Here is a 114186-nt window from a genome sequence, read left to right as displayed (position 1 = left end):
CGGCGACGGCTGCACCCGCGTCTACCTGGACACCTCCCGCGGCCACCGACGCCGGTGGTGCTCCAGCGAGCGCTGCGGGAACCGGGAGCGCGTGGCGCGGCACCGCCGCCGGGTCCTGGCGGCCGGGTCCAGGTAAGGGTCCTGGTGCGGGGCGTACCACCCTGCGAGACCGGTTCCGGAACGGGCGTGCGGACAGGGGGCCGATTCGCGTACGGTTGACGGTCGCCCATGCACGTCAGAAGGGGGCCTTGGTGGCCGCGCAGAATGCCGCTGTCGACAGCACGGCGGATTCCGTCCGCGATCGGGAGATCGCGGTCGAGCAGACGCATCTCGACCAGGTGTACCGACGCCTTGAGGAGAAGATCCACGAGGCCGAGTTCCTCATGAACGACGCCGCCAAGCGCGGCCAGGTGGGTACGCCCGGCGCGCTCGCCGAGCGTGACGCCCAGGTCTTCCGGGCGGGTATCCACCTGAACCGGCTGAACAACGAGTTCGAGGACTTCCTGTTCGGCCGCATCGACCTGGTGCTCGGCAAGGACGGGGAGCGCGGCGCGGACGGCGCGTACACCTCCGTCGAGCCCGCCGACGACGCGATCCGCGAGGACCTCACCGCCGACATCGCCGAGACGCTGCACATCGGCCGTATCGGAGTCCTGGACTCCGACTACGCGCCGCTGGTCATCGACTGGCGCGCGCCGGCCGCCGCGCCGTTCTACCGTTCCACGCCCAAGGAGCCCGGCCGGGTCGTGCGCCGCCGCGTCATCCGTTCCAAGGGCCGCAAGGTGCTGGGCGTCGAGGACGACCTGATGCGTCCCGAGGTCACCGCCTCCCTCGACGGCCGGGAGCTGCCCGCCATCGGCGACGGCGCCCTGATGGCCGCCCTCGGGCGGGCCCGTACGCACTCGATGCGCGACATCGTCTCCTCCATCCAGGCCGAGCAGGACCTGGTCATCCGGGCCCCCGCCGCCTCCGTGGCCGAGGTCGCGGGCGGCCCCGGAACCGGCAAGACCGCCGTCGCGCTGCACCGCGCCGCCTACCTGCTCTACCAGGACCGGCGCCGCTACTCCGGCGGCATCCTGATCGTCTCGCCGACCCCGCTGCTCGTCGCGTACACCGAGGGCGTGCTGCCCTCGCTCGGCGAGGAGGGCCAGGTGGCCATCCGGGCGCTGGGCTCGCTCGTCGACGGCGCGGAGGCGACCACCTACGACTCCCCGGCGGTGGCCCGGATCAAGGGCTCCTCCCGGATGCTCAAGGTGCTCCGCAAGGCCGTACGCGGCGCCCTGGAGCTCGGCGGCGCCCCCGACCGGCTGCGCGTGGTGGCCTTCGGCCGCCGCCAGGAGCTGGAGGCCGACGAGCTGAACCGGATCCGGCAGAACGTGCTCGGCGGCACCGCCCCGGTCAACCTGCTGCGCCCGCGCGCCCGCAAGCTGCTGCTCGACGCCCTCTACGCCAAGTCCGGCGGCGCCGGCCGGCACAGCGACCCGGAGCTGGCCGCCGAACTGCGCTCCGCCTTCGACGAGGACATCTCCACCGAGGACGCCTTCATCGGCTTCCTCGACGCCTGGTGGCCCGAGCTGACCCCGCGCACGGTGCTCGCCGCGCTCGCCGACGAGCGCCACCTCGGCCGCTGGTCGCGCCGGGACCTGAACCCGCGCGAGAGCCGCCAGCTGGCCCGCTCGCTGCGCCGGGTGGGCCCGGACGGCAAGGGCCCCCTGTCGGTGCACGACGTGGCGCTGCTGGACGAGCTCCAGCTGCTGCTGGGTGCCCCGGCGCGGCCGAAGCGCAGACGGGAGATGGATCCGCTCGACCAGCTCAGCGGGCTGGAGGAGCTGATGCCGACCCGCGAGGAGACGCAGTGGGAGCGGGCCGAGCGGCTCGCGGCGGAGCGCACCGAGTACGCGCACGTCATCGTGGACGAGGCCCAGGACCTGACGCCGATGCAGTGGCGGATGGTGGGCCGCCGGGGCCGGCACGGCACCTGGACGGTGGTCGGCGACCCGGCGCAGTCCTCCTGGACGGATCCGCAGGAGGCGGCCGCGGCCCGGGACGAGGCCCTGGGCTCCCGCCCGCGCCGGCGGTTCACCCTGACGGTCAACTACCGCAACCCGGCGGAGGTCGCCGAGGTCGCCTCCCGGGTGCTGCGCCTGGCGATGCCCGGCATGGAACCGCCGACGGCGGTGCGCTCCACGGGCCTGGAGCCCCGCTTCACGGCCGCCGCGGGCGATCTCGGCACGGCGGTCCGGGAGGAGACCCGGCGGCTGCTGGAGCAGGTGGACGGCACCGTCGGCGTGGTCGTGGCGATGGACCGGCGGGCGGAGGCCGCGGGCTGGCTCGCGGACCTCGGCGGGCGGGCGGTGGCGCTGGGCAGCCTGGAGGCCAAGGGCCTGGAGTACGACGCGACGGTGGTGGTCTCCCCGGCGGAGATCGCGGACGAGTCCCCGGCGGGCCTGCGGGTGCTGTACGTGGCGCTGACGCGTGCGACGCAGCAGCTGACGGTGGTCTCGGCCGACCGGGACAAGCCGGACGCCGACGGGGTGCCGGAGCTGCTGCTGCCGTAGGGGTGCCCGGTGGATCGGCCCGACGGTGGCGGTTCGTCGCCGGGCTCCCGGCCCGCTCAGGGCCTCGTACAGCCGGATGGTCCGCGGCCAGGAGCGTGGTGCTCGGATACGGGTGCGAGCAGGGGGATCACTTTCGGCGATCCTTTGTTAGCCTGGGTACGGCACCGACTCGATCCAAGCCCCCGGGCCCAACCTTCGTCGCTCAGAGCGACCACTTGCCGCGAGGCGAGCATGGCGGGTCGGTGTCTTCAACGTACGAATGACCAGGTCCGCGTCCCCCACCTGTGGGGGGCGCGGACCTGTTTCGTATGACCCCACCATTCCGAACACCAGAGGTATCTCGTATGGTGGAAGAGTCTTTCCGAATTTTGTAGCTGGTTACCTTGTACTGGCTGGTAGGTGGGACGATCGGACAACAGGTCCTGCCGCACCTGGCTGTGCAGCGGGGCTCTGTGTGTTACAGCGAACCAGGGACAGAAGAGGAACACGGCCATGGCAACGGCGCCCAGCGTCTCGTATTCGATGACGGTCCGCCTGGAAGTGCCCGCGAGCGGAACCGCGGTCTCCCAGCTCACCACCGCCGTGGAGTCCTCCGGCGGCTCGGTCACCGGCCTCGACGTGACCGCATCCGGCCACGAGAAGCTCCGGATCGACGTCACCATCGCCGCGACCTCCACCGCGCACGCCGACGAGATCGTCGAGAAGCTGCGCGGCATCGAGGGCGTCAGCCTCGGCAAGGTCTCCGACCGTACCTTCCTGATGCACCTCGGCGGCAAGATCGAGATGGCGTCCAAGCACCCCATCCGCAACCGTGACGACCTCTCGATGATCTACACCCCGGGCGTGGCCCGCGTGTGCATGGCGATCGCCGAGAACCCCGAGGACGCCCGGCGCCTGACCATCAAGCGCAACACCGTCGCAGTCGTGACGGACGGCTCGGCCGTGCTGGGCCTGGGCAACATCGGCCCGATGGCCGCCATGCCGGTCATGGAGGGCAAGGCGGCCCTCTTCAAGCGCTTCGCCGACATCGACGCCTGGCCGATCTGCCTGGACACCCAGGACCCCGACGAGATCGTGGCCGCCGTCAAGGCGATCGCCCCCGGCTTCGCGGGCATCAACCTGGAGGACATCTCCGCGCCGCGCTGCTTCGAGATCGAGGCCCGGCTGCGCGAGGCCCTCGACATCCCCGTCTTCCACGACGACCAGCACGGCACCGCGATCGTCGTGCTCGCCGCCCTCACCAACGCACTGCGCGTGGTGGGCAAGGCAGTTGGCGACGTCAAGGTGGTCATGTCGGGCGCCGGCGCGGCCGGTACGGCCATCCTCAAGCTGCTCCTCGCGGCGGGCGTCAAGAACGCGGTGAGCGCCGACATCCACGGCGTCGTGCACGCGGACCGCCCCGACCTCGTCGACGCGGCCGCGGACTCCCCGCTGCGCTGGATCGCCGACAACACCAACCCCGAGGGCTACACGGGCACGCTGAAGGAGGCCGTGGTCGGCGCCGACGTGTTCATCGGTGTCTCGGCCCCGAACGTGCTGTCCGGCGAGGACGTCGCCGCGATGGCGGAAGGCGCGATCGTGTTCGCGCTCGCGAACCCGGACCCCGAGGTGGACCCGGCCGTGGCCCGCCAGACCGCCGCCGTGGTGGCCACCGGCCGCTCCGACTTCCCGAACCAGATCAACAACGTGTTGGTCTTCCCGGGTGTCTTCCGCGGTCTGCTGGACGCTCAGTCCCGCACCGTGAACACGGAGATGATGCTGGCCGCCGCGAGCGCGCTGGCGGACGTCGTGGGCGAGGACGAGCTGAACGCGAACTACATCATCCCGTCGGTGTTCAACGACAAGGTCGCCGGCGCGGTCGCGGGCGCCGTCCGCAAGGCGGCCTCGGGGAGCTGAGCCCCGCTGTGACGGCCCTCACGGCGCTCCGATCCCGGCGCGTCGCGAGATGCGGGCCCGACGGGCCGCCTCTAGGGTTGCGGGGATGCCCGCGAGGTCCGCGGTCCGCAGCGGCGTGTGAGCGAGGGCGTGGACGGAGCGTCACCGCGGCGTGACTGTGGCGCTTTTCGTGTGACCCCGACGGGTGCCGGATTGGCTTTCCCGCCGCTGGTGGGGGCAGGATGCGTAACCGGGCGAGAGGGTCTGACGTTCAGACCCGGGTCCGGGGACTGTCCTAGGGCCCTGGCAGCATCGGCTTCGATCTCACGCCTCTAAGGCAAGTTGAACACGGGAGTACAACATGAACCGCAGTGAGCTGGTGGCCGCTCTGTCCGAGCGCGCCGAGGTGACCCGCAAGGACGCCGACGCCGTTCTGGCCGCGCTCGCCGAGACCGTCGGCGAGATTGTCGCCAAGGGCGACGAGAAGGTCACCATCCCCGGCTTCCTGACCTTCGAGCGCACCCACCGTGCCGCTCGCACCGCGCGCAACCCGCAGACCGGCGACCCCATCCAGATCCCGGCCGGCTACAGCGTGAAGGTCTCCGCGGGCTCCAAGCTCAAGGAAGCCGCCAAGGGCAAGTAGGTCCTGCCCCGGCGCCGAGGGCCGTACCGGCCTTTGGAACGGCAGTAGTACGCAGAACGACGATGGGCGGTCACCCCCGGGCGGGGTGGCCGCCCTTCGGCATGTCCGGGGCCGGACGCGGGCCGGTGGGCCCGCAGGGGCGGGCGGCCGTCCCTGGACCGCCCGGCGGGCCTGGCAGGCCCTGTGAGGGCCCGTCAGGGGCCTGGCGGGGCCCACGTATGCCGGCGGCATGTCTCCGGGGACCGCTGCGCGGCCCGTACGGGAGCCCTGCGCGGGCGCCGAGGCCGGCCCGTACGGCTCCTGCGCGGGCGTGGAGGCGCACGGAAAAGCCCCCCGAGCCCTGTGCGGGCCCGGGGGGCTTCTGCGTACGCGACGTGCGCGCGGGGGCCTCAGACGAGGTCGCCGCCCGGGAGTTCGACCTTCGCGCCGAGTTCCACGAGCTTCTCCATGAAGTTCTCGTAGCCACGGTTGATCAGGTCGATGCCGTGGACCCGCGAGGTGCCCTCGGCGGCCAGGGCCGCGATCAGGTACGAGAATCCGCCGCGCAGGTCGGGGATGACCAGGTCGGCGCCCTGCAGCTTGGTGGGGCCGGAGACGACCGCCGAGTGCAGGAAGTTGCGCTGGCCGAAGCGGCAGGCGCTGCCGCCCAGGCACTCGCGGTACAGCTGGATGTGAGCACCCATCTGGTTGAGCGCCGAGGTGAAGCCGAGCCGGGACTCGTAGACCGTCTCGTGGACGATCGACAGGCCGGAGGCCTGCGTCAGGGCCACGACCAGCGGCTGCTGCCAGTCGGTCTGGAAGCCGGGGTGGACGTCCGTCTCCAGCGCGATGGCGTTGAGCGGGCCGCCCGGGTGCCAGAAGCGGATGCCGTCGTCGTCGATCTCGAACGCCCCGCCGACGCGGCGGAAGGTGTTCAGGAAGGTCATCATCGAGCGCTGCTGGGCACCGCGCACGTAGATGTTGCCGCCGGTGGCGAGCGCCGCGGAGGCCCAGGAGGCGGCTTCCAGACGGTCCGGGAGGGCCTTGTGGTTGTAACCGCCGAGGCTGTCGACGCCGGTGATCCGGATGGTCCGGTCCGTGTCGACGGAGATGATCGCGCCCATCTTCTGCAGGACGCAGATGAGGTCCTCGATCTCCGGCTCCACCGCGGCGTTGCTGAGCTCGGTGACGCCCTCGGCCAGGACGGCCGTCAGCAGCACCTGCTCGGTCGAGCCGACCGACGGGTAGGGGAGGCGGATCTTGCAGCCGCGCAGGCGCTGCGGGGCTTCCAGGTACTGGCCGCCCTCGCGCTTCTCGATGGTCGCGCCGAACTGGCGGAGCACGTCGAAGTGGAAGTCGATCGGCCGACCGCCGATGTCGCAGCCGCCGAGGCCCGGGATGAAGGCGTGGCCGAGCCGGTGCAGCAGGGGGCCGCAGAACAGGATCGGGATGCGCGACGAGCCCGCGTGGGCGTCGATGTCGGCGACGTTCGCGCTCTCGACATGGGTGGGGTCGAGGACAAGTTCGCCCGGCTCCTCGCCGGGACGGACCGTCACCCCGTGCAGCTGGAGCAGCCCGCGGACGACGCGCACGTCACGGATGTCGGGAACGTTGCGCAGCCGGCTGGGTCCGCTGCCGAGCAGAGCGGCGACCATGGCCTTGGGCACGAGGTTCTTCGCACCACGGACACGGATCTCGCCCTCGAGCGGGGTACCGCCGTGGACAAGCAGTACATCGTCACTGATGCCGGTCATGAATCTCGCGTTCCGGAGAGGGGTGGGCAGGGGGCCAGGGAAAAGGGTAAGGGCCACCACCCCCTTGTTCGTAAGGCCGACGTGGCCGTAGGACTGTCATGAATTCGGCACAACACCCTCCGTATCCACCACATGGCGGAGCGTTGCGTTCCGCCTACGCCGTCCGTGCGCGCTCCTCGCTGCTGCCGTGCGCCCTGAGCTGCGATCGATCCGATCTTTGCGCGCGCTCCCCGGAATCGGTGGATGTGCGGGATCATGGCGGCATGACCGAGGTGTCCTCCCTCACAGGGCGGCTGCTCGTGGCCACCCCCGCCCTCGCGGACCCGAATTTCGACCGCGCGGTCGTGCTGCTGCTCGACCACGACGAGCAGGGCTCCCTCGGCGTGGTCCTGAACAGGCCGACCCCCGTCGGCGTCGGCGACGTCCTGCTGCCGTGGGCGCCCCTGGCCGGCTCGCCCGGTGTGGTCTTCCAGGGCGGGCCGGTGGCCATGGACTCGGCCCTGGGGCTCGCGGTGATCCCGGGCGAGGAGGGCCCGCTCGGCTGGCGCCGCGTGCACGGGGCGATCGGACTGGTCGACCTGGAGATGCCGCCGGAGCTGCTGGCCGCGGCCCTGGGCGGCCTACGGATCTTCGCGGGCTACTCCGGCTGGGGACCCGGTCAGCTGGAGACGGAGCTCGGCGAGGGCGCCTGGTACGTGGTCGAGTCGGAGCCCGGGGACGTGTCCTTCCCGGATCCGGAGCGGCTCTGGCGGGCGGTGCTGCGCCGCCAGCGCAGCGACCTCGCGATGGTCGCCACCTATCCGGACGACCCGTCGCTCAACTGACTGCCGCGGGGTTAAGTACCCTGGGTCCATGAGCACTCTTGAGCCCGAGCGCGGGACTGGCACGGGGACCCTCGTAGAGCCGACGCCGCAGGTGTCGCACGGTGACGGCGACCACGAGCGCTTCGCCCACTACGTCCAGAAGGACAAGATCATGGCGAGCGCGCTCGACGGGACCCCCGTCGTCGCGCTCTGCGGCAAGGTCTGGGTACCGGGCCGGGACCCGAAGAAGTACCCGGTCTGCCCCATGTGCAAGGAGATCTACGAGTCCATGGGCCCCGGTGGGGACAAGGACAAGGGCGGCAAGGACAAGTAGTCCGCCCCCCGGCCCTCCTTCTTCCGCGGGACCGAGACCCCCGGCGTGCCACAGCGCGTCCGGGGGTCTTTGCCGTGCCCGCACGGCGCGTTAGGGTCGGCGCGACGAGCGCCCTGCGGAACGAGCGTTGCGCAGGACGCAACACGTGCACGCGGTCGTGAAGGGCTGACGCATGGACTTGATCCCCGCACCTCAGGTCGTACTGCTCGACGAGGGCGGCCGCCGCTTCGCGTTCGGCCCCCAGCCGCTCCTCGACGCCGGCCCGGGGACCGGAACGACCGCGCGCTGGCTGCGGCGGGAGCTGGCGGCGGCCACCGGCTGGGAGCTGCCCGCCGCCACGGCCGGCGTGAGCGCGCAGCTGCGGCTGCGCATCGACCCGGACGTCGAGGGGGACCGGGGACCGGAGTCGTACCGCCTCGACATCGGCCCGGACGGGGCGGAGCTGACGGGAGCGAGCGCCGCCGGGCTGTTCTGGGGCGCCCAGACGCTGCGTCAGCTGCTCGGGCCCGACGCGTACCGCAGGGCGCCGCTGCCCGGCCGCGCGTGGAACCTGCCGTACGCGTCGGTCGTGGACGGCCCGCGGTTCGGCTGGCGCGGGATGATGTTGGACGTGGCCCGGCACTTCATGCCCAAGGACGGCGTGCTGCGCTACATCGACCTGCTCGCCGCCCACAAGCTCAACGTGCTGCACCTGCACCTGACCGACGACCAGGGCTGGCGGATCGAGATCAAGCGCCACCCGCGACTGACCGAGGTCGGCGGGTGGCGCCCGCGCAGCCGCTGGGGGCACCGGGCCTCGCCGCTGTGGAACGAGACCCCGCACGGCGGGTACTACACCCAGGACGACATCCGCGAGATCGTCGCCTACGCCGCCGAGCGGCACGTCCGGGTGGTCCCGGAGATCGACGTACCGGGGCATTCGCAGGCCGCGATCGCCGCGTACCCAGAGCTGGGCAACACCGACGTCGTCGACACCGCGGCGCTCGGGGTGTGGGACGACTGGGGGATCACCGAGAACGTGCTCGCGCCCACCGAGGCCGTGCTGCGCTTCTACGAGGGGGTCTTCGAGGAACTGCTGGAACTGTTCCCGGTGGAGGTCTCACCCTTCGTGCACGTGGGCGGGGACGAATGCCCCAAGACGCAGTGGAAGGCCTCCGCGGTCGCCCAGGAGCGGATCCGCGAGCTGGGCGTGGACGGGGAGGACGGGCTGCAGTCCTGGTTCGTCCGGCACTTCGACGGCTGGCTCACGGCGCGCGGGCGGCGGCTGATCGGCTGGGACGAGATCCTGGAGGGCGGGCTCGCCGAGGGCGCCGCCGTGTCCTCCTGGCGCGGCTACGCGGGCGGGATCGCCGCCGCCGAGGCCGGGCACGACGTGGTCATGTGCCCCGAGCAGCAGGTGTACCTGGACCACCGGCAGGCGGGCGGCCCGGACGAGCCGATGCCCATCGGGTACGTGCGCTCGCTGGAGGACGTCTACCGCTTCGAGCCGGTGCCGCCGAAGCTGTCGCCGGAGGCCGCCGCCCGGGTGCTGGGCGCGCAGGCCAACGTCTGGACCGAGGTGATGGAGAACCAGGACCGGGTCGACTACCAGGTGTTCCCACGACTGGTGGCCTTCGCCGAGGTGGTGTGGTCGTGGCAGCCCGAGCCGGCGGAGCGCGACTTCGCGTGGTTCGAGGGGCGGATGGCCGCGCACTACGCGCGGTTGGCCGCGCAGGGGGTCGATTACCGGCCGCCGGGCGGCCCGTTGCCGCGACAGCGACGGCCCGGGGTACGGGGGCGATCGATCGACGGCGCGCCCCCGAACGTGTGACAGGTGGGTGACGATGCCGACCGGAACCGAAAGGGAACGGGAGGGGAACTCTGCCTCAATTTCCCTCGATACAGGGAAAATCGGGCAATCGGGGAGAAGGGTCGCCGAAGGCGGCGCGACAGGGCCGTACGACCCGTACGGGACACCGCGCCCGGGGCCGGGCGCAGCGGGCCGACCCTCGCGCCGGGCGGCCCGGAAGATGTGCCAGAGTTGCCACGTCCCGGCGGTGAGCACGTACCGTACGGCGGAACAGGCGTGAGCGCCGGAACCGGGACATCGGGAAGGGGCAGCTGGGTTGACCACGCACGCACCGCACGCACTGGATTCACCTCAGGGGCCGCACGGCCCGCAGGCGGCGCAGTCCGTGACGCTGCCGGCCTCGCTCGACGAGGCCGTGGCGGCGCTCACCGCCATGCCCGCCGCCGTGCCGGTCGCCGGCGGCACCGACCTGATGGCCGCCGTCAACGCCGGGCTGCTGCGGCCCGCCGCACTGGTGGGCCTGGGCCGGATCAACGAGATCCGCGGCTGGCAGTACCAGGACGGCCACGCGCTGCTCGGCGCGGGCCTCACGCACGCCCGGATGGGACGGCCGGATTTCGCCGCTCTGATCCCCGCCCTGGCGGCCGCGGCCCGGGCCGCGGGCCCCCCGCAGATCCGCAACGCGGGCACCCTCGGCGGCAACATCGCCACCGCCGCGCCCACGGGCGACGCCCTGCCCGTGCTGGCCGCGCTGGAGGCCGTACTCGTCATCGTCGGCCCGGGCGGGCAGCGGGAGATCCCGGTGTCGTACCTGCTGGCCGGGCGGGAGATGCTGCGGCCCGGCGAGCTGATCGGCTTCGTGCGGGTGCCGCTGCTGCACGCACCGCAGGTGTTCCTGAAGGCCACCGGTCGCACCGGGCCGGGGCGTGCCGTGGCGTCCGTGGGGCTCGTCCTGGACCCCGCGCGCCGGGGCGTGCGCTGCGCCATCGGCGCGGTCGCCCCGATGCCGCTGCGGCCGCTGGAGGCCGAGCAGTGGGTGGCCTCGCTGATCGACTGGGACGGCGGGCGGACCTTGGCCCCCGAGGCGCTGGAGGCCTTCGGCGAGTACGTCGCGGCCGCGTGCGTACCCGACCAGGGTGAGCCGGTGGCTCCCGGAGTACTGCATCTGCGGCGTACGGTGGCCGTGCTGGCGCGCAGGGCCCTCGGGAGGGCGCTGACCTCATGAGCGAGAACGAGAACGAGAACGTGACCCAGGGGAACGGCGCGGCGGGCTGGGGCTGGGAACCGGTCCCGCAGGGCGGCGAGTACGACTCGGACGCCACGGCCTTCGTGAAACTGCCGCAGGACATGCTGGACGCGCTCGGCACCGGGGAGCCGCTCGCGGCCCCCGGGCACGGCTACGTGCCGCCGCCGATGATCGTGCCGCTCGGCTCGGCCAGTACGGATCCGGCGGCCACCGGGACGTGGGCGATCCCGGTGCAGTGGCCGGAAGCCGGCGCGGGCTCGGCGCAGACCGATCCGACCGGTGCCGGTGGCGCCGGTGCCGGCGGTACGGGTCACGGCGCCGGTCAGGGCGCCGGTCAGGGCCTGGGGTCCGGGTCCGTGGGCGGGCCGATCCCGGCGTCGATCCCGATCCCGGCGTCGATCCCGATCCCGGCGTCGGTCGCGGCGGCGTTCGCCCAGGCGGAGCCCGAGCAGCCGGTGACCGAGCAGCCGGTGACCGATCCCAGTGCGACGGCGGAGTGGCGCTTCCCGGAGGCGGCGCACGAGCCCGAGCAGGCCGGTCCGGCGACCGGGCAGTGGGTCGTGCCCGACTACGACGCCCTGCCCGAGCAGTCGAACGACTACCGGCCGGGCGCTCTGGACGCCGACTGGAGCCAGGCCCCGGCGACGCTGCCGGGCGGCGCCCCGGCGCCGTGGGCGTACCTGACGCAGCAGCCGGCCGGGGACCCGAACACGGACAACGGCGCTGCCGCCGGCGCCGCCGGTGCCGCAGCCGGTGTGCTGCCCGGCACGGACGAGGCCGCGGCCGCTTCGGCGGCCGCCGCCGCGACCGCGCACGCCGCCGGGCGGCTGCTCGGCGGGCCCGGAGTGGGCGCCGCCGGACGTGGGCCGCGGGTGCTGGGCGGCCCCGGGGTGGGCACCGCCCTGCCCGAGGGCGAGCCGGTGCACCACGCCCCGCACGACATCGAGGCCGCGCACGGCCCGGCGGCGGAGCAGGCCGAGGGCGCCAGGACCGCGGACCACGCGGGCCACACGGAGCACCCGGAGCACACCGACCGCACGGAGCACGCCGAGCACGCCGAACACGCCGAGCACACCGTCCAGGGCGAGTACGCCGGGCATGTGGGTCACGCGGGGCACACGGGTCACACGGGGCACATGGTTCAGGGCGAGTACGCCGGGTACGCGGAGCAGGCCGGGTACGCCGAGCCGGCCGCAGCCCCGGCCGCCCCCGTCGCCGACCCGGAGCCGCATCCGGTGGCTTCCCCCGAGCTGGATCTCTTCGGCGGGGTGCGCGCCCAGGCGCCGGCCGCCGAGACCGCGCAGCCCGGCGGCGCCGGCGGCACCGACGGCCAGGGGTTCACCGCGTTCGGTCACGCGCCGGAGCCCGGGCCCGAGGCCGGGTACGAGGCCGCGCACGAGGCGGAGTCCGCCGCCGCGGAGGTCGACCCCGGTCACGGGGACGGGCCGGCCGCGCAGGAGCCCCCGGCCGACCGCACGCCGACCGAGGACGCCGCCGACAGCGAGGGCGCACTCCCGGACGAGGAGAGCGGCCGAGGTCTCCCGGTCGAGGTGGCGACGTACGAGGAAGAGGCGACCGCCGGGGCCGTCGCCCATCACGAGCACCCGTCGGCCTCCTACGTCCTGCGCGTCAACGGCGCCGACAGGCCCGTCACCGGTGCCTGGATCGGCGAATCCCTCCTGTACGTGCTGCGCGAGCGCCTCGGCCTCGCCGGCGCCAAGGACGGCTGCTCGCAGGGCGAATGCGGCGCCTGCGCCGTGCAGGTCGACGGCCGGCTCGTGGCCTCCTGCCTGGTACCGGCCGCGACGGCCGCCGGCAGCGAGGTCCGCACCGTCGAGGGGCTCGCGACGAACGGGGAACTCTCGGACGTCCAGCAGGCGTTGTGCAGGTCGGGCGGGGTGCAGTGCGGGTTCTGCATTCCCGGCATGGCCATGACCATCCACGACCTGCTGGAGGGCAATCACGCCCCCAGCGAGCTGGAGACCCGCCAAGCCCTGTGCGGCAACCTCTGCCGCTGCTCCGGCTACGCGGGGGTCGTCGACGCCGTGCGCGAGGTCGTCGCCGAGCGCGAGGCGGCGGCCGCGGAGCCGACCGCCCCGGGCCCGGGCGCTTCGGAGCCGCGCATCCCGCACCAGGCAGCGCCCGGCGAGGGCGGCATCCACCACGGAGGCACGGCGTGAGCGGGCAGGACGCGGCGACGGCGACGACAACGGTCAACCCCACGGTGACGGCCATGGCGGCCCCCGGCCCCGAGGCGACCGAGCCGCAGGAACCGCGCGGCATCGGAGCCTCCGTCCCGGCCGCGGACACCCGCGCCAAGACCGAGGGCACCTTCCCCTACGCCGCCGACCTGTGGGCCGAAGGCCTCCTGTGGGCCGCCGTGCTGCGCTCCCCGCACGCCCACGCCCGGATCCTCTCCATCGACACCACGGCCGCCGCCGAGATGCCCGGCGTCCGCGCCGTCGTCACCCACGCCGACGTGCCCGGCGCCACCACCCACGGCCGCCGCATCGCCGACCGGCCGGTCTTCGCGCACGACGTCGTACGCCACCACGGCGAGGCCATCGCCGCCGTCGCCGCCGACCACCCGGACACCGCCCGGCTCGCCGCCGCCGCGATCGCCGTCGAGTACGAGCTCCTCGACCCGGTCACCGACCCCGAGCAGTCCTTCGGCGCCCCCGCCCTGCACCCCGACGGCAACCTGATCCGGCACATCCCGCTGCGCTACGGCGACCCGGAGGCCACCGGCGAGGTCGTGGTCGAGGGCCTGTACCGGATCGGCCGCCAGGACCCCGCGCCCATCGGCGCCGAGGCCGGACTGGCCGTACCGCGCCCCGACGGCGGCGTGGAGCTCTACACCGCGTCCACCGACCCGCACACCGACCGCGACCTGGCCGCCGCCTGCTTCGGACTGGAGCCGGACCGGGTGCGCGTGGTGGTCACCGGCGTGCCCGGCGCGACGGCCGACCGCGAGGACGCCGCCTTCCAGCTCCCGCTCGGCCTGCTCGCGCTGCGTACGGGCTGCCCGGTCAAGCTGGCCGCCACCCGCGAGGAGTCCTTCCTCGGCCACACCCACCGGCACCCGACCCTGCTGCGCTACCGCCACCACGCGGACGCGGAGGGCCGCCTGGTCAAGGTCGAGGCACAGATCCTGATGGACGGAGGCGCGTACGCCGACGCGTCCTCGGAGTCCCTGGCGGCGGCGGTCGCGTTCGCGTGCGGCCCGTACGTCGTCCCGCACGCCTTCGTCGAGGGCTGGGCGGTACGCACCAACAACCCGCCGTCGGGCCACGTCCGGGGCGAGGGCGCCATGCAGGTGTGCGCCGCGTACGAGGGCCAGATGGACAAGCTCGCGGCCGCTCTCGGCATCGACGGCGCGGAACTGCGCATGCGCAACGTCCTGGCGACGGGCGACCTCCTCCCGACCGGCCAGACGGTCACCTGCCCGGCCCCGGTGGCGGAACTGCTCGGCGCGGTCCGCGACTTCGAGCTGCCCGCCCTCCCCAAGGACGCCCCGGAGGACGAGTGGCTGCTGCCGGGCGGCCCGGAGGGTGCGGGCGAGCCGGGCGCGGTACGGCGCGGCGTCGGCTACGGCGTCGGCATGGTCCACATGCTCGGCGCGGAGGGGACCGACGAGGTCTCCACCGCCACGGTGAAGGTGGTGGGCGGCGCGGCCACGGTCATCTGCGCGGCCGTCGACACCGGCCAGGGCTTCGCCACGTTGGCCCGCCAGATCGTCCAGGAGGTCCTGGGCGTCGACGAGGTCACCATGGCCCCGGTGGACACGGACCAGCCGCCGGCCGGTGCATCGGCGCACGGCCGCCACACGTGGGTGTCCGGCGGCGCGGTGGAGCGGGCGGCGAAGATGGTCCGCACCCAACTCCTCCAACCGATGGCCCACAAGCTGGGCATGTCCACGGAGCTCCTGCAGATCCAGGACGGTCGGATCACGTCGTACGACGGCGCGTTCTCGATGTCGGTCTCGGAGGCCATGGCGGGCAAGGAACTCTGGGCCACGGCCCAGTGCCGCCCCCACCCCACGGAACCCCTGGACGCGGATGGCCAGGGCGACGCCTTCGTGGGCCTCGCCTTCTGCGCGATCCGCGCGGTGGTGGACGTGGACATCGAACTGGGCTCGGTGCGGGTCGTGGAACTCGCGGTGGCCCAGGACGTCGGCCGCATCCTGAACCCCCGTCAGCTGGAGGCCCGGATCGAGGCGGGCGTCACCCAGGGCGTGGGCGCGGCCCTGACGGAGAACCTCCGCTCGGTCGCCGGCCTGATCCGCCACCCGGACCTGACGGGCTACGCCCTGCCGACGGCGCTGGACGCCCCGGCGGTCCGCATCGTCAAGCTGGTCGAAGAGCGCGACGTGGTGGCCCCGTTCGGCGCGAAGGCGGCGAGCGCGGTCCCGGTGGTGACGACCCCGGCGGCGATCGCCTCGGCGGTCCGCGCGGCCACGGGCCGCCCGGTGAACCGCCTGCCGATCAGGCCGTCCGCGGCGGTCGGTACGCCCAACTCGTGACCGTGTGCCCCGCATTGCACGTGCAACCCCGGACTTGGGCCTGTCGGTACCGGTCGCTAGAGTGATCGGTACCGGTGTGCGCGTACGCGCGGACACGGGTGCGAACGGGGACGGGGAGCGGCGCAGGCGCCACTCCTACGGGGAGACGGGGAGGCCAACGTGGCAGACGACAACGGGGCGAGCCAGGTAGCAGCGGCCCTCACGCTGGGGATCGCGGGCCCGATGGGCGCGATCGCGGGAGCGGCCTACACTGCTGCCGCCGCGGCGATGCGGGTCGAGTTCGACTCGCTGAGCGAGTACAAGCGCATGGTGGACAAGCTGCTGGACGACCTCACCGGCTCCGACGCGGACCACAGGAAGCTGGCGGACGACAAGCTGCCCGCGAGCAAGCTCGGTAGTGGCTTCGCGGAGGTCGACGCGCTGTTCAAGTCGTACGACACGGTCGTCACGGAGCTGCAGAAGCTCTCGAAGGGTCTGGCGGGGCAGATCGAGGCCCTGGGCATCGCGGTCCTGACGGCGGGCAAGGGCTACGGCGGCGTGGACGAGGAAACCAAGCAGCGCATGATGGCCATCGCCAATACGGCGCAGAAGGAGTACGTGGAGCAACGCGACCCGTGGGTGGAGGAACAGCGCCGCCTGAAGGCATCCAACCCGCCGCCGGCGACCGCGACTCCGACTCCGACCCCCAGCACGTCGGGAAGTGACTACTGATGGCAACGGATTTCGAAGGCTTCACGCATCAGCAGATGCGGGACATGAGCGCCTCGCTGGACCCGGCCTCGGTCCAGGCGCGGGCCGATCAGCTGAAGAAGGCTGCCAAGGACATCAAGGAGATCGGCGAGGCGCTCAAGAAGCACGTCGTGACCGGCTGGGAAGGCGAAGGAGCAGCCGCCTTCCAGGAGTGGGTGGGCCGCGCCGGCAATGCGACTCTGCGCCTCAGCGATTACAGCGCCAAGGGCGGCGACTGGATGGGCAAGGTCGTCCAGAACATGACCGAGGCCACGAAGATGACCGCGGTCGACGCGACCGCGACCAAGAACCTCGCAGCGGCCAAGGAGCACCACAACGACCCGGACGCGGCGGCGGTCCGCGCGGAGGCGCAGACGACGCTGGACGCGGACCGCCGCGAGGCCATCCGCCTGATGACCAACCTGGCGCAGTCGTACCAGGTGTCGTCAGACGAGATGAACAAGGCAGAGATCCCGACGTTCCCGCCGCCGCCGGCGGTGCTGTTGCCGAAGAAGAACGACGTCGCGATTGACATGGCCCGGGCTGGTAGCGGTTCGGGAACGGGGGGTAGCGCTGGAAGCCCCTCGTATGCATCGTCGGAACACGGAGGCCCGGCCGGTCCTTCGAACGAGCCGGGATGGGACGTGGGGCCCCGGCCGCAGCCCGACAACACTTTGCCGACGACGACTCTGCCTGCGCCGGTGACCCCTGACCGTGACGTAGACGTGGACCTCGACACGGTTGGTACGTTGCCTCCGAGTCAGACGCTGCCTCCGGTGACGACGACGCCTGGTAGCCCGCCGCCCACGGGGCCCGGCGCTCCTCCCCTGGGCCCCTTCGTGCCGCCGATCGCAGTCCCGCCGATCAGCGGGGTGAAGGGGCCGAGCCTCCCCGGCGTCTTCGGCCCAGGTGTCCCCGTCTCGGGCACGACTGGTCCGCTCGGCAAGGGCGGCATGCCGCCAGGCATGCTTCCGCGTGACAGCGGAATCATGGGGGGCCGCCCGGTGACGTCCACCGGTCCCAGCTCCGGGATCCCGCGAGGCACGGTCATCGGCGAAGGCGCCCAGACGGGCCGCCCCATGGGTGGCGGAGGTATGGGCCACGGTGGCGGTGGCGCCCATGGCATCCAGGGAGGCCTCCCTGCCGGACGCCGACTGGCCTCGGAGCCGGGTGGTGTCGTCGGAGGGCGTCAGAGCGGAGCGATCGGTCGTCCGGTCTCGGGTGGTCAGCCGTTCACCCAGGGCGGTTCGGGTCTCGTGCGCAATGGCTCTGGTGGCGGCGCGGGCATGGGTGCCATGGGCCACGCCGGCGCAGGCGCGCAGACCCCGGGTAAGCGACGGAACGACCAGGGTGGCGAACGTCCTGACTACCTGGCCGAGGACGAAGAGACCTGGCAGGGCAGCCGTCGCGTTGTTCCGCCTGTGATCGACTAAGTAGAACGGACGTTGCACGGGATGCGCATGCGTAAGGCGACCTCGGCCCTGGTAGGCCTTCTGCTGGCCGGGGTCGCCGCGACCCCGGCTCATGCGGAGAGCGTTCGATCTCAGCAATGGCATCTCGACGCCATGAAGGCTGACGACATCTGGAAGGTCAGCACGGGCAAGGGCGTGACAGTCGCGATCATCGACACCGGTGTGGCCAAAATTCCGGAACTGGATGGCCAGGTCCTCCCGGGAAAGGATTTCGCTACGACGTACGACGGTGATGAGCGTTCGGACTACGACACTCACGGCACGACTATGGCTGCGCTGATCGCGGGTACGGGAAAGCATCCCAGTGGGGATGGTTCGTTTGGTTTGGCGCACGGCGCCAAAATTCTCCCCATCCGTGTTCCGAACGAAGAGAGCCGACGAACCCCATCCTGGGTGGCTGCCATTCGATACGCGGCAGACACAGACGCCAAGATCATCAATATCTCTCTGGGGTTGGACGGTACACCCGAAGATGACCAAGCGCGTCGGGAAGCGGTGAAGTACGCGCTCTCGAAGGGAAAGTTGATCTTTGCGGGAGCCGGCAACAACGGTGACACGCTCAACCAGGTCCTCTATCCGGCTGCGACTCCCGGAGTGGTGGGCGTCGGAGCGACCGGCGTCAATGGCGAGGCGACCAAGGAGTCGCAGCACGGACCGCAAATCGACATCTCGGCTCCGGGCTTCGATATGGTCACGGCTTGTGCGGGCAAGACGGGGCTGTGCAAGACCCACGGCACGAGTGACGCATCGGCTATCGCCTCCGCTTCCGCTGCCCTCATCTGGTCCGCCCATCCTGACTGGACCAACAACCAGGTTCTGCGGGTCCTCCTGAACACCGCCGGCAAGCCCAGTGATGGCGTCGAGCGCAATGACTACATCGGCTATGGCATCGTCCGCCCCCGCATCGCGCTTACCAATCCCGGTGACCCCGGCCCCGCCGACGTCTATCCGCTGCCCGATCTCGCGGCGGCCGCGCAAGGGGCCGGTAAGCCCTCCGCGTCCGCCGATGGCAAGGCTCCCGACGCCGCCGCGTCCAAGCCTGCCGCGCAGGCCGAGGAGAAGAAGAGCGGCAGTGTGCTTCCCTGGATCGCCCTTGGTCTGGGAGCCTGCGTGCTGATCGGTGGAGCCGTGACTGTGGTCGTCGTACGACGTAACCGCTGAACCGGGGCCGATCCGACCGGACCCGCACCCTGCCTTCTGGAGTTCACGCGATGCCGTTCGACGAGGAATGGTCGGCGGCTCGCGCCACGGCCGCCGCCGGTGTCACCATGCGCCTCGATCAAGTGCCCACCGATCCCGGCGGCGGCGGCGGTGGCAGTGGCGGTGGCGGTGACCTCGAGCTCAATCAGGACCACATCGGCGCGATCGGCTCCGAGGCGTACAAGCTGCACACGCGTCTGCAGACCGACGGCAAGCACGCCGCCACCGCCACCGCCGAGGCGGCCGGGGGCCTCACCAAGGAGGGCTTCGCGAGCGGGGCGGCGCTGCTCGAGGTCAACAGTGTCTGGGAGAGCCAGGTGAAGACCCTCGTGGCCGCCTGCGCCAACATCTCCAACGGGTTGAACTACTCGCTCGCCTCCCACGCCAAGGACGAGCAGCAGCTCCAGGCGGACTTCACCGCATCCGCCATAGACGAATACCTCAAGTAGGCGCCTTCATGTTGACGTACGAGAACGTGATGAACGCGCCCTTGGGCAAGCTCCAGACGGCCGTCACCGACTGGACGGCGATGGCCGGCAAGCTGGACGAGATGGCCGAGGCCGCTCGTAACGGCATGAAGGCGAAGTCCGACAAGGCCGAGTGGAGCGGGGTCACCGCAGGGGTGGCGCGCGGGTTCGTCGACAAGACGGCCAAGGAGTTCGAGGACGCGGCCAAGGCCGCCAAGGGCATGTACCAGGTCCTCGCCGACGCGCACGCGACGTTCAAGGCCGCTCAGGACGAGCTGAAGAAGCTCGCCGCGGAAGCCCCGGCGGCAGGCTTTCGGGTCGATGCCGACGGGCGGGTCACCGCCATCCCGTTGCCCACCGAGGGTGAGCGGAACGCGGCCCGCCACGACCCCGACTACCAGCAGACCCTGAACGCGGCCCGCAACGCGTGGCAGACCAGGATCAACCGGGCGGTCGAGGACGCCCAGGACGCCGACGACTCGCTGGTCCGGGTCCTGCGGGCGAACACCGCCGACGAACACGACTTCAGCGGACCGAAGTTCACCACCCTCGATGCCGAACAGGTGGCCCGCGCGGCCGATCTGATGAAGAAGGTCACCGGTGAGGGCGGCACGGCCCGCAACGTCGAGGCGTTGCGCGAGCTGGAGGAACTGCTCGACGACAACCGCACGGACCCCGAGTTCTCCACGGGCTTCTACCGGACGATCGGCGCCGAGGGCACGCTGGAGATGTACTCCACGATGTCCCTCGACGCGACGGGCCTGGGGCCGGCCGGCAAGGACCGTGCGCTGATGGTCGCGAACATCCAGAGCGACATGGGCGCGATGCTCGGGCTCGCGACGCACAAGGACGTCCCGAACCACCTCGACGCCGCCTGGACGACCCAGCTGATGAAGGCGGGCCGCAAGGAGATGGCCGTCTACGGCGGCGTGCAGCAGATCTACGGCTACCAGGCCCTGGGCGCGCTGCTGCGCGAGGGGACGTACGACACGGAGTTCCTCACCTCGGTCGGCCGCGACATGGTCGCCATGGACCGCAAGGACCCGAGGGCCTGGGAGTTCCACACCCCGTACGGGCTGGAGTCGGTCCTCAGCCAGGGCCAGGACGGGCGCGGCTTCTACCCGCTGACCGGTCTGATGGAGGCGCTGGGCAACAACCCGGACGCCGCGACGGCCTTCTTCAACGAGCCGGTCCGCGAGGACAGCAACAAGGACGGCATCGTCACGAAGGACGACAAGCCGGTCTCGGGGCAGCACGGCAAGGACCAGGGCATGGTCGACTACATGCTCGACAAGAAGCCGTACATGGACAGCTTCGACATCTCGCGGACCGGCGACCTGCACCCGGCCCAGCAGGCGGTCGGTGACGCCCTGATGGCGGCGGTCTCGCACCGCGCCCCGGGTGACGAGGACTCCCCGCCGGTCCCGCATACGAAGGAGATGGCGGCGGTCATGGAGCGGGTCGTCGAGAAGATCGGCGACAAGCCCGAGCTGGTCGACGCGGACCCGAAGGACCCGGACGGCCCGCTGAACGGCCTCTCCGGGCACTTCGGCCAGATGGCGGCCGAGTACATGCCGGACATCCAGGCCGCGGCGGAGAACAACAGCGGGTTGATCAAGGCGAACGGCGTGATGGCCGAGTTCGACAAGTCCGAAATGGCAGGATTCCTGGGGGCGGTCGCGCAGGATCCGGACGCGTACGGGGCGATCACCAATTCCCAGCGGGCCTTCACGACCACACTCATCAACGATGTCATCGCCCACCGCGCGGAGTACGACGACCTGGACGCGGCGATCCACGGTGCCGTCCACCCCGGCGGTCAGATAGCGGGCATCCTCTCCGAGGCCAGGGTCGAAGGCGTGTACGCCGAGAACGGCCACAAGCAGGAGGAGTACGTCAAGGGCGTCGAGGACAACGCGAAGTGGATCAACCGGGCCATCAGTGCGGCCGGTGGCAAGTATCTGGAGATGGTCCCCTTGGCCGGGGACGTCGTGGAGTGGCTCCAGGAGGACATCACCGAGAGCGTGGTCGAGGGCGCGAAGAAGGACATCGTGGAGAAGACCGCCGACAGCGACCAGGCGGCGGCGAGCGCCTACGTCGATGCGGAGCAGGCGGCCGGGGCGTCGGCCGCGGCGTCCGTGCGCAAGGCCGCGGAGGGATCCGGCATGAGCGAGCGCACCATCGGTGCACTGGCGGGCGTCGCGGCCACCGAGACGACGAACGGGTACGGTGCCGGTCGAGATCTGGTCGATTCCTCGAAGGGAAGCTCCTGAATGCCCCGCGCCGCCCGTAGCCGCACCGCGCTGGTGCTCACGGCCACCCTCGCGGTGGCGGTCACGCTGCTCTCCGGCTGCGCGGAGGAGAAGAAGCCGTCGGCCGCCTCGAAGGTACGGCCCGAGACGTGCTTCGGGGTCTTCACGCCGGACGAGCTGGCGCCCCTGCTGGGCACGGGGGACGAGGTCACGGTCGACTCCCCCTTCGACGTCGAACTGAACGCGCAACGCCGTGGCGTGACCTGCAACATTTACGTCGACGGCAAGAGCGGAGTGCTCGCCGACGCGACCTGGCAGCCTCTCGGGCGAGGCTTCCCGCCGCTGCCCGACACGGCGAACGCCGAATCGATCCCCGCCGTGGAGAACGGCAAGGTGTGGAACGCGGGGGCCGTCGCCGGGATCACCTGCAAGAGGGCCGAGGACTCCTTCGAGATGGCCCTGGGACTGTCCGGGACCGTCGACGGCAAGCCCGACGAGACGCGCCGGCTGCTCGCCGAGCTGATGAAGAAGTACGTCGACCGGGCGAAGCAGCAGAACCGGTGTACCGGCTAGCCCCGGAAAGGCGAAGGCCGCCCAGGGGTGCGCCTGCCCCTGGGCGGCCCGCCGCGAAGCCGTGGCGGGAATTGAACCCGCGTGCCTCGCTTTGCAGGCGAGTCCCTCAACCACTCGGGCACACGGCTGTGTGGTGGTGACGTGCACGACGCTACGGGGGCCCGCGGGGCCGGGGAAGGGATGCGCCGCCCGTGCAACGCGACTGCCATGCCGCGTTCACAGTCCGGCGGACCTAGGTCTGCGGGACGAGAGCGGGATCCGTCGAATTGACAGGGTCACTACGAGGCTACGCACCTTACTCTGAAGCGATGAGTGCCCTTGAACGCCGCGTGCCCGAGACGACCGCACCGACCCCGCCCCCGCCCCCGGGCGGGGTTCTCGGGCCCGCGTACCGGACGCTCAGCATCGGGATCATCTCCGTCGTCTTCCTCATCGCCTTCGAGGCCACCGCCGTCGGCACGGCCATGCCCGTCGCCGCCCGCGAACTGGACGGGATCGGGCTCTACGCCTTCGCCTTCTCCGCCTACTTCACCACCAGCCTCTTCGGCATGGTCCTGGCCGGCCAGTGGGCCGACCGGCAGGGGCCGCTGCGGCCGCTGACCGTCGGGATCGCGGCCTTCGCCTCCGGGCTGGTGATCGCCGGGACCGCCGGGGTCATGTGGGTGTTCGTACTCGGCCGGGCCGTGCAGGGCTTCGGTGGCGGGCTGGTCATCGTCGCCCTCTACGTCGTCGTCAGCCGGGCCTACGAGGAGCGGCTGCGCCCCGCGATCATGGCGGCCTTCGCCGCGAGCTGGGTGGTCCCCTCGATCGTCGGGCCGCTGGCCTCCGGAACGGTCACCGAGCACCTCGGCTGGCGGTGGGTCTTCCTCGGGATACCGGCGCTCGTGGTCGTCCCCCTGGTGGTGGCGCTGCCCGCGATACGGCGGACCGCGTCCGGGCCCGTCGACCCCGACGCCCCGCCCATGGCCTTCGACCGGCGGCGGATCCGGCTGGCCTTCGGCATCTCGGTGGGGGCGGGGCTGCTCCAGTACGCCGCCCAGGACCTGCGGTGGCTGTCGCTCGTGCCGGGCATCGTGGGCGCCGCCCTGCTCGTGCCCGCCGTGCTGGGGCTGCTGCCGCGCGGGACCTACCGGGCGCGGCGCGGGCTGCCGTCCGTGGTGCTGCTGCGCGGGGTGGCCGCCGGGTCGTTCATCGCGGCGGAGAGCTTCGTCCCGCTGATGCTGGTCACCCAGCGGGGGCTCAGCCCGACGATGGCCGGGTTCTCGCTCGCGCTCGGCGGGCTCACCTGGGCGGGCGGCTCGTGGGTGCAGTCCCAGGGCCGGACGGCGCCGTACCGCAAGCAGCTGATGGTGGGCGGGATGGTGATGGTGGCGCTGGCCATCGCCGCGGCGCCCGCCGTGCTGATCGAATCCGTGCCGGTGTGGACGCTCGCCGTGGCCTGGGCGGTCGGCTGCCTGGGCATGGGCCTGGTGATCGGCTCCACCAGCGTGCTGCTGCTCCAGCTGTCGGCGCCGGAGGAGGCCGGGGCCAATTCCGCCTCGCTGCAGATCTCGGACGCGCTGGCGAACGTGGTGCTGCTGGCCGGCGGGGGCGCCGCGTTCGCCGCGCTCGGGGGTGGCGCGGTGGGCGCCGCCCACACCGTCGGTGCCGCCGGCGCGTCGGCTTCGCACCCGGCCGCGTTCGCCGTGGTGTTCCTGCCGATGGCGGCCGTCGCGCTGGTGGGGGCCTGGGTCGCGACCCGGCTGGAGCCCGCGAAGGCCTGAGCGCCCGAAATCCGGATGTGTCGCGGGCAGCCGCGGAACTACCGTTCCGGGCATGAACGAGCTGATCATCCAGTTGTCCGACGCGGAGCGGGCGGAGTGCGCCGACCTGGCCGACGCCACCGGCCGCACGCCCGAGGAGCTGGCGCTCGACGCCGTACGGGCGCTGCTGCGGGCCGAACGGGACCGGGTCGGCGTCGAGGCGCGGCGGCTCGCGCTGCGGCACGCGCCCCTGCTGAAGCGGCTCGGCGCATGAGCGCCGACACGGCCCCGGCCCCGGCCCCGGCCACAGCCTCGGCCCCGGTGCGCCACCTCACGCTCGCCGAGGTCCTCGACCTGGCCCGGCACGCCTGCCTGGCCCAGGACCAGCCGGTCGAGCTGCGCGCCCCCGGGCTGCTGGAGTCGGCCGTGCACCGGCCGCGGGCTCGCATGTTCGGCGTTCCGGCCTACGAGGACCCGTACGAGCACGCCGCCGCGCTGCTCCACGCCCTCGCGACGAACCACCCTCTGGTCGACGGGAACAAGCGCACCGCCTGGCTCGCCGCGGCGACGTTCCTCGCCGTGAACGGCGTCGACCTGGGCGACGCCGACCAGGAGACCGCGTACGGACTGGTGATCGACGTGGCCGCCGGACACGAGAGCGATGTCGCGCGGATCGCCCACCGACTGCGGTCGCTGACCGAAGCGATGTGACGCTCGCCGCACCCGCCGAGGTCACGGGCCTGTCCCTCCGCGAGGGGCGGGCCCGGGCCGGTAGGGTGGCCCGGTTGTCCTACGTACGACTGCCTGCCACCCGTACCAGATACGCCGAGAGCACGAACCGGAGACCGTGACTACTACCGCCTCCCACCATCTCTCACCCGCCTTCCCCGGCCGTGCCCCCTGGGGTACCGCCAACAAGCTGCGTGCCTGGCAGCAGGGGGCGCTCGACCGCTACATCCAGAACCAGCCGCGGGACTTCCTCGCGGTCGCCACGCCCGGCGCCGGCAAGACCACCTTCGCGCTGACCCTCGCCTCCTGGCTGCTGCACCACCACGTGGTCCAGCAGGTGACCGTCGTCGCGCCGACCGAGCACCTGAAGAAGCAGTGGGCGGAAGCCGCCGCGCGGATAGGTATCCGGCTCGACCCCGAGTACTCCGCCGGACCGCTCAGCAAGGACTACCACGGCGTCGCCGTCACCTATGCCGGTGTCGGCGTGCGGCCGATGCTGCACCGCAACCGCTGCGAGCAGCGCAAGACCCTCGTGATCCTCGACGAGATCCACCACGCCGGTGACTCGAAGTCCTGGGGCGAGGCCTGCCTGGAGGCCTTCGACCCGGCGACCCGCCGCCTGGCCCTGACCGGAACGCCCTTCCGGTCCGACACGAACCCGATCCCCTTCGTCACGTACGAGGAGGGGAACGACGGGATCCGGCGGTCCTCCGCCGACTACACCTACGGCTACGGCAACGCGCTCGGCGACGGCGTCGTCCGGCCGGTCATCTTCCTCTCCTACAGCGGCAACATGCGCTGGCGGACCAAGGCGGGCGACGAGATCGCCGCCCGGCTCGGCGAGCCGATGACCAAGGACGCCATCTCCCAGGCCTGGCGCACCGCGCTGGACCCGCGCGGCGACTGGATGCCGAACGTGCTGCGCGCCGCCGACCAGCGGCTGACGGAGGTCAGGAAGGGCATCCCGGACGCCGGTGGCCTCGTGATCGCCTCCGACCAGGAATCGGCGCGCGCCTACGCCAAGCTGCTCCGGGAGATCACCGGCAGCAAGGCGACCGTGGTGCTCTCCGACGAAACCGCCGCATCCAAGCGGATCGACGAGTTCAGCGAGGACGGCAGCCGCTGGATGGTCGCGGTGCGGATGGTGTCCGAGGGCGTCGACGTACCGCGCCTCGCGGTGGGCGTCTACGCCACCACCATCTCGACGCCGCTGTTCTTCGCGCAGGCCGTCGGGCGTTTCGTGCGTTCGCGCCGGCGCGGCGAGACCGCGTCCGTGTTCCTTCCGACCATTCCTTATCTCCTCGGCTTCGCCAACGAGATGGAGGTCGAACGCGACCACGTCCTCGACAAGCCGAAGAAGCAGGGCGAGGAGGATCCGTACGCCGAGTCCGAGAAGGAGATGGACGAGGCGAACAAGCAGGAGGACGAGGACACCGGCGAAGAAGAGCAGATGTCCTTCGAGGCGCTGGAGTCCGACGCGGTCTTCGACCGGGTCCTCTACGACGGCGCCGAATTCGGCATGCAGGCGCACCCGGGCAGCGAGGAGGAGCAGGACTACCTCGGCATCCCCGGGCTGCTGGAGCCGGACCAGGTGCAGATGCTGCTGCAGAAGCGGCAGTCGCGGCAGATCGCGCACAGCCGGCGCAAGCCGGACGCCGAGGCGGACCTGCTGGAGCTGCCGGCCGACCGGCGGCCCGTGGTCTCGCACAAGGAGCTGCTGGAGCTGCGCAAGTCGCTGAACACGATGGTGGGCGCCTACGTCCACCAGAGCGGTAAGCCGCACGGGGTGATCCACACGGAGCTGCGCCGGGTGTGCGGCGGTCCGCCGAGCGCGGAGGCGACCGCGGGGCAGCTGCGCGAGCGGATCAAGAAGGTGCAGGAGTGGGCCACCCGGATGCGGTGAGGCCGTAGGTGGTGGGGGACGGGGTCCGTGCGGAGGTTCGCACGGACCCCGTCCGCCGTTACGCGGTGGGGCGGCGACGGCGGCCGTTGCCGGCGACCAGGGCCGCGCCCATGGCGAGCGCCACGCCGGCGCCGCCGAGGGCCCAGCTGGTGGCGGCGTCGGAGCCGGTCTCGGCCAGCTGCCCGCCGGTGGTGGGCGCCGTGCTGGTGCCGGTGCCGGTGCCGTTTCCGGTGCCCGCCCCGTTTCCGGTGCCGTTCCCGTCGACGATCGGCGTGGTGGTGCCGCCGTCGGGCTTCGGCTGGTTGCCGGTGCTCGCCGCCGGGTTGATCGAGGTGTGGGCGAAGGCCACGTCGGAGGTGATCCGGTCGACGCCGTGGTCGTCGGCGAGCAGGACGGCGACGATCTTGCCGATCGGGGCGTCCATGCCGAACTTGGCCCGCAGCTGGATGTCGAACGTGGCGTTCGCACCGACGGCCCGGTCGAGGATCGTGCCGGCGAGCTGACCGGACGGGTCCTTCTCGGCGGCGACCCAGCGCCCGCCTTCCCAGATCTCCAGGTCGAGGTGCTTGCCCCGGAGGGTGTTGACCGCGTTGTCGAAGATGAGCGTGAAGCCGTACTCGTCGATCTTCTTCTTGCCGGAGTTGTCGACGTGCAGGGCGAACGGCTGCCAGTCGCCGCCGGCCGTGAAGCCGCCCGCCGGCAGACCCTCCACCGAGACCTTCGGGCCGTCGTTCTCCTCCTGCACGGGGCCGGTGACCTTGGACTCGTACCGGACACGGTCCCCGGAGCCGCCCTCGGAGGTGGTGGACAGGGAGAAGCGGGAGGGCGGGGTGTCCTTGCCGAACTTCATCCGAAGCTTGAGGTCGAAGACCTCGTTCTTTTCGACATCGACGTCGGCGAGAGAGAAGGAGTACACCTCCTCGGATCCGTACGCCTCGACCGCGTGCCAGCCCCAGGTGCCCTTGGAGTCGGGCGCGTAGACCTCCGCCTGGATGTCGCCCGACTCCCAGGCGAAGGTGTCGAGCGTCCACAGGACCAGTTCGAGCGAGTGGTCGTCGACCGCCGGGCGGCCCGAGTTGTCCACGTGCAGGGAGAACTGGCTCCAGCCGCCACCCGCCTTGAAGGCGGTGGGGAGCCCGTCCAGGGTCAGCTTCGGGCCTGCCGCGGCGACCTGCTCCGCGGCCTTCTTCTGCTCCTTCTTCCCGCTCTTCTGCTCGGCCCCGGCACCCGCGGCCGGCTGCTGCTCGGCACTCGGGGCCTGCGGCTGCTGGGCGGAGCCGGGCTTCGGGGCCTCGGGCGCCGGCGTCTCGGCGGTCCCACCGGTCGCCGGCGCCGTGTCGTCCTTCGGAGCCGCGTCCGGCGTCGAGACCGCCGGGTTCGCGACCTCGTCGGCCATCGCGGGCGTGGCCATCAGGACCGTCGGACCCACCACCGCGGCGGCGGCCACGACGGCAATGCGCTTGAGCTTCATGTGGTGCTTCCCCCTCATGCCGGCTCCGGGTACGCGTGGGCGCATCCCCCCTGGAGCCGATCACAGTCGTTTTGAACATGCTCAGAGTAATGGGGTGGTAAAGGCGCCCTGTGGCAAATGAGGTCACGAATTGACACCGAGGTCGATCAGTAAACGGCACAAACGGGTATCGCGCGCCCGGATTCTGGACGAGCCCTTCCGCTGAGCGGACCTGCTCGCTACTGTCCCCGCATCAAACGCACCGTGGCAGCGCCGCCGCGGGAGCGCAGCCGGTGCTATGGCCGCTACCGGCGGCCTCTCCGTGCGTCGCCGCGGGACCGGCGACGTGCCACCTCGGGAGTCACCGCCGCTCACCGAAAGAGGGCGAGGCGTCGTGACCGCGGAAACCTCCCAGACTCTCGACAGAGGGCTCAGAGTCCTCAAACTGCTCGCCGACACCGACCACGGTCTGACCGTCACCGAGCTCTCCAACCGCCTCGGTGTGAACCGCACCGTGGTCTACAGGCTCCTCGCGACCCTCGAACAGCACGCCCTGGTCCGCCGTGACCTCGGCGGCCGGGCCCGGGTCGGGCTCGGAGTGCTGCGACTGGGCCGACAGGTCCACCCGCTCGTACGCGAGGCCGCCCTGCCCGCGCTGCGGTCCCTCGCCGAGGACATAGGTGCCACCGCGCACCTGACCCTCGTCGACGGCACCGAGGCGCTCGCCGTCGCCGTCGTGGAGCCGACCTGGACGGACTACCACGTGGCCTACCGGGCCGGCTTCCGCCACCCGCTGGACCGCGGGGCCGCCGGGCGGGCCATCCTGGCGGCCCGTCAGGGCTCCTTGATCGAGCCGGGGTACACGCTGACCCACGGCGAGCTGGAAGCGGGCGCCAGTGGCGCCGCAGCGCCGCTCGTGGGGATCACCGGGCTGGAAGGCAGCGTCGGAGTGGTCATGCTGGCGGACGCGGTGCCGGAGCGGGTCGGGCCGCGGGTGGTCGACGCGGCTCGGGAAGTCGCCGACGCCCTTCGCTAGGCCGCGGGCTCGGCGGATCCGTGCCGGGTGGCGGTTCGCTGCCGGGTGCGGCGCCGTCGCCGGGGGCGCCGCACCCGGACCCCCGCGCCTCAAACGCCGGCGGGGCTGAAAGAGCGCGTCAAACGCAGGCGGGGGCGGGTGGGGCGGCGGGCCGGCTGTGCCGGCGGGTCGGTGCGGAGGTGGGTCCGGATAGATTGGGCGGGTGCTCTCTCGCCTCACACGTCTGCCGCGTCCCGCCGCCCTGGCCGTCTGCGCCGTGCCCGTGCTCGGGCTGTTCGCCGCCGCGGCCTTCGCGCCGCTGCCCTTCGTGGTCGCCATCCCCGGGCTCACGGCCGACGTCCTGGGCTCCGACCAGGGCAAGCCGGTCATCACCGTGACCGGTGCCCCCGTCCGGGACACCAAGGGCGAGCTGCGGATGACCACCATCCGGGCCACCGGACCGTCCTCGACGATGAAGCTGCACGAGCTCATCGGCCACTGGTTCAAGACCGATCAGGCGGTCATGCCCAGGGAGGCCGTCTACTCCTCGGGCGGAAGCGACGAGGAGATCGAGAAGCACAACCTGGACGAGATGACCAAGTCGCAGTCGGCCGCCACCGACGCGGCCCTGGGCTTTCTCCACAAGGATCCCAAGGACGTGAAGGTCGAGCTCAATCTCGCCGACGTCGGCGGCCCGAGCGCCGGGCTCCTCTTCTCCCTCGGCATCGTCGACAAGCTCGACGGTGACGGCAGCGGCGGCGATCTCACCGGCGGTCGCAGCGTCGCCGGTACGGGCACCATCACCGCCGACGGCACGGTCGGCGCGGTCGGCGGGGTGGCCCTGAAGACCCAGGCGGCGCGGCGCGACGGGGCGAGCGTGTTCCTCGTACCGAAGGCCGAGTGCGCGGACGCCCTGTCGGAACTCCCCGAGGGGCTGCGGCTCGTCCCCGTCACCTCGCTGACGGATGCGGTGAACTCGCTTCGCGCGCTGAACCGGGGAGAGCCGGCTCCGTCCTGCTGATCTCCGGCCCACCGGCCGGCCCGCCGTCCGGTCCCTCGTCCAGTCCCCGCCAGGCCGGGAAGACCATCGGGGCGAGCGTCGTCAGCAGGTAGGTGCCGCCGAACAGCAGCAGCGCCGTCGTGACCCCGAACCCGTCGACCAGCAGACCCGCGGCGAGTCCGCCCATCGGCATCGTGAGCTCACAGCCCGCCGTGGCCACGCCCGAGACGCGACTGCGCAGCGCCTCCGGCACCTGCTCGTACATGACGGTGGTCAGGATCGGGTTGAGCATGCCCGCTCCCAGGCCGGCCAGGGCCATCGTCACCGCGAGCGGCAGGGTCGTGTCGGTGAGGGCGGCCACCACGTACCGGGTCGCCCCGGACAGCAGGAACGCCGCCGTGAACACCGCGCGACGCGGGAAACGCTCGCCCCACATCCCGTAGAACAGGGCGCCGAGCAGCGCGAAGCCGCCGAAGAGGGAGATCATCAGGCCGATCGCGGTGGCGCCGCCGAGGGCCTCCCGGCCGTGTACCGGCAGCAGGACCGAGGACCAGCCCTGGTCCAGCCCGTTGGTCATCATGACCATCACCGTGACGCCCAGCAGCAGCCGGGTACGGGTCATGAAGGCCCAGCCCTCGGCGAGTTCGGCGCGGTACGCCCCGAAGGACACCTTCCCGGTGGTGCGTTGCGGTTCGGCGGCCGGCACCCCGCGCAGCAGGGCGGTGACCAGCAGCGCCGACGCCCCGAAGGTGGCCGCGTCGAGCAGCAGTACGGTCTCGGCGCCGAACGCCGCGATCAGCAGGCCGGCCACCGCCGCCCCGATCATCCGGGCGCCGCGCGAGACCGCGTCGTAGAGGCCGGCGGCACGGGTGATGGTGGTGCCGGCGTGCTCGGCGAGATTCGGCAGGAGTACGGCGCGGGCGGTCAGGCCGGGGGTGTGCACGAGGCCGCCGACGGCCATCAGCGCGCACAGCATCCAGAACTCCAGCACGCCCGCGTGGTGCAGCAGCGGGATCGCGCCGACCGACAGGCCGCTGATCAGGTCGGAGGCCACGGAGACCCGGCGGCGGCCGATCCGGTCGATGACCGGTCCGCCGACCAGGGCGGCCACGATGACGGGCAGGGTGGCGCAGAAGGCCACGACCCCGGCCCGGCCGGCGCTGCCCGTGGTCTGGAGCACGAACCACGGAACGCCGATGAGGGTGAGCGAACTTCCGGCTATGGAAATGGTGTTGGCGGCCAGTACGCCGGCCAGCGGGCGCTTGTCCGTACGGCGCTCCGCGCGCCGCGGTCCATCGGTTAAGGCGTGCACAGCGGGACTCCTGGAGGGTGGGGGAGGGGCGGTGGGTGCGGCGGAGCCGCTACTCGGGGGCGCCGAGCGGGAAGACGTGCGTGTGGAGGCGGACCGTCTGCGTGTCCTGCGCCTCGGGCAGACCGCGGTAGCTGTCGATCAGGTCATGCATCTTGTGCAGCAGTTCCTCGCTCTGCCCGGCGGTCAGGCGCAGGGTGAAGTTGCTGAGGTCGGAGCCGCTGCGCCACTGCGGGGACCAGGTGTGTGCGCCCTGGAGCCAGGCACCGAGTTCCTGTGCGTGGGTCGCGGCGATCTCCCGCAGGAAGACGTCCATCGCGCCGCGCGTGGCCGGGTCGGCGTCGTGCATCAGCGACTCGTCGAGGCTGGTGCCCTCGTGGGCGGCCTGCCACCAGCGCTCGCGGCCCTTGCCGTGCCCGGGCGCGTCCTCGACGAAGCCGTGGGCGGCGAGCTGGCGCAGGTGGTAGCTGGTGGAACCGCTGGACTCGCCGAAGCGCTCGGCGAGTTGGGACGCGGTCGCCGGTCCTTCGTGGCGCAGGGCGGTCAGCATCCGCATGCGCAGGGGATGGGCGAGGCCGCGCAGGGAGCGGGCGTCGAGCGCGCGGACCTGGGGCTCCGCCACTGGGGCCGGTTCCACCGGCCGGGGGTTCTCGGGCATGGCACGACGATAGAGTTGCAAAGACTTCTATGCAAGCATTTCTTTGCAACTCGTCGTCCGGATGCTGTCCGGATGCTGTCGCCCTCGGCTCAGGCCCGGGTGTCGTCCCCCGCGGCCTGCTCCACCAGCGGGATGATCCGCAGCGGTACGGGGTTCTCCATCACGATCGCCGTCGAGGCCCGCACGATCCCCTCGAAGCCGACGACGCGGTCGATCACCCGCTGGAGGTCGGCGTTGGACCGGGCCACCAGCCGGCACAGCATGTCCCCGTGCCCGGTGGTGGTGTGCAGCTCCAGCACTTCCGGCACCCCGTCCAGGTGGGCCCGTACGTCCGCCCCCTGCCCCTGCTTGATCTCCAGCGTCGCGAACGCCGTCACCGGATACCCGAGCGCCGTCGGGTCGACCTGCGGGCCGAACCCTCGGACGACCCCGGTCGACTGGAGCCGGTCCAGGCGTGCCTGCACGGTCCCGCGGGCCACCCCGAGCCGCCGCGAGGCCTCCAGGACCCCGATCCTCGGCTCCCGGGCGAGCAGGACGATGAGCCGGCCGTCGAGTTCGTCGATGCCCATGGATGCCTCCGGGTGCCCACGCGTGCTCGCGGGTGGTCATAGTGCACAGATGTTTCACACAGCCTGCGGTCATCCTGGGCAGTTTGTACAGCCAAATAGGAAACTATTGCGCAGCTTGTGGATCGGCGGGACGCTGCGTCGCATGACTGAGTCTCTGGCGAACCTCGAAACCACCCCGCACACCGCGCGTGAGGCAGACCCCTTCCCGGTGAAGGGTATGGACGCTGTCGTCTTCGCCGTCGGCAATGCCAAGCAGGCCGCGCACTACTACTCGACCGCCTTCGGCATGAAGCTCGTGGCCTACTCCGGACCGGAGACCGGCTCCCGCGAGACCGCGAGCTACGTACTGACCAACGGCTCCGCCCGCTTCGTGCTGACCTCGGTCATCAAGGCGACGACCGACCACGGCCGCTTCCTCGCCGAGCACGTCACCGAGCACGGCGACGGCGTCATCGACCTCGCCATCGAGGTCCCGGACGCCCGCGCGGCCTACGCCTACGCCGTCGAGCAGGGCGCCCGCGGACTGGAGGAGCCGCACGAGGTCAAGGACGAGCACGGCACGGTCGTGCTCGCCGCGATCGCGACCTACGGCCAGACCCGCCACACGCTCGTCGAGCGCGGTGACTACACCGGCCCGTACCTGCCGGGCTACGTGGCCGCCGAGCCGATGGTCGCCGCCCCGGCCAAGCGCACCTTCCAGGCCATCGACCACTGCGTGGGCAACGTCGAGCTCGGCCGGATGAACGAGTGGGTCGCGTTCTACAACAAGGTCATGGGCTTCACGAACATGAAGGAGTTCGTGGGCGACGACATCGCGACCGAGTACTCGGCGCTGATGTCCAAGGTGGTCGCGGACGGCACCAAGAAGGTCAAGTTCCCGATCAACGAGCCCGCGATCGCGAAGAAGAAGTCGCAGATCGACGAGTACCTGGAGTTCTACAACGGCCCCGGTGTCCAGCACATCGCGCTGGCCTCGAACGACATCGTCGCGACGGTGCGGACGATGCGCGCGGCGGGCGTCCAGTTCCTGTCCGTCCCCGACTCGTACTACGACACCCTCGGCGAGTGGGTCGGCGACACCCGGGTGCCGATCGACGAGCTGCGCGAGCTGAAGATCCTCGCCGACCGCGACGAGGACGGCTACCTGCTGCAGATCTTCACCAAGCCGGTGCAGGACCGCCCGACCGTCTTCTTCGAGATCATCGAGCGGCACGGCTCGATGGGCTTCGGCAAGGGCAACTTCAAGGCCCTGTTCGAGGCGATCGAGCGCGAGCAGGACAAGCGCGGCAACCTCTAGCCGCAACCGCCGGCTCGGCCCGCGGCGTACGACGCGCCGCGGGCCCACGGCATGACGACGCGCAGCACGCACCGCACCGCATCGCTTCGGTGCACCGCGCGGCGCGTCCTGACGGCACGGCCCGAGGGGGGCCTGGCGCCGCACCCGTGCACGGGTGCGGCGCCGCTGTGCTGTCGGCGGCTCAGCGACCCGACGGGGTCGGCTTCGGCTTCGCCGCCTTCGGGAGCTCCGGCTCCACCCAAGGGGCCGTCGGGCGGATGTTCTCGGGACCGCCCGACGGCGGCTGGGCGATCGACGCGAGGGCCTGCTTCGCCAGCGGCCCGCGCAGCGGCGAGAAGTGCGGGTTCGTCCGCATGGCCTCCTGGAGGTGACGGCGGGCCGCCTCCTCGTCACCGAGGCCCTGCTCGATCATCGCCCGGTGGTAGGCGAAGTCCGCGTTGCGCAGCCCCGGCTCCATGGCCTTCTTCGCGTACTCCAGCGCCGCGGTGTCCTCGCCGCTCTGGTGCAGCGCCCACCCCAGCGCGTCCGCGACCTGCACACTCTTGTGCCGCGACCACTCCTGCGACAGGCGCCGCACCGCCGCCGCCGCATCGCCGTGGTCCGCCTCGTACAGCCCGAGGAGCACGGCGTCGTCGACCCCGTTCGTACTGTCCCGGGCCACCATCGTGGTCAGCGCCTCGTACTGGGCGCGCGCCTCCTGGGGCCGCCCCAGCGCATCCAGCAGCTCACCCAGCTCCCGCGCCAACTGCGGCATCGCGGACCGGCCCAGCGCCATCCGGTAGTCCCGGACCGCCTCCCCGCCACGGCCCAGCGCGGCCAGCGCGCGGGCCCGGCCACCGAGCGCCTCCGCCTGCGCCGGATCCGTCCGCAGCGCACCCTCGTACTGCCGCAGCGCCTCGGCCGCGTCCCCCCGCTCCCAGGACAGCTCCCCGAGCCGGAACAGCGCGTACGCCTTCTCCGCCGGAGTCTTCGCCGCGCCCGCCGCGTGCTCCATCGACAGCACCGCGTCCTCGCGCCAACCGCGGTCCCGATAGACCTGCGAGGCCCTGACGTACGCGGCCAGGCCCGGCCGCATGTCCAGCAGCTGCTCCATCGCCTTCTGCGCGCCCTTGTAGTCGCCGAGCCCGGTGTACGCGTCCACCAGCACCGGGTACGCCGCCCACCGCTTGGGCGCCTGCGCCCGTACGAGCTCACCCCACTTGCGGGCCGTCCCGAAGTCCCGCCGGGCATTGGCCAGCGCGCCCATGCCCGTCATCGCGTCGAAGTTGCCCTTCTCGGCCGGCCGGACCTCCAGCGAACGCTTGAGCGCCTTCTCCGCCTTCGGGTACCAGCCGGATTCGGCCGTCCGCCGCGCCCGTTCGAGGTACGCGGAGCCGAGCACGGCCCACGAGGCGTGATCGTCCGGATGCGCCGCGAGCCACTTCTCCCGATCGGCGACCAGCGCCGTCAGATCCACCGCCGCCGCGGGCGCGCCCATGCCCACCGCCGACGCGGCCCGCTCGCTCGGCTCCGGCGGACGGGCGTCGTCATCGGTCCTGGTAGGCCGGATCAGCAGGGCCCCGGCGATCAGGACCACGGCGACCGCGGCCGCCACGAGCGTCTTGCGGCCGGTGAAGGTCACGGGCGGCGCCGGCGTCTGCGATTCCTCGTCGATACGGTCCATGGGGTCACTGTGCGTCAATATGAAGAGTTCACGGAGGTGTCCGAAGGGGAGCGCCGTCGTGTTCACACCGATGGCCCCGGCTGCCACGCTGGTCCCATGGATGACGATCTCTTCGCACGTCTGCGGGCCGGTCTGCTCGAAGGGCTCCCCGCCGAGGCACTGCTCACCGATCCCCAGGTGACCACCTCCTACGCCACCGACATGGCCAGCTTCTGCGCCGCCGGCACACCGGCCGCCGTCGTCCTGCCCCGGACCGTGGAACAGGTCCAGCACGTCCTGCGCACCGCCACGGCCCTACGGATCCCCGTGGTTCCGCAGGGCGCCCGGACGGGCCTGTCGGGCGGCGCCAACGCCTCCGACGGCTGCATCGTCCTCTCGCTCGTCAAGATGGACCGGATCCTGGAGATCAGCGCCGTCGACCGGATCGCCGTGGTCGAGCCGGGCGTGGTCAACGCCGTGCTCTCACGGGCCGTCGCCGAGCAGGGCCTGTACTACCCGCCCGACCCCTCCAGCTGGGAGCAGTGCACCATCGGCGGCAACATCGGCACCGCCTCGGGCGGCCTGTGCTGCGTCAAGTACGGGGTCACCGCCGAGTACGTGCTCGGCCTCGACGTGGTCCTGGCCGACGGGCGGCTGCTGCGCACGGGCCGCCGTACCGCCAAGGGCGTGGCCGGCTACGACCTGACCCGGCTCTTCGTGGGCTCCGAGGGCAGCCTGGGCGTGGTCGTCCAGGCCGTCCTCGCGCTGCGGCCGGCGCCGCCCCGGCAACTGGCGCTCGCCGCCGAGTTCCCCTCCGTGGCGGCCGCCTGCGAGGCCGTCTGCGCCGTCATGGAGGCGGGCCTGACCCCCTCGCTGCTGGAGCTGATGGACCGGACCACCGTCCGGGCCGTCAACGCCCTCGGGAAGATGGGGCTGCCCGAGGCCACGGAGGCCCTCCTGCTGGCCGCCTTCGACACCCCGCACGCCCCCGAGGACCTCGCGGCCGTCGGCGAGCTGTGCACGGCCGCCGGCGCCACCGCCGTCGTGCCTGCCGAGGACCAGGCGGAGTCCGAACTGCTGCTCCAGGCCCGCCGGATGTCCTTCCCCGCGCTGGAGGCGCTGCGGCCGGCCACGATGATCGACGACGTGTGCGTACCGCGTTCGCGGCTCGGCGAGATGCTCGACGGTACGGCCGCCATCGCCCGCGCCCAGGACCTGCTCATCGGGGTCTGCGCGCACGCCGGGGACGGCAACACCCACCCGATCGTCTGCTTCGACCCCGCGGACGAGGACGAGACGCGGCGGGCCCGCGAGTCCTTCGGCGAGATCATGGCCCTCGGCCTCTCCCTGGGCGGGACCATCACCGGCGAGCACGGGGTCGGTGTGCTGAAGAAGGAGTGGCTGGCCCGCGAACTCGGCCCGGTGGGGCTGGAGATGCAACGGGCCGTCAAGCAGGCCTTCGACCCGCTCGGGCTGCTCAACCCCGGCAAGCTCTTCTGACGCCTGCGCCGGGCCGCCGGAGCCGCCCCGCGCGCGCTCGCCCCGCATCACAGGTCCCCGTCCGCCGACTCGTCCGACGGCCACGGGTCGCGCAGCCACAGGTCGTCGGCCGGGGTCGGGGCGAGCAGCTCGGCCAGCGCGTCGTCCAGGCCGAGCCGCTCGGTCTCGGTGCCGGGCGGAACGACGCGCAGCGTGCGCTCCAGCCAGGCCGACACGGAGCCGGCGGGAGCCTCCAGGAGGGCGTCGCCGTCGGGGGAGGTGAGCGCCATGCAGAGCACGGCCTTGTTGTCGACCTTCGTGGGCCAGATCCGGACGTCGCCGTGGCCGCAGGGCCGGAACACCCCCTCGACCAGCAGTTCCCGGGCGAACGTCCAGTTGACCGGGGTGTTCGAGCCGGTGTGGAAGGTGATGTGGACGGCGTACGGGTCGTGCGTGACGTAGAGGAGCCGGGCGGGGACGGGGATGCTGCGCTCGGGGGACAGGACCAGCTTCAGTTCCAGCTCGCGCTCGATGACGGGGTGGTGCATGACGGCCTCACTTCGGTTCGGTGCGCGGGGCCGGACGGTGCCCCACACCCGGAGAGAGCGGCAGTGTGCCCGGGTATGACGTGACTTCGGGCAGCGAACCGGAGATTGGCTTATTTCTTTCGGCTGACCGAAAACCGTCGTGCAGGGTGACGTTCGCTCGTTTGCTTGGATTCTCCCGTTACCGGACCTGTCGGGGGGCGGTTCTTGGCTATGGTCCTCCCTTGCACAAGCCTCAAGCCACGATCGGAGTTGGGGACATGACGGCCTCCCCTGGTGACGGCGAGCACGCGGCCCGCGAGGGCTACTACCCGGATCCGTCCATCCCGGGGTACATCCGCTACTGGAACGGAGCGGCCTGGGTTCCCGGTACGAGCCGCCCTGCCCCGCAGCAGGCACCTGTCGCACAGGCCGCCCCCGCTCCCGCGCCGGTCGCCGCACCCGCCGCACCCGTCGTCTGCGGCGGGCACGCCGTACGCCCGGACGAGACGGGACCGGTGTTCCTCGACGAGACCTCCATGACCGAGGCGCTGCCGGAACCCGTTCCCGCCCCCGCGCACGTGGCCGTCGCCGAGCCCGTCGCCGAACCCGCGGTGTGGCAGGCCGATCCCGTGCACCAGGCCGGCTTCGGCGGGCCCCGCGACCACCGGGTGTCATGGGGCAGCACGCCGGATCCGGCACCTGCCGCGCAGACCGCCCCGCGGCCCGAACCGGAACCCGAACCGGAACCCGAATCGGAACCGTCACCGCGGTCGGCGGGCATCTCCCTGGCCCGCACGGCCGCCGCCGCGGCGGCTCCCGCGGCCGCCCCGACGAGACTCCCCGAGCAGGCGTCCGCGGGCATCCTGTCGGTGCGTTCCCCGGCCGCCCAGGCCCCGGCCTGGCCCGACGCCCCCGGAGCCGGCGGTCCCGGCGGGTCCGGGCTCACCTCCTCCTGGCCCGAGGCGGTCGCTCCCGCTCCGGCCCCGGCGCCCACACCCGCCCCGGCTCCCGCTCCCGCGCCGTCCCGGCCGCGTCCCGCCGCCCCCGAGGCCCCGGCCGCCGACCGGCCCGAGGTCTGGGCGCCGCGCCCCGCCGGCGTGCGCCCGAGGATCGCCGCACGGCCCGAGGCACCCGCCCCGGCGGAGGCCCGGCCGGAGCCCCGGCCCCAGCCGCAGAGCCGGGAGCCCCACCGGGCCGACGAGGTCCGCCCGGACGGCTCCGGCTCCCGCCCCGCGGGAGCCCGTACGCCCCGGGAGGTGTTCGAGCGGATGGCCGAGCGGGCCGTGCGCCCCGCCGGACTGCCGCGCCGGGCCATGGCCCGGGCCCTGGACTCGCTCGTCCACGCGGCCGTCGCGGTGGCCGTGGCCCGTCCCCTCCTGCCCGAGGCCACCGCCCACGTCGAGGCCAAGGTGGACGCCGCCCGGGCGAGCGGCCGCACCACCACCGTCTGGCTCCTCGACGGGACCATCGCCGGCCAACTGGCGCTGGTCCTCGGCGCCGTCCTGCTCTTCGGGATCCTCTACGAGGTGCTGCCCACGGCCCGTTGGGGCCGCACCCCGGGCAAGAAGCTGCTCGGCGTCCGGGTCCTGGCCACCGCCACCCTGCGCCCGCCCACCTTCGGCGCGGCCCTGCGCCGCTGGCTGGTGTACGCCTTCCTCGGCCTTCCCGGCAGCCTCTGGTGCCTCGTGGACCGCCCGCGCCGCCAGGCCTGGCACGACAAGGCGGCCCGGACGTACGTGGCTCGCTGAGCGCGGCCGGCGGGCCCGCCCGCGCACCTGCCCCCGAATGGACGCGGTCCCGTTGCGAGGGTGTCGGAGTCGGGTTCGACTCGGGCCATGAGTACCGACCAGCCGCCGGGCCAGCCGCCCGAGGACGACCCGTTCCTCAAGAAGCCCCAGGAACCGACGCCTCCGTCGGGCGGTTCGCCGTACGGCTCGCCGCCCCCCGGCAGTGGCGGTCCGCCCCCGCCCGGAGGCCCCCCGCCCGGAGGCCCGGGCGGCGGGGGATACCCGCCCCCGCCGCCCCCGTACGGCGGCGGGGACCCGTACGGCGGGAGCGGCGGCTACGGCATGCCCGATCCGCTCGCCGGCATGCCCCCGCTCGCCGACTTCGGCAAGCGACTCCTCGCGCGCATCATCGACGTGGTGATCGTCGCCATCCCGCTGGCCCTCATCCAGCTGGCCTTCGGCACGAACCGCTACGAGTACAACACCGACCAGGGCGAGGACATCAGCGAGGTCTTCAGCAAGACCTACAGCGGCAGCGGCCTGATCATGACCCTGATCTCGATCGTCGCGTACGTCGGCTACGACTGGTGGTTCACCAAGAAGAACGGCCAGACGGTCGGCAAGCGGGCGATGAAGCTGCGCGTCGCGATGCTCAACGACGGCAGCGTGCCGCAGTCCAACGCCGCCCTGTCGCGCGCCGCCGTGCTCTGGCTGCCGACCCTGATCTGCTGCGCCTGCCTGTGGCCGATCGCGCTGGTCGTCTCGATCCTGGTCGACAAGCCGTACAAGCAGGGCCTGCACGACAAGGTCGCCAAGACCGTGGTGGTCCAGGCCACCGGCTAGGCATGACGCATCGCGGCGCGGGCGGCCTCCCTCAGGGGAGGCCGCCCGCGCCGCGTTCGGCGTCGATCGTCAGTGATGTACGGGGTGTTCGGCCGTTGCCGTCCGGGGCTCGGGCACCCGGGCGTCCCCTGTAGCGCCCTCCTGGGCCGCAGCGGCCCCGGCGGCCCCGCCGGCCCGGGAGGCACCCGTACGCGCCGCGTGGCGGCCGCGGCGCCGCGGGAGGGGCACGGTGAGCGCGACGAGCAGACCCAGGGCGAGCGCGGCGGCGGAGATGACCGCGACTCCGAGCCCGGTGCTCGTCTGCGAGAGCAGCAGCATGGCGATCGTCGACACGACGACCGTGGCGGACCCGTACGCGAGCTGTGCGGCAGTCGGACGCGGCATGGCGATATCCGTCCTCGGTGAGGGGAGGGGGAGTCGGCTCGACCAGTTCGCGCGCCAAGTGACTCTATGACGGGAGATGCCCGAGTCGGACCGCCGGTAAGCGTGACCTAACACACGGTGCCGGAGCACAGGGGGCGCACGGGATCATTTTCCGGGCGACGGCAGGGGGAGAAAGGGGGACGGGACGGACCGTCGGCGGGGTCGGGAAGGGCCCTTCGCCCCGTATGGAAGTGGAACGTCCGGATAGCGGAACTCCCTGACCGCATAGTGCAGTTGTAAGGGTCAAGTCAAGGTCTGTCTTTTCTCGCTTCCCTCCGGTCAAATGTCGTCACTTGAGACGCGCGCCGCGCGGAACCCCCCGCTCCTATGGAGAAGTTCCGACCAACGTTGCGGCCGCGGGAGGGGAACGACATCAAGTGACCAGCAATTCCGCCAGACGGCGTGCGATACGCGCTGCCGCTGTCACCGTGACCATGGCCGCTTGTGCGACAAGCGCCACCTTCTTCACCGTTACCGCGGCCCAGGCCGAGGGCAAGGCCCAGGCCGCCCCGGCGGCCGACCGGCAGGACCCGACGTCGCCCTCGAAGGTCGTCGAGCACGACCTCAAGGGCCCGTTCAGCGACCAGCAGGCCAAGCAGCGCGCGGCCGCCCTGGACCAGGTGCTGACCGGCAAGAAGGGCGTCGAGCAGCGCGGCGCCTCCAAGGTCGTCAAGCTCGACGACAAGAAGTACGTCGAGCTCGGCCGTGAGAAGACCGACAAGATCTTCACGATCCTCGTCGAGTTCGGCGACCAGGTCGACAACACGACCATGTACGACCCGGACGGTCCGGGCCCCAAGCCCGAGGCCCCCAAGTACGGCGGTACCCCCGGTCCGCTGCACAACACGATCGCCCAGCCGGACCGCGCCAAGGACAACAGCACCGCCTGGCGCAAGGACTTCAGCCGTGAGTACTTCCAGGACCTGTACTTCGCGACGGGTCAGGGCAAGGAGTCGCTGAAGACCTACTACGAGAAGACCTCCTCGGGCCGTTACTCGGTCGAGGGCGAGGTCGCCGACTGGGTCAAGGTCCCGTACAACGAGGGCCGTTACGGCTCCAACTACTGCGGCCAGACCAACTGCTCCAACGTGTGGGACACCGTCAAGGACGGCGTCACCGCGTGGTCGGAGGCCCAGAAGAAGGCCGGCAAGACCGACGCGCAGATCAAGGCGCAGCTGGCCCAGTACGACCAGTGGGACCGCTACGACTTCGACAACGACGGCAACTTCAACGAGCCCGACGGCTACATCGACCACTTCCAGATCGTCCACGCGGGCGAGGACGAGTCGGCCGGTGGCGGCGTTCAGGGCACGACCGCGCTGTGGGCGCACCGCTGGTACGCCTACGGCACCGCGGCGGGCAAGACCGGCCCGGACAACAACAAGGCCGGTGGTACCCAGATCGGCAACACCGGTATCTGGGTCGGCGACTACACGATGCAGCCCGAGAACGGCGGCCTCGGTGTCTTCGCGCACGAGTACGGTCACGACCTCGGTCTGCCCGACCTCTACGACACCACCGGTGGCGGCGACAACAGCGTCGGCTTCTGGTCGCTGATGTCGGCCGGTTCCTGGCTCGGCAAGGGCAAGGACTCCATCGGCGACACCCCGGGCGACATGACCGCCTGGGACAAGCTCCAGCTGGGCTGGCTGAACTACGACACGGCCAAGGCCGCGACGAAGTCCACCCACAAGCTGGGCGTGTCGGCGTTCAACACCAAGGACAAGCAGGCGCTGGTCGTCGAGCTGCCGAAGAAGCAGGTCAAGACCGAGGTCGTCAAGCCGGCCGAGGGCTCCACCCAGTGGTGGAGCAACATGGGTGACGACCTCAAGAACACCCTGACCCGCTCGGTCGACCTGACCGGCAAGAAGTCCGCCGCCCTGTCCCTCAAGGGCTGGTGGGACATCGAGGCCGACTACGACTACCTCTACACCGAGGTGTCCACGGACGGCGGCGCCACCTGGACCGCGCTGGCCGGCACCGCCGACGGCACGGCCCTCCCGGCCGACGCCTCCGGCAGCCCGTCGCTCACCGGTGTCTCGGGTGCCTGGAAGTCGCTGAACTTCCCGCTCGACGCCTACGCGGGCAAGAAGGTCGACCTCCGCTTCCGCTACCAGACGGACGGCGGCGCGGGCGGCAAGGGCTTCGCGGCCGACGCCATCTCGCTGACGGCCGACGGCTCCGCGCTGTTCACCGACGGCGCCGAGAACGGCGACAACGGCTGGACCGGCAAGGGCTTCTCGCGCATCGGCGCCGACTTCTCCAAGGAGTACGCGCAGCGTTACATCGCGGAGAACCGTCGCTACGTGTCGTCCGACGCCACCCTCAAGGTGGGGCCGTACAACTTCGGCTTCGGCAACACCAAGCCGGACTGGGTCGAGCACTACCCGTACCAGGACGGTCTGCTCATCTGGCAGTGGGACACCAGCCAGAAGGACAACAACACCAGCGTCCACCCGGGCCAGGGTCTGATCCTCCCGATCGACGCCAACGCCAAGCCCATGAAGTGGGCGGACGGCACGCTGCTCCGCAACAAGATCCAGCCGTACGACGCCACCTTCAGCGCGTACTCCACGGATGCCTTCACCCTGCACAAGAACGGCGAGGAGCTCTTCCTCAAGCCGAAGCCCGCGAACCTGGTCTTCGACGACCACAAGGGCAAGTACTACTACGACGAGAACCCGACCGGATCGGTGAAGGTCACTGACACCAACACCAAGATCAAGATCCTGAAGGAGACCTACGACGGTGAGGTCATGACCATCGAGGTCGGCCCCTCCTCGAAGTAACTCGTTAAAACCGCAGGTCAGAGCATGATCGGCCGTCGCCCTCTAGCGGGCGGCGGCCGTTCGCGTTTAGATGCCCGGTACGAGTTTCTTATTGACGGGGGAGATGACAGCGATGCCAGGCGGCGGTTTCGTGAGATTGCCGGGCGGCAGTGTGGTGGTAGCACTCACACTGCCGAGGCCGTCCGGAGAAGGTGGAAATGTCCGCGTGCTGGTGCACGCCGCGAACCGGGCCCGCGCCCTGACCAGGCTGCGGAACCTCGGGATGCGAGCGGTGTACCTGCGGGGCAACGCGCACCCGCCGACCCCGGACGAGGTCACGGCCGTCCTGCACCATCCGGACGGCCTGCTGTGGCGCGGCGCACCGGACCGCGCCCAGGAGCTCTGGCACCCCATCCGGGCCCTGCTGGGCACGTAGCGGCGCGCACGGCGCCGAGGGGGCGCCCGGAAGCGCGCAGCAGCGCCCAGGGGTGCCTAGGGCGCCTCGTCGGCCCGACCGCCGACCAACTTCACACCGGCCGTACGGAGCTCGTCCAGGGCCCGTGCGGTCGTGTGCGGGGCCACGGCGGCGGTCAGGTCCAGCAGGACCCGGGTGCCGAAGCCGGCGCGGGATGCGTCGAGGGCGGTGGCCTTCACGCAGTGATCGGTGGCGATCCCGACCACGTCCACCTCGGTGACGTGCCGGTCCCGCAGCCACTGGCCGAGCGTGGTCCCGTTCTCGTCGGCGCCCTCGAAGCCGCTGTACGCGGCCTCGTACGCGCCCTTGTCGAAGACGGCGGAGACGGCTCCCGAGGCCACCGCGGGGGCGAAGTTCGGGTGGAAGCCCACGCCCTCCGTCCCGGCGACGCAGTGGACGGGCCAGGAGGTCTCGTAGTCCGGCTCGGCCGGCGGGTGCGCGAAGTGCGACCCGGGGTCGACGTGGTGGTCGCGGGTGGCGACGACGTGCCGGTACGCGGGCGTGGCCTGGCCGATGTACTCGGTGACGGCGGCGGCGACGTCGGCTCCGCCGGTGACCGCGAGGCTGCCGCCCTCGCAGAAGTCGTTCTGTACGTCGACGACGATCAGTGCGCGGTGCATTTCGCGTGCCCTTCGGCTCGATGGTGTGCTGCGGCGGGCCCTGCGGGGGGCTCTTCCCCCACCCCGCCCCTTCCCGAAACTGCGGCTCCGCCCCGGTGTTCCAGCCCCGCCGGCGATGGAGGCGGGGGGGCTGGGGGGCGGACCCCCCGCCACGGCGCCGCACGGGTCGTCCAGGACCAGGCCCGGTCTAGATGTACTCCGTAGGAATCACGGCCTCGCCGCGCGAGAGCTGGGTCGCCGACAGGGGCAGGCTCGCACGCACCGCGCGGTGGCGGTCCCGGGCGGCCTCCAGCGGCTCGCGGGCCACCACCTCGCCGGCCTTGACCAGCTGGGTCAGGAGCTGGTCGTCGGCCAGGGCCGCCGGCACCGGGCCCACGCCGATGACCTCCGCCTCCGCGATCCCCTCCGCGTCCCGCCGCCGCGCCGCCCACTTGCGGCCGCCGATGGAGGTCTTGCCGCCCGAGGACTTCTTGGCCACCGGGGCCAGCGCCGCCTTCGGGTCCGCCGACGTGGCCCGCGCCACCAGCTTGTAGACCATCGAGCACGTCGGGTGCCCGCTGCCGGTCACCAGCTGGGTGCCCACGCCGTACGCGTCGACCGGGGCCGCCGCCAGCGAGGCGATGGCGTACTCGTCGAGGTCCGAGGTGACCACGATCTTCGTCGAGGTCGCGCCCAGCTCGTCGAGCTGCTGCCGCACCCGGTGGGCCACCAGCAGCAGGTCCCCGGAGTCGATCCGGACGGCGCCCAGCTCCGGTCCGGCGATGTCCACCGCCGTGCGGACCGCCTCGGCCACGTCGTAGGTGTCCACCAGCAAGGTGGTGCCCCGCCCCAGCGAGTCGACCTGCGCCGTGAAGGCGTCCCGCTCGCTGTCGTGGACCAGGGTGAAGGCGTGCGCGCTCGTGCCGACCGTCGGGATGCCGTACCGGAATCCGGCCGCCAGGTCCGAGGTCGAGGTGAAGCCGCCCACGTAGGCGGCCCGCGAGGCGGCGACGGCCGCCAGCTCGTGCGTGCGCCGGGCGCCCATCTCGATCAGCGGGCGTCCGCCCGCCGCCGAGGACATCCGGGAGGCGGCCGCGGCGATCGCCGAGTCGTGGTTGAGGATCGACAGGATCACGGTCTCCAGCAGCACGCACTCGGCGAAGCTGCCCTCCACCCGAAGGACGGGGGAGCCGGGGAAGTAGACCTCCCCCTCCTGGTATCCCCAGATGTCGCCGGAGAAGCGGTACGAGGCCAGCCAGTCCAGCGTCCGCATGTCGACGACGGCCCGCTCGCGCAGGAATTCGAGCACGGCGCCGTCGAAGCGGAAGTTCTCCACCGCGTCCAGTACCCGCCCGGTCCCGGCGATCACTCCGTAGCGGCGGCCCTCGGGCAGCCGGCGGGTGAACACCTCGAAGACCGAACGTCGGTCGGCGGTGCCGTTGGCCAGGGCGGCCTGCAACATCGTGAGCTCGTAGTGATCCGTGAAGAGCGCTGTCGACGGCACGTCCACCGGCAGGCCCAGGTCCGCAGGGTTCATGGCTGGGATGCTAGCGCACATTTCGTCAAAGTGACGAGATGTAGGTGGTGATCGTGGGATCCGCCCGTCGCGGGGTAGGGGAGCGGTCCGTTCCGGGGGCCGTCCGGCCCCTGTTTGGGCGGCGGCGCAGTCGAGGTGGCAGCATGGGACGAGTGAGTGTTGCTCCTGTTGAGATCGAACGCACCGAATCCGCCGAAGAGACCTTCGCCGTCCCCGAACCCGACGTCCCCTGGGTGACCCTGGTGCACAACGACCCGGTCAACCTCATGAGCTACGTGGCGTACGTGTTCCAGGCGTATTTCGGCTACTCGAAGGACGTGGCACACAAGTTGATGCTCGACGTCCACCACAAGGGGCGGGCGGTCGTGTCGAGCGGCACCCGCGAGGAAATGGAGCGCGACGTGCAGGCCATGCACGGCTACGGCCTGTGGGCGACCCTCTCGCAGGACCGCAACTGATGGGCGGCGCCTTCGAGTCCCTGAAGGGCGGCGGCGCCGCCATCGCGCTCGACGAGATCGAGATCTCGATCCTGCGCTCCCTGGCCGTCCAACTGCTGGAGTTGATCGGCCCCGGTGCGCCGGAGCCCGCCGAGGACGCCGACCCGCTCGCCGCGCTGTTCGCCGAGGGCCCCTCAGAGCCCCCGTCCGACCCGGCGCTCGCCCGGCTCTTCCCCGACGCCTACGGGGCCCCCGACGGGGCCGGTGACAAGGGGGTGGACCCCGAGGAGCTCACGGCCCGCTCCGCGGAGTTCCGCCGCTTCACCGAGAACGACCTGCGCGCCCGCAAGCGCGAGGACGCGCTCGCGGTCGTACGCAGCCTGGACGGGCTCACCACGGCCGGCGACGGGGCGGCGGTGCTGGAGCTGTCCGGCGAGTTGCCGCTGCGCTGGCTCGGCGCGCTCAACGACCTGCGCCTGACCATCGCGGCCCGGCTCGACATCACCGAGGACGACGAGAGCGCCGTGCTGTTCCGGCTGCCGGACGAGGACCCGCGCAAGCCGATGGTCATGGCCTACCTCTGGCTCGGCGGTCTCCAGGAAACCTTGATCGAAACCCTCTGAGGATCCTCAAAAGGGAACACCGTTCGCTCAGCGGACGCTCAAATCCGGATAACGATCAGATCACCGCCATGCGGTGATCTGATCCATTTCTGGGTCTTTGGGGTGAATTTTTGATGCCCTGCGCCACATTTCTCCCCCTCGGGCAGCCGTAAGGCCGTGATAAATCTTCACGACTGCCGAAGGGACGCCACCCATGTCCCCCGGCTGGCTTGGCCCGGCTGATCGCCGGCGTGCAACTCCATCCGTATCCGGGGGGATCGAGGACCCGATCCGTCGCCAACGAAGGCGCGGGTCGGCGTGGAGAAAGGCGCACCAGACATGACCTCTGTGCAGGTCGAGCAGCACGACAAGACGCCCGGCGAGGGCGGTTCGGGCGAAGGCGGCGAGGGTTACCACCGCACGCTCGGCGCCCGTCAGATCCAGATGATCGCGATCGGCGGAGCCATCGGCACCGGCCTGTTCCTCGGAGCGGGCAAGGCCATCTCCAAGGCCGGACCCAGCCTGATCCTGGCGTACGCCATCGCGGGCCTGGTCATCTTCTTCATCATGCGGGCCCTGGGCGAGCTGCTCATGTACCGGCCCGTCTCCGGTTCCTTCTCGGACTACGCCCGCGAGTTCCTGGGCCCGTTCTGGGGATACGTCACGGGCTGGACGTACTGGCTGTTCTGGGTGGTCACCGGCATCACCGAGGTCACCGCCGCCGCGCAGTACATGTCGTACTGGACCCACGACAGCTTCCCGCAGTGGGCTTACGCGCTGATCTTCACGGTCATCCTCTACGCCGCCAACCTGATCTCCGTGAAGCTCTTCGGTGAGCTGGAGTTCTGGTTCTCCATGGTCAAGGTCACCGCCATCGTCGGCATGATCCTGATCTGCGCCGGCATCCTCACCATCGGCTTCTCCGACGCGGCCGACACCGCCACCGTCTCCAACCTGTGGAACGACGGCGGCTTCTTCCCCAAGGGCATCGGCGGCACGCTGATGACCCTGCAGATCGTGATGTTCGCCTTCCTCGCGGTCGAGCTGGTCGGCGTCACCGCCGGCGAGTCCAAGGACCCCGAGAAGACCCTGCCCAAGGCCATCAACACCGTGCCGTGGCGCATCGCCGTCTTCTACGTCGGCGCGCTGATCATGATCCTGTCGGTCGTCCCGTGGACGCACTTCCAGCCGGGCGTCTCGCCCTTCGTCGCCGCCTTCGAGCGCATGGGCCTCGGCATCGGCGCCGCGATCGTCAACTTCGTCGTGCTGACCGCCGCGCTCTCCTCCTGCAACTCGGGCATGTACTCCACCGGCCGCATGCTGCGCGACCTCGCGATCAACGGCCAGGGCCCGAAGGTCTTCACCAAGCTCACCAAGAGCGGCACCCCGCTGGTGGGCACCACCTTCTCCGCCGCGCTGATGCTGGTGGGCGTCTGGATCAACTACGTCGCCCCGGGCAAGGCCTTCGACTACGTCGTCTCCTTCGCCACCATCTCCGGCATGTGGGCCTGGATCATGATCCTGGTCTGCCAGATCCGCTACCGGGCCAAGTCCGACCGCGGCGAGCTGCCGCAGTCCGCGTTCCGCGCCCCCGGCGCCCCCTACACGAGCTGGTTCGCGCTGCTCTTCATCGGCATGGTCATCGTGATGATGGGCGCCGACAAGGACTCCCGCGTCTCGCTGTACTGCGCCCCGCTGTGGGGTCTGATCCTGGGTGTCTCCTACCTGGTCATGAAGTCCCGCGACCCGCGCGGCGCGGCCTTCACCAAGGCCTCGTAGCACCCGGTCGCCGCGAGTCCCGGCCGCCTGCCGCGGCCGGGAACCGCGCTCCCACGGACCTTGTGTCCACCATGCGGGCCCTTGCGTACCACTCCTCGGTACGGAAGGGCCCGTCTGCTTATCCTGTCGCTCATGCTGACCCTCACCCAGGCCCTGTACGACCGGATCGTCGAGCACGCCCGCCAGGACCACCCCGACGAGGCGTGCGGTGTCGTGGCCGGCCCGGCGGGCACCGACCGCCCCGAGCGGTTCGTCCCCATGCTCAACGCGGCCCGCTCGCCCACGTTCTACGAGTTCGACTCGAAGGATCTGCTGAAGCTCTACCGCGAGCTGGACGACCGCGACGAGGAGCCGGTGATCGTCTACCACTCGCACACCGCGACCGAGGCGTACCCCTCGCGCACGGACGTCACGTACGCGAACGAGCCCCACGCGCACTACGTCCTCGTCTCGACGGCGGACAAGGACGGCCTCGGGGAGTTCCAGTTCCGCTCGTACCGGATCGTCGACGGAGTGATCACCGAGGAAGAAGTGCAGGTCGTCGAGGCCTACTGACCAGTATGTGAGCGACGAAGGTCCACCATGCGGGATCACACTCCAAACGGGGGACCGGGAATCGTTAACATGACCGCATGGTTTCCCACGACGTGAGCATCGAGACGCCCGGCAGGCTGCTGCTCGTGGCGCGGCTGCACGTCGACCTGTGCCGCCTCGCCAGCGCCATCTGTCCTGCGCTCTGAGTACCGGAGCCCTTCCGGAGCCCTTCCGCGGAGGGCCGACGAACCGCGCGCCGCACCCTTCCACGCTTTTCACGCACTCCCCGACGACTGGAGACAGCCATGGCCATCGAGGTCCGCATCCCCACCATCCTCCGCACCTACACCGAAGGCGAGAAGGCCGTCTCCGGTGAGGGCGCGACCCTCGCCGACCTCTTCGCCGACCTGGAGACGCGTCACAAGGGCATCCAGGAGCGCATCGTCGACGGCGGCCAGCTGCGCCGCTTCGTCAACGTCTATCTCAACGACGAGGACGTCCGCTTCCTCGAGGGCATCTCCACCGCCCTCAAGGACGGCGACAGCGTCACCATCCTCCCGGCCGTGGCCGGCGGATCGAAGTAATGCGCTACGACTCCCCGCTGGCCGCGGTCGGCAACACGCCGCTGGTCCGGCTGCCCCGGTTGTCGCCCTCGGACGACGTCCGCATCTGGGCGAAGCTGGAGGACCGCAACCCGACCGGCTCGATCAAGGACCGCCCCGCGCTCCACATGGTCGAGCAGGCCGAGAAGGACGGCCGGCTGACCCCCGGCTGCACCATCCTGGAGCCCACCTCGGGCAACACCGGAATCTCGCTGGCGATGGCGGCCAAGCTCAAGGGCTACCGCATCGTGTGCGTGATGCCGGAGAACACCAGCCAGGAGCGGCGTGACCTGCTGGCCATGTGGGGAGCCGAGATCATCTCGTCGCCGGCCGCCGGCGGCTCGAACACCGCGGTCCGGGTGGCCAAGGAACTGGCCGCGGAGCACCCCGACTGGGTGATGCTCTACCAGTACGGCAACCCGGACAACGCGGGCGCGCACTACGCCACCACGGGCCCGGAGATCCTCGCGGACCTCCCCTCCATCACCCACTTCGTGGCGGGCCTGGGCACGACCGGCACCCTCATGGGCGTCGGCCGCTACCTGCGCGAGAACGTGGCCGGCATCAAGATCGTCGCGGCCGAGCCGCGCTACGACGACCTGGTCTACGGGCTGCGCAACCTGGACGAGGGCTTCGTCCCGGAGCTCTACGACGCCTCCGTGCTCACCACGCGCTTCTCGGTGGGCTCGGCGGACGCGGTGACGCGGACGCGGGAGCTGCTGCAGCAGGAGGGGATCTTCGCGGGCGTCTCCACCGGAGCCGCCCTGCACGCGGCGATCGGCGTCGGCCGCAAGGCGGTGGCCGCGGGCGAATCGGCCGACATCGTCTTCGTCGTGGCCGACGGCGGCTGGAAGTACCTCTCGACCGGCGTCTACACGGCCGCGACCACCGAGGAAGCCATCGAGGTCCTCCAGGGCCAACTCTGGGCGTAGCCCCTGCGGCGCCGCTGTCGGGGGCTCCGCCCCCGAACCCCCGCGCCTCAATCGCCGGCGAGGCTGAAAATCAGCCTCGCCGGCGATTGAGGCGCGGGTCCGGGCAGAGCCCGGGAAACGGCGAAAGGGCGGGGCGGGGAGAAGCTCCGCGCAGCGGCACCGCAGCGCTAGCCGGACAGCAGCTCCGCGAGCACGGCCGCGTGGCTGGAGGCCGGGTCCTTGACCGCGGTCAGCAGCGTGAGGGGACCCGCCGCCGCCAGGCCCCGCAGGCGGGCCAGCTCCGCCACCGCCCCCGGCTCCGCCAGCTCCGCCTCGTACCGCTCCCGGAACTCCTGCACCGACCCCCCGTCGTGGAACCACTTCCGCAGCTCCGTCGACGGCGTCACCCCCTTCGGCCACTCGTCCACCGCGGCCACCGCCTTCGCCAGGCCCCGCGGCCAGAGCCGGTCCACGAGGACCCGTACCCCGTCCGCCCCCGGCTCCGGCGGGTCGTACACCCGCCGCAGGCGGATCACCGGTTCCCGCTTCACCGCGCGCCTCCCAGACCCTTGATCTCGTCCCACACCGCGGGGTCCAGCATCCCCAGCCGGGTCCGGAACTCCCACAGCGACACCTCCGCCGGCCGGTCCGCCTCCAGGAAGCTCGCCCGGCCCTGCGCCCCGACCGTCCCCGGGGGCAGCGGGATCACCCCGGCCCGCCGGTCGTCGTACTTCCCGGTGATCCACGCGACCCGCGCCCGGTGCCCCCGTACCGACCCCACCGCGAGGACCAGGCACGTACGGCCGTCGGCCAGGCACCACAGCTCGCCCGCCCGCGGCTGCGGCGGCGGACCGGCCCCGTGCGCCGCCGGGGCCCGGCGCGGCAGCCCGAAGCGGCCCCCGGCGACCAGCACCAGCAGCGCCACGGCCACCACCGCGGCCACCGCGGGCCACCAGGACGTGTCCATGCTTCGACCTTAGCCGCGCGGGAACGCCCCGGCATGGCAACGCCCGTGCCCACCGTCGCTCCCCCGGGTGACAGCGCAGGTGATTCCCCCCACAACGGCCTGCCGCGGAGGAGCGACCGGACGTTTCGCGCCTTACGCTCGACGCACGCACGGCCCGCATTCCGTCCACGGACCGTCCTCGGAGGTTCACGCTCCATGAAGCTCACCGTCGTCGGCTGTTCGGGGTCGTTCCCCTCCGCGGAATCGGCCTGTTCGAGCTACCTCGTCGAGGCCGACGGCTTCCGGCTGCTCCTCGACATGGGCAACGGCGCCCTCGGCGAGCTGCAGCGTCACATCGGCCTCTACGACCTCGACGCGATCTTCCTGAGCCACCTGCACGCCGATCACTGCATCGACATGTGCGCGTACTTCGTCGCCCGCTACTACCGGCACGAGGGCGGCCGCTGCGGCACCATCCCCGTCTACGGGCCCGAGGGCACCGAGCGCCGGCTGACCACCGCCTACGACGACGTCCCCGACGAGCGCTCGATGAGCGAGGTCTTCGACTTCCGCACGCTGAAGTCCGGCACCTTCGAGATCGGCCCGCTGCAGATCCGCACCGAGCGGGTCTCCCACCCGGTCGAGGCGTACGGCATCCGCATCGAGCACGGCGGCCGCTCGATCACGTACTCCGGGGACACCGGCACCTGCCCCGAGGTGGGCCTGCTCGCCGACGGCGCCGACCTCTTCCTGTGCGAGTCCTCCTTCACGCACGGCAAGGAGGACATCCCGGGTCTGCACCTGAACGGCCGGCAGGCGGGCGAGTACGCGGCCGGCGGCCGCGTGGGCCGGCTCGTCCTCACGCACATCCCGCCGTGGACCGACCCCGAGCAGAATCTCGCCGACGCCCGCGCGGTCTACGACGGCCCGGTCGACCTGGCGTACTCGGGCGCGGTCTACGAGGTCTGAACCCCGGTCACGACGAACGAGAAGCCCCCGCCCTCCCTTCCGGGAGAACGGGGGCTTCCTCGGTCCTGCGGGGCCTACTTGGCCTCCGCCTTGGCCATCTCGGCCAGCTCCTCGTCGGACTCGCGGCCCGGCGTCGGGAGGTTGAACTTGACGATCGCGAAGCGGAACCCGAAGTAGTAGACCGCTCCGAAGACCAGACCGATCGGAATGATCATCCATGGGTTGGTCGCCTTGCTCCAGCCGAGGCCGAGGTCGATCAGACCCGCGGAGAAGGTGAAGCCCGCGTGCACCCCGAGGGCCCAGGTGATCGCCATGGAGAGGGCGGTCAGGACGGCGTGGATCGCGTACAGCACCGGCGCGATGAACATGAACGAGAACTCGATGGGCTCGGTGACACCCGTGACGAACGAGGTGAGGGCGAGCGAGACCATCATGCCGGTGACGGCCTTGCGGCGCTCCGGGCGAGCGGTGTGGGCGATGGCCAGAGCAGCGGCCGGGAGGCCGAACATCATGATCGGGAAGAAGCCCGTCATGAACAGACCGGCCTCCGGGTCACCGGCGAAGAAGCGGTTCAGGTCACCGTGGACGACCTCACCGGCGGCGTTGGTGAAGTCACCGATCTGGAACCAGGCGACGGTGTTGACGAACTGGTGCATGCCGATCGGGATCAGCGCGCGGTTGATGACACCGAAGATGCCGGCGCCCGCGGCGCCCAGCCCGGTCATCCACTCACCGAAGTTGGAGATGACCTCGCCGATCGGCTCCCAGACCACACCGAAGAACACACCGGCGAGGACACCGACGAAGGCCATGATGATCGGGACGAGCCGGCGGCCGTTGAAGAAGCCGAGCCAGTCCACGAGCTTGGTGCGGTGGAAGCGCTGCCACAGGACGGCGGCGAGCAGACCCATGATGATGCCGCCGAGGACGCCCGGGTTGTTGTACGTCGCGGCGACGTCGACACCCTTGTTCTCGGTGGTGTTGATGACGGCCTCGGTCACCGGGAAGGCGGTGAGGACGTTCTTGTAGACCAGGAAACCGACGAGCGCGGCGAGCGCCGTGGAGCCGTCCGACTTCTTGGCGAAGCCGATGGCGACGCCGATGCAGAAGAGCAGCGGCAGGTTGGAGAAGACGGCGTCACCGGCGGTGGCGAACACCGTGGCGACCTTGCCCCAGCCGAGACCGTCCGCGCCGAAGACGTCGGGCTGACCGAGACGCAGCAGGATGCCGGCGGCGGGCAGGACGGCGATGGGCAGCTGGAGGCTGCGGCCGACCTTCTGCAGACCCTGGATCAGGCCGGATCCCCGCTTCTTCGCGGGCGGCGCAGCGGCGTCAGTAGCCGTACTCATAACTTCCTCCGGGGGGAGCAAGGCGCCGCCAAGGGGTGCAACCACGAAGGACGGCGACGTCTCAGAAAGGGGGACACGCCGCCGGGGGAAGCGGTCGTGGTCTACACCAATTCATGGTGTAGACCAGTTGTAACACGGTGAGGGTTAGATAAGGAACCTTCGATTTCCTGTGGCCTGGATCACATGTCGCGCGGCATGCCGAAGGGCCTCCGGATCGTGATCCGGAGGCCCTTGACGGACCGTGCGGTAACCCTGTCGGGGCCGCGCTCAGGCCTTGGTCGTCTCCGACTCCATCGCCGCGATCTCCTCGTCCGACTCCCGCCCCGGCGTCGCGAGGTCGAACTTCGTGATCGCGAAACGGAACACCACGTAATAGACGAGCGCGAAGCACAGGCCGATCGGAATGATCAGCCACGGCTTCGTCGCCAGGTTCCAGTTGATGACGTAGTCGATCAGGCCCGCCGAGAAGCTGAAGCCGTCGTGGACGCCCAGCCCCCACGTCACCGCCATCGACACGCCCGTCAGCACCGCGTGCACCGCGTACAGCACCGGCGCCACGAAGAGGAAGGAGTACTCCAGCGGCTCCGTGATCCCGGTGACGAACGAGGTCAGGGCCACCGACAGCATCAGACCGCCGACCTCCTTGCGCCGCCGCGGCTTCGCGCAGTGCGTGATCGCCAGCGCCGCCGCCGGTAGCGCGAACATCATGATCGGGAAGAAGCCGGACAGGAACAGACCGGCGTTCGGGTCACCGTGCAGGAACATGTTGATGTCGCCGTGGTACGTCTTCCCGTCCGGCGCCGTGTACGACCCGAACTGGAACCAGATCGGCACGTTCAGGAACTGGTGCAGTCCGATCACCAACAGCGCGCGGTTCGCGATGCCGAAGATGCCCGCACCCCAGGCGCCCAACCCGCGCAGCCAGTCGGAGAAGGTCTCCAGCGCGTCCCCGACCGGCGGCCAGACCCACAGGCAGAGCGCGGCGAAGGCGATCGCGACGAACGACATGATGATCGGGACCAGCCGCCGACCGTTGAAGAAGCCGAGCCAGTCCACCAGCTTCACCCGGTGGTACCGCTGCCAGAAGAAGGCCGCCAGCAGCCCCATGACGATGCCGCCGAAGACCCCCGGGTTCTGGTACGTGTACGCCACGAAGGTGTCGTTCGGCCCCAGACAGCCGCCCCCGATGTCCTTGGTCCCGACCGGACAGGCCTTCTGGAACGCGTGCAGCACCCCCCGGTAGACGAGGAACCCCGCCGTGGCCGCCAGCGCCGTCGAACCGTCCGCCTTCTTCGCCATCCCGATCGCGACGCCGATGCAGAAGAGGAGAGGAAGGCCCAGATCGGGATCGAGCAACGCCCCGCCCGCGCCCGCCATCACCTTGGCGACGTCCGTCCACTGCAGACCCTCCGCGCCGAACACGTCCGGCTGCCCGAGCCGCAGCAGGATCCCCGCCGCGGGCAGGACGGCGATCGGCAGCTGAAGGCTCCGGCCCATCTTCTGCAGCGCCTGGAACAGACTGCTCCGCCAACTCGGCTGTGGCACCGCTGTGGAGCTGCTCACGCTCATCGGCGTCCTCCCTGACCCGGCCCGTTTTGGCTGCCGCAACACTTACGGCACACTGGTGTAGACCAGTTGTGGGCAGGTTGCTGCTGATCGTCATCATTCGGCAGAGGCCGGTCATGTGCCTGCATAGATGGGCCAACCGTGCGTTACCGTGACGAAGCGGACCACGCAGGTGGGTAGCCACACACTGGCCGCCGAGACTCGTTCTTCGAAACACTCAGGGAGAAACACATGGCCACCAAGGCTGAGAAGATCGTCGCCGGGCTCGGCGGCATCGAGAACATCGAAGAGGTCGAGGGCTGCATCACCCGCCTGCGCACCGAAGTCATCAACCCGGACCTCGTCGACGAAGCCGCACTCAAGGCCGCCGGCGCCCACGGCGTCGTCAAGATGGGCACCGCGATCCAGGTCGTCATCGGCACCGACGCCGACCCGATCGCCGCCGACATCGAAGACATGATGTGACCCGGACCCGCTAGCCAGGTCCCGGCGGACCCCGTCCCGGAAGCCCTGGACGGGGTCTTCGCGTACCTCCGTACCGACTAGGCTCGCCACCATGTCTCGCATCGACGGCCGTACGCCCGAACAGCTCCGCCCGGTCACCATCGAACGCGGATGGAGCAAGCACGCCGAGGGCTCCGTCCTCGTCTCCTTCGGAGACACCAAGGTCTTCTGCACCGCCTCCTTCACCGAAGGCGTCCCGCGCTGGCGCAAGGGCAGCGGCGAAGGCTGGGTCACCTCCGAATACTCGATGCTGCCCCGCTCCACCAACACCCGCGGCGACCGCGAATCCGTCCGCGGCAAGATCGGCGGCCGCACCCACGAGATCTCCCGCCTGATCGGCCGCTCGCTGCGCGCCGTCATCGACTACAAGGCCCTCGGCGAGAACACCATCGTCCTGGACTGCGACGTCCTCCAGGCCGACGGCGGCACCCGCACCGCCGCCATCACCGGCGCCTACGTCGCCCTCGCCGACGCCGTCGCCTGGGGCCAGAAGAAGAAGTTCGTCAAGGCCGGCCGCAAGCCCCTCACCGGCACCGTCGCCGCCGTCAGCGTCGGCATCGTCGACGGCGTCCCGCTCCTCGACCTCTGCTACGAGGAGGACGTCCGCGCCGAGACCGACATGAACGTCGTCTGCACCGGCGACGGCCGCTTCGTCGAGGTCCAGGGCACCGCCGAGGGCGAGCCCTTCGACCGCAAGGAACTGAACGCCCTCCTCGACCTCGCGGCCGGCGGCTGCGCGGACCTCGAAGCCATCCAGCTCGGCGCGCTCGAACTCTAGCCGGCAACCGCCGGGCCCGACCCGGCGTCCAGGAAGATACGGGCGCACGGTTTCGCCACCGTGCGCCCGTCCTCGTAGCGTCCAAGCCCTCAGGGGGAGAACCGCATGAAGCTCCGCATAGCGGCCGTAGCCGTGGCCGCCGTACTCACCGTCCCGGCCCTGTCCGCCTGCGACGCGATCTCCACGGCCATGGACTGCGCGAACACCGCCGTGGCCATCACGGACGGCGCCAACGACCTCCAGCAGGCCGTCTCCCAAGCGGGCAACAGCCCCCAGGACGCCCAGAACGCGCTCAACCAGATCGAGACGAACCTGAAGAAGGTCGGCGACCAGACCGACAACGCCGACCTGAGCAAGGCCATCGACTCGATGAACACGGCCGTCAAGAACGTCCGCGCCTCCATCGAGAGCGGCAACAACGCCCCGGACATCCAGCCGGTCGCGGACGCGGCGAGCGAGCTGTCCAAGGTCTGCACCCCGGGCTGATCCGCCCTGATCCGCCCCCCGGGATAATGGGGGCATGACCTCGACGCCCAGCCGCCTCATCCTGGCCACCCGCAACGCGGGCAAAGTCACCGAACTCCGCGCGATCCTGTCCGACGCCGGCCTGCCGCACGAGCTGGTCGGCGCGGACGCGTACCCCGAGATCCCGGACGTCAAGGAGACCGGCGTCACCTTCGCCGAGAACGCCCTCCTCAAGGCCCACGCCCTGGCCCGCGCCACCGGCCTGCCGGCCGTCGCCGACGACTCCGGCCTCTGCGTGGACGTCCTGCACGGCGCCCCCGGCATCTTCTCGGCCCGCTGGGCCGGTGCGCACGGCGACGACAAGGCCAACCTGGACCTGCTGCTGGCCCAGCTCGGCGACATCGCCGACGAGAACCGCGGGGCCCACTTCGCGTGCGCGGCGGCCCTGGCCCTGCCGGACGGCACCGAACGCGTCGTGGAGGGCCGCCTCCTGGGCACCCTGCGCCACACCCCGTCCGGCACGGGCGGCTTCGGCTACGACCCGATCCTCCAGCCGCAGGGCGAGACCCGCACGTGCGCGGAACTGACGGCGGCGGAGAAGAACGCCATCTCCCACCGAGGCCAGGCCTTCCGAGCCCTGGTCCCCTTCGTCCGAGCCCTCCTGGGCTGACGCCGGGCGAAAAAATACCTGCGAATCGAAGTTTCGATTCGCAGGTATTTTTGGTGCGGCGGAAGGGATTCGAACCCTCAAGCCGTTTCACGGGCCACAGATCCTAAGTCTGCTGCGTCGCCGTTGCGCCACCGCCGCTAGCCGCTTGCCATGATAGCGGCAGGCGGCTGTGGCTGTTCGGGCAAGATCAACGAGTGGTGGTCCGGAGCCCTCCACGGCACCAGGTGCTTGTAGTTGCATGGCAGTTGGGGCACAGCAGTCGCAAGTTACCGGGGCGGTCGTCGTTCCGATCGCCGTTGATGTGGTCGATCTCCAGGGTCATGGGCCGCCCGCGCCACTGTGGTGGGCTTCCGCAGTGGTCGCATTGCTCGGGAATCCCGATGTCCTGAAGGGCCTGGCGGAGGAGCGGGGTGCGCACCCGCTGCTGCCCTACCGTCCGCTTGATGAGGATGTCTTCCGGGGCCCTGGGCGGTGTCGGGCGGGTGGTGCCGCGCTGGTGCCCTTGCCCGACGAAGTGCGAGGTGTCGTGCCCCTCCTCGGCGATCCATGAGCGCAGGTGCCCGCGTTGCCCGCCGTGGTCAGGGAATCCGAGGAGTCGTAGCGTTCCAGCGAAACTGACCGAGTCGGCGATCGCCTGCGTCAGCTCTTCTCGCGACGGGCGGTCATGGCGCCGGACGTTCATCGGCGCCTCTTGCCCCGGCCTCGGTACGAGTCCGTCGTGGAGTGGCAGTTGGGGCACAGCAGCTGAAGGTTCTCCGCACGGTTGTCGCGCCAATCACCGTTGATGTGATCGACCTCCAGAGGGAGTGGTTCTCCCATCCAGGTGCCTTCGATGCCGCAATCGGCACAGCGCTCCTCGACGCCGTACTCGAGCAGTGCACGTCGGAGCAACTTGCCGGGGGTGCGCGTGGGGTGAGGGGAGTCGTTCTCGCGGAGGATCTCGTCCGCAGTCCGCCTCCGGCTGTTGTGTCGCATCCTGTCCGTTCGGGGCGCGCCGGTGAAATGTGAGGTGTCGATGCCCATCGAGCGGACTCGGCGGCTGATGTGTGTGTGATGTCCGCCCACGGCTTCGAGTCCTAGGCGCCGCAATACCTCGCACATGTTGTGGGAGGACGCCACGGCCTCCTCCAGGATTGCGCGGGTCCAGCGGTTCCCTTCGCGCTCGAAGTGCGAGACGTCCACCCCGAGCTGGTTCATCCGCCGGCGTATGTAGTCGCGCGAGCCGCCCTTCGGGTCGACCCCCAGCTTCTCCAGGGCCTCCGACAGGGTCCGCGCCCCTTCGGCGGCTTCCGCCAGGCGTTCCTTCGTGTACGGGCTGATCGGCATGCCCGCTCCCCTCCGTGCTCGATCCGGCCACGTGTGCGGCTCTCGTACGGAGTAACGGGTCCGGGAGGCGGACGGTCACGGGGGGTTTCGTCCGATAAACGGAGCGGCCCGCACCGGGTGGGGTGCGGGCCGCTCCGTGGGGTGTGGGCCGGGGGTCAGAGGCCCAGGTCCTTGATGATCTTCGCTACGTGGCCCGTGGCCTTGACGTTGTAGAAGGCGTGCTCGACCTTGCCCTCCTCGTCGACGACCACCGTGGAGCGGATGACCCCGGTGACCGTCTTGCCGTACAGCTTCTTCTCGCCGTACGCGCCGTACGCCGTCAGCGTCTCCTTCTCCGGGTCGCTGACCAGGGTGACCTTCAGGTCCTCCTTCTCGCGGAACTTCGCCAGCTTCTCCGGCTTGTCCGGGGACACGCCGATGACGTCGTAGCCGTGTCCCGTCAGGAAGGACAGGTTGTCCGTGAAGTCGCAGGCCTGCTTCGTGCAGCCCGGGGTCAGCGCGGACGGGTAGAAGTAGACGATCACCTTGCGGCCCTTGTGGTCGGCGAGCGAGACCTCGTTGCCGTCCGCATCGGGCAGGGTGAAGGCGGGGGCGGTGTCGCCCGGCTGGAGTCGCTCGCTCATCGTGACACTCTCCTCGGGAGGGGATCGGTATGCCATGAGACTAAGCTGACAGACTGTTCATGGCGGACTACGCCCCACACGACCACGACGACGGAGGCAGCGCGGTGCCGGAAGCCAGGACCCCCGCACAGATCGAGGCGGACATCGTCCGCCGCCGTGAGCAGCTCGCCGAGACGCTCGACGAGATCGGTGTGCGCATGCACCCGAAGACGATCATGGGGGACGCGAAGGCACGGGTCGCCTCGACCGTCGACCAGACCGCCGGGCGGGCCTTCGCCAAGGTGAACGGGATCGTGACGGACCTGAGGGACGGTCTGCGGCACGACGACGGGACTCCGCGGATCGAGCGGATCGTGCCCGTCGCGCTGGTCGCGGTGGGTCTGGTCGGGCTGCTCGTGGTGTCGGCGCGCCGCAAGCGCGGATGACCCTGAGGGGCACGGGGCGGGCGCGGGCAGGTAGGTTCGTGGCGTGAGCGAGAACACCACCCACGACAAGCTGCCCATCCGCATGCTGCACGACCGCGTGCTCGTGAAGTCCGATCTGCCGGAGGGCGAGCGGCGCTCGGGCGGCGGCATCCTGATTCCCGCGACGGCCGCGGTGGGCAAGCGGCTGGCCTGGGCGGAGGTGGTCGCGGTCGGGCAGAACGTCCGGACGGTCGAGCCGGGTGACCGGGTGCTGTACGACCCCGAGGACCGGGCCGAGGTCGAGGTGCGGGGTGCGACGTACGTGCTGATGCGCGAGCGGGATCTGCACGCCGTGGCCGCGGAGCGGCTGGAGGGGTCGGAGGACTCCACCGGGCTGTATCTCTGAGTCGAGCTGGTGGGAAAGGGCTGGTGGCGCAGGTCACCGGCCCTTTTCCATGCCTTTTGCTACGGTGGAGGGGAACCCCGACGAGACGCGCCGTACCGGGTACGACAAGACGACGCACCCCGTATCGCTCGTTGTCTCGGAGGTGCCGTCATGGCATGGGTTCTTCTTCTCGTCGCCGGTCTGCTCGAGGTCGGTTGGTCGATCGGCATGAAGTTCACGGACGGTTTCACCCGGCTGTGGCCCAGTGTGTTCACGGGTGCCGGGATCGTCGCGAGCATGGTGTTGCTGTCCTATGCCGCGAAGACGCTGCCCATCGGTACGGCGTACGGGGTGTGGGTGGGCATCGGTGCCGCCGGTGCGGCCGTGCTCGGTATGGCGGTGTTGGGTGAGCCCGTCACCGCCGCCCGGATCTTCTTCATCTGTCTGCTGCTGGTCGCCGTGGTGGGGCTGAAGGCGACCTCCGGTCACTGACCGGGTTATTCGAGGAACGCCGACGGTGGTCGCAGGCCTTCGGCCGGGCCTCCGTCGCTGCCTTGTGCGCTGCCCTGGGTGGTGCCTTGTGCGGCGCCTTGCGCGGTGCCTTGTGTGCCCTGGGTGGTGCCGCCCTGGTCGCCGCCTTGGCTGGTGCCGCCGTTGTCCTGACCGCCGTTGTCCTGGCCTCCGTTGTTCTGGCCGCCTTGGTTCTGGCCGCCGTTGTTCTGTCCGCCCTGGTTGCGTCCGCCCGTGTCGGACGGTGCGGGTCGGGTCGGGCGGTCGGGGGTGCTGGGCGAGGGTTCGCCGGGGGTCTCCTGCGGCGGTTCGGATTCCGGGCTGGGCGGCGGGGGCGGTGCGGCGCCGGGCTGGAGTTCCAGGTCGAAGTCGACGGGGTCGGTGCCTTCGAGGGCGGTCTTGGTGTACGCGGCCCAGATCCGGGCGGGGTAGCCGCCGCCGCCGATGCGGGCCTCGCCGAGGGCGCCGTAGAGGGATTCGAGGGTTCCGGTGTCCGGGTCCTGGCCCATCATCGAGATGACGGTGACCAGCTCGGGGGTGTAGGCCGCGAACCAGGCCGAGCGGTCCAGTTCGCCGGTGCCGGTCTTGCCCGCGGCCGGGTGGCCGGCGGCGAGGGCGGCGGTACCGGTGCCGTTGTCCACGACGCTGACCAGCATGGACGTGGTGGTGTCGGCGGCTTCGCGGCTGATGGCCTGGGTGGGGGTGCGTTCGGGCAGGGGGCTGGTGTCGCCGCCCTTGGTGATCTTCTCGACGAAGGTGTAGGGGGTGCGGCGGCCGTGGTCGGCGAGGGTGGCGTAGGCCTGGGTCATGTCGAGGACACTGGCTTGGAGGGTGCCGAGGGCCATGGCCGGGCCGGGGACGAAGTTGGGGGTGTTCTCGGGGATGCCGAGGTCGATGGCGGTCTTCTTGACCTTGCCGGTGCCGACGTCGACGGCCATCTGCGCGTAGACGGCGTTGACGGAGAGGTCGGTGGCGGTGTTGACGGTGATGTTGCCGTAGGAGACCTGGCCCTCGTTCTCGGGGGCGAAGCGGATGCGGCCGCCGACGACGGGGCGTTTGTTGTCGCCGTTGTAGATCGTGTTGGGGGTGATGCGGCGGCCGTCCTGGGTGCGGGAGTCGTTCTCGACGGCGGCGGCGAAGACGAAGGGCTTGAAGGTGGAGGCGACCTGGTAGTCGTGGCGGGTGGCGTTGTTCACGTACTGCTTGGTGTAGTCGATGCCGCCGTACATGGCGAGGACCTTGCCGGTGGCCGGGTCGATGGAGACCCCGCCGGCCCGGACCAGCCGGTCGGCCTTGCGGGTCTCGGGTTCGAGCTTGCTGACCATCTGGCTGTCGACGGCGTCGACGAGGGCGGTCTGGCGGCGCTTGTCGATGGTGGTGGTGATGCGGTAGCCGCCTTCGGCGAGGGTCTTGTCGTCGAGGATCTTGTTGTCGACGATGTAGTCCTTGATCGCTTCGACGAGGTAGCCGCGTTGGCCGGACAGGCCGGCGGCGGCGCGGACCTTGCCCGGTTCGGGGAACCGGGTCGTCGCGCGTTCGGCGGCGGTGAGCCATTGCTTCTTGACCATGCCGTCGAGTACGTAGTTCCAGCGGGCGAGGGCGCGGGGCCGGCTCTGGGGGTGGGCGACGACGTCGAAGGCGCTGGGGGAGTTGAGGAGGGTGGCGAGGTAGGCGCCCTCGGCGGTGGTGAGTTTGTTGACGTCCTTGCCGTAGTAGGCCTGGGCGGCTGCCTGGATGCCGTAGGCGTTGCGGCCGAAGTAGCTGGTGTTCAGATAGCCCTCAAGGATGTAGTTCTTCGACTTTTCACGACCGAGTTTGATCGCGATGAAGAACTCCTTGGCCTTGCGTTTGATCGTCTGTTCCTGGCCCAAGTAGTAGTTCTTGACGTACTGCTGGGTGATGGTCGAACCGGACTGGGTGCCCTTGCCGGTCGCGGTGTTCCAGGCGGCGCGGATCATCGCCTTGGGGTCCACCGCCCGTTCGGAGTAGAAGTCCCGGTCCTCGGCGGCCAGTACGGCCTCCTGCACGGATCGGGGGATCTGCGACAGCGGCACGTTGACGCGGTTGACCTCGCCGTCGCGGGCGATCTGGGAGCCGTCGGAGTAGAGGTAGACGTTGGACTGCGCGGTGGCGCCGGCGTTGGCCGGCGGGATGTCGACGAGCAGGTAGCCGGCGACGAGGGCGCCGCCGATCAGCAGGGCGATGAGCAGGATGCCGCCCAGGACCATGCGCCAGGTGGGCAGGAAGCGGCGCCAACCGGTTCTCCGGCGCCGGGTCTTCTTCCCCGGGCGGCCCTGGTGCGGCGCCTGCTGCCGGGCCTGCCGGGACTGCTGTGGCCCCGCCGGGTCGGTCCGCGGCTGCGGTACGTCGGGCGGGGTGTCGGGGTCGCGAGGGGCCCAGCCCGGGGGTGGTGACTGGTCGCTCATCTCCGAGACTCCTCGACGCCGTTCAAAATATCCACTTCTGTACCTCATGGTGTCTACCCGATGGCCGCCGATTCCGCTCCGGACGGGCATAAATCGGTCGCGTGGCTCGCCCCTCCGCACTAAGCTCGCGCGCTTTGGCCGACGTAGGAACGACGTGGGAAACGGAGGGATACGGTGCGCCGAAGAGTGCGTCGCGGAGTGCGTCTCCACCTGGCGGTCGCGGCAGGCGGATTCAGGCGGTACGCCACCTACGGGACGGCGACGGCCGCCGGGGTGTTCACCAACACCGTGTTCGGGTTCATCGTGGCGTACACGTACATCGCGCTGTGGGACGAGCGGCCCGGACTCGGCGGCTACGACCAGGCGCAGGCGCTGACCTTCGTCTGGATGAGCCAGGCGCTGCTGGCCGCCGCAGCCCTGATCGGCGGCGGCTTCCAGGAGGAACTCCAGGAGCGGATCCGGACCGGCGACATCGCGGTCGACCTCTACCGGCCCGCGGACCTCCAGCTGTGGTGGCTGGCGGCCGATCTGGGGCGGGCGGGCTTCCAGTTGCTGGGCCGCGGGGTCGTGCCGCTGGTGGCGGGGGCGCTGGCGTTCCCGCTGGCGCTGCCCGTCGACCCGCTGCGCTGGCTGCTGTTCCTGGCGTCCGTCCTGCTGGCGCTGGTGGTCAGTTTCGCGCTGCGCTACATGGTGGGGCTGGTGGCCTTCTGGCTGATGGACGGGGCCGGCATCAACATCATGGCCACGGTCGCCTCGATCTTCTTCTCCGGGATGCTGCTGCCGCTGACCGTCTTCCCGGGAGGCTTCGGCGAGTTCGTCCGGGCCCTGCCGTGGGCGGCGATGCTGCAGGTGCCGATGGACGTCCTGCTGGGCAAGCACGCCGGGGCCGGGGGCGCGGCCGAGGCGCTGGGCTTCCAGGCCGGGTGGGCGCTCGTACTGCTGGGGACGGGGCGGCTGTTGCAGTCGGCCGCGACGCGGAAGGTGGTGGTCCAGGGTGGCTGAGGCGGAAGCGGAGGCGACGGCGGTACCGGTACGCGTACGGGACCGGGAGGTCGCGGTGGCCGGGGAGCCGCGGCGCGGCTCGCCGGTCCGGGAGGGGCTGCGCGGCTACCGGCTGATCGTGGCGATGTGGATCCGCTCCACGATGACGTACCGGACGTCCTTCGTCCTGACGACCGTCGGGCACGCGGCGATCACGCTCCTGGACTTCGTCGCGATCTACATCATGTTCTCCCACGTGGACGCGCTCGGCGGTTTCACGCTGCCCGAGATCGCCCTGCTGTACGGGTCCTGCTCGGCCTCCCTGGGCCTGGCGGACCTGTTGCTGGGGAACACCGACCGGATCGGCGCCCGGATCCGCGACGGCTCGCTGGACACGATGCTGGTGCGGCCGGTCCCGGTGCTCGCGCAGGTCGCGGCGGACCGGTTCGCGCTGCGCCGGCTGGGCCGGATCGGGCAGGGGCTCGGGGTGATGGGCTGGGCGCTGTGGACCCTGGACGTGGATTGGACGGCCGGGAAGCTGTTGCTGGTGCCCGTGATGGTGATCGCCGGCGCGGCCATCTTCGCGGCGGTGATGGTGACCGGGGCGGCCTTCCAGTTCGTGACGGGGGACGCGGCGGAGGTGCAGAACTCCTTCACCTACGGCGGCTGCACGATGCTGCAGTACCCGCCGACGGTTTTCGCGAAGGACCTGCTGCGCGGGGTGACCTTCATCGCTCCGCTGGCCTTCGTCAACTGGCTGCCCGCGCTGCACGTGTTGGGGCGGCCCGATCCGCTGGGACTGCCCGGGTGGGTCGCGTACCTGAGCCCGCTGGTGGCCTTCGTGGTGTTCCTGCCCGCGTCGCTGGCGTGGCGCGCGGGAGTCCGTTCGTACCGAAGCACGGGGAGCTAGAGCTGTGGCGGATGCGCTGATCTCGTTGGACGGGGTCGAGAAGGTCTTTGACGTACGGCGTCGGGTGAGCCTGATGCGCCGGGAGGAACGCCAGGTCAGGGCGGTGGATGGGATCAGTTTCGAGGTCGCTCGGGGGGAGATGGTCGGCTACATCGGGCCCAACGGCGCCGGGAAGTCCACCACGATCAAGATGCTGACCGGCATCCTGACCCCGAGCGGGGGCCGGCTGCGGGTCGCGGGCATCGATCCGGCGCGGGAGCGGATGCGGCTCGCGCACCGGATCGGGGTGGTGTTCGGGCAGCGCACCACGCTGTGGTGGGACCTGCCGCTGAAGGACTCGTACGGGCTGATGCGGCGGCTGTACCGGGTGCCGCGGGCGCGGTTCGAGGAGAACCTGGAGCGCTGCGTGGAGCGGCTCGACCTGGCGGAGCTGCTGGACGTACCGGTACGGCAGCTGTCGCTCGGGCAGCGGATGCGCGGGGACATCGCGGCGGCGCTGCTGCACGATCCCGAGGTGCTGTACCTGGACGAGCCGACGATCGGGCTCGACGTGGTGAGCAAGGCGAAGGTACGGGGCTTCCTGCGGCAGCTGAACGAGGAACTCGGCACGACGGTGCTGCTCACGACGCACGACCTCCAGGACATCGAGCAGCTGTGCGAGCGGGTGATGGTGATCGACCACGGGCGGTTGATGTTCGACGGGCCGTTGGGTGGGCTGCACGCGGCGGGGGCGGTGGGGGAGAGCGAGCGCACGTTGGTGGTGGACCTGGAACGGGAGCTCGCGCCGATCAGTGTGGTGGGGGCGCGGGTGGTGAAGGTGGAGGGGCCGCGGCAGTGGCTGGCGTTCCCGGCGGGGGCGTCGGCTGCGCCGCTGGTGGCGGCGGTGGCGGCGGACTATCCGCTGGTGGACCTGTCGGTGCGGGAGCCGGACATCGAGGACGTGATCGCGCGGATGTACGCGGGTCGGGGCTGAGGTCCGACCGATCCGGGGGGAAGGTCAGGGGAAAGCCCGGGACGATCCGGGGACGATCTCAGGGGTCGAGCCATACAACTCCCCGGAAACCCTGCCTAGTCTGGTCGGCATGAGTGACGAGCGGCCGCAGAAGCCGTTGCCGGAGCTGAGGGCGTCGGACGCCGACCGGGACCGGGTGGTGGAGCGTCTGAGGGACGCCGTCGCCGAGGGCCGGCTCGACATGGAGGAATTCGAGGAGCGGCTGGAAGCGGCGTACACGTCGCGGACGTACGCGGAACTGGAACCGCTGACGCGGGACCTGCCGGTCCCGGAGGGCGGGCCGGTGGCCGGGCCGACGGCGGCCGTCGAGCCCTGGGCGGGCCGGATCGGCGGGGCGGGCGGTGGCTCCGCGACGGCCGTGGCGGTCATGTCGGGCTTCCAGCGCAAGGGACGGTGGACGGTGCCGGCACGGTTCGACGCCGTGGCGTTCTGGGGCGGCGGGGAGCTGGACCTGCGCGAGGCGGAGTTCGCGCAGCGCGAGGTGGTGATCAACTGCGTCGCGGTCATGGGCGGCATCGAGATCACGGTGCCGCCGGGGGTGGAGGTGGACGTCCGTGGCTTCGGCTTCATGGGGGCGTTCGACCAGCGCGACAACCCGGGCCCGGCCGAGCGGGGCGCTCCGCGGGTGGTGGTGACGGGCTTCGCGTTCTGGGGTGGCGTGGAGGTCAAGGTCAAACGACGCAAGTCGCTCCGCAAAGAGCTGTAGCCGGGCCGTAGCCACTGCCGGGGCGCTGCGGTTCGGCTCCGCCGGGGCGGTGGTGGCGGGGTGCTGCGGTTCGGCTCCGCCGGGGCGGTGGTGGCGGGGTGCTGCGGTGCGGCTCCGCCGGGGCGGTGGTGGCGGGGTGCTGCCCCGGGCCCCGCGCCTCAATCGCCGGCGGGGCTGGGTGGTGTGGGTCGGTGCCCCGGCGGAGTGTCTCCTCGGCTCGCGCGGTACGGCATGTCTCGGCTGTACCCGGTGGTGCGCGCTCGTCCTGCGGGGACACTCCCCCGTGTCCCCGCCCCACGGCGATGCGTTCGACAGTGCCCCGAAGCCGCCCCGACGCATGGGGAGCGGGGACGGGCAGGGGTGTCCCCGCAGGACGAGCGCGCAACCACCGACCCACAACCGAGACATGCCCGCATCGCGCGAGCCGAGGAGACACCCCTGCCCGGCCCCGCGGACCCGCCCGCACCGTGGTCGAGTTCCCGCCCCGCCCTGAGGGAGCGGCTCGCGCCGGGGGGGCGGGTCCCGCCCCGCCCTGAGGGAACGGCCCGAGCCGAAGGGACGCCTCTGCCCGGACCCGCGGAGCGGCCCGCGCCGGGGTCGGGTGCCGCTCCGCCTGAGGGAGCGGTCCGCGTTGGGGGCGGGGCCCGCCCGGGGGACCGCTCGCGTCGGGCGGGCCCGGACTGCTGCCCGCCGCGGGAGCGGACTGGCGTGGCGGGAACTCCTCCGGCCTCCCAGGAGTCGGATGCTATGCAGACAAAACCGGCGCCACCGGGGGAAGGCAGGAGCACGTGGAGAACCGCAACACCACCGGAGGTACCCGCGGCGGGTTCGTGTTCAGCGCCGCCGACGAGGAGCGCCGCCAAGGGGTGCGTCGGATGAAGGCCATCGCGACCGGGCTGTTGCTGCTGGTCGCGGTGGTCTACGTACTGGCCAAGTACGCCCAGCACGCCTGGGGCGCCGGTGGCTGGGCCGCGTACGTCGCCGCCGCGGCCGAGGCCGGCATGGTCGGCGCGCTCGCGGACTGGTTCGCCGTGACCGCGCTCTTCCGGCACCCGCTGGGCCTGCCCATCCCGCACACGGCGATCATCCCGACCAAGAAGGACCAGCTCGGTGTCACCCTCGGCGAGTTCGTGGGGGAGAACTTCCTCTCCGCCGACGTGGTGCGGGCCCGGCTGCACGCCCTCGGCATCGGCGGCCGCCTCGGCTCCTGGCTCGCCGAGCCCGAGCACGCCGACCGGGTCACGGCCGAGCTGGCCGCCGCCCTGCGCGGTGCGCTCACCGTGCTGCGCGACTCCGACGTGCAGGCCGTGGTCGGCGAGGCCATCACCCGGCGCGCCGAGACGGCCGAGATCGCGCCGGGCATCGGCAAGACCCTGGAGCGGGTCGTCGAGGACGGCGGCCACCGCCGTGCCGTCGACCTCATCTGTGCCAAGGCCCACGACTGGCTCGTCACCCACGGGGCCTCGATCACGGACGCGGTCCAGGGCGGCGCCCCGGGCTGGACCCCACGGTTCGTGGACCGCAAGGTGGGCGAGCGCGTCTACAAGGAACTGCTGCGCTTCGTCACGGAGATGCGGGACATGCCCGAGCATCCGGCGCGTGCGGCGGTGGACCGGTTCCTGGCGGACTTCGCCGCCGACCTCCAGTCGGACCCCGAGACCCGGGCGAAGGTGGAGCGGCTCAAGTCCGAGATCCTGGCGCGTGACGAGGTCCAGGACGTCATCGCCTCCGCGTGGTCGGCGATCCGGTCGATGATCATCTCGGCGGCGGAGGACGAGCAGAGCGAGCTGCGCCTGCGGGTCCGGGCCTCGCTGATCTCCCTGGGGGCGCGGCTGGCCGCCGACGGCCGGCTGCAGGCGAAGGTGGAGGGGTGGATCGAGGGCGCGGTCGTCTATGTCGTCACCACCTACCGGACCGAGATCACCTCGCTGATCACGGACACGGTGGCGGGCTGGGACGCCGAGCACACCTCCCGCAAGATCGAGGCCCACATCGGCCGTGACCTGCAGTTCATCCGTATCAACGGCACGGTGGTCGGCGCCCTGGCGGGCCTGCTGATCTATACGGTCTCCCGTGCCTTCGGGGCGTAGGACGGCGCGAGCGGCAGCTCCAGTTGGGCGTGGCCGCGGGCGGTGACCCGCGGCGGTGCGGGGCGGGCGGCGCCCAGGAGGAGGAGCGAGCGGACGGCGGCGACGACCTCCGCCGGTCGCTCGCGCAGGATGCCGGGCGTCGTACTGGCCACCAGGACGCCCCGGGACTCCAGGCGCAGCCGCCGGAGCAGGGTGGCCTGCCAGGCGTCGCGCGTGTAGTGGTACTCGGCGGAGTCGATCTCCAGGGCCACGCCCTCGTCGGGCCAGTACGCGTCCGGGCTGGCCAGGAAGGCCCCGTCGGGGTCGTGGAGGCGGGCGTTCCACAGCGGGGTGGGGAGGTCGGTCGCGGCCAGGGTGTCGCGGGCGCGGCCCTCGGCGATGGAGCGGACCCCGGCGAGCAGTTCGGCGGCGGCGACGCGTACGGCGGGGCGGCCGCGGACGCGGCCCGCGCGCAGTTCGGCGTGCAGGTCGTGCGGGTGGCACCAGCCGCCCTGGACGACGTTGGCCAGTACGGAGCGCACCAGATCGGCATCGTCCGTGCGGGCCGCGAAGTCGGCGGCGGCCCGGATCGGGCGGGTGCTGGGGACTCCGGAGATGTGGATGGTGGCGGGCCAGCGGGTGGTGGGGCAGGGGCGGACCCGGCCTGCGGGGGCCGGTGAGCGCGGGGCGCGGACGAGGACGTCCAGGGGTTCGGGCGGGGCGTCGCGGATGCCGAGGAGGGCGAGCGCGGCGCCGCCGGTGAGTGCTGCCGTGGACCCGGAGAGCGGGTCGGCCGCGGGGTGGGCGGCGTACAGGACGGCCGACAGTGCCCGCTGTCGGGTGTCGGGCGGGCCGGTCTGCAGGAGGTAGACCCGTGGCAGGAGCCGTTGCCAGGGTCCGGTGCGGCGGCTGCGGCCGCTGATGGTGGCGGAGGGGATCCCGGCCTGCCTGAGCTGGTGGTAGGTGGCCAGGTTCTGTTGCCGTTGCGCGATACGAGTGATCATGCCCGGGGTATGCCCGGTGGGGTGCGGGCGATGCTCAGGCCGAGGGGTGGTTCGGGGCGAGGAAGACGACGACGCCGTTCTGCGTGCCGGGCAGCGGGGTGACCTCGTGCCAGCCCAGGCGCCGGTAGGTGGCGACGGTGTCGGTGGCCACCCGGGCGGTCAGCAGCCAGGCGCGGTCGTCGGGGGCGTCGGCGGTGATCTCGGCGAGCAGGGTGCGGCCGGTGCCGTTGCCGCGCGCGTGCGGGCGTACGGCGAGTTCGTCGATTTCGAGGGCGCCGATGAGGAGTTCCCGGACGCGCTGTCGGCCGAGCTGTGCGGAGACCTGTGCGTAGCCGCGGTCGCGGGGGAAGGCCTTGGGGGTGATCCAGGCGGTGGCGAAGCCGTCGATGCCGGCGGGTGATTGTGCGAAGGCGGCGCGGAAGCCGGCGCGGCGGCTGTCGGCCTGGAGTCGGGCGGAGAATTGGCGAATGGTTTCTTCATCCTCGTTCCACGGTGGCGCGGAGAACACCTCGCTGTAGGTGTCGGCCAGTTCGTCCGAAAGGTCCAGCACGGCCGGTCCATAACAGATCACGTTTGCAGCTCCTTGGGCCGGCTTGGGTGGCTTCGGTCGGATAGCCCCTGTAGGAGAGTGAATCTACGCCGGGGAGGTTCCACGGAGGGCACCTGCACGGATCCGGAGGGTGTGCGACAAATCCGACTTCCGTACGCGGCCCGGCCCGCCCGTATCGCCGTCCCGCGGACCGGCGTTGAACCGCTGTGCCCAGCTCTCTCCTGCGTAAAGCCCTGATCGGCCTCGCCGCGTGCGCGGTGGCGTTCTTCATCACCCTCGGCGTCATCGCCGTACTGCCCCGCGCCGTCCAGGACACGGTCCCGCCCGGCGTGCTCGGCGGAGCCGTCGTGGTCCTGGGTGTGGGCACCGCGCGCCGCTTCACGCGGCGCGCGCGTTAGCCTCGTCCGGAGACGTTCGAACGGCTGGAGGACCCCACCATGGCGCAGATTCCCACCTCGGCGATAGCGGCGGCCGGCCTGGTCGGCGGCTACGCCACGGCCCGCTGGACCGGCGTACGCCCGCTCGGCGGCGTGATCCTCGCGGCCGCCGGTACGGTCGCGGCCCGCGAATGGCACCGTCGCACGGGCCCGACGACCACGGCCCTCCTGGGCGCGGGCTACGTGGCCGCGTTCGCGGGATCGCACCCCTTGGCGAAGAAGATCGGCGCCTGGCCGGCGGTCTTCACGGCGGCGGCCGCGGTGGCGGCGGCCTCCTACGCGGCGGCGGACCGCTAGGTGGTCGCAGGCCGCACCGACCCGGCCCGGGGGTGTCCTGTCGATCGGACGCCATCGACAGGACACCCCCGGGCCCACCCCGTCAGCCCGTGCCGTGGAAGAAGCCGATCTCGGGATCCTGCGGGGTGCCGATCAGCATCGCGCGGTCCAGGAAGCGGTTGAACTGCTCGCAGCTGGTCTCGGGGAGCAGGACGCAGCAGTGGCAGGCGGCGAGGTTGACGTTGTCGGCCCCGCTGACCGGGGATTCCATGCACAGCGGGTCGGCGGAGCACCACGCGGCCCGGGTCAGGGCCGAGTCCAGGGATCGCGCGAGCGCGTCCGGCCTGCCCTGGCTGACCAGGCCGCCGAGGCTGCCGGCGGAGTCGCTGGTGGCGGTGTAGAGCAGTACACCGGTCATCTCGTCGTCGACGTAGAGGCGTTCGCGCAGCGCCGATGCGGGATAGCCGCAGTCGAGGCTCCACTCGTCGATCAGCACGTGCGCCAGGGTGTGGACGAGCAGCAGGCGGGGTGTGACCGGCGACAGCTCGGGTTCGCCGTCCGGGCCGGCCTGTTCGGCGAGCAGTTCGAGATGGTGCTCTCGCACCACGTCGGCACGACGGGCCACGCCCGGATGCCCCTGCTCCCATCGGGCCACGCGTGCGCGGTCCAGCCGGAGGAACACCCCCTCGCCCACGACCTCGATGGCGGGCAGCCATCCCTGCGGATTGCGGGACAGCGCGGAGTGCCGCTCGGGGGCGGCCGAGGTCGGGGCGGTCAGCCGGGTGAAGGAGGTCAGGGCCCGGACCTCCCGCAGGCGGGGGACGAGCATCACCTGATCGATGCCCGTGCGGTCCGGGATGTCACCGAGGTCGCCCGGGTCCTGGGTCTCGAAGTCGGGGCTGACCCGGTGGTCGTATTCGGTGCTGCGCTGCAGCTGTTCGTACTCGTCGCGGCGCAGCGGATCGATCAGGACCGCCGCCGCGTCCTCCTCCTTGGCCTCGCGTGCCTCGGTGGCCCGTCGGGCGACGCGTACCGCGTCCAGGAGGTCGGTGGCCTCGTAGCCGGACTTCTGCAACTGGGGCGTCATCCCGATGTAGACCAGGATCTCCTCGTCGGTCCGGTCGCGGAACTTCGCCATGTAGGGGCGGACGAGCTTGTTGGCGCCCTGGGACCACGGCGGAATGGTCAGCGCGGAGGAGACCATGGGGAACCAGGCGGCGGAGGAACCGCGCTGGATCGCGCGCGGGTCCTCGGTGCACTCCTCGGGAGCCGAGTCGTCCCTGAGCCACGGGCGGCGCCCGGAGCAGCGGATCCCGAGCGAGGCGAGTGCGGTGCGGCCGAGGGCTCCTTCGAGCGACTTGGGGGCCACCCCGCACGAGCAGTGGATCCGGATGGAGCGCAGGGACGCGGTGCGGCCCGCGGTGCGGATCTCGAGGCGGTGGGACGTGGCGCCCCCGGCCGGGCGCTCCTCGGACTTGTGGACCCAGAGCCAGTACGGGAAGTCGTCCAGGTGCCCGTTCTCGCACACCATGACGAAGCGGGACGGGGTCAGTTCCGTGGTCTCGCACTTGCCGCACTTGTTCTTCTTCGGGTCCGCGGTCAGTCGGCGGTGCTCGTCGAGGGCGTGGCAGGTGGAGCAGGAGTACCACTGGGGGAATCTGGCGACGTGGACGCCGTCGCTCGGCGCGTTCTCGTCCGTGGTGGCGGGCGGCAGGTGGAAGCCGTCCACGTCGAGCCGGTACTGGAGGCGGGGCTCGGTGAGTTCGAACTCCGAGGGCACGTGCCAGGAGTCGAGTCCGCGCACGATGAAGGACTCGCTGTCGATCGCGATCATCGATCCGACGCCGTACGTCGTGATCATCTGGGCGCGGCGGGCCGAACCGAGCTTGCGGGGTCCGCTCTCGGCGCGCAGCCGTTGGAGGCGGGAGCCGGAGCGGGCGGACCGCCGGGGGGACTCTGACATCTACTTCTCCTCGAACAGGTCGGACTCGGCGTCGACGTCGCGCAGGCTGGTCAGCGTGCGGAAGGATTCGCCGTCCTCGGCCTCGGCGAACGGCACCAGCAGGGCGGGGCGCTTGCCGAACCAGCCCTCGTACACGAGCGTGTCCGGGTAGGTGTCGGCGAGCAGTCGCCAGTCGTCGATGATCTCTTCGAGTTCCGCGTCCACGTCGTCGGCGTGTTCGGGGGCGATCTCCCGGGCCCGCCAGGTGATGGCGGTGCGGATGTCCTTCAGCCGGTCCTCGAACCGGTCGATCTTCGCGGCGCCGCTCTTGGGGCGGGCTGCCTCGATGGTGAGTCGGGCGAGGCCGACGAGGACGGCGTGCAGGGCCCGGTCCCGGGCCCGGGGCGAGAACGGGGTGACGCTCGTCGACTCGACCTGGCGGTAGAGGGCCGAGTGGTAGGTGGTGAAGTTCTCGTAGTGCGACCGGTCCCGTGAGCGGGCCGAGTTCAGCAGGGTGACGACCAGTCCCGGGTGGCTGCGGCCGACCCGGCTGGTGGCCTGGATGTATTCGGCGGTGGTCTGGGGCTGCCCCATGACGGCCATGAGGCCGAGTCGGTCGATGTCGACGCCCACCGAGATCATGTTCGTGGCGAGCAGGACGTCGACCGCGTCGGGGTGCGGGTGGCGGCGCTCCAGATCCTTGAGGTACTTGGGGATGTCGCTCGCGTCGATGCGGCTGGTGAGTTCGGACGGTTCGTCGATCTCCCGGATCCGTGTCTCGGCCTGGGCGGCCAGGAGCGCGATGCGGTCGTGGACGTCGTCCCTGACCTGCAGTTCGGCCGCGGCCAGCAGGCGGAGGCTGTTGAAGTAGCCGACGAGGGTCCAGTAGGCGTCCCGGACCGCTCCGGGGCCTTCGATGAGTGCGGCGTGGTGGAGCAGCGCGGCGTACGCGCGCACGAGGAGGGTGGCCTGGCTGGTGGAGGGGGTCAGCAGGCCGACGTAGCGGCGGGTGGCCTTGCGGTCGGCCGGTGCCTCGCGGGAGAACCACGAGTCGCGGGAGTCGAGCGCGGTGGGCGGGAATTGGTGGACCTCGCGATGGAACAGGGCGCGGCCCTGTTGCTTGGCGCGTCGGATCGTCGCGGTGGAGGCGATCACCTTGGGGGTGTCCGCGGCGAGGTCGATCATCGTCTCGTAGAGCCCGGTCATGGTGCCGAGCGGGCCCGAGATCAGGTGCAGTTCGTCCTGGACGATCAGCTCGGGCGGCGGGGTGTCGTCCGCGGGCCGGTTCCGGTTGAACAGGGCGGCGGTCCGCTCCTCCCACGGGATGAGGGCGAACTTGTCGACCGTGGCGATCACCAGGGTGGGGCGTGCCTGGTAGACGGTCTGGTCCACCACGTGGATCGGCAGGCCTTCGTGGAAGTCGCAGTCCTCGTCGGGGCAGGCGACGACCATGGCGGCGGGTTCCAGGGTGACGGTGTAGTCGTGGGCGTCCAGGGCGGACCCGCACCAGGGGCAGGCGCGGAGCTGGACGGGGTTCTCCTTGGCGACCGATTGACCGTTGCGGAGCTTCAGCAGGCTCTTCTGCGCGGTCTTGAGGTCGTTCGGGGTGGCCGACTGGCCCACCCACATGCCGATGGAGATCTTCTCGGTGCCCAGCGGGCGGGCGGAGTTCCTCGCCTCCAGGCGGATGCGTTCCATCGCGCAGATCAGGATGGTCGCCCGCTCGAACTGCTGGAGGGTCAGCAGGCGCAGGGTGTACCGCATCAGTACGGTCACCCCGCCGCCGGAGTCGCGGCGGCGCAGGCGCCGTAGGAACACGGTGAAGGCGATGAGGCCGAGGTAGGCCTCGGTCTTGCCGCCGCCGGTCGGGAACCACAGGAGGTCGGCGATCTGCCGGTCGTCGTGCTGGGGGTCGGCGATGCCGTCGAGGCACAGCAGGACGAAGCCGATCTGGAACGGGCGCCAGGTGTTGGGGCGGCCCGGCTCACCCTCCTTGATCGTGATCGCGCGGGTGCGCTGGTCGTCCATGGCGCGGTTGGCCAGTCGGAACGCTTCCAGGCAGTCGTCGTCGACGCGGAGCAGCTCGACGCCGGCGCGCATGCGCCCGAGGGCGGTGGCGCAGTTGTCGATCTGATCCAGGGCCAGTTCGGCGAATTCGGAGGAGCCGAGGCGCTCGGCGTCGCTCCTGCGCTCGGCGATCCAGTTCTCGTAGGAGGACAGGAGGGTCAGCAGGGCGGGCACGATCTCGTCCCGGGGTGCGGTCGAGAGCCATTTCATGCCCAGCGAGGTCGCGTCGATGTCGGGGTTCGAGTCGGTGAGCATGACCTCGTACGTCGGCACGAGCTCGGTGTGCACGCCGTCGATCCGGCAGGGCCCCGCGTCCGCCCGCAGGTGGTTCGGCGGGGGAGCCACCCAGTGCCAGTCCGCGGCGCAGCCGTGGCCGGTGGCGAAGGAGGGCGCGTGACGGTGCAGGAGCCGGCTGATGTCCAGCTCGGGGTCCGCGGAGCGTCCGTGGACGGGCCGTTCCACCAGACCGCCGGAGCCGGGCGGGGCGGTGACGGTCAGGCGGGGCTGGAAGAAGCAGGCCTCGTCCTGGGGGCCGGTCTTCGGGGCGGTCGCCGTGTTGATCAGCGTGACGGTCACCGCGACGGCCCCGGAGGCGTCCTCGCCGCGCACGATGATCCGAAGGTCCAGGAGGTGGGGCAGGATCTCCACGGTCCGGGTGCCGGGCGCGGTGACGTCGACGGGTACGTCCCGGGCGGGGACGGCCTGCCGCAGCCACCGTTCGCCGGTGTCCTCGGTGGAGCGTCGTTCCGCGGACCTGGCGGCGGTCGCCCGCCCCGCCGCGTCCACCGGAAGGTACCGGGCGGCTTCGACGCGGACGGTGACCTCGGGGGCCGCCACCCGGTCGACGGCGAAGGTGATCCCCATGGCCGAGGGGCGACGTACGTTGGAGAGGGCGACACCGGAGTCGTCCCGGTCGCCGTCGCGCTGCTCCCGGCGGGCCACGTCGGCCACGGGGTCGGGGTCGTTGTCGGCGGCCTGCTCGGTCGGGTCCTCGCGGATGTCGTTCCGCGGGAACAGCGCCCCGACGGGGTAGGTCGTGACGGGCGGGTCCTCCAGGAGCTCGTCCGGTCCGCCCTTGGGGCCCATCAGGTCGAGGACGAGCCGGTGCACCAACTCGTCCCGGAACTCGTAGTGCTCGTCGTGCTCGCTCTTCATCATGCTTCGCCGTCCTCCGTGCCCTTCTTCTCCCACTCGAAGCGCCCCAGCCCGGTCGGCCTGGGAGCCAGCCATACGCCCCGCTCGCCGAGACCCGCGCCGAGAGCGACGTTGTCGTTGCCCACGACGGTTTCCACCGAGTCGAGGAACAGGTCCGTGATGGTGAGTGGCCAGGGGAGTGCGGCCGCGTCCTTGCGGGTCCTGCGGAATCTGTACAGGTCTTTGCGCAATGTCTCGGAGGCGCTCCCGATGGTGCGGCCGGCATGGCGCAGCAGGTAGGGAGGGCTCGCGTCCGGTCCCGTCGGGAGTTCGTGCGCGCGCACGAACTCGACTGGGTCGCCGGCGTGTACCTCGTGCGCGAGATAGTGCTGCAGGTCGACGGCGTCGTTCTTCTCGTGCCCGTCCGCGCCGGCCGGGGCCTCGCGTGACACGTCGCCGCCGAGGACCTCGATGCCGTACCGCTGGCCCCGCTTGGTGCCCGCTCCGCCGCGGTACCAGCGGCCGGTCGGGGGCCGGCCGTCGTTGTCCTTGCGCAGGAACGGGTCCCTTCGCAGGGTCAGGTGGTACAGGTCGTGGCGCGGCCGGGTCATGGCCACGTAGAGCGCTCGGGCCGCCGCGGCCGGATCGCTGTCCTTGGTGTCCGGGCCCGCGACGGGGCCGGGATCGATGACGACGACCCGGTCGAACTCCAGCCCCTTGGCCCGGTGCACGGTGGAGACGACGACGCGTTCCGCGGCCTGGGTGGTCAGTTCGTCGGGTATCCGGCCACCGGCGAGAGCCGTTTTCACCCGGTTCAGATCGATCCCCGACCGGTGCCCACGACCGTCCAGCCGGACCAGGGCGTGCCACAGGACATCGCGTGCCTCGCCGTCCGGGAGTTCCAGCTCGTCGGCGATCGCGTCGAACCTGACTCGGGACAGGGTGGATTTCTCGCATCGGCGGTAGAGCAGGCTCAGCCAGGTGGGCAGTACCCGGTCCTGGGCGGAGCGCTGCACCTTGTGGGGCACGCCGGACGTCCACAAGGTCCGGGATACCGCCAGGGCCTGGCCGTTGGTGGTGCAGAGAAGGGCGTTGGTGCCGTCGTGGGACCGCAGTGAGGAGGCCGCGAGTTCGCTGTCGAGCGGAGCGAAGGGAAGGTTCGACAACAGCGCGGCGTGCAGCTGGGTGTGGACCGCCCGGTGCCCTTCCGCGGTCAGGTCGTCCTGCTGGAGGCGGTGGCCCAGGTGCAGGGCGGTACGGGCGGAGTCGGTCGTGGCACGGAAGTTGCGGGTGAGCCGCAGCTCGCGCAGGTCCGCGGGGAAGCTGTTGCGCAGCCAGGGGAAGAAGCTGTTGACCTCCTCGGCCCGGTGCGCCATCGGTACCTGGAAGCCGTAGAGGCACTGGGCGGGATCGCCCACGACGGTGAAGCCGGCGTCGCGGTACTCGTCGAGCAGGGCCTCGACCATGCGGCTGCGATCACCGACGAGGTCCTGGACCTCGTCGACGACGACATGGGCCAGGTCCTCCGTGAGGAAGTCGTCGAGCCTGCCGTCCCCGATGGCCTCCGTGGCGTTGCGGATGCGTTCGTCGAAGGGGACGGTGTGCCACTCGCCGGTGGGAGCGATCTCGGACAGGAAGGCGGTGGCCCAGCTGTCGAAGGTCTGTACCCGGACCCGGTCGGCGGCGACGGCGTGGCGCTGGATGCGTCGGCGCAGCTCGCGCACGGCGGCGTTGGAGAAACTCAGTACGAGGATCTCGCCGGGCAGTACGTCGTCCCGCTCGACCAGGGCGTCGAGACGCCGTACGAGGGTGTGGGTCTTGCCCGCGCCCGCCCCGGCCACGACCAGGCATTTGGCGTCCCAGGGGAGTTCCACGACGGCGCGCTGCTCGTCCGTGAGCTCGGGGGGCGCTCCCGGGGTCTTGGTCACGGACGCTCCCAGAGGTACTCGAACTCGGTGAAGGCGAGCTTGTGACCGTAGTTCTCGATGTTGTCGTCGACGTTGAGGATGAGGCAGGTGTCCTTGCCTCCGTTCGCGGGTCCGCGGAGCCCGCGCCCGATCATCTGCTGGTAGACGTTGGGGCTGTAGGTGGGGCGTGAGACGACCACCACGCGGGTGGCGGGCGCGTCGAAGCCCTGGGTGAGGACGCCGTAGTTGGCCAGGACCCGGATCCTGTTCTCCCGGAAGTCGTCGACCCGCTTACGGCGTGTGGCGGTGGGCGTCGCCGAATCGATGGAGTCGGCGGAGACGCCCATGCCGTTCAGCTTGGCGGCGATCACCTTGGCGTGGGCCACCGAGGTCGCGAACAGCAGGACGGGCCAGTCGGCGGGCAGCGAGGCGATCTCGTCGACGAGCATGCGATTGCGTTCGTGGTCCGACGCGAGCCGGTCCTCCACCGTGGCCGGCAGAGAGCCGAAGGTGTCCACCCTGCTCAGTTCGGAGGCGCTCATGGTCACGGTCGCGCCGCGCAGGACCCGCTGTTCGACCCTGGCCAGCACCTTCATGTCCTGTAGCTGGGGGTACGGGTTCGGGTCGAGCACGCCCCTGTCCAGCCTCGTCCGGCCGTAGCGCTGCACGAGCCGCTTGGTCTCGTCCTCGTTCGTGCTGCGGAACGGTGTCGCGGTCAGTCCGACCAGCGGCCGCTCGGTCCGGTTGTTGCGCGAGATCCCGAGCTGTTCGAACAGCTTGGTGTAGCGCGGGGAGAGGGAGGTGTGCGCCTCGTCGACGATGACCGCCGAGGCCTCGCGCAGCCAGGCGTACGCCTCGGTGTCCAGGTGACGTTCCAGCTTCGCGTCGACGGCGACCACGAGATGGACGGTGGATCGGATGTCGGTGGCGGAGTTGGTCCCCCACAGCCGGCTGATGGACAGTGCCTCGCGTTCGGCGCCGACCTTGGACCAGACGAACTTCCAGCTCTGCACGGCCTGCTCGCACAGTTCCTCGCTCTGCGCGATCCACAGGATCGGCCCGGTCGGGCGGCGGTGCTTGATGGCCCGGATCACCGCTTCGGCCGCGACCCGCGTCTTGCCGGAGCCCGTGGGCATGCACAGCATGGCGCGCTTGGGGTCGGGGTCCGTCAGCAGGTAGAAGAGGTTCTGGGCGAGCCGCTCCTGGTAGTCGTGCAGGCGGGGGAAGTCCACGGGCCCCACCACCTGCTCCATCGCGGGTGGGCTGACGGGCCTGGCGCCGGCGAACGCCTCCGGGAAGCCGAGGCGGTTGACGAACTGGCGCGCGGCGGTGTCGCCCCCGTAGCTGTTCGGGGCCTCGGCCCAGCGGGAGGCGATGGCCTTCGCGTAGTGGCGGAGGATGCCGTCCTTCTCGGAGTTGTAGGCCAGTTCCGCGATCCGTTGCCCGTCGGGCTCCCGCCCGGACACGTGGATCTCGTCCTCCCACAGGCCCGGCGGCAGTCCCGTACGCAGGGCTTCCTCGCCGATCAGCAGCAGCAGCTTGTCGGTGACGGTGTCCGCGTGCACGACGCGTTGGAGCTTCTCGTTGGCCCGCTGCTGTTCCTGGAGCGCGATGACCTGCCGGCACTCGGCACGGGTCAGCCGCCAGCCGAACGCCTTGGACGACTCGTGGAGGATCTCCAGCTCGTCCTCGGGGTGGCTGATCAACGCGACCCGACCGTCGAGCGCGCTCTTCAAGGGGACGGGCCGGTAGCTGTGGTCGGTGCGGATGATCTCTTCGAGCCGGGTGCAGGACTGGAACCAGGCGTCGGCGGTCGCGAGATCGGTGCGCAGGCGCAGGGAGGGGAAGCGGTTCAGGAGCAGCTCGGGTTCGGCCTCGGAGGCGTGACTCAGCTCCTTGGTGATCTTGTCGCCGGGGCTGCACATGTCCCATCGGGAGCGCAGCAGTTCGGCGTCCTCGGGGGAGTCGACGAGGAGCGCCGGGACGGATTCGCGGACCAGTGCGTCGTACTCCTCGCGGACGGAGGTCACGGCGATGTCGGCGTCGGGTCGGTGGCCCCATTCGGTGCCGATGCGGCAGCGGGTCTCGACGCCTTCCGGGAAGCCGGCGTCGGCCCGGGTGAGCAGGGTGTAGGCGTTGCCGAGGAAGGCGTCGTCCTCGCTCACGGCGATCCGCTCGTGCACCTTGTTCCACACCCGCTGCGGCACCTTGTCGAGGGTGCCGGGCATTTCGAGGGCGTCGGCCTGGGTCGGGGAGAGGCGGGCCACGGGCAGGACGGCCGCGTACGGGGACAGCTGCGGTCCCACGCATTCGCGCAGCGGGAGCAGTTCCCGGTCGGTGCGGGCGTAGCCGTACCTGGTCACCATCCAGCGCAGCGGGGACGGCGCCGGCTCCTGGGTCCGGGTCTGCTTGCCGACCTGCCGGGTCCAGCTGCGGACCATGCCCCGGTCGGGCAGCGCGGCGACGAAGGCGGCCCGGCCCTCTTCGCTCAGGCGCGTCAGGAATCCGAGCGGGCCGGCGGGGGAGGGGCCCTGCATCCGCATGGTCGCCAGGTTCGGACGGGCCGAGCTGGCCGGGAGGGTGGCGCAGTACGCCTTGTGCATGGCCTCCGCGTACGACTCGAACCAGGGCTCGCCCGTCGGGTCCTGTTCGATGTCGGGACCCGAGCGTGCGCCGAGGTCACGCAGCACGAGCAGGTCGTCCCGGTGGAATCGGGGGTCGACGGCGAGGGTCGCGTCGCGCGAGCCGTCGGCGGGGACGACGGGGCCGGGCAGCAGGCACGACTCGATGCCGGCGAACGCCCCGGCGAGGGTACGTACCTTGAGGACGCCCGTCGGATCCGGGACCCTCTCGTTCAGGATGCGGATCGACTGGCCCGCCCCGGCCCGGCGGGACAGCTTCCAGAACTCCTCCCAGGAGGATTCGCCGTACCGGGCGAATCCCTGGTCCACGACGGCCTCGAAGCGGCCGAGGGCGTCCGCCTCGTGGATCCCGATGGTGTCCAGGTCGGCGGAGAGTTCGCGCACGGTGGCGATCTCGGGGTGGACGTAGACCATCTCGTTCGGGAGGGAGTCGTCCAGGACCCGGCGGAACACCGTGTTCGCGCGGGGGGCCACCAGGCCGTGCGCCTCCGTGAGGAGGATGCGGGCCTGTCGGGCGTCCGCGACGTACGGGCTGTTGCCGCGGATCATGGCCGCGAGGATCCGCAGCGCGCACGCGGACGCCGCGGGCGTGCCGTCGGTGACCAGGGCCTCCAGCCATTCCTGGACGCTCGCGCGCTCGTGGCGCGCGGCCTCCAGGATGTGACCGAGCTTGCCCCGCCGGTCCCGGTCGGTCTCGACCGACCGGTGCACCCAGGCGGCGGGCCGGGCCGGGTGGGAGGCCCACAGGTCCAGCCATTCGGGCCGCAGCTCTTCCGGGTGGACGCGCAGGGCGGAGGGCTTGCGCAGGACCCCGTCCTGGTCGGGGAGGGAGGGCCCGGCGGCCGTCTCGCGCCACACCCCCTGGATCACGTGACCGTCGGCCCAGTTGCGGCGCTCCTTGTAGCGACCGGGCAGGTGGGCGAGGTGGCGGGCGGGGTCCTCGGGGTCCGTCAGGGCGGGCAGGGAGGCGGCGACCAGAGCGGCGGCGGCCCCCAGCAGCTCGTCGTTGAGCGGGGTGCCGTCGACCAGGTGCTGGCGGTCCTCGTTGGTCTTCCAGGCGGCGTTGAGTATGCCGCGCAGGGTCATCGGGTAGTGGGTGGGGAAGTAGGCCCAGAAGGCGCCGAGTTCACGTCGACTCTCGGGTACGGCCCACGAGATGTCGATGACGGGTCGGTCGTGGAGTTCCCCGGAGGCCTCGCGGGTCCTGGCGGTGGGGGAGTAGGGCGCGGTGAAGACGCGCCACGTCTCGCGCTCCGGCGCTCCGCCGTTGTCCGAGACGAGAAGCGTGTGGACGGTCCCTTCCCGTGTTCCGCTCAGGGAACGGCTGAACGTCGAGTTCGCGCGCCGGTCCTCCAGGTCGATCGTCCCGACATGGGGGGAGAAGAGCGGGAACTCCCGGGGGAACGCGCGCAGGTCCCGGCCCAGGCGCGCCGCGGCTCCGGGCAGCAGCGGGAGCCGGACGACCGTGACGGCCCCCTTGGAGAACAGGTCGTTCAGTACGTGGTCCTCGCGGAGTTCACGCGCGAGGTCGAGCGGTCGGGCCATGCGCAGGACGGGGGTTTCCTTCGTCTGCGGATGGACTTCACGGATGAGTCGCGCCGACCATTCGCGGTCGAATCCGAAGCTGCCCGTGACACTGAAGAACTGCGGGGTGTCGGTGATCGACAGGACGGACTTGACGCCCACGCCGAAGCGGCCGATCTGTCCTCCGCGCTTCTTCGAGACGCTCATGCGCAGAATGGTCTCGGCGCCCTCGGCGGAGAGCGGGTTTCCCTCGTTGGCGCAGTACAGATGGTTCTGTGTGAGGACCACGGCGACGCGGCCCGGCGTATCGCGATCCCTCAGTTCGTCCGCGCCGTTCTGGACGAGTTCGTACAACTGGCGATCGCCGTAGCCCCCTTGTTGAATTCGTCGCTCGCCGTTCGCGTCCTCGAGGATCCGGCCGGGATCGTTGCGATAGGTGTTGAGGCTTCGATCCGACTGGTCGAGGACGACGCGCAGCACGTCGGACAGGGGGCCTGACTGCGCGAGGGATGGCTGGAAGGACACGAAGAAGCTCACTCTCCGGTTATCGCAAATGTCGGCGCGACGAATTGAAGGCGTGGGCGCGAGAGGCGCGAGAGGGCGGGCGCGGGATGACGCGGGGGCGCGAGACAGCCTTGATGAGGGCATGGCAAATAGCCTGTAGGCACGCACCCCCCGGTGGTTCTCGCGGAATCCTCACCCGGCGAGTGATCGAAAGGGTCGCACGGGTGAAGGAGGTGACACAAGGGGCGCGGTGGGCACTTCCCCCGGTCGGGTTGCCGGGAAACGCACCGATTCCTTGCGGTCCGGCCACGGGTGACGGCCGAATGCGCACGATGGTTCGACGGGAAAATTTTGACACATTCTCCGCTGTCAAATGGTCAGTTGTATGATGCGCGAGGTCGTTCCCGCACGATGACATGGAGTGCTGACGGATCGTGGTCGACAACTACGGAGCCTGGCTGGGGCGGCAGTTGCAGCGACAGGGGATGACCCAGACCGAGCTCGCGGCCCAGGTGAACGTCACCCGGGCCGCCGTGTCCACGTGGGTGAGCGGCCGGGTGACACCCAGACCCGACACCCTGAAACTCATAGAGGAAGCCCTCGGGGTGGTCCCCGGCGCCTCCCTGTCGATGGACGAGACCGTCGGGCACGAGCGGCTCACCTGGTACCACCGTCCCGCACACGTCGACGGCGGGCGCGAGTACGGTAACGCCGCCGCGTTCGCCTTCGACGCCGACCTCTCGGTCCTCGCGCGCGAAGCGACCCAGAACAGTCTTGACGAGATCCTCGACACCGGCCGACCGGTCCGCATCCGGCACGTCCTCCACGAGATCTCCGGGGAACGACTCGACGCCTTCCGCCGGGTGATGCGCTGGGACGCGCTGCGGGAGCACTACGAGTCCGCCGCGAGCGCGGGCAACAAGGCCTCCCGCGCACTGGCGCGGGCCCTGCGCGACATCGAGGACCGTGGCAGCCTGGTCCTGCTGCGCGTCGACGACTACAACGCGAACGGGCTGACCGGCGACGACTACGACGACGGCCGGTTCGCCGCGGTCGTCAGGCGCCAACTGGACAGCGTGAAGTCCAACGCCAGCGCCGGTGGATCCTTCGGCCTCGGCAAGGCGACCCTCTGGTCGGCCAGCTCCTTGGGCATGGTCCTGATCAACAGCACCCTGAGCCGGCCGCACGACGGGCACCGGGAACGGCGCCTCATCGGCCGGATCGACCTCCCCTGGCACACCGTCGGCGACCAGGCGTACGCCGGCCCCGCCTGGTTGGGCGAGGCCGACCCCGACCGGGACGGCGCGGCCCGCTCCTGGTGGGCGGACGATGCCACGGTCGAGGCACTGCACCTGAAGCGCGACGGCGACGAGCCCGGGACCTCCTTCCTCGTCGTCGGCGCACACCAGGGGGACGACGAGGACGCCGACCTGGAAGCGCTGCACGAGAAGCTGTCGGCCGGGCTGGGGCGGAACTTCTGGGCCTCGATGATCTCCGCCCCGGGATCCGAGCCCCTCGTCGAGGCATCGGTCGTGGCCCTGCGCGACGGCGTCGAGGTCGTCGCCGAGCGGCGCGTGGTCCCCGACGAGTACGAGCCGGCCCGCGCGCGTGCGCTGCGCGCCTATCTCGAAGGGGCGACGGTCGATCGACTGACCGCACCCGATCAGGTCGTCGAGCGACGCGTCGGACTCGACGTACCGCCCCTGCGCTCCCCGCAGACCGAGGCGGACGGCAAGCCGGTCCGGCACGAGGCCGTCCTGCTCGTCACCGCCGCCGAACCGGACGACCCGCGCCCCAACCAACTGGTCTGCATGCGGGGCAACCGCATGGTGGTCATGACACAGACCATCAACCCCCCGCTCGGCGGGAACGCCTACCAGGCCCTGCTGCTCGCGGGCACCGCCTCCGGCGACTCCTCCGAAGGCGCACGCGCGGCGGAACGCTTCCTGCGTACGGCCGAGCCGCCCGAGCACGACACCTGGAAGCGCACCGAGGACCTCGTCGTCACCTACGCGCGCGGCGTCGTACGCAGCATCGGCGAGTTCCGCTCCGCGATGCGCGAAGGGGTCCTGGCCGTCGTCGCCACCCGCAACGACGCCCCCGCGCAGGACGAGGTCATTCCCTCCGTCCTGCGCGAGGTGCTGCGCATCGACGCCCCCAAGGGGCCGCCCCGCAACGCGCGCAGCCACCCCCAGGTCGACGACGTCGACGGCCACGTCGACGACACCGGCGCGTGGCAGGTCCGGGTCGAGGTCGATCTGCCGCCGCAGACGGATCCGTGGACGCTCGTCCCCGTCCTGCGCTTCGTCACCCGCTCGGGTCCCAAGCCCGTCGTGAAGTGGGCCCGGCTGGTCGCCGAGCGCAACTGCGAGGTGACCGCCGAAGGGTCCCTGCTGTTCAAGGCGGGCGCCCGTACGGCTGTCTTCAGCGGGGAGAGCGACGTGCAGGACCATCCCGTACCCGCTCGGCACGCCCGCGTCGAGGTGGACGTGCAGCGCGCGAAGGAGTCGATGTGAAGCAGCTCGTCCCCTACCCGACCCTGCGCCGATCCGACGGACCCACCACGATCGAGGTGCGGGAGGGACGCGTCGACGACGACGCCCTGCCGCTGGAACTCGTCAACCGGCAGGAACGCCGGGTCGCCGTGCACGGCGTGGGCTACGCCGACTGGTCCACCGCGCGCCTCGGCGTCCGGATGCGGGTCCCCGCGGTGGCCGACGCCGAGGGCCGGGGCTGGCGGGACGTGCGCGCGGCGGTGACGGTCGCCAACCGGACGTCCCACGTGCGCTCGGTGACCTCGCTCCGCCAGGACGCCTCCGGCGACTGGGTCGGTGAGGTACGCGTCGACCGCGACGAGCACCTGGGACGGCTGCAGCTCACCGGCATCGTCACGGCGACGGTCGACGGAGTGCCGGGCCGGCTCATCGGCTCGGCCGAGGACGCCTGGACCGTGGACGTGGACTCCCGGACCGCCCACCGGGAGCAGGACATCCGGATGACGGAGGTCGACTTCGGCTCCGACGAGCACCCCCATCTCCACGACTTCCGGCACAACGAATGGGCGATCGACGCGAACGGCGCCGTACCCACCGTCTACGTGAACACCGCCCTCGAAGGTGTCGCGCGGCTGCTCGGCGCACCCGCGCGAGGTATGTCCCCCGCGGAGAGCGCCCTGCAGAAGGCGCTCGCCGCCAAGCTCGGCACGGATCTGTGGGTGACCCTGTTCCACAGTGCCGCGGACGAGGTCTTCGCCGAGGACGGCGAACCCCAATGGCCGGGCGGCTGGCGGGACAACGTCCTCAAGCGGATGCTGCCCGACGTGTGCCCCGACCTCTCCCCGTCCGACGCGCTGCGGGAACTGCTGTCCCGCCGGGTCGGCGGCGCGGGTCGGGATCTGCACATGCGCGTACTCCACGCGGCCGGGCGACAGTCACGGTCGGCACGCTCGCTGGGCGAGGCATTGCGGGACATCACGAAGGGGAGCGCGAAGCAGTGAGCTGGGAATCCGTCTACGAAGGGGCGGCCGCCGCACCCGAGCGGCTCGCGCTCCTTCCCGATGCCGTGGCGCGGCGTGAACTCGACGACGAGGTTCTGAGCGGCCGGAGCGCGCTGCCCCACGAGAAGCTGGATCGCAGCTCACGCGCGTTCGAGGACGAAGGCGACCGATGGCGTGCGCGGCCCGTACGCGAGCTGTTCGACGCCGCGATGCGCCGCTTCGTCGAGGCCCGGCCCGGAGCCAGTGACGCCTGGCTCGCCCCCCGCCTGCACGCGACGCTACGACTGACCCGCAGGGAAGCCGGCGACTCGGAACTCTGGAACCATCTGGCGTTGCGCGTCGCACCGGACTACGTCCTGTGGCGGTGGCTCGGCAGCGAGAACGAGAACGCCGGCGGCAGCGGCGGCGGTGGGGGCGAGGCACGGGTCAACCCGCGGCGCTTCACGGGCCCCTTCCACGTCCAGGCCATGGCCCGGCTGTGGTGGGCCGCCGAGATATACCGCGACGGACGCAGCTACGCGACGGCGGAGGCGGCCTGCGCCAACCAGGAGATGTTCAACTCCGCACTGCGCCAAGACGTGTTCCTGCACCGGCCCACGGCCCAGACCGTGATCCGGATGCTGCGCGACGGCACCGTGACCAGTACCAGGGCGGCGAACGCGCTCATCAAGGCGGTCAACACCGCCGGGAGCACGATCCAGTACGAACTGGTCGCCCCCGACGAGCCGTTGGACACCAAGGCCCGGCGTCTGTGGATAGCGGACCTCACCTACGCCCCACCCGTCCCGCACGATTCCCTGCCGGACGGACCGGACGACGGAGAGGTGGACTTCTCCTCGGTCGCCCGGCTGCTCCCCCTCTTCCAGGAGCTGTTCACCACCGCGCCGGTCCGTGGCCGGGAGGAGCCGGTGGAGAATCCCTACGCCTGAGCCGTGCCCGACGCCAGGTCCTCGGCCGCGTTCCGGTCGTCGAGGCCCGCCCCGCCCTGGAGGGCCCGGTAGACGTGCTCGGCGAGAGCCCGCGCCAGCGGCACCGGTACCGCGTTGCCGATCTGGCGCGCGATCTGGGACTTGCTTCCGCACCACCGGAACTCGTCGGGGAATCCCTGGATGCGTGACGCCTCGTGGTGGGTGATCGGGCGGTCGGCCACCGGGTGCAGATACCGACCCTTCTCCGGCTTGAAGAATTCGGTGCGAATCGTCACGGAGGGCTTTTCCCACACGAGCCGGCCCATGACGTCACCGGAGCCGCTGTTGTGCCGGTTCCAGCTCTCGGTCGAGAGCGGGACCAGCTTTCCCTCCACGAGAGCCGGGGGCGCGTTCCTCAGCGCGTGCCGGTTCTGACCCGGCCGGATGGCCCGATAGCGGGCCAAGGAGAGCTCGGTCGGCTGGCGACCGATGTGCAGCGATTCGCCCGTGAACGGTCCCGGGATCTTCTCCCGGAGCCGCGCGACGAACTCCTTGTCGAGGACGCCCGTCTCCGTGACCTTCCGGGAAATGGTGACGGACGGGACGTTCTCGTCGTTGAGTTCCGGGAGATCGAGCCGGCTCGTCCGGTAGGGGATCGGGTCCTTCTCGCCGTCCAAGCATTGCTTGAGGGTCTTCCAGGCCTTCGGTTCCCCGGCCGCGAAGAGGCCGACCTGGCCCGCCTTGCCGGCGCCCGCGTGCGTGGGGGCGGGGTAGGAGATGTGCCGTTTCCCCCGCACGCCGATCACGATCGTCCGCTTCCGCAGCTGCGCGGCGCCGTAGTCGGCCGCGTTGAGGACCTGAGGATCCTCCAGCGTGTACCCGAGGTCGAGAAAGGCGCTCTTCAGGTCGGCGAGCTGGGTGGACGAATTGAACCGCTCGACATTCTCGATGATGAAGATGCGCGGCTGCACCAATTCGACGATTTTGAAATACTCTTCCCAGAGCCGGTTGCGCGGATCGTTCGGGTCGCCCTTGCCGAGCCCGGAAAAGCCCTGACAGGGCGGACCGCCCAGGATCACATCGGCGTGCAGGCCCTTCGCCCTGACGATGTCCACCCAATCCGCGATGTCACCCAGGAAGAAGTGATGGTCGCTCCCGGTGGTGTCGTCCGCCCATTTCTCGAAATTCGTGAAATAGGTCAGAGCGGCCGCGGGATCGATCTCGACCCCGGCAAGGGGAGCGAAGGCATGCAGGCCGCCGTCCTTCATGGTGTCCCGGGAGAACTCGAAGAAGCCCCGGGTGAAGCCGCCGCAGCCCGCGAAGAGATCGACGACTTTGTAGGGGGGCTTGTGCTCGGAGTTCATGGCGCGAGTCTAGCCGGCGTCGGGCCGTCCGCGGGCCGGAGGGCGATCTCCGGCCGGAGGGCGAGCGCGGGCCGCAGGGCGAGCGCGAGCGCACCACCGACCGCCGCTGCCACGGGAGGTGGGCACGCGTTGCCGATCTGGCGGTACGAGGACGTCTTGCGGCCGGCGAGCACCCAGTCGGCGGGGAATCCCTGAAGACGCGTCACTTGCGGGACGGTGAGCTTGGGGAGCAGGTCGTCGGGGTCCGAGGTGTCCGGTACGTCGTCCCCGATGCCACCCCCGTTCACGCCGAGCCGCTGCCACGCGCGCTTCGACCCGGTCGGGCCGAGGTCCGGACCGCCGCGCTTGTCCGAGCCGCCGACGATCGTCGGAGCGGGTTCGTCGGCGCGCCGGGCCCACGCGGCCGCACCGGGCCAGCCTCTGCGGGCCATCGACTCGTACAGGACCGTGCCGACGCTCGGTGGGGGCGGACCGGACGGCTCCGGCCACGCGAACCGCCCGAAGTCGAGATCCCGTAGCGCGACCAGGAAGCCGTGCGGGCGCTGCTGCGGAACCCCGAAGTCGAGGGCGTTGAGCACACCCCACGAGGAGCGGTAGCCGACCTCCCGCAGGTTCTCCTCCACCCACCGCCGGGTCGGCGCGTACGCGTCGGCGAGGGCGAGCCCGGGGATGTTCTCCACCAGGACCGCGCGGGGCAGGGCGGCCTGCGCCAGCCAGATCGTGGCCTTCAGCAGGTACCGCTCCTCGTCCGAGTCCTTGCGCATGGTCGAGGCCGCCGAAGGCAGCCGGGGCAGACCGGCCGCCAGGAGATCGACACAGGTGCCTTCGGCGAACAGATCCGGACGGTCGGACGGCAGGAAGTCACGGATGTCCTGCTCCAGCACGGTCCAGTCCGGGCGGTTGCCGCGCAGGGTGGCGCAGGAGTCGGGCTTGGTGTCCAACAGCGCGATCGGGTCGAAACCGGCCGCCTCCAGTCCCAGCGTCAGACCGCCGGCGCCGGCACACAGCTCCAGCGAGGTGAGCCGGTCCGGGTCCGGTCCCGAGAGCGCCATGTCGTCCTGTCCGCGTCGGTCGGACGCATGTCGATCGCCCGGAAGGGCCGGTCAGCCGTTCGTCGTGCCGCGGCGGACGTCGATGACGCGGGCCGCCACGGACTCCGGCGTCTCGTGCTCCCAGAACCGCAGGACGGTCCAGCCCGCCGCCGCCAACAGCTCGCTCGTCTCGCGATCCCGTGCCATGTTCTTGTCGAGCTTCTCGCGCCACCACTGAGCGTTGGACTTCGGCTGCGTCGCGTGCTCGGGGCACCCGTGCCAGAAACATCCGTCGAGGAAGACGGCGACCTTGGCCCCGGGGAAGGCGATGTCGATGGTGCGCCGCGGCATGCCGGGCACCTTCACCTGCAGGCGATAGCGCAGGCCCGCCGCGTGCAGCAGTCTGCGCACGGCCAGTTCGGGGGTGGTGTTCCGGCGCGCCTGGCGACTCATCCGGGCCGACACGGAGGGGGAGGAAGGCACAGCCACGATCATGACGGTTTCCCTCCTCCTCCACTTTTCGCCCGCTGAAGCCGATGGTACGTAATCACCGGACCGGCTTCATCGTGTGCCGGGCCGGACCGGCCGGACCGGCCGGACCGGCCGGATCGCCCCGCTCAGCCGCCGGACACCTCGTGGCACTCCGCGTACGGCTTGCCCGAGCCGCACCAGCAGGACGCGGTGGGGATCGGGGGCCAGACGGTGGCCTTGCCGCGGGCCGCCAGGGTCGTGGCGTACTCGGCGAGGAGGGACGGGGAGGCCGGGGAGGTCTTCTCCGAGGCCGCGAAGGCCTCGTAGGAGGGGACACTCGCTGTGACGATGCCCAGGTTCGTGGTGCCCGAGGCGGCCAGCGCGCGCAGCGAGCTCTCGATCTCCCGCAGGTGGGCCTCGTGCGAGGGGTACTCGGAGGCCAGGGTCGGGTAGCTGGTCAGCAGCTCCGACAGTTCGCGCTGCGGCCAGTGCAGGATCGCCACCGGGAAGGGCCGGGAGAGGGCCGCACGGCGGTCGCCCAGTTCGGCGCGCAGGCGGGCGATCTCGGCGCGCAGCTCGGCGGGGTCGTCGGAGCCCAGGGCCCAGATGCGCTTGGGGTCGTGGAGCTCGTCGAGGGGGATCGGGCCGATGTGGCGGGTGTCCGCGACCATGTCCCAGTCGTCGTGCGGGAGCCCGAGGAGGCGGCGCACCCGGTGACGGCCCGTGAGCAGGGCGGTGGTGGCCGGGGTCAGCGGGTCGTCCTCCGCGATGAGGAGGGTGGCCGCTTCGGTGAAGCAGTCGTGCGAGGCCTCCAACTCGTCGTGGGCCTCCAGGGCTTCCGCGATGACCTCCCACGGTGCCGGTTCCTTGGGCGAGGCGGCGCGGATGCCCGAGATGAGGGCGCGGGCCTCCGCCTCGTGGCCGTACTCCCAGAGGTTCGCCGCCTGGAGGGCCTTGATCAGGTGGGGGTCGGACGGTGAGGAGGACAGGAGTTGGTCGTACAGGGCACTCGCCCGGTCGCGTGCGTCGGCCAGTTCGAGGTGGGCCGCGGCCTGGAGGAGCAAGGGCTCCTGGTCCTCGGGGTAGCGGGTCGCCGTGCGGATGAGGCGCTCGGCTTCGGCGATGTGCTCGGCAGGCGTGTCGGGGCGCATGGTTCACACCGTACTGCCGCTGGTCAGTTGACGGGGGAGGACTTAAGGTGCCGCCCGTGCGAGATCGCGTACCTGTGGTGGTGCAGGGGAGCGGCCGGCGGGGGCGCCGGGCCGGTCTCGCGGGGGTGTTGTGGGCGGGCGCCGAGCTGATCGTCACCGTGGGAGTGGTGGTCCTGTTGCTGGTCCTGCACCAGGTGTGGTGGACCAATCGGCAGGCCGCGGCCGCCGCGCAGGAGCAGGTCCAGGCCCTGGAGCGGGCCTGGGGCGAGGGTTCCGCCGACGGTTCCGGGGCGGAGGAGGCGGGGGCCGGGGCGGGGGCCGAGGCGGAGGCCGGTTCCGGGGCCGGTGGTGGTCCGACGGTCGGGCCGGAGCCGAGCGGGTCGGCGGACGCCGGCGCGGCGCCCGCGGCGACCAGGACCGCGCGACCCGCCGCGGGGACGCCCGCGCGGGACCGGGCGTACGCCGTGCTGCGCGTCCCGCGCCTCGGGCTGGTCGTCCCCGTCGCGCAGGGCGTCGACAAGCGGGCCGTCCTGGACAAGGGCTACGCCGGGCAGTACCCGGGGACCGCCGGGCCGGGGGAGCGGGGGAACTTCGCGCTGGCCGGGCACCGGAACACGCACGGCGAGCCGTTCCGGTACATCAACCGGCTGCGGGCGGGCGACGAACTGATCGTGGACCTGCGCGGGCGCCGCTACACGTACGTCGTCGGGAAGATCCTGAACGAGACCACCGAACGGGACACCGGGGTCATCGCGCCCGTGCCGCGCAGCGTGGTGAAACCGGACCAGGGGTACGGCGAGCCCGGGGCGTACATCACACTCACCACCTGCACGCCCGAGTACAGCTCGAAGTACCGGCTGGTGGTCTGGGGGACGCTCCGGTCGTCCGGGCCGTCCGCGCCGTCCTGACCGATCGGGTTGTCGGTGGGTCCGGCTACCATCGGTGTCGTAAGGGAGTTCGCGCACGGGAGTGGAGAAGGGGGAGGTCCGTATGGGTCGGCAACGACGCGACGGTGACCTGCTGTCCTTCACCCTGTTCGCGCGGACCTCGCGGGCCCTTGCCGTGCTGCTCCCGCTCGTGCTGCTCGGGGGACTCCTCGGGCTGTTCGCCGGGGAGAGCGGGCTGGGCGCCGTCGTGGTCGCCCTCGCGGCCACCGTCGCCGTGGGCACCGAGGCGCTCGCCGCCGCCGCACGGCTCGTGCGGCCCGTGCCGCCGCACCGCATACGCACCGCGATCCGTGATCGCGAGCAGCGCACGGCTTTCCTGCCGCAGCGTGATCCCGATGCCTCGGGCCGGTCGAGGCCCAGGGCGCCCGGCCGTCTCGTCCCGACGGCCGCGTAGGGGCGCGCAGTACTTCTCGCCTTCTGCTGACTGATCACTGTTGTCGCCCCTCGCGGGTCGTCACGCCGAAATGCATCTCTTTCGACGTTCGACGAGACCCCTCGGAGGGCCCACGTGTCCGTTTTCACCCACCTTGTTGCTGAGCTGGGCCGGCTTCTGGAGCCGGTACTGGCGCAGTCCGCGACCGCTGCCGCGATCGTGCTGTTCACCGTGCTCGTACGCCTCGCGCTGCACCCGCTGAGCCGGGCCGCCTTCCGCGGGGCGACTCCGGCGGCGGGGTGCCTGCCGATGCTGCTGCAACTGCCGGTGTTCTTCGTGATGTACCAGGCCTTCTCCTCCGCCGAGGTGGGCGGGAAGGCGAACGAGCTGCTCGGGCACCGGCTCTTCGCCGCGCCGCTGGGGGACCGGTGGACCGACGCGCTGGGCGAGGGCGGCCTCTTCGGGGCGCAGGGGCTGGTGTTCCTCGGACTGTTCGGGGCGATCGCGGTGGTGGCCGCGTGGAGCGCGGTGCGCGGGCGCCGCTCGGCCGCCTCGGTCGCGGCGGCCGCTGCCGCCGCCACGGCCGCCGGCTCGAAGAAGCCGGCCGGCCGCGGCGCGCCCCAGGGCAAGGCGGGGGCCAAGGCCGGGGTCAAGGCGGGTGCCGGTGCCGGTGCCGGGGTCATGGCCGAGGTGAGCGCCGAGCAGCAGGAGGTCATGCGCAAGCTGGGCGGCGTACTGCCCCTGCTCTCGTTCGGGACGTTGATCACGGCCGCCGTGGTGCCGCTGGCCGCCGGGCTCTACCTGCTGACCACCACCGCTTGGTCGGTGGCAGAGCGCGCCTGGCTCCAGCACCGCAAGGAGCGGGCGGAGCGGTCGGCGGAGCAGCGGGTGGAGCAGCCGGCGTAGCGGGCGGCGGATGGAGGCGGGCGTTCCAGTCCGTGAACAGGGTCTTGCGGATTGGGTGGACATCTTGGAGGATCGACCAAATCCTCCGATGGCCGCAACCCATCGGCCGGCCCTGGGCGCGCCCCGGGCCGACCACCCACGACCACGGGAGAATGCCCATGAAGCTGCTGCGTGTCGGACCCGTAGGGTCGGAACGCCCCGCGCTGCTCGACCGGGACGGGACCCTGCGTGACCTGTCCGGCCTGATCACGGATGTGGACGGCGGCCTGCTGGCCGACGACTCCGTGCTGACCCGGGTGCGGGACGCGGCCGAGTCCGGCGAGCTTCCGGTCCTGGACGCCGAAGGCCTGCGCATCGGGGCCCCGGTCGGCCGCATCGGCAAGGTCGTGGGCATCGGCCTGAACTACTTCGGCCACGCCGCCGAGATCGGCGCGGAGGCGCCGGCCGAGCCGATCCTGTTCCTGAAGGCCGCGGACACCGTGGTCGGCCCCGACGACACCGTGCTGATCCCGCGCGGCAGCGTGAAGACGGACTGGGAGGCCGAGCTCGGCGTCGTCATCGGCAGCACCGCCCGCTACCTGGACTCCGCCGTGCAGGGCCTCGCACACGTCGGCGGCTACGTGCTGGTCAACGACGTCTCGGAGCGCGAGTTCCAGATCGAGCGCGGCGGCACCTGGGACAAGGGCAAGAACTGCGAGACCTTCACCCCGATCGGCCCCTGGCTGCTCACCGCCGACGAGGTCCCGAACCCGCAGGTCCTGGACGTGAAGCTGTGGGTCAACGGTGAGCTCAAGCAGGACGGCAACACGTCGGACCAGATCTTCCCGGTCGGCGAGGTCGTCCGGTACCTGAGCCACTTCATGACGCTGTACCCGGGCGACGTCATCGTCACCGGTACGCCCGCCGGCGTGGCGATGGGCCAGCCGGAGCCGAAGCCCTACCTGCGGGCGGGTGACGTCGTGGAGGTGGAGATCGAGGGTCTCGGCCGTCAGCGCCAGGAGTTCAAGGGCGCCTAGCCCAACGCGTGGCCGGAGGGGGAAGGGGCGGGGCCGCATCGGCGGCCCCGCCCCTTCGGCGACCGCCCTCGGCCCGGTCCGCCGTCCCGTCGCGCGGCGGCCTCAGCCGGACGCGGACCCCGTGGCGGGGATCTCCACGACCACGCCCTCCTCGGACGACCGGCGGGCCGCCTCCAGCACGTCGAGGCAGTGCGCGGCCTCCAGCGCCGTCACGGGCGCGGGCCCGCCCGTGCGCAGCGCGGCCGCCACCGCCGCGTAGTAGGCCGGGTAGTCGCCCTGCTCGGTCGGGACCGGGATGCCGCCGCCGGTCAGCGGGGACTCGCCGGAGCCGAGCCGCCCCCACAGATGCGGGGGCTCCTCGCCCCAGGGCAGGTCCCCGCCCGGCCGCAGCCCCTCCCGCAGGGCGCCCTCCTGCGGGTCGAGGCCGTACTTCACGTAGCCGGCCCGGGAGCCCAGGACGCGCAGTCGCGGTCCGAGCTGGGCGGTGGTCGCGCTGACGTAGAGGTGGGAGCGGACCCCGTTCGCGTGCGTGAGCGCGAGGAAGGTGTCGTCGTCTGTCTCGGCGCCCGGGCGGCGCACGTCGGTCTCCGCGTAGACCCGTACGGCCGGGCCGAAGAGCACCAGCGCCTGGTCCACGACGTGGCTGCCGAGGTCGTAGAGCAGGCCGCCGATCTCCTCCGGGGCGCCCGACTCGCGCCATCCGCCCTTCAGCTGGGGGCGCCAGCGCTCGAACCGGGACTCGAAGCGCTGGACCTCGCCGAGCTCGCCGTCGGCGATGAGGCGGCGCAGCGTCAGGAAGTCGTTGTCCCAGCGGCGGTTCTGGAACACGGAGAGGAACGTTCCGCTGCGGTCCGCGAGGGCGGCGAGCGCGCGGGCCTCGGCGGCGGTGGCGGCGATCGGCTTGTCCACGACCACCGGGATGCCGGCTTCGAGCGCGGTGGTGGCGAGCGGGACGTGCGTCCGGTTGGGGGAGGCGATCACGACCAGGTCGAGGTCCCGGTCCCACAGCTCGGCGGCGGTGGCGGCGATGTGCACGTCGGGGAACTCCGTGCGGGCCTGGCTCTGCCGGGCCGGGTCGGAGGTGACGACGGTGTCGAGGGTGAGCCCGTCGGTAGCGGCAACGAGGGGGCCGTGGAAGACGGAACCGGCGAGTCCGTAGCCGATGAGGCCGACGCGCAGCGGGGCGGGAGGGGTGGGGGAGACAGGGGTGGCGGGGGTGCTCATGGGCTCCACTTTGGCAACAGTGTTGCCGAAGTGCAAGGAAGGTGGACAATGGGCATGTGAACAGCGGGAGCGGTGACGGGCGCGGCGGGGTGAACCTGCCGACGCTGCGCGGGTACAACGAGGCGCTGATGCTGGATCTGCTGCGCGGCGCGGGTCCGGAGGGCTTGGGCCGCGCCGAACTCGCGGCCCGCGCGGGACTCACCCCGCAGGCCGTCAGCAAGATCACGGCCCGGCTCGGCGCGGACGGGCTGATCGCGGAGGCCGGGCGCGCCGCGTCCACCGGCGGCAAGCCACGCACCCTGCTCCGGCTGGTGCCGGAGGCGCGGCACGCGGTCGGAGTGCACCTGGACCGGGACGAACTCCGGGTGGTACGGGTCGACCTGGCGGGCCACGTCGTCGCCGAGGACCGTGGCCCACTGGACTTCGCGGTCGGTCCGGACGCCGTGCTGGAAGCCGTCGTACGGGCGGTCGCGCGGGTCCGTGAACCGGCCGGGCCGCCGCTGCTGGGCGTGGGAGTGGCCGCGCCGGGGCCGCTCGACCACCGGTCCGGGGTGATGGGCCGGGTGACCGGGTTCCCGGAGTGGGAGGGCTTCCGGATGCGGGAGCTGCTGGAGGGGCGGCTGGGGCTGCCGGTGCTCGTGGACAAGGACACGAACGCGGGTGTGGCTGCCGAGGGGTCCGGACGGTCCGGTGGGTCCGGGCCCGGGACCTCCGTGTACCTGCACGTGGCCACCGGGCTCGGTGCTGGGCTCTGGCTGGGCGGTGGAATCTACCGGGGTGCGCGTTCGGCGGCGGGCGAGTTCGGGCACCAGGTGATCAGCCTGGACGGCCCGCCGTGTCCCTGCGGGGCGCGGGGATGTGCGGAGGTGCTGTGCCTGGGGGCCGTGGCCCGGGGTGATCTCGCCGAGGCGGCGCGGGTCCTGGGCGTGGGGGCGGCCAACCTGGTCGCGCTGCTGGACGTGGACCGGGTGCTGCTCGGCGGTCGGGCGGTGGCGGCGGCGCCGGGGGTCTTCCTGAGCGGGGTCCGGGAGGTGTTGGTGGAGCGGGCGGCGGTACCGGCCGCCATGCCGGTGGTCGCTCTCGCGCGGGTGGGGGTGGCCGAGGGGGCGGCGGAGCTGGCGCTCGGGCCGACGTTCGGGCGACGGGCGGGGTGAGCCGGTGCCGTGCCGGGTGCCGGGTGGCGGGTGCCGGGTGGCGGTCCGCTGCCGGGTGCGGCGCCGTTGCCGGGGGGCGCTGCCCCCGGGCCCCCGCGCCTCAAACGCCGGCGGGGCTGAAAGAGCGCCTCGAACGCCGGCGGGGCTGAAAGAGCGCCTCGAACGCCGGCGGGGCTGAAAGAGCGCCTCGAACGCCGGCGGGGCTGAGAGAGCGCCTCGAACGCCGGCGGGGCTGATAAATGGCGCGGCGGGGCCGGAAGAGGGGGCGGGGTTGACCTCGTGCGTCATTCGGGCGTAAACCGGAACGACTCAGGCGTGGCTCCCGATGAGGGGTCGCGCGGGGGTGGCAGGGTGCGGGCAGGCCGGGGTGATTGTCACCTCGTCCGATCATCGTCCCGTCCGGCGAGCAGCGAAGGTCTTCCATGCGACTGCGCAAAGCCCTTGCCCTCACCGCAGCCCTCTCCGCCGCCCTGGTCGCCACCACCGCGTCCACCGCCGGAGCCGACATCGGTGCGGGCGGCGGACGCCCCGCACCCGCGCTGCCCTCGCGCGCGCAGGCCACCTGTGGCGACGGGAAGAGCACGGCCTTCCCCATCGGGGCGCGGATCCGCGGCGGTCCGGCCGTGTACCGCACCGGTGCCGGGCCGCAGACCTGGTACCTGGACCTGACCAACACCACCGAGTCCGAGTGCACGGCCATCCACCCGATCGTCGTCTTCACGGACAAGGCCCACACCCTGCGCCCCGCCCACCTGCGCATGGAGTTCGACGCCCCCGGCGGCACCCTTCCCGTCAGCCTGGAGCACAGCGACCGCGACGAGATCATCGCCATCTTCGACGGTGGCGACGCCTTCCCCGGCTTCACCGTCGGCCCCGGCGGCTCCATGACCGTCAAGGTGGGCCTCTCCTTCGCCCCCGACGCGCCCGTCGGCGAGGTCGTCGCCGACGCCGCGCTCGTCCAGCGCAAGGGCGACGACGGCGACTGGATCGGCGAGGCGGGCGGCTACCGGTTCTCCGTCGAGGGGCCGGAGGACCCGATCGAGGCCGGCTCCCTCGCCCACACCGGCCCGCGCGAGTGGGTCTACGGCACGGGCGCCGTGACCGCGCTCGCCACCGGCGGCGGACTGCTGCTGGGAGCCCGCCGGCTGCGCCGTTCCGCACGCTGAACCACGCGTACGGCGGCCGCGGACCGTACGGGCACCGGCCGCGGACCGTACGCCCACCGGTCGCGGGCCGTACGCGGGCCGTCGGCGGACCCGCCCGTGCCCCCGTCGCCGCGCGCCGCCGGCCGCCCCGCATAGAGTCCCACCGTGGAAGAACAGACCCAGCGGCACCGCCCCGGCTCACCCGTGCGTTCCGGCATTCCCGAGCACGGTCGCATCCCCAAGTACTACGCCGTCAAGGCCCGGATCGCCGAGCTCCTCGACGTGCTCGGCGAGGGCGGCACGCTGCCCACCGAGCGCGATCTCGCCGAGCGGTACGAGGTGTCCCGCGAGACCGTCCGGCAGGCCCTTCGTGAGCTGCTGCTGGAAGGTAGGCTGCGCCGCTCCGGCCGCGGGACCGTCGTCGCCGGGCCCAAGCTGGAGCAGCCGCTCTCCCTCGCCAGCTACACCGAGGGCGTACGCCGCCAGGGCCGCCGTCCGGGCCGTCACCTCATCGGGCTGGAGCAGTTCCCCTGCCCGCCCGACCTCGCTCCCGGCATCGGGGCCGAGCCCGGCGAGCCCGTCTGGCACCTGGAGCGGGTCCTGCTCGCCGACGACGAGCGCGTCGGCCTGGAGAGCACATACATCCGGGTGGCCCGGGCTCCCCGCCTGAACAGCGATTTCCAGCCGGACTCCTCCTTCTACGGATACCTCCGCGACAGCCTCGGCATCTCCTTCGGCGAGGCCGACGAGAAGCTGGAGACGGTCCTGGCGACCCCCCGCGAGGCCCTGCTGATCGGCACCCCGCCCGCCCTCCCGATGCTGCTGATCCACCGCTTCTCGCGGGACCAGGACGGCCGCCCGCTGGAACGGGTGCGTTCGCTCTATCGTGGGGACCGGTTCAGCTTCACGACCCGCCTGCACGCCGAATAGCCCAGGAGGAATCATCCGATACAGGGAAAATCAGGACGCACTCACATCACAAAAAGATAACGGGTCTAGTCCAAGTGTCGAGGGTTGTTCACCGGGCCGTCGCCGGACGGACCCCCTCGGGCCACGGACCCGACCCACCGTTGGCGGCGTGAAAGTCATAGTCGTCGGAGGCGGCGTGGTCGGCACCATGCACGCCTGGCAAGCAGTCGAACGCGGCCACGAGGTCGTCCAGATCGAGCGAGAAGCGGAGGCCCGCGGCGCGTCCCTGCGTAATTTCGGCCAGATCTGGGTCAGCGGCCGGGCCGGGGGAGAAGAGCTCGACACCGCCCTGCGGGCCCGCGAGCTCTGGGAGCGCATCGGCGCCGAGGTGCCCGGCCTGGGCTTCCGCGCCAACGGCTCCCTCACCCCCGTCCGCACCCCCCGCGAACTCGCGGTCGCCGAGGCGGCCCTGGCCCGCCCCGACGCCGCCGCCCGCGGCTACAAGCTGCTCACCGCCGCCGAGGCCCGGGAGGTCAATCCGGCCCTGCGCGGCGCGTTCGAGGCCGCGCTGTGGTGCGAGCGGGACGCGGCCGTCGAGCCGCGCACCGCGCAGCTCCACCTCCGCGAGGCCCTGCGCACCCGCGCCGCCGGCCGCTACACCTTCCTCGCCGGCCGCGAGGTCCGCGAGGTCGTCGGGCCCGGCGCCGTCCGCGACGACCACGGCGACGTCCACCGCGGCGACGCGGTCGTCCTCGCCACGGGTGCCTGGCTGTCCGGCCTGGTCCGCGAACTGGTCCCCGACCTGCCCGTACGCCGCGTCCGCCTCCAGATGATGCAGACCGACCCGCTCGGCGAACCGCTGACCACCTCGGTCGCGGACGCCGACAGCTTCCGCTACTACCCGGCCTACAGGTCCCCCGAGCTCGACATCCTCAACGCCGAGCAGGAGCAGGTGCCGATCGCCGCCGAGCACAAGATGCAACTGCTGATGGTCCAGCGCCGCGACGGCGGACTGACCATCGGCGACACCCACGAGTACGAGCACCCCTTCGCCTTCGACACCCTCGAAGACCCCTACGAGCACGTCACCGCCGTGGTCGAGTCCTTCCTCGGCCGCCCGCTGCCGAGGATCCGGCACCGCTGGGCGGGCGTGTACGCGCAGTGCACCGACACCACCCGCGTCGTCCACCGCCAACAGGTGGCCGACGGCGTCTGGTTGGTGACCGGACCCGGCGGGCGCGGCATGACCTGCTCGCCCGCCATAGCCGAGACCACCGCGAACGAACTGGGCTGGTAAGTCAGATGAGCAACAGCGACACGAACACCGACACGAACACCGACACGCACGACGACATCACCGCCGCCGGCCGCCGCCGACTGGTCGTCCTCGACATGGCCGGCACCACCGTCGCCGACGGCGGCCTCGTCGAGCGCGCCTTCGAGCAGGCCGCCGAGCGCCTGGGCGTCGAGCCCGGCACCCCCGACCACGCCGAGAAGCTCCGGTACGTCCTCGACACCATGGGCGAGTCCAAGATCTCGGTCTTCCGTCACCTCTTCGGTACGGAGGAACTCGCCCACCGCGCCAACTCCGCCTTCGAAGAGGCCTACGGTGCCCTCGTCGACGGCGGCCTCGTCACCCCGCTCCCCGGCGCCCGCGCCGCGATCGAGCGGCTGCGCGCCGACGGCCGCACCGTCGTCCTGACCACCGGTTTCGCCCGGGTCACCCAGGACGCCATCCTCGACGCCCTCGGCTGGCAGGACCTCGCCGACCTCACCCTGTGCCCCGCCGACGCGGGCGGCCGCGGCCGCCCGTACCCGGACATGGTGCTGACCGCGTTCCTGCGCACCGGCGCCGTCGCCGACGTGAGCGACGTCGTGGTCGCGGGCGACACCGCCTACGACATGCTCAGCGGCCGCCGCGCCGGCGCCGGGATCGTGGCGGGCGTCCTCACCGGCGCCCACGACCGCGCGGCGCTCACCCGGCACGGCGCGAGCCATGTCCTGGCCTCCGTCGCCGAACTCCCCGCCCTCCTCGGGGAGTCGCCGTGAGCGGTATCCGCTTCGACGCGGTCAGCGTCGCCTACGGCGGCAACACCGTCCTGGACTCCCTCGACCTGACCGTCGAACCGGGCGAGGTGATGGCCCTGCTCGGCCCCTCCGGTTCGGGCAAGACCACGGCCCTGCGCGCCGTCGCCGGTTTCGTGCGGCCCGTCGCCGGTCGGGTGCTGATCGGCGGCCGGGACGTCACCGCGCTCCCGCCGCACAAGCGCGGCATCGGCATGGTCGTCCAGCAGTACGCGCTCTTCCCGCACATGCGGGTCGCGGACAACGTCGCCTTCGGCCTCAAGGCCCAGAAGGCTCCGAAGGCCGAGATCCCGGGGCGCGTCGCCGAGGCGCTGGAGATGACCGGCATGGCGGCGTACGCCGAGCGCTACCCCCGCGAGCTCTCCGGCGGCCAGCAGCAGCGCGTGGCCATCGCCCGCGCCCTCGCCATCCGCCCCGGGGTGCTCCTGCTCGACGAGCCGCTGTCCGCCCTGGACGCGCAGCTGCGCTCCGGAATGCTCGCCGAACTGGCCCGCCTGCACCGCGAACTGCCCGACGTATCGATTCTGTACGTCACCCACGACCAGGTGGAGGCGCTCACCCTGGCCGACCGGATCGCCGTCATGGACAAGGCCCGGCTGCAGGACTGCGGGACCCCGCAGGAGCTGTACCGGGCCCCGCGCACCGAGTTCACCGCCTCGTTCGTCGGCAACGCGAACCTGCTGCCGGTGACGGTGGCCGATCGCGGCGCGGTCTTCGAGGGCCGGGCGCTGACGCTCGACCGCGGGCGGGCGGAGCCGGGCGCCACGGCCACGCTGTGCGTACGGCCGCACCTGCTCGGGCTCGGCGCCGGCCCCAACGCGCTGAGCGGCACCCTGGCCGAGGTCCAGTGGCGCGGCTCGACGCACCGGCTGTACGTGGACGTCGCCGGGCACCGGGTGAAGGCGGACCTCCCCGAGCTGCGGGAGACGCCCGCGCTGGGGGACCGGGTCACGCTGCACTTCGAGCCGCGGGACGCCGTGCTGCTGGCCGCAGGGGTGACCGGTGCCTGACGTTTCGCGGCGGGCCGCACCCCCACGGGGCTCCGCCCCGGACCCCGCGCCTCAAACGCCGGCGGGGCTGGAAGAGCGGGGCTCCGCCCCGGGCCCCGCGCCTCAAGCGCCGGCGGGGCTGGAAGAGCGGGGCTCCGCCCCGGGCCCCGCGCCTCGAACGCCGGCGGGGCTGGATGGTGGGCCGGCGAGGCTGACGTTTGCGGGGGTGTGGGTGGTGCCGCCTGTCGTCGTGCTCGGGCTCGTGTTCCTGTATCCGCTCGGGCTGGTCGTCCAGCAGTCGTTCAGCCCCGAGAACGGCGGCGGCGCCTTCGACGCCTACGCCTCCGTCTTCGCCTCGCAGAGCTTCCGCGAGGCCCTCGGGACCACCGTCTGGCTGGCCGTCGCCGCGACCGCCGGTTGCCTCGTGCTCGGCTTCGTGCTCGCGCTGATCATCGCCTTCGTGCCCTTCCCCGGGGCCCGCGCCGTCGCCAAGTTCATCGACGTCTTCCTCTCCTTCCCCTCCTTCCTCATCACCCTCGCCCTCCTCTTCGTCTACGGAACGGTCGGCATGGCCAACGGCCTCGTCACCGACCTCACCGGAGCCGCCGAGGGGCCCTTCCACTTCCTGACCACCCCCTGGGGCGTCCTGCTCGCGGAGATCACGTACTTCACGCCCTTCGTGATGCGTCCGCTGCTCGCCGCCTTCTCCCAGCTGGACACCGCCCAGCTGGAGGTCGCCGCCGGCCTCGGTGCCCGGCCCGCCCGGATCGTCCGGCAGGTGATCCTGCCCGAGGCCCTCCCGGCCCTCGCCGCCGGCGGCAGCCTCGTCCTCGTCATGTGCCTGAACGAGTTCGGGATCGTCCTGTTCACCGGCGCCAAGGACGTCACGACGCTCCCGATGCTCATCTACGGCAAGGCCATCCTCGAATCCGACTACTCGGCCGCCTGCGTGGTCGCCGTCGTCAACATCGCGATATCCGTCGGCCTGTTCGGCCTCTACCGGACGGTGGGCAAGCGTGCTGGTGCATAGCAAGAGCGGTCGCTGGGCCGCCTGGGGCCTCTTCGGCCTGCTCTTCCTGCCGCTGTTCGCCCTGCCGCTGCTCGTCGTGGTCGCGGCCTCCTTCGCCACCCACTGGTCCGGGGCCTTCCCCTCCGGACCGACCACCGAGAACTACGCGGCCGCCGTGCGCGGCGAATCCCTCCAGGCCCTGACCACCAGCCTGATCACGGCCCTCGCGGCCGGCCTCCTCGCGCTCACCGTCGGGACCTGGGCGGCGCTGGCCGCGGCCGGCCTGCGCAAGCGCGGGAAGCGGCTGCTGGACGCGTTGTTCGTGCTGCCCGTCGCCGTGCCGTCCGTGGTCGTCGGCCTCGCCGTGCTCGTCGCCTTCAGCCGGCCGCCGGTCCTGCTCAACGGCACCAGCTCGATCGTCATCCTGGCGCACACGATCCTTGTCACGGCGTTCGCCTACCAGTCGGTCTCGGCGGCGATCGTACGACTCGACCCCGCGTACGAGCAGGCGGCCGCCTCCCTGGGCGCCCGCCCCGGGTACGTGCTGTGGCGGGTCAAACTCCCCCTCCTGCTGCCGTCCCTCACGGCCGCGGCCGGCCTCTGCTTCGCCCTGTCCATGGGCGAGTTGAGCGCCACGATGATGCTCTACCCGCCGGACTGGATGCCCCTGCCCGTCCGCGTCTTCACCGCCACCGACCGCGGTTCGCTCTACAGCGGCTCCGCCGTCGCCGTGGTCCTGATGGCCACCACCCTCCTGGTCCTCCTGGCCGTCTCCCGCGTCCGCACCAAGGCCTCCTACCGCTGAACCTCGTAGGGGCCCCGCACCTCCACCTCCGCCGACTCCCTTTCCCCGTAAGGAAGTTCCATGACCGGCAAGAGACTCCTCCGCATCGCCACCGTCGTCACCGGCGGCCTCGCCCTCGCCTCCTCCCTCACCGCCTGCGGCGGCGGTTCCTCCGCCGCCGACTCGAAGGGCGGCGAGAAGATCGTCACCGTCTACAGCGCCGACGGCCTCAAGAGCGAGAAGGGCGACGGCTGGTACGACAAGGTCTTCGCCGACTTCACGAAGAAGACCGGCATCGAGGTCAAGTACGTCGAGGGCGGTTCCGGCGAGATGGTGCAGCGCGCCGTCCGCGAGAAGACCAACACCCAGGCCGACGTGCTGATCACCCTGCCGCCCTTCATCCAGCAGGCCGACGGCAAGGGCCTGCTCCAGTCCTACCGACCGCAAGGCTCCGACAAGGTCAACGGCGCGGACAAGGCCCCCGACGGCAAGTGGACCTCGGTCGTCAACAACTACTTCGGCTTCGTCTACAACAAGAAGGAGCTCACCGAGGCCCCCAAGACCTGGGAGGAGCTGCTGGACGCCAAGTACAAGGGCAAGCTGCAGTACTCCACCCCGGGTGTCGCGGGTGACGGCACCGCTGTGCTCATCAAGGCGATGCACGACTTCGGCGGCAACGAACCGGCGATGGAGTTCCTGAAGAAGCTCCAGGCCAACAATGTCGGCCCGTCCTCCTCCACCAGCAAGCTGGCGCCCAAGACCGACAAGGGCGAGCTGCTCGTCGCCAACGGTGACGTCCAGATGAACTTCGCGCAGTCCAAGTCGATGCCGAACCTGGGCATCTGGTTCCCGGCCAAGGAAGGCGGCAAGCCCACCAGCTTCGCCCTGCCCTACGCCGCCGGCCTGGTCGACAAGGCCCCGCACACCGAGAACGGCCGGAAGCTGCTCGACTTCCTGCTCAGTGAGGAGGCCCAGCAGCAGGTCAGCGGGGTCGGCGGCGGCTTCCCGGCGCGCACCGACGTCAAGCCGACCGACGCCAACGCCGTCGCACTCACCCAGCTCATGACGGGCGTGGAGATCTTCGAGCCGAACTGGGGCGACATCGACAAGAACCTCACCGGTTACGTCGACGCGTGGAAGTCGGCAACCGGAAGCTGACCGGTTACTTCCTGGCCATCCCCGACCGGCAGAGTGACTGTTGCATAACGGGTCTGGACCGAAGCCCGCACCTTCGGTCCGGACCCGGCACACCGGAACGCCGCACACCGCCATACCGGAACGCCCCCCGCTCCTTTCGCCGCTCACTTGCTCCCAGGAGGAGTACGTGTCCCCTGCCCTGCCCGGACGTCGTGCCATCGCCGCGACCGCCGTCACCTCCGCCCTGATCGCCGCCGCCCTGGCCACCCCCGCCGTCGCGGCGGCCAACACCGACAAGGTCCTCGTCATCGGTGTCGACGGCGCGGTCCTCGACCGCGTCAAGGTCGCCGACGCACCCCACCTGAACGGCCTGATGGCCCAGGGTCTGACCGCCCGCAGCACCCTCTATGCCGGCCCGATGGCCGCCACCTCCTCCGGCCCCGGCTGGTCCACCATCGCCACCGGGGTCTGGCCCGACAAGCACGGGGTGAAGGACAACTCCTTCGTCGGCAAGAACTACGCCGCCCACCCCGACTTCCTGACCCGCATCGAGAACGCCAAGCCGGCGCTCAACACCTACGCGGCCGCGGACTGGGAGCCCATCACCTCCACCGACCAGAACGGGCCGATCTTCTCCTCGAAGGTCGACAAGCGCCTCTCCCTCAAGGGCGACCGCGACGGTTACCGCACCGAGGACCCGAAGATCGCGGCGGCCGCCGCCGCCGAGCTGCAGGGCCAGAACCCGGACGCCGCCTTCGTCTACCTCGGCGAGATCGACGCGGCCGGCCACTCCTACGGGGCGGCCTCCCAGCAGTACCTCGATACCGTCGCCCGCGTCGACATCCTGGTCGGTCAGCTCCTCACCGCCGTCAAGAACCGCCCGACATACGCCCAGGAGAACTGGAAGATCCTGGTCACCACCGACCACGGCCACACCGACTCCGGCGGCCACGGCGGCTCGACCATCCAGGAGCGCGGCACCTTCGTCATCGCCAAGGGCGCGGGCATCCCGGCCGGTTCCGTGCGCTCCGACGTCCGGCTGGTCGACGTCGCCGCGACCGCGCTCGCCCAGGTCGGTGTCAGCGGCGCCGGCCTCGACGGCGTCCCGTTGAACGCCCCGGACGACGACCCGTTCGACACCCTGCGCCCGAACCTCCAGGCCCGGGTGGACGAGACGGGCATCCCGGCCGGGGTGAAGGGCTTCACGCACACCCCGCCCGCCGGTTGGGCCGTCGACAACTCCCGGATGGGTACCGGCGGTGTCACCGAGTGGGCCGGCTGGGCGTTCGCGACCGACGAATTCTGGAGCCAGTCGCAGCGCGACCAGTGGCGCGAGCTGAACGTCCGTTCCCGTGACGTCTTCGCCGTCGCCGACTCCGACGAGTGGGACGACAAGAGCCACACCGGCACCTTCGACTCCACCCTCGTCACCCCCAAGTGGGCGGTCAGCGGCGGCAGCACGCGGAATCTGACCTTCCAGACGCACTACCGGCACGAGGCCGGCCAGACCGCCCAGGTCCTGGTCTCCTACAACGGCGCCACCCCGACCGTGGTGAAGACCTACACCGCCGACGCCGTCGCCAAGGCCGAGTCCCTCGCCCTCCAGGTCCCGGCCGGCGCCACCGACGTCCAGGTCCGCTTCCGCTACAGCGGCACCAACAACTGGTTCTGGACCGTCGACAACGTCCGCCTGAGCTGACCGCTCCCCGCCCTCCGGGTCCGGGCCGTGGACGCCCGGGACGTCCACGGCTCGGCCCCGATAGGGTGGTACAGACCAGAGGTCGCAGGTCACCCAGAGCGGAGAACAGTCCAGTGGCAGAGCGCAAGCCGATCGAATCCTGGCTCACCGACATGGACGGGGTCCTCATCCACGAGGGCACCCCGATCCCCGGAGCCGATGCCTTCATCAAGCGGCTGCGCGATTCCGGCAAGCCCTTCCTGGTGCTGACCAACAACTCGATCTACACCCCCCGCGACCTCCAGGCCCGCCTGAGCCGCATGGGGCTGCAGGTCCCCGTCGAGAACATCTGGACCTCGGCGCTGGCCACCGCGAAGTTCCTCGACGACCAGCGTCCGGGCGGCACCGCCTACGTCATCGGCGAGGCGGGCCTGACCACCGCCCTCCACGACATCGGCTACATCCTGACCGACCACGAGCCCGACTACGTGGTCCTGGGCGAGACCCGGACGTACAGCTTCGAGGCGATGACCAAGGCGGTCCGTCTGATCAACGCGGGCGCGCGGTTCATCTGCACCAACCCCGACGAGACGGGCCCCTCCACCGAGGGCCCGCTCCCGGCCACCGGCGCCGTCGCCGCGCTGATCACCAAGGCGACCGGCAAGAAGCCGTACTTCGCCGGCAAGCCGAACCCGCTGATGATGCGTACCGGCCTGAACGCCATCGGCGCGCACTCGGAGACCAGCGCGATGATCGGCGACCGGATGGACACCGACGTGCTGGCCGGCCTGGAGGCCGGCATGCAGACCTTCCTCGTCCTCACCGGCCTGACCACCGAGCAGGACACCGAGAAGTTCCCGTTCCGCCCGACCAGGACGGTCGCCTCGATCGCGGACCTGGTCGACCTGGTCTGATCCGCCCCCGGGTACGGCGTACGGCCGAACGGGCCTACCGCGTTCGGGGCGTACGGCTGACACGTACGGCGCCGCTCCGGATGCGCGACGGCGCGCCGCGCGTGAATCTCCTTGTCGAGGAGGTTCATCATGCGCAGTGTTCCGATCGCTGTCCGCGCCACCGCGATGGCCGTCACCCTGGCGGCGTTCTCGGTGGTGACCGCGCCGATCGCCCTCGCGGGCGAGGAGGACCGCGGTGACCGCGGCGACCGCGGCAGCGTCACGGTCGACCCGAATCCGGCTCACCCCGGAGCGCAGGTCAAGCTGCGCGTCCAGGGCTGTGACGGCAACCGCGGAGCGGCCAAGTCCGCCGCCTTCGTGTCGGACGTCGACCTCTACGGCCGCGACGGCGGCCGCAGCCCGCTCTACGGCGACGCGATGGTCGGCTCGCACGTCTCGCCCGGCTGGCACTCCGTCCGGGTGATGTGCGACGGCCACGAGAAGTTCAGCGGCTCGATCCAGATCTCCGAGTACCGCCCGTCCCACCACGCCAGTCCCGTCTGGCCGGTGCACGCGGGCGGCGGCGGCATGGCGGCCGAGCTCGCGGCGCAGCCGGTCAAGAAGGCCCACGGCGCCGACGGTCCGGGGCTGCCGCACACGGTGATCGGTGCCGTCCTCGCCGCGGTCGCCACCTTGGCCGTCGCGGGTCGGGCGCTGGCCCTGCGCCGCCGTCGAAGCGGTGAGTGAGGCCGGTGCGGGTCGGTGAGTGAGGACAAGGCCTCCGCGGGCGGCCGGCTGCTGACCTTCGCCGCCTGGGCGGTGCTGGTGCTGGGCCTGTGGCTGTGGGGCCGCCAGCTCACCGTGGCGCCGGCCGCGCCCGCCGGCCAGGCCGGCGGGACGGTGGGTCCGGGGCTGCCGGCCGCACACGCCCCGCTCGCCGCGGCCCCGCCCCAACGCGTCGACGTGCCTTCCATAGGCATCCAGGCCCCGGTGATCTCCCGGGACCTGGACAAGGACGGGGCGCTGGAGCCGCCCCCTTACGAGCAGCCGGGCACGGTGGGCTGGTGGGGTCGGGGCACCCAGCCGGGGGCGGCCGGGACGGCGCTGATGGTGGGGCACGTGGACACCCGCTCCAAGCCCGCGGTCTTCTACGGCCTGAGCTCCGCGCAGCCGGGCGACAAGGTGCGGGTGGTGCGGACGGACGGTTCGGTCGCGGAGTTCACGGTCGAGGACGTACGGGTCTACGAACGCGCGGCCTTCGACGCGCACAAGGCCTACGGCCAGCGGGTACGGGGCCGCGCGGAGCTGAGGCTGGTGACCTGCGGCGGCACCTACGACAAGGCGGCCAAGGAGTACACGGCGAACGTGGTGGTCTCCGCCTACCTGACGGGCGTCGGAGCCCGCCCGGGCGCGCCGGGCACCGCGGCCTGAGTGGAAACGAGGAAGCCCCTCGCAGCTTTCGCTGCGAGGGGCTTCCTCCGTCTGTGCGCCGCCAGGGACTCGAACCCCGGACCCGCTGATTAAGAGTCAGCTGCTCTAACCAACTGAGCTAGCGGCGCTTGCTGACAGGGAAAACTCTACCCCACCCCCAGGGGTGCCCGTGACCAGCCACGCCCGCCTTGTCCGATTAACCCATGTTTGACGGGTTTATCGTGCACCATATGTCTGCGCGTGCCGCATCTGATGCTTTATCAGGTGCGGCTCCGGTCGACCAGTGGACGAGTGGACGTGTGGACGAGCAGGGGAGTGGACGGAACCGCATGAGGATGCAGCCTCCGACGCATGTGCAGATGCCGATGCCCGGTTTCGAGGAGTACGAGCCCGCGGGCGACTGTGCGTGCCGGGGCTGCGCCCAGCGCCGCCGCGCCCTCGCCCGCGCGCGGGCCATACCGCTCCGGGACGGGGGGCACCCGGCCGCACGCGGCGCCCGCCGGGCGCTGGTGCTGGCCACCGCCGCGGGAGTGGTCCTGGGTGGCGGCGGTGCGACCGCGGTCGCCGTGACCGCCCCGCCGCCGGGGCCGGCGGCCCCCCTGGACGACCCGAGCTCCCCGCAGGGCGCCCGGACCCCGCTGCACGGCCCCAAGGGTGGGCCGGTGGGCAAGCCCGGCGCTCCGGCCCAGCCCGGCGCGGTGCGGCGGATCGACCGCGCGACGATCATCAACCGGGCGAAGCTGTGGCTGGACGCGGAGGTCCCCTACAGCATGTCCGAGTACTGGACCGACGGGTACCGGCAGGACTGCTCGGGCTACGTCTCCATGGTCTGGAACCTGGGGTCGAACGAATGGACCGGCAGCCTCGACAAGTTCGCCACCAAGATCACCAAGGATGAGCTGCTGCCGGGGGACATGCTCCTCTTCCACAACCCGGCGGACCCCAACAACGGCTCGCACGTGGTCATCTTCGGCGGCTGGGTCGACTCGACGCGCACGCACTACGTCGCCTACGAGCAGACCCGCCCGAACACGCGGAAGCTGGCCACGCCCTACGGGTACTGGAGCAACGCGACGAAGTACGTCCCGTACCGGTTCAACGGCGTGCCGGGCGGCATCCTCCCGGAAGCCCCGGGCGCCCAGCCGCCCGCGGGCCCCAAGCCGGGGGACGCGACCGTCTTCCCCGGCGCGGACAAGTTCGGCCCCGGCGCCACCAACGATCACGTGGCCCAGCTCGGCCGGATGCTGATCGAGCGCGGCGCGTACCGGTTCTACCCCAAGGGGGTGGCCGACCGGACGTGGAGCGACCACGACAAGCTCGCCACCGCCGCCTTCCAGCGCGCACAGGGCTGGACGGGCGCGGACGCCGACGGCATCCCCGGCACGCACACCTGGAAGCTGCTGGTCGAGAAGCAGGGCAAGAACATCCCGCCGACGGTGGCGGCCGCGCCCGGACCGGGCGGGGTACGGGCCTACCCGGGTGCCGCGGTGTTCCGCCCGGGCCGGTCGCACGAGGCCATCAGGGCTCTGGGCCGGCAGCTGGTGAAGAAGGGCTTCGGCAAGTACTACACATCCGGTCCGGGCCTGCACTGGAGCGAGGCCGACCGCCGCAACGTCGAGGCCTTCCAGCGCGCGCAGGGCTGGACCGGCGCTTCGGCCAACGGCTACCCGGGCCCGGAAACCTGGCGCCGGCTGTTCGCATGACGGAGGTAACGATGTTCCCCACGCGCACCACATCGACCACGGGCACCCTCCGCGTGCCGCCGGCCGGCCCGATGGCGGTCCGGCCGGCGGATCCCGCCCCCGCCCCCGCGCCTGCCCCCGTACCCATGCCGACGGCCGCGCCCGCACCCCCTTCCGTGTGGGCCGCGCAGCCGATGCCCGCCCCCGCCCCCGCGCCGCTGCCCGTGCCGGAGCCCGCGCACGCGGCCGTGGCCGTCGCGGCGCCGCGCGAGACCGTCCCGGCGAGCCCGCCGCCGGCCCTGGTGGGCGGCCCGGCCGCGGCGGAGCACGCCGGTGCGGCCGAGACCTCCTTCGGCTGGGCCGCGGCGCCGGCCGCCCGCCCGGCGCCCGAGCCGCAGCACGGCCGGGAGGTGCCGGCGGCCCGGGCCCACCCGTACGACGAGGGGGACCAGGGCGCCGCCGACCCGGTGGCCACGGCGGTCCTGGACATCCCGCACCCGCAGGAGCCGGAGGTCCCGGCCGCCGGCGTGGCGACCCTGCGCCTGCGCACCGCCGCGCCCGAACCGGTGGCCGCGCCCGAAGCCACGCCCGAGCAGGAGACCGGGTTCGATCCCGAGCCGGAGGCCGAGTTCGATTCCGAACCGGAATTCGATCCCGAGCCGGAATTCGATCCCGAACCCGAGCCTGAGCACGAGTTCGAGCCCGAGCCCGCCCCCGAATCCGCTGACGCGCGGCCGCATTCCGGCGTCCCCGGACCCGGCCCGGTCGAGATCGTCGCCCAGGCGGTGGCTCGCGGTCTGGGCGAGGGGGGCGCCGAGCCGGACCTCCCGTACCCCGGAGCCCACCGGGGCACCGCCGTCACCGAGGTGCCGGTGCACCTCCCGTTCCGCGGTACCCGGCAGCTGCCGGTGGTCGCGGCACCCGTACCCGTACCCGCCCCCGCGGCCGCCCGGGCCACCCCGCCCGCCGCCCGCGCCCCGCGTCCCGCCCCCGGCCGCCGCGTTCCGCGCGGCGACGACCGGCTCCGCGAGCACCGCGGCCCGGTGCTGCCCGGCTGGGTCGGCGTGGCCGTCGGCGGGCTGGCACTGGCCGGCTGCGCGGCCGTGCTCTGGCGCGCCGGGGTCGTCCCCGCCCCCCTCGTGGCCGCCTTCGGGGCGGCCCCCCGCGCCTACCACGGCCTGCGCGCCACCCACTGGCCGCCGCTCGCCTTCCTCGGCATCGTCGCCCTCGTGTCACTCGGCGGCCTCGGCCGGGTCCGCACCGGCCACGCCTGGGTGCTCACCCTCTTCGGCCGCTACCGCGGCACGGTCCGGCGTACCGGCCTGACCTGGGTGAGTCCGCTGCTCCTGCGCCGCCGGGTCGACGTACGCCTGCGCCACTGGCGCAGCGACCCGATGCCCGCCGTGGACTCGGGCGGCCTCGCCCTCCAGGTCGTCGTCCAGGTCGTCTGGCAGGTCAAGGACACCGCACGCGCCACCCTGGCCGTCGAGGACCACACGGACTACCTCGCCGAGCAGGTCGAATCGGCGATGGCCCGCGTGCTCTCGCAGCTGCCCGCCGACGCCTTCCACGAGGACGCCCCGACCCTGCGCGACGCCGAGGCCGTCGGTGACGCGCTGACCCGGATGCTGGCCGCCGAGACCGAGGCGGTCGGGATCGAGGTGTTCTCGGCCCAGCCGACCCGGATCGAGTACGCGGCCGAGGTGGCCGAAGCCATGCGCCGCCGCCGGGTCGCGGCGATCGACGCCAAGCACCGGGACACCGTGCTGACCTCGGTCGTGGACGCCGTCGACGACACCGTCCACCGGCTGACCTCACGCGGGCTGGTCGAGCTCGACGACTACGAGCGCAAGGCGCTGGTGAAGGACCTCACGGTCGCCTTCTACACGGGCCGCTCCGAGTAGGGCGGCGGCGTAGGGGGCCGGCGAGGCCGGGAACGCGCGGGAGAACGGGTGGCCGGAAGGTGACGGACCACCCGTTCTCCCATTGGTATGGACATGGCCAACTCTCGTCAATAATCTGGGACTTGGTCTAGACCTGATCCCCACACGCGCGCGCTCTCACCGAACTCCCCCCACGTTCAAGGAGCATCATGCGTCCCATCCGCATGCCCAGAATCCCCCGGCGGGCCGGCGTCGCCGCGCTCGGCCTCGGCCTCGTCGCCGGCATCACCCTCGTCACCGCCCCCGCCGCCAGCAGCCACGGCTACACCGACACCCCGATCAGCCGGCAGAAGCTCTGCGCCAACAGGACCGTCTCCGACTGCGGCGCGATCCAGTGGGAGCCGCAGAGCGTCGAGGGCTTCAAGGGCTTCCCGGCCGCCGGCCCCGCCGACGGCAAGATATGTTCCGGCGGGCTCCCGCAGTTCGCCGAGCTCGACAACCCGCGCGGCGGCGCCTGGCCCACCACCAAGGTGACCGGTGGGCAGAGCTACTCCTTCCGGTGGCAGTTCACCGCCAACCACTCCACCACCGACTTCAAGTACTACGTCACCAAGGACGGCTGGACCGGCACCAAGGCCCTCACCCGCGCCGACCTCGAACCCCAGCCCTTCCTCACCGTCGCCTACAACGGCGCCCGCCCGTCCATGACCACCGTCCACCAGGGCGCCATGCCGAGCGGCAAGACCGGTCGGCACCTGATCCTGGCCGTCTGGACCGTCAACGACACCCCGATGGCCTTCTACGCCTGCTCCGACGTCCAGTTCTGATCGTTCCACCGTTCAGTTCTGACGTCACGTCAACTACCCTCCGGCGGCATGCGGACGACGACTGCACCTGACACCGTCGCGGAGCTCGTAGCGCGCCGATGGGGCGACCACCGGCCCGGGCTGATGTACGAGGACGACGCCGAACGGCACGTCCTCAGCCACCACCGGACCGCCCAGGAGGCCGCCGCACGCGCCGCGCTCCTCGTCGACCTCATGCCCCCGGGGGCCGAGCCGCACCTCGGGATCCTGCTCGACAACACCCCCGAGTTCCCGTTCTGGCTCGGCGCGGCGGCCCTCGCCGGGGCCGCCGTCGCCGGGATCAACCCCACCCGGCGCGGCCCCGAGCTGGCCCGC

Annotated in this window: 102 protein-coding genes, 3 tRNA genes, 1 pseudogene and 1 riboswitch (2 of these 107 only partly in view); of the genes and pseudogenes, 74 read left to right on the top strand and 32 right to left on the bottom strand. The window is 71.6% G+C overall.

Features of this window, described 5'->3' with window-relative positions; translation table 11 throughout:
* The 4 genes from BCL76_RS29975 to BCL76_RS29960 form a co-directional block, all read left to right on the top strand.
* Positions 1–136 carry the 3' portion of a CGNR zinc finger domain-containing protein gene (locus tag BCL76_RS29975; protein ID WP_109782476.1) on the top strand. 425 nt of this gene lie to the left of the window's left edge, so the window shows 136 of its 561 coding nt (coding positions 426–561); its start codon lies beyond the left edge, outside the window; its stop codon occupies positions 134–136.
* A 115-nt stretch (positions 137–251) separates the two neighbouring features.
* A complete protein-coding gene (locus BCL76_RS29970; protein ID WP_109782475.1) occupies positions 252–2558 on the top strand; it encodes a HelD family protein in 2307 nt (768 codons plus the stop codon).
* A 492-nt stretch (positions 2559–3050) separates the two neighbouring features.
* Positions 3051–4454, top strand: coding sequence for an NAD-dependent malic enzyme (locus BCL76_RS29965; RefSeq protein ID WP_109782474.1), 1404 nt, complete (start codon positions 3051–3053; stop codon positions 4452–4454).
* 340 nt (positions 4455–4794) lie between these two features.
* A complete protein-coding gene (locus BCL76_RS29960) occupies positions 4795–5076 on the top strand; it encodes an HU family DNA-binding protein (protein ID WP_007264399.1) in 282 nt (93 codons plus the stop codon).
* A 389-nt stretch (positions 5077–5465) separates the two neighbouring features.
* Here the strand turns inward: BCL76_RS29960 and murA are convergent, their stop codons facing one another.
* Positions 5466–6809, bottom strand: coding sequence for a UDP-N-acetylglucosamine 1-carboxyvinyltransferase (murA, locus tag BCL76_RS29955; RefSeq protein ID WP_109782473.1), 1344 nt, complete (start codon positions 6807–6809; stop codon positions 5466–5468).
* A 263-nt stretch (positions 6810–7072) separates the two neighbouring features.
* On the opposite strand from murA, the gene BCL76_RS29950 reads away from it, so the two are divergent.
* The 12 genes from BCL76_RS29950 (at position 7073) to BCL76_RS29895 (ending at position 22196) form a co-directional block, all read left to right on the top strand.
* Positions 7073–7633, top strand: coding sequence for a YqgE/AlgH family protein (locus tag BCL76_RS29950; protein ID WP_033224470.1), 561 nt, complete (start codon positions 7073–7075; stop codon positions 7631–7633).
* A gap of 28 nt (positions 7634–7661) precedes the next feature.
* On the top strand, positions 7662–7946 hold the full coding sequence (locus BCL76_RS29945) for a DUF3039 domain-containing protein (RefSeq protein WP_030010729.1): 285 nt from the start codon (positions 7662–7664) through the stop codon (positions 7944–7946).
* A gap of 172 nt (positions 7947–8118) precedes the next feature.
* A complete protein-coding gene (locus tag BCL76_RS29940; RefSeq protein ID WP_109782472.1) occupies positions 8119–9756 on the top strand; it encodes a beta-N-acetylhexosaminidase in 1638 nt (545 codons plus the stop codon).
* 319 nt (positions 9757–10075) lie between these two features.
* Positions 10076–10960 carry an FAD binding domain-containing protein gene (locus tag BCL76_RS29935; protein WP_030724228.1) on the top strand — a complete coding sequence of 295 codons (885 nt, stop codon included), beginning with the start codon at positions 10076–10078 and terminating at the stop codon, positions 10958–10960.
* Positions 10957–13161, top strand: coding sequence for a (2Fe-2S)-binding protein (locus tag BCL76_RS40040; RefSeq protein WP_258309969.1), 2205 nt, complete (start codon positions 10957–10959; stop codon positions 13159–13161). The genes BCL76_RS29935 and BCL76_RS40040 overlap by 4 nt, the downstream gene beginning before the upstream one ends.
* Positions 13162–13214: 53 nt before the next feature.
* On the top strand, positions 13215–15503 hold the full coding sequence (locus tag BCL76_RS29925) for a xanthine dehydrogenase family protein molybdopterin-binding subunit (RefSeq protein WP_109782533.1): 2289 nt from the start codon (positions 13215–13217) through the stop codon (positions 15501–15503).
* 159 nt (positions 15504–15662) lie between these two features.
* Complete coding sequence (locus BCL76_RS29920; RefSeq protein WP_181382787.1) at positions 15663–16214, top strand: hypothetical protein; 552 nt, start codon at positions 15663–15665, stop codon at positions 16212–16214.
* Positions 16214–17665, top strand: a complete 1452-nt coding sequence (locus tag BCL76_RS29915; protein ID WP_109782471.1) for a WXG100 family type VII secretion target — start codon at positions 16214–16216, stop codon at positions 17663–17665. The genes BCL76_RS29920 and BCL76_RS29915 overlap by 1 nt, the downstream gene beginning before the upstream one ends.
* 21 nt (positions 17666–17686) lie before the next feature.
* Positions 17687–18865 carry a type VII secretion-associated serine protease mycosin gene (gene mycP, locus BCL76_RS29910; RefSeq protein ID WP_109782470.1) on the top strand — a complete coding sequence of 393 codons (1179 nt, stop codon included), beginning with the start codon at positions 17687–17689 and terminating at the stop codon, positions 18863–18865.
* 50 nt (positions 18866–18915) lie between these two features.
* Positions 18916–19353 carry a hypothetical protein gene (locus tag BCL76_RS29905; RefSeq protein ID WP_109782469.1) on the top strand — a complete coding sequence of 146 codons (438 nt, stop codon included), beginning with the start codon at positions 18916–18918 and terminating at the stop codon, positions 19351–19353.
* Positions 19354–19361: 8 nt separating this feature from the next.
* Positions 19362–21644: a hypothetical protein gene (locus tag BCL76_RS29900; RefSeq protein ID WP_109782468.1), complete on the top strand. Its 2283-nt coding sequence runs from the start codon at positions 19362–19364 to the stop codon at positions 21642–21644.
* Complete coding sequence (locus BCL76_RS29895; protein ID WP_109782467.1) at positions 21645–22196, top strand: hypothetical protein; 552 nt, start codon at positions 21645–21647, stop codon at positions 22194–22196. It abuts the gene before it with no gap.
* Positions 22197–22252: 56 nt separating this feature from the next.
* Here the strand turns inward: BCL76_RS29895 and BCL76_RS29890 are convergent.
* Positions 22253–22324 (bottom strand) — tRNA-Cys (locus BCL76_RS29890).
* Between the two features lie 180 nt (positions 22325–22504).
* Between BCL76_RS29890 and BCL76_RS29885 the strand changes: the two genes are divergently transcribed.
* From BCL76_RS29885 to BCL76_RS29870, 4 genes are all read left to right on the top strand, one after another.
* The gene (locus BCL76_RS29885; RefSeq protein ID WP_109782466.1) at positions 22505–23959 is read left to right on the top strand and encodes an MFS transporter; all 1455 of its coding nucleotides are present in this window, start codon (positions 22505–22507) and stop codon (positions 23957–23959) included.
* A gap of 52 nt (positions 23960–24011) precedes the next feature.
* Complete coding sequence (locus BCL76_RS29880) at positions 24012–24212, top strand: hypothetical protein (protein WP_109782465.1); 201 nt, start codon at positions 24012–24014, stop codon at positions 24210–24212.
* Positions 24209–24649: a type II toxin-antitoxin system death-on-curing family toxin gene (locus tag BCL76_RS29875; protein WP_181382786.1), complete on the top strand. Its 441-nt coding sequence runs from the start codon at positions 24209–24211 to the stop codon at positions 24647–24649. The genes BCL76_RS29880 and BCL76_RS29875 overlap by 4 nt, the downstream gene beginning before the upstream one ends.
* A gap of 136 nt (positions 24650–24785) precedes the next feature.
* Positions 24786–26570: a DEAD/DEAH box helicase gene (locus BCL76_RS29870; protein WP_030769659.1), complete on the top strand. Its 1785-nt coding sequence runs from the start codon at positions 24786–24788 to the stop codon at positions 26568–26570.
* Between the two features lie 58 nt (positions 26571–26628).
* Here BCL76_RS29870 and BCL76_RS29865 read toward each other — a convergent pair whose 3' ends face one another.
* Positions 26629–28059 carry a hypothetical protein gene (locus tag BCL76_RS29865; RefSeq protein ID WP_146228442.1) on the bottom strand — a complete coding sequence of 477 codons (1431 nt, stop codon included), beginning with the start codon at positions 28057–28059 and terminating at the stop codon, positions 26629–26631.
* Positions 28060–28414: 355 nt separating this feature from the next.
* Between BCL76_RS29865 and BCL76_RS29860 the strand changes: the two genes are divergently transcribed.
* Positions 28415–29056 (top strand): IclR family transcriptional regulator, encoded by a 642-nt coding sequence (locus BCL76_RS29860; protein WP_007264382.1) that lies wholly within the window; start codon positions 28415–28417, stop codon positions 29054–29056.
* A gap of 202 nt (positions 29057–29258) precedes the next feature.
* Positions 29259–30056: a S16 family serine protease gene (locus tag BCL76_RS29855; RefSeq protein WP_109782463.1), complete on the top strand. Its 798-nt coding sequence runs from the start codon at positions 29259–29261 to the stop codon at positions 30054–30056.
* On the opposite strand, the gene BCL76_RS29850 is transcribed toward BCL76_RS29855, so the two are convergent.
* The 3 genes from BCL76_RS29850 to BCL76_RS29840 all read right to left on the bottom strand — a co-directional run bounded on the left by BCL76_RS29850 (position 29986) and on the right by BCL76_RS29840 (position 32571).
* The gene (locus BCL76_RS29850; RefSeq protein WP_109782462.1) at positions 29986–31347 is read right to left on the bottom strand and encodes an MFS transporter; all 1362 of its coding nucleotides are present in this window, start codon (positions 31345–31347) and stop codon (positions 29986–29988) included. The genes BCL76_RS29855 and BCL76_RS29850 overlap by 71 nt on opposite strands.
* Before the next feature lie 49 nt (positions 31348–31396).
* A complete protein-coding gene (locus BCL76_RS29845; protein WP_109782461.1) occupies positions 31397–32002 on the bottom strand; it encodes an ArsR/SmtB family transcription factor in 606 nt (201 codons plus the stop codon).
* Positions 32003–32091: 89 nt separating this feature from the next.
* The gene (locus BCL76_RS29840; RefSeq protein ID WP_109782460.1) at positions 32092–32571 is read right to left on the bottom strand and encodes an Lrp/AsnC family transcriptional regulator; all 480 of its coding nucleotides are present in this window, start codon (positions 32569–32571) and stop codon (positions 32092–32094) included.
* 142 nt (positions 32572–32713) lie between these two features.
* Between BCL76_RS29840 and hppD the strand changes: the two genes are divergently transcribed.
* A complete protein-coding gene (gene hppD / locus BCL76_RS29835; RefSeq protein ID WP_109782459.1) occupies positions 32714–33868 on the top strand; it encodes a 4-hydroxyphenylpyruvate dioxygenase in 1155 nt (384 codons plus the stop codon).
* A 181-nt stretch (positions 33869–34049) separates the two neighbouring features.
* Here the strand turns inward: hppD and BCL76_RS29830 are convergent, their stop codons facing one another.
* The gene (locus BCL76_RS29830; protein WP_258309968.1) at positions 34050–35531 is read right to left on the bottom strand and encodes a tetratricopeptide repeat protein; all 1482 of its coding nucleotides are present in this window, start codon (positions 35529–35531) and stop codon (positions 34050–34052) included.
* Positions 35532–35627: 96 nt separating this feature from the next.
* Here BCL76_RS29830 and BCL76_RS29825 point away from each other — a divergent pair, with 96 nt between their 5' ends.
* On the top strand, positions 35628–37010 hold the full coding sequence (locus BCL76_RS29825; protein WP_109782458.1) for an FAD-binding oxidoreductase: 1383 nt from the start codon (positions 35628–35630) through the stop codon (positions 37008–37010).
* A 47-nt stretch (positions 37011–37057) separates the two neighbouring features.
* Here the strand turns inward: BCL76_RS29825 and BCL76_RS29820 are convergent, their stop codons facing one another.
* The gene (locus BCL76_RS29820) at positions 37058–37537 is read right to left on the bottom strand and encodes an SsgA family sporulation/cell division regulator (RefSeq protein ID WP_109782457.1); all 480 of its coding nucleotides are present in this window, start codon (positions 37535–37537) and stop codon (positions 37058–37060) included.
* Between the two features lie 257 nt (positions 37538–37794).
* Between BCL76_RS29820 and BCL76_RS29815 the strand changes: the two genes are divergently transcribed.
* Both BCL76_RS29815 and BCL76_RS29810 read left to right on the top strand, forming a co-directional pair.
* The gene (locus BCL76_RS29815) at positions 37795–39264 is read left to right on the top strand and encodes an RDD family protein (protein ID WP_109782456.1); all 1470 of its coding nucleotides are present in this window, start codon (positions 37795–37797) and stop codon (positions 39262–39264) included.
* 87 nt (positions 39265–39351) lie between these two features.
* Positions 39352–40086 carry an RDD family protein gene (locus BCL76_RS29810; RefSeq protein ID WP_109782455.1) on the top strand — a complete coding sequence of 245 codons (735 nt, stop codon included), beginning with the start codon at positions 39352–39354 and terminating at the stop codon, positions 40084–40086.
* Between the two features lie 69 nt (positions 40087–40155).
* Here the strand turns inward: BCL76_RS29810 and BCL76_RS29805 are convergent, their stop codons facing one another.
* Positions 40156–40470 carry a hypothetical protein gene (locus BCL76_RS29805; RefSeq protein ID WP_109782454.1) on the bottom strand — a complete coding sequence of 105 codons (315 nt, stop codon included), beginning with the start codon at positions 40468–40470 and terminating at the stop codon, positions 40156–40158.
* A gap of 473 nt (positions 40471–40943) precedes the next feature.
* On the opposite strand from BCL76_RS29805, the gene BCL76_RS29800 reads away from it, so the two are divergent.
* Entirely contained in the window at positions 40944–43298 is a 2355-nt protein-coding gene (locus BCL76_RS29800) for an immune inhibitor A domain-containing protein (protein WP_109782453.1), read from the top strand.
* Positions 43299–43410: 112 nt separating this feature from the next.
* Complete coding sequence (locus BCL76_RS29795; protein WP_033226620.1) at positions 43411–43713, top strand: hypothetical protein; 303 nt, start codon at positions 43411–43413, stop codon at positions 43711–43713.
* Positions 43714–43769: 56 nt separating this feature from the next.
* Here BCL76_RS29795 and BCL76_RS29790 read toward each other — a convergent pair whose 3' ends face one another.
* Both BCL76_RS29790 and BCL76_RS29785 read right to left on the bottom strand, forming a co-directional pair.
* The gene (locus BCL76_RS29790) at positions 43770–44372 is read right to left on the bottom strand and encodes a nicotinamidase (protein WP_109782452.1); all 603 of its coding nucleotides are present in this window, start codon (positions 44370–44372) and stop codon (positions 43770–43772) included.
* Positions 44373–44559: 187 nt separating this feature from the next.
* Positions 44560–45888, bottom strand: coding sequence for a nicotinate phosphoribosyltransferase (locus BCL76_RS29785; RefSeq protein WP_109782451.1), 1329 nt, complete (start codon positions 45886–45888; stop codon positions 44560–44562).
* Positions 45889–46031: 143 nt separating this feature from the next.
* Here BCL76_RS29785 and clpS point away from each other — a divergent pair, with 143 nt between their 5' ends.
* From clpS to BCL76_RS29755, 7 genes are all read left to right on the top strand, one after another.
* Entirely contained in the window at positions 46032–46346 is a 315-nt protein-coding gene (gene clpS, locus BCL76_RS29780; protein WP_030010601.1) for an ATP-dependent Clp protease adapter ClpS, read from the top strand.
* A complete protein-coding gene (locus BCL76_RS29775; protein WP_109782450.1) occupies positions 46346–46948 on the top strand; it encodes a DUF2017 domain-containing protein in 603 nt (200 codons plus the stop codon). Before clpS ends, BCL76_RS29775 begins: the two co-directional genes overlap by 1 nt.
* A 318-nt stretch (positions 46949–47266) precedes the next feature.
* Entirely contained in the window at positions 47267–48706 is a 1440-nt protein-coding gene (locus BCL76_RS29770) for an amino acid permease (RefSeq protein WP_030724304.1), read from the top strand.
* 132 nt (positions 48707–48838) lie between these two features.
* Positions 48839–49261 (top strand): Mov34/MPN/PAD-1 family protein, encoded by a 423-nt coding sequence (locus BCL76_RS29765; protein WP_030769606.1) that lies wholly within the window; start codon positions 48839–48841, stop codon positions 49259–49261.
* Between the two features lie 77 nt (positions 49262–49338).
* Positions 49339–49446 carry a putative leader peptide gene (locus BCL76_RS40540; protein WP_314252769.1) on the top strand — a complete coding sequence of 36 codons (108 nt, stop codon included), beginning with the start codon at positions 49339–49341 and terminating at the stop codon, positions 49444–49446.
* Between the two features lie 99 nt (positions 49447–49545).
* Positions 49546–49824: a MoaD/ThiS family protein gene (locus BCL76_RS29760; protein ID WP_109782449.1), complete on the top strand. Its 279-nt coding sequence runs from the start codon at positions 49546–49548 to the stop codon at positions 49822–49824.
* On the top strand, positions 49824–50774 hold the full coding sequence (locus tag BCL76_RS29755; protein ID WP_109782448.1) for a PLP-dependent cysteine synthase family protein: 951 nt from the start codon (positions 49824–49826) through the stop codon (positions 50772–50774). Before BCL76_RS29760 ends, BCL76_RS29755 begins: the two co-directional genes overlap by 1 nt.
* Before the next feature lie 167 nt (positions 50775–50941).
* On the opposite strand, the gene BCL76_RS29750 is transcribed toward BCL76_RS29755, so the two are convergent.
* Together BCL76_RS29750 and BCL76_RS29745 are read right to left on the bottom strand one after the other, a co-directional pair.
* Positions 50942–51304, bottom strand: a complete 363-nt coding sequence (locus BCL76_RS29750) for a DUF488 domain-containing protein (protein WP_258309967.1) — start codon at positions 51302–51304, stop codon at positions 50942–50944.
* Complete coding sequence (locus BCL76_RS29745) at positions 51301–51720, bottom strand: hypothetical protein (protein ID WP_109782447.1); 420 nt, start codon at positions 51718–51720, stop codon at positions 51301–51303. Before BCL76_RS29745 ends, BCL76_RS29750 begins: the two co-directional genes overlap by 4 nt.
* A gap of 195 nt (positions 51721–51915) precedes the next feature.
* Here BCL76_RS29745 and BCL76_RS29740 point away from each other — a divergent pair, with 195 nt between their 5' ends.
* A complete protein-coding gene (locus tag BCL76_RS29740) occupies positions 51916–52668 on the top strand; it encodes an MBL fold metallo-hydrolase (protein WP_109782446.1) in 753 nt (250 codons plus the stop codon).
* A gap of 74 nt (positions 52669–52742) precedes the next feature.
* Here BCL76_RS29740 and BCL76_RS29735 read toward each other — a convergent pair whose 3' ends face one another.
* Entirely contained in the window at positions 52743–54017 is a 1275-nt protein-coding gene (locus tag BCL76_RS29735) for a PTS transporter subunit EIIC (RefSeq protein ID WP_109782445.1), read from the bottom strand.
* Positions 54018–54284: 267 nt separating this feature from the next.
* Positions 54285–55586, bottom strand: coding sequence for a PTS transporter subunit EIIC (locus BCL76_RS29730; protein WP_109782444.1), 1302 nt, complete (start codon positions 55584–55586; stop codon positions 54285–54287).
* 219 nt (positions 55587–55805) lie between these two features.
* Between BCL76_RS29730 and BCL76_RS29725 the strand changes: the two are divergent.
* The 4 genes and pseudogenes from BCL76_RS29725 to rdgB all read left to right on the top strand — a co-directional run.
* A pseudogene (locus tag BCL76_RS29725) lies at positions 55806–56048 on the top strand (glucose PTS transporter subunit EIIB); the annotation flags it as partial.
* Positions 56049–56139: 91 nt separating this feature from the next.
* The gene (gene rph, locus BCL76_RS29720; protein WP_109782443.1) at positions 56140–56865 is read left to right on the top strand and encodes a ribonuclease PH; all 726 of its coding nucleotides are present in this window, start codon (positions 56140–56142) and stop codon (positions 56863–56865) included.
* A gap of 105 nt (positions 56866–56970) precedes the next feature.
* Positions 56971–57351 carry a hypothetical protein gene (locus BCL76_RS29715; protein ID WP_030769578.1) on the top strand — a complete coding sequence of 127 codons (381 nt, stop codon included), beginning with the start codon at positions 56971–56973 and terminating at the stop codon, positions 57349–57351.
* A 34-nt stretch (positions 57352–57385) separates the two neighbouring features.
* A complete protein-coding gene (rdgB, locus tag BCL76_RS29710) occupies positions 57386–58000 on the top strand; it encodes an RdgB/HAM1 family non-canonical purine NTP pyrophosphatase (protein WP_030769575.1) in 615 nt (204 codons plus the stop codon).
* Positions 58001–58051: 51 nt separating this feature from the next.
* Here rdgB and BCL76_RS29705 read toward each other — a convergent pair.
* From BCL76_RS29705 to bcp, 4 genes are all read right to left on the bottom strand, one after another.
* A tRNA-Leu gene (locus tag BCL76_RS29705) sits at positions 58052–58138 on the bottom strand.
* A gap of 49 nt (positions 58139–58187) precedes the next feature.
* Positions 58188–58682 carry an HNH endonuclease signature motif containing protein gene (locus tag BCL76_RS29700; protein WP_109782442.1) on the bottom strand — a complete coding sequence of 165 codons (495 nt, stop codon included), beginning with the start codon at positions 58680–58682 and terminating at the stop codon, positions 58188–58190.
* A complete protein-coding gene (locus tag BCL76_RS29695) occupies positions 58679–59326 on the bottom strand; it encodes an HNH endonuclease signature motif containing protein (RefSeq protein ID WP_109782441.1) in 648 nt (215 codons plus the stop codon). Before BCL76_RS29695 ends, BCL76_RS29700 begins: the two co-directional genes overlap by 4 nt.
* A gap of 155 nt (positions 59327–59481) precedes the next feature.
* Positions 59482–59949: a thioredoxin-dependent thiol peroxidase gene (gene bcp, locus BCL76_RS29690; RefSeq protein ID WP_030009033.1), complete on the bottom strand. Its 468-nt coding sequence runs from the start codon at positions 59947–59949 to the stop codon at positions 59482–59484.
* Positions 59950–60053: 104 nt separating this feature from the next.
* Between bcp and BCL76_RS29685 the strand changes: the two genes are divergently transcribed.
* The 3 genes from BCL76_RS29685 to BCL76_RS29675 all read left to right on the top strand — a co-directional run bounded on the left by BCL76_RS29685 (position 60054) and on the right by BCL76_RS29675 (position 61230).
* Positions 60054–60374 carry a DUF3618 domain-containing protein gene (locus tag BCL76_RS29685; protein ID WP_181382791.1) on the top strand — a complete coding sequence of 107 codons (321 nt, stop codon included), beginning with the start codon at positions 60054–60056 and terminating at the stop codon, positions 60372–60374.
* 43 nt (positions 60375–60417) lie between these two features.
* Positions 60418–60759 (top strand): GroES family chaperonin, encoded by a 342-nt coding sequence (locus BCL76_RS29680; protein WP_030009035.1) that lies wholly within the window; start codon positions 60418–60420, stop codon positions 60757–60759.
* Between the two features lie 47 nt (positions 60760–60806).
* Positions 60807–60878: riboswitch (guanidine-III (ykkC-III) riboswitch) on the top strand.
* A gap of 31 nt (positions 60879–60909) precedes the next feature.
* Positions 60910–61230 (top strand): DMT family transporter, encoded by a 321-nt coding sequence (locus BCL76_RS29675; protein WP_030009036.1) that lies wholly within the window; start codon positions 60910–60912, stop codon positions 61228–61230.
* Positions 61231–61235: 5 nt separating this feature from the next.
* On the opposite strand, the gene BCL76_RS29670 is transcribed toward BCL76_RS29675, so the two are convergent.
* Complete coding sequence (locus tag BCL76_RS29670) at positions 61236–63674, bottom strand: transglycosylase domain-containing protein (RefSeq protein WP_109782439.1); 2439 nt, start codon at positions 63672–63674, stop codon at positions 61236–61238.
* 198 nt (positions 63675–63872) lie between these two features.
* Between BCL76_RS29670 and BCL76_RS29665 the strand changes: the two genes are divergently transcribed.
* The 5 genes from BCL76_RS29665 to BCL76_RS29645 all read left to right on the top strand — a co-directional run bounded on the left by BCL76_RS29665 (position 63873) and on the right by BCL76_RS29645 (position 69373).
* Positions 63873–64676, top strand: a complete 804-nt coding sequence (locus tag BCL76_RS29665; RefSeq protein WP_181382785.1) for an ABC transporter permease — start codon at positions 63873–63875, stop codon at positions 64674–64676.
* Positions 64669–65565 carry an ABC transporter permease gene (locus BCL76_RS29660; RefSeq protein WP_375137979.1) on the top strand — a complete coding sequence of 299 codons (897 nt, stop codon included), beginning with the start codon at positions 64669–64671 and terminating at the stop codon, positions 65563–65565. Before BCL76_RS29665 ends, BCL76_RS29660 begins: the two co-directional genes overlap by 8 nt.
* 4 nt (positions 65566–65569) lie before the next feature.
* Positions 65570–66538, top strand: coding sequence for an ABC transporter ATP-binding protein (locus tag BCL76_RS29655; RefSeq protein WP_109782437.1), 969 nt, complete (start codon positions 65570–65572; stop codon positions 66536–66538).
* 109 nt (positions 66539–66647) lie between these two features.
* The gene (locus BCL76_RS29650; RefSeq protein WP_109782436.1) at positions 66648–67283 is read left to right on the top strand and encodes a DUF1707 SHOCT-like domain-containing protein; all 636 of its coding nucleotides are present in this window, start codon (positions 66648–66650) and stop codon (positions 67281–67283) included.
* 875 nt (positions 67284–68158) lie between these two features.
* Entirely contained in the window at positions 68159–69373 is a 1215-nt protein-coding gene (locus BCL76_RS29645; RefSeq protein ID WP_109782528.1) for a DUF445 domain-containing protein, read from the top strand.
* Here BCL76_RS29645 and BCL76_RS29640 read toward each other — a convergent pair.
* A complete protein-coding gene (locus BCL76_RS29640; protein WP_109782435.1) occupies positions 69343–70356 on the bottom strand; it encodes a hypothetical protein in 1014 nt (337 codons plus the stop codon). The two genes, BCL76_RS29645 and BCL76_RS29640, sit on opposite strands and share 31 nt — an antisense overlap.
* A gap of 34 nt (positions 70357–70390) precedes the next feature.
* On the bottom strand, positions 70391–70927 hold the full coding sequence (locus BCL76_RS29635; RefSeq protein ID WP_219933989.1) for a GNAT family N-acetyltransferase: 537 nt from the start codon (positions 70925–70927) through the stop codon (positions 70391–70393).
* Between the two features lie 185 nt (positions 70928–71112).
* On the opposite strand from BCL76_RS29635, the gene BCL76_RS29630 reads away from it, so the two are divergent.
* Both BCL76_RS29630 and BCL76_RS29625 read left to right on the top strand, forming a co-directional pair.
* Positions 71113–71304: a hypothetical protein gene (locus tag BCL76_RS29630; protein WP_030728593.1), complete on the top strand. Its 192-nt coding sequence runs from the start codon at positions 71113–71115 to the stop codon at positions 71302–71304.
* A gap of 39 nt (positions 71305–71343) precedes the next feature.
* Positions 71344–71640, top strand: coding sequence for a hypothetical protein (locus tag BCL76_RS29625; RefSeq protein WP_109782434.1), 297 nt, complete (start codon positions 71344–71346; stop codon positions 71638–71640).
* A gap of 82 nt (positions 71641–71722) precedes the next feature.
* Here the strand turns inward: BCL76_RS29625 and drmB are convergent, their stop codons facing one another.
* From drmB to BCL76_RS29605, 4 genes are read right to left on the bottom strand one after another with little or no spacing between them, the layout of a single operon-like run.
* Positions 71723–73582: a DUF1998 domain-containing protein gene (gene drmB / locus BCL76_RS29620; protein WP_109782433.1), complete on the bottom strand. Its 1860-nt coding sequence runs from the start codon at positions 73580–73582 to the stop codon at positions 71723–71725.
* Positions 73583–76783: a helicase-related protein gene (locus BCL76_RS29615; protein ID WP_441350755.1), complete on the bottom strand. Its 3201-nt coding sequence runs from the start codon at positions 76781–76783 to the stop codon at positions 73583–73585.
* Positions 76783–78690 carry a UvrD-helicase domain-containing protein gene (locus BCL76_RS29610; RefSeq protein ID WP_109782431.1) on the bottom strand — a complete coding sequence of 636 codons (1908 nt, stop codon included), beginning with the start codon at positions 78688–78690 and terminating at the stop codon, positions 76783–76785. The genes BCL76_RS29615 and BCL76_RS29610 overlap by 1 nt, the downstream gene beginning before the upstream one ends.
* Entirely contained in the window at positions 78687–83372 is a 4686-nt protein-coding gene (locus BCL76_RS29605; protein WP_258309966.1) for a DEAD/DEAH box helicase, read from the bottom strand. The genes BCL76_RS29610 and BCL76_RS29605 overlap by 4 nt, the downstream gene beginning before the upstream one ends.
* 401 nt (positions 83373–83773) lie before the next feature.
* Here BCL76_RS29605 and BCL76_RS29600 point away from each other — a divergent pair, with 401 nt between their 5' ends.
* From BCL76_RS29600 to BCL76_RS29590, 3 genes are read left to right on the top strand one after another with little or no spacing between them, the layout of a single operon-like run.
* Positions 83774–85855, top strand: coding sequence for a helix-turn-helix domain-containing protein (locus BCL76_RS29600; protein WP_258309965.1), 2082 nt, complete (start codon positions 83774–83776; stop codon positions 85853–85855).
* Entirely contained in the window at positions 85852–86835 is a 984-nt protein-coding gene (locus BCL76_RS40035; RefSeq protein WP_109782429.1) for a hypothetical protein, read from the top strand. Before BCL76_RS29600 ends, BCL76_RS40035 begins: the two co-directional genes overlap by 4 nt.
* On the top strand, positions 86832–87764 hold the full coding sequence (locus BCL76_RS29590) for a DUF6339 family protein (RefSeq protein WP_258309964.1): 933 nt from the start codon (positions 86832–86834) through the stop codon (positions 87762–87764). Before BCL76_RS40035 ends, BCL76_RS29590 begins: the two co-directional genes overlap by 4 nt.
* On the opposite strand, the gene BCL76_RS29585 is transcribed toward BCL76_RS29590, so the two are convergent.
* The 4 genes from BCL76_RS29585 to BCL76_RS29570 all read right to left on the bottom strand — a co-directional run bounded on the left by BCL76_RS29585 (position 87755) and on the right by BCL76_RS29570 (position 91760).
* Positions 87755–89107: a DNA cytosine methyltransferase gene (locus BCL76_RS29585; protein WP_109782428.1), complete on the bottom strand. Its 1353-nt coding sequence runs from the start codon at positions 89105–89107 to the stop codon at positions 87755–87757. The two genes, BCL76_RS29590 and BCL76_RS29585, sit on opposite strands and share 10 nt — an antisense overlap.
* The gene (locus BCL76_RS29580; protein WP_109782427.1) at positions 89104–90159 is read right to left on the bottom strand and encodes a DNA cytosine methyltransferase; all 1056 of its coding nucleotides are present in this window, start codon (positions 90157–90159) and stop codon (positions 89104–89106) included. The genes BCL76_RS29585 and BCL76_RS29580 overlap by 4 nt, the downstream gene beginning before the upstream one ends.
* Positions 90160–90210: 51 nt before the next feature.
* Positions 90211–90633: a very short patch repair endonuclease gene (locus tag BCL76_RS29575; RefSeq protein WP_109782426.1), complete on the bottom strand. Its 423-nt coding sequence runs from the start codon at positions 90631–90633 to the stop codon at positions 90211–90213.
* Positions 90634–90755: 122 nt separating this feature from the next.
* A complete protein-coding gene (locus tag BCL76_RS29570) occupies positions 90756–91760 on the bottom strand; it encodes a tetratricopeptide repeat protein (protein WP_109782425.1) in 1005 nt (334 codons plus the stop codon).
* A gap of 56 nt (positions 91761–91816) precedes the next feature.
* On the opposite strand from BCL76_RS29570, the gene BCL76_RS29565 reads away from it, so the two are divergent.
* The 4 genes from BCL76_RS29565 to BCL76_RS29550 all read left to right on the top strand — a co-directional run bounded on the left by BCL76_RS29565 (position 91817) and on the right by BCL76_RS29550 (position 95002).
* A complete protein-coding gene (locus tag BCL76_RS29565) occupies positions 91817–92668 on the top strand; it encodes a class E sortase (RefSeq protein ID WP_109782424.1) in 852 nt (283 codons plus the stop codon).
* Between the two features lie 82 nt (positions 92669–92750).
* Positions 92751–93101, top strand: coding sequence for a DUF6412 domain-containing protein (locus BCL76_RS29560; protein ID WP_219933987.1), 351 nt, complete (start codon positions 92751–92753; stop codon positions 93099–93101).
* Positions 93102–93215: 114 nt separating this feature from the next.
* Positions 93216–93986, top strand: a complete 771-nt coding sequence (locus BCL76_RS29555; protein ID WP_109782423.1) for a YidC/Oxa1 family membrane protein insertase — start codon at positions 93216–93218, stop codon at positions 93984–93986.
* Between the two features lie 158 nt (positions 93987–94144).
* Entirely contained in the window at positions 94145–95002 is an 858-nt protein-coding gene (locus tag BCL76_RS29550) for a fumarylacetoacetate hydrolase family protein (protein WP_109782422.1), read from the top strand.
* A 102-nt stretch (positions 95003–95104) separates the two neighbouring features.
* On the opposite strand, the gene BCL76_RS29545 is transcribed toward BCL76_RS29550, so the two are convergent.
* On the bottom strand, positions 95105–96226 hold the full coding sequence (locus BCL76_RS29545; protein ID WP_109782421.1) for a Gfo/Idh/MocA family protein: 1122 nt from the start codon (positions 96224–96226) through the stop codon (positions 95105–95107).
* A gap of 56 nt (positions 96227–96282) precedes the next feature.
* Here BCL76_RS29545 and BCL76_RS29540 point away from each other — a divergent pair, with 56 nt between their 5' ends.
* The 13 genes from BCL76_RS29540 to BCL76_RS29480 all read left to right on the top strand — a co-directional run bounded on the left by BCL76_RS29540 (position 96283) and on the right by BCL76_RS29480 (position 109440).
* Positions 96283–97380: an ROK family transcriptional regulator gene (locus BCL76_RS29540; protein WP_375137978.1), complete on the top strand. Its 1098-nt coding sequence runs from the start codon at positions 96283–96285 to the stop codon at positions 97378–97380.
* Positions 97381–97802: 422 nt separating this feature from the next.
* Positions 97803–98546: a hypothetical protein gene (locus BCL76_RS29535; protein ID WP_109782420.1), complete on the top strand. Its 744-nt coding sequence runs from the start codon at positions 97803–97805 to the stop codon at positions 98544–98546.
* A 144-nt stretch (positions 98547–98690) separates the two neighbouring features.
* On the top strand, positions 98691–99455 hold the full coding sequence (locus BCL76_RS29530; protein WP_030771334.1) for a GntR family transcriptional regulator: 765 nt from the start codon (positions 98691–98693) through the stop codon (positions 99453–99455).
* 148 nt (positions 99456–99603) lie between these two features.
* Positions 99604–100731: a TIGR03364 family FAD-dependent oxidoreductase gene (locus tag BCL76_RS29525; protein ID WP_109782419.1), complete on the top strand. Its 1128-nt coding sequence runs from the start codon at positions 99604–99606 to the stop codon at positions 100729–100731.
* 5 nt (positions 100732–100736) lie between these two features.
* The gene (locus BCL76_RS29520; protein WP_109782418.1) at positions 100737–101483 is read left to right on the top strand and encodes a phosphonatase-like hydrolase; all 747 of its coding nucleotides are present in this window, start codon (positions 100737–100739) and stop codon (positions 101481–101483) included.
* Entirely contained in the window at positions 101480–102529 is a 1050-nt protein-coding gene (locus tag BCL76_RS29515) for an ABC transporter ATP-binding protein (RefSeq protein WP_109782417.1), read from the top strand. Before BCL76_RS29520 ends, BCL76_RS29515 begins: the two co-directional genes overlap by 4 nt.
* Positions 102530–102698: 169 nt before the next feature.
* Positions 102699–103538 carry a 2-aminoethylphosphonate ABC transporter permease subunit gene (locus BCL76_RS29510; RefSeq protein WP_258309976.1) on the top strand — a complete coding sequence of 280 codons (840 nt, stop codon included), beginning with the start codon at positions 102699–102701 and terminating at the stop codon, positions 103536–103538.
* The gene (locus BCL76_RS29505) at positions 103525–104322 is read left to right on the top strand and encodes an ABC transporter permease (protein ID WP_109782416.1); all 798 of its coding nucleotides are present in this window, start codon (positions 103525–103527) and stop codon (positions 104320–104322) included. Before BCL76_RS29510 ends, BCL76_RS29505 begins: the two co-directional genes overlap by 14 nt.
* Positions 104323–104382: 60 nt before the next feature.
* A complete protein-coding gene (locus BCL76_RS29500; protein ID WP_109782415.1) occupies positions 104383–105459 on the top strand; it encodes a 2-aminoethylphosphonate ABC transporter substrate-binding protein in 1077 nt (358 codons plus the stop codon).
* 166 nt (positions 105460–105625) lie between these two features.
* Positions 105626–107137, top strand: coding sequence for an alkaline phosphatase family protein (locus tag BCL76_RS29495; RefSeq protein WP_258309963.1), 1512 nt, complete (start codon positions 105626–105628; stop codon positions 107135–107137).
* Between the two features lie 113 nt (positions 107138–107250).
* Positions 107251–108030, top strand: a complete 780-nt coding sequence (locus BCL76_RS29490) for an HAD-IIA family hydrolase (RefSeq protein ID WP_109782414.1) — start codon at positions 107251–107253, stop codon at positions 108028–108030.
* Between the two features lie 129 nt (positions 108031–108159).
* A complete protein-coding gene (locus BCL76_RS29485; RefSeq protein ID WP_258309962.1) occupies positions 108160–108756 on the top strand; it encodes a hypothetical protein in 597 nt (198 codons plus the stop codon).
* A gap of 15 nt (positions 108757–108771) precedes the next feature.
* On the top strand, positions 108772–109440 hold the full coding sequence (locus BCL76_RS29480) for a class F sortase (RefSeq protein WP_109782413.1): 669 nt from the start codon (positions 108772–108774) through the stop codon (positions 109438–109440).
* A gap of 54 nt (positions 109441–109494) precedes the next feature.
* Here the strand turns inward: BCL76_RS29480 and BCL76_RS29475 are convergent.
* Positions 109495–109568, bottom strand: a tRNA-Lys gene (locus BCL76_RS29475).
* A 231-nt stretch (positions 109569–109799) separates the two neighbouring features.
* Between BCL76_RS29475 and BCL76_RS29470 the strand changes: the two genes are divergently transcribed.
* The 4 genes from BCL76_RS29470 to BCL76_RS29455 all read left to right on the top strand — a co-directional run.
* Complete coding sequence (locus tag BCL76_RS29470; protein WP_109782412.1) at positions 109800–111143, top strand: peptidoglycan-binding protein; 1344 nt, start codon at positions 109800–109802, stop codon at positions 111141–111143.
* Positions 111144–111154: 11 nt separating this feature from the next.
* Complete coding sequence (locus tag BCL76_RS40030; RefSeq protein ID WP_258309961.1) at positions 111155–113026, top strand: SPFH domain-containing protein; 1872 nt, start codon at positions 111155–111157, stop codon at positions 113024–113026.
* A 212-nt stretch (positions 113027–113238) separates the two neighbouring features.
* On the top strand, positions 113239–113832 hold the full coding sequence (locus BCL76_RS29460) for a lytic polysaccharide monooxygenase auxiliary activity family 9 protein (RefSeq protein WP_109782518.1): 594 nt from the start codon (positions 113239–113241) through the stop codon (positions 113830–113832).
* A 48-nt stretch (positions 113833–113880) separates the two neighbouring features.
* Positions 113881–114186 carry the start of an AMP-binding protein gene (locus BCL76_RS29455; RefSeq protein ID WP_109782411.1) on the top strand. Its footprint extends 1401 nt past the window's final position, so the window shows 306 of its 1707 coding nt (coding positions 1–306); it begins with the start codon at positions 113881–113883; the stop codon falls past the right edge of the window.

The sequence above is a fragment of the Streptomyces sp. CG 926 genome (assembly GCF_003148825.1).
GTDB lineage: Bacteria > Actinomycetota > Actinomycetes > Streptomycetales > Streptomycetaceae > Streptomyces.
This window is presented reverse-complemented; position numbering and strand designations above follow the sequence as displayed.

Excerpts from the sequence above, each read along its gene's own strand:
- BCL76_RS29965 (WP_109782474.1), top strand. The coding sequence starts at position 3,051 with ATGGCAACGGCGCCCAGCGTCTCGTATTCGATGACGGTCCGCCTGGAA.
- BCL76_RS29960 (WP_007264399.1), top strand. The coding sequence starts at position 4,795 with ATGAACCGCAGTGAGCTGGTGGCCGCTCTGTCCGAGCGCGCCGAGGTG.
- murA (WP_109782473.1), bottom strand. The coding sequence starts at position 6,809 with ATGACCGGCATCAGTGACGATGTACTGCTTGTCCACGGCGGTACCCCG.
- BCL76_RS29950 (WP_033224470.1), top strand. The coding sequence starts at position 7,073 with ATGACCGAGGTGTCCTCCCTCACAGGGCGGCTGCTCGTGGCCACCCCC.
- BCL76_RS29945 (WP_030010729.1), top strand. The coding sequence starts at position 7,662 with ATGAGCACTCTTGAGCCCGAGCGCGGGACTGGCACGGGGACCCTCGTA.
- BCL76_RS29940 (WP_109782472.1), top strand. The coding sequence starts at position 8,119 with ATGGACTTGATCCCCGCACCTCAGGTCGTACTGCTCGACGAGGGCGGC.
- BCL76_RS40040 (WP_258309969.1), top strand. The coding sequence starts at position 10,957 with ATGAGCGAGAACGAGAACGAGAACGTGACCCAGGGGAACGGCGCGGCG.
- BCL76_RS29925 (WP_109782533.1), top strand. The coding sequence starts at position 13,215 with ATGGCGGCCCCCGGCCCCGAGGCGACCGAGCCGCAGGAACCGCGCGGC.
- BCL76_RS29915 (WP_109782471.1), top strand. The coding sequence starts at position 16,214 with ATGGCAACGGATTTCGAAGGCTTCACGCATCAGCAGATGCGGGACATG.
- mycP (WP_109782470.1), top strand. The coding sequence starts at position 17,687 with ATGCGCATGCGTAAGGCGACCTCGGCCCTGGTAGGCCTTCTGCTGGCC.
- BCL76_RS29905 (WP_109782469.1), top strand. The coding sequence starts at position 18,916 with ATGCCGTTCGACGAGGAATGGTCGGCGGCTCGCGCCACGGCCGCCGCC.
- BCL76_RS29900 (WP_109782468.1), top strand. The coding sequence starts at position 19,362 with ATGTTGACGTACGAGAACGTGATGAACGCGCCCTTGGGCAAGCTCCAG.
- BCL76_RS29895 (WP_109782467.1), top strand. The coding sequence starts at position 21,645 with ATGCCCCGCGCCGCCCGTAGCCGCACCGCGCTGGTGCTCACGGCCACC.
- BCL76_RS29885 (WP_109782466.1), top strand. The coding sequence starts at position 22,505 with ATGAGTGCCCTTGAACGCCGCGTGCCCGAGACGACCGCACCGACCCCG.
- BCL76_RS29880 (WP_109782465.1), top strand. The coding sequence starts at position 24,012 with ATGAACGAGCTGATCATCCAGTTGTCCGACGCGGAGCGGGCGGAGTGC.
- BCL76_RS29875 (WP_181382786.1), top strand. The coding sequence starts at position 24,209 with ATGAGCGCCGACACGGCCCCGGCCCCGGCCCCGGCCACAGCCTCGGCC.
- BCL76_RS29865 (WP_146228442.1), bottom strand. The coding sequence starts at position 28,059 with ATGAGGGGGAAGCACCACATGAAGCTCAAGCGCATTGCCGTCGTGGCC.
- BCL76_RS29845 (WP_109782461.1), bottom strand. The coding sequence starts at position 32,002 with ATGCCCGAGAACCCCCGGCCGGTGGAACCGGCCCCAGTGGCGGAGCCC.
- BCL76_RS29840 (WP_109782460.1), bottom strand. The coding sequence starts at position 32,571 with ATGGGCATCGACGAACTCGACGGCCGGCTCATCGTCCTGCTCGCCCGG.
- hppD (WP_109782459.1), top strand. The coding sequence starts at position 32,714 with ATGACTGAGTCTCTGGCGAACCTCGAAACCACCCCGCACACCGCGCGT.
- BCL76_RS29830 (WP_258309968.1), bottom strand. The coding sequence starts at position 35,531 with ATGGACCGTATCGACGAGGAATCGCAGACGCCGGCGCCGCCCGTGACC.
- BCL76_RS29825 (WP_109782458.1), top strand. The coding sequence starts at position 35,628 with ATGGATGACGATCTCTTCGCACGTCTGCGGGCCGGTCTGCTCGAAGGG.
- BCL76_RS29820 (WP_109782457.1), bottom strand. The coding sequence starts at position 37,537 with ATGCACCACCCCGTCATCGAGCGCGAGCTGGAACTGAAGCTGGTCCTG.
- BCL76_RS29815 (WP_109782456.1), top strand. The coding sequence starts at position 37,795 with ATGACGGCCTCCCCTGGTGACGGCGAGCACGCGGCCCGCGAGGGCTAC.
- BCL76_RS29810 (WP_109782455.1), top strand. The coding sequence starts at position 39,352 with ATGAGTACCGACCAGCCGCCGGGCCAGCCGCCCGAGGACGACCCGTTC.
- BCL76_RS29805 (WP_109782454.1), bottom strand. The coding sequence starts at position 40,470 with ATGCCGCGTCCGACTGCCGCACAGCTCGCGTACGGGTCCGCCACGGTC.
- BCL76_RS29800 (WP_109782453.1), top strand. The coding sequence starts at position 40,944 with ATGGCCGCTTGTGCGACAAGCGCCACCTTCTTCACCGTTACCGCGGCC.
- BCL76_RS29795 (WP_033226620.1), top strand. The coding sequence starts at position 43,411 with ATGCCAGGCGGCGGTTTCGTGAGATTGCCGGGCGGCAGTGTGGTGGTA.
- BCL76_RS29790 (WP_109782452.1), bottom strand. The coding sequence starts at position 44,372 with ATGCACCGCGCACTGATCGTCGTCGACGTACAGAACGACTTCTGCGAG.
- BCL76_RS29785 (WP_109782451.1), bottom strand. The coding sequence starts at position 45,888 with ATGAACCCTGCGGACCTGGGCCTGCCGGTGGACGTGCCGTCGACAGCG.
- clpS (WP_030010601.1), top strand. The coding sequence starts at position 46,032 with ATGGGACGAGTGAGTGTTGCTCCTGTTGAGATCGAACGCACCGAATCC.
- BCL76_RS29775 (WP_109782450.1), top strand. The coding sequence starts at position 46,346 with ATGGGCGGCGCCTTCGAGTCCCTGAAGGGCGGCGGCGCCGCCATCGCG.
- BCL76_RS29770 (WP_030724304.1), top strand. The coding sequence starts at position 47,267 with ATGACCTCTGTGCAGGTCGAGCAGCACGACAAGACGCCCGGCGAGGGC.
- BCL76_RS29765 (WP_030769606.1), top strand. The coding sequence starts at position 48,839 with ATGCTGACCCTCACCCAGGCCCTGTACGACCGGATCGTCGAGCACGCC.
- BCL76_RS40540 (WP_314252769.1), top strand. The coding sequence starts at position 49,339 with ATGGTTTCCCACGACGTGAGCATCGAGACGCCCGGCAGGCTGCTGCTC.
- BCL76_RS29760 (WP_109782449.1), top strand. The coding sequence starts at position 49,546 with ATGGCCATCGAGGTCCGCATCCCCACCATCCTCCGCACCTACACCGAA.
- BCL76_RS29755 (WP_109782448.1), top strand. The coding sequence starts at position 49,824 with ATGCGCTACGACTCCCCGCTGGCCGCGGTCGGCAACACGCCGCTGGTC.
- BCL76_RS29745 (WP_109782447.1), bottom strand. The coding sequence starts at position 51,720 with ATGGACACGTCCTGGTGGCCCGCGGTGGCCGCGGTGGTGGCCGTGGCG.
- BCL76_RS29740 (WP_109782446.1), top strand. The coding sequence starts at position 51,916 with ATGAAGCTCACCGTCGTCGGCTGTTCGGGGTCGTTCCCCTCCGCGGAA.
- BCL76_RS29735 (WP_109782445.1), bottom strand. The coding sequence starts at position 54,017 with ATGAGTACGGCTACTGACGCCGCTGCGCCGCCCGCGAAGAAGCGGGGA.
- BCL76_RS29730 (WP_109782444.1), bottom strand. The coding sequence starts at position 55,586 with ATGAGCGTGAGCAGCTCCACAGCGGTGCCACAGCCGAGTTGGCGGAGC.
- rph (WP_109782443.1), top strand. The coding sequence starts at position 56,140 with ATGTCTCGCATCGACGGCCGTACGCCCGAACAGCTCCGCCCGGTCACC.
- BCL76_RS29715 (WP_030769578.1), top strand. The coding sequence starts at position 56,971 with ATGAAGCTCCGCATAGCGGCCGTAGCCGTGGCCGCCGTACTCACCGTC.
- rdgB (WP_030769575.1), top strand. The coding sequence starts at position 57,386 with ATGACCTCGACGCCCAGCCGCCTCATCCTGGCCACCCGCAACGCGGGC.
- BCL76_RS29700 (WP_109782442.1), bottom strand. The coding sequence starts at position 58,682 with ATGAACGTCCGGCGCCATGACCGCCCGTCGCGAGAAGAGCTGACGCAG.
- BCL76_RS29695 (WP_109782441.1), bottom strand. The coding sequence starts at position 59,326 with ATGCCGATCAGCCCGTACACGAAGGAACGCCTGGCGGAAGCCGCCGAA.
- bcp (WP_030009033.1), bottom strand. The coding sequence starts at position 59,949 with ATGAGCGAGCGACTCCAGCCGGGCGACACCGCCCCCGCCTTCACCCTG.
- BCL76_RS29675 (WP_030009036.1), top strand. The coding sequence starts at position 60,910 with ATGGCATGGGTTCTTCTTCTCGTCGCCGGTCTGCTCGAGGTCGGTTGG.
- BCL76_RS29670 (WP_109782439.1), bottom strand. The coding sequence starts at position 63,674 with ATGAGCGACCAGTCACCACCCCCGGGCTGGGCCCCTCGCGACCCCGAC.
- BCL76_RS29650 (WP_109782436.1), top strand. The coding sequence starts at position 66,648 with ATGAGTGACGAGCGGCCGCAGAAGCCGTTGCCGGAGCTGAGGGCGTCG.
- BCL76_RS29645 (WP_109782528.1), top strand. The coding sequence starts at position 68,159 with ATGAAGGCCATCGCGACCGGGCTGTTGCTGCTGGTCGCGGTGGTCTAC.
- BCL76_RS29640 (WP_109782435.1), bottom strand. The coding sequence starts at position 70,356 with ATGATCACTCGTATCGCGCAACGGCAACAGAACCTGGCCACCTACCAC.
- BCL76_RS29625 (WP_109782434.1), top strand. The coding sequence starts at position 71,344 with ATGGCGCAGATTCCCACCTCGGCGATAGCGGCGGCCGGCCTGGTCGGC.
- drmB (WP_109782433.1), bottom strand. The coding sequence starts at position 73,582 with ATGTCAGAGTCCCCCCGGCGGTCCGCCCGCTCCGGCTCCCGCCTCCAA.
- BCL76_RS29615 (WP_441350755.1), bottom strand. The coding sequence starts at position 76,783 with ATGAAGAGCGAGCACGACGAGCACTACGAGTTCCGGGACGAGTTGGTG.
- BCL76_RS29585 (WP_109782428.1), bottom strand. The coding sequence starts at position 89,107 with ATGAACTCCGAGCACAAGCCCCCCTACAAAGTCGTCGATCTCTTCGCG.
- BCL76_RS29580 (WP_109782427.1), bottom strand. The coding sequence starts at position 90,159 with ATGGCGCTCTCGGGACCGGACCCGGACCGGCTCACCTCGCTGGAGCTG.
- BCL76_RS29575 (WP_109782426.1), bottom strand. The coding sequence starts at position 90,633 with ATGATCGTGGCTGTGCCTTCCTCCCCCTCCGTGTCGGCCCGGATGAGT.
- BCL76_RS29570 (WP_109782425.1), bottom strand. The coding sequence starts at position 91,760 with ATGCGCCCCGACACGCCTGCCGAGCACATCGCCGAAGCCGAGCGCCTC.
- BCL76_RS29560 (WP_219933987.1), top strand. The coding sequence starts at position 92,751 with ATGGGTCGGCAACGACGCGACGGTGACCTGCTGTCCTTCACCCTGTTC.
- BCL76_RS29550 (WP_109782422.1), top strand. The coding sequence starts at position 94,145 with ATGAAGCTGCTGCGTGTCGGACCCGTAGGGTCGGAACGCCCCGCGCTG.
- BCL76_RS29545 (WP_109782421.1), bottom strand. The coding sequence starts at position 96,226 with ATGAGCACCCCCGCCACCCCTGTCTCCCCCACCCCTCCCGCCCCGCTG.
- BCL76_RS29535 (WP_109782420.1), top strand. The coding sequence starts at position 97,803 with ATGCGACTGCGCAAAGCCCTTGCCCTCACCGCAGCCCTCTCCGCCGCC.
- BCL76_RS29520 (WP_109782418.1), top strand. The coding sequence starts at position 100,737 with ATGAGCAACAGCGACACGAACACCGACACGAACACCGACACGCACGAC.
- BCL76_RS29500 (WP_109782415.1), top strand. The coding sequence starts at position 104,383 with ATGACCGGCAAGAGACTCCTCCGCATCGCCACCGTCGTCACCGGCGGC.
- BCL76_RS29485 (WP_258309962.1), top strand. The coding sequence starts at position 108,160 with ATGCGCAGTGTTCCGATCGCTGTCCGCGCCACCGCGATGGCCGTCACC.
- BCL76_RS29470 (WP_109782412.1), top strand. The coding sequence starts at position 109,800 with ATGCCGATGCCCGGTTTCGAGGAGTACGAGCCCGCGGGCGACTGTGCG.
- BCL76_RS40030 (WP_258309961.1), top strand. The coding sequence starts at position 111,155 with ATGTTCCCCACGCGCACCACATCGACCACGGGCACCCTCCGCGTGCCG.